Source organism: Dactylosporangium aurantiacum (assembly GCF_000716715.1).
GTDB lineage: Bacteria > Actinomycetota > Actinomycetes > Mycobacteriales > Micromonosporaceae > Dactylosporangium > Dactylosporangium aurantiacum.
The window spans coordinates 1-113046 of sequence record NZ_JNYJ01000022.1 but is presented as its reverse complement, the minus strand read 5'-3'; the positions used below and the strand labels follow the sequence as shown (position 1 = coordinate 113046).

Genomic DNA, 113046 nt, shown 5'->3' with positions numbered 1-113046 from the left:
CCCGGTAGCCGAACCTGGCCACCACCCGCGGCAGTGCCAGCTCCGCGGCGACCGTGGCGGCCATGAGCACGCCGGTGGTGAGCCCGGCGGCGGCCCCACCGGCACCGGAGGCGGCGACGGCCGCGGGCACCGCCGGCAGCAGCGTGTAGAAGGCGGCCAGGCCGAGCAGGTCGGTCGCGGACACCAGCAGCAGCGGCCGGCTGAGCAGCCGCCGCCGGGGCGCGGTCAGGGTCGTCATGCCTTGACCGTACGAACGCAGCGGTCCCTGAAACAGTGCCGTAGTCGCACCCGGAAAGAGGACCAATTCACCCGCGGGAAAGGCGGGTGCGGGTGGGGGACCGCGTCGATATGCTGGCGGCGGCCGGTCGCGGGACTGTCCGTGCGACTTCCGGAACCCGCCTCTGAAGCGATGCTTCGCAGTTCGCGCGTCGAGCTCCCCGACCGGCCCTCAACGTGGAGGGTGATGGCCCGTGGAGTTCGCAGGGCTGGCCGAGCGGGTCGCGTGCGAGGACCTCGTCATGTTCGTCAACGCCGCCGTCACCGCCACCGGCCAGCGGGAGTTCCACACCGGCGCCGAGCGGCAGCGGCTGTCGCTGGCGTTCCTGCACGAGTACGTGCTGGTGAACTACCGCGAGCTCTACGCCGCCACCCTGGCGCTGGCCGTCAACGACCTCAACGCCGGGCTCGTCGTGCTCAACCTGCTGCGCACCGCGCAGGACGTCCCCCTGCCGCGGCGCAAGCTCGAGGGCGCGCTGATCGCGGCCAGGCTCCGGTCGTTGCCCCCGCAGCGTGTGTACCGGCTGCTGCGCGCCCTGCGGGCCGAGGGCGTCAACAACCGGCGCACCCGCGCGATCGTGCGGGACTGGGTCGCGGGCCGGCCCGACCTCGCCTTCGACGCCGTCAAGTACCGCCGCCACCTCGCCGGCGCCGCCCGCCACACGCACCTGCGGCTGCCCGACGAGATAGGCGCCGTGCTGTTCGACTGGCGGCGGCCCAAGCGGTACACCACGCCGATCCTGGAGGCGTGGCGGCGCGCGCACTACGACCAGCGCGCGGTCTACGAGCTGCCGTACACGGTCGCGGAGGGCTTCGCCGCCCGGCACCGCATCGACCGGGCCCGGCTGCTGGCCCGCGCCGGCGGGCAGCTCACCGCCCTCGAGCGGCTGCGGCTGCAGCGCGCCACCGGCGTCGAGGCGGACCTGCACCGCACCCCGCTGACCCGTCTCGCCGTGTACGTGCTGTCCCTGCCCCGGCCGGAGCGGGCCCGCCGCCGTGAGGAGCTGACCGCGGCGCTGCGCGCGGCCGCCCGCCGCGCCGCCGGTCGCCGGGCGGGCACCTGGGGCACCGTCGTCGGCGTGCTCGACGACAGCTACTCCTCCTCCGGCTCCGGCGTGAAGCGGCGCCGGCCCCTCGCCGTCGCGCTCGCCATGCACTACCTGCTGGAGGCCCTCGCCGGCCGGCACCACACGGTGTGGCTCACGCACACCGGCGACCCGCTGCTCGTGCACCCGGTCGGCGCGACCCCGCTCGGGCAGCGGCTCCTCGACGGGCTGCGGCGGCGCCCGGACCGGCTCGTCGTGGTCTCCGACGGCTGGGACAACGCGCCGCCCGGGCAGGCCGCGGAGGTGCTGCGGGTGTGGCGGGAGCGCCTGGATCCCGAAGGTCGGACCTCGGTCGTGCACCTCAACCCGGTGTACGACGCCGACACGTTCGACGTGCGCCGGCTCGCCCCGGCGGTGCCGACGGTCGGGATCCGCGACGCCGAGGACGCCCCCGCTCTGGTCGAGCTGGCCCGGTTCGCCGCCGGCACGGCGACCTTCGCGCAGCTGCGCGCGTACCTCGACGACCTGGTGGAAGGGTTCCTGCGATGATCACCGGCCTGCGGACCGGCCCCGCGCAGACCTGGGGCGCGGTCCGGCTCGTGCCGCTGCTGCGCGACGCGCCGATCACCGGGCTGCGCCTGCACGCCCGCCTGCACGACGAGGACGAGCTGTCCATTGTGGAGCTTTCGGCGCGCGAGTCGTACGTCGCCTACGTGCCGCACGCGTTCGTGGCGACGTGGACCGCGGACGGCTCACCCGCGGCCGCGTACGGCACCCAGCTCGTCGACCCGCGCGAGCCGGGCCTGCCGCGGGCGATCGGGCTGCGGTTCCGCCGCCGCATGGCCCGCCGCGAGGACCGCCGCCGGCTGCGGTTCCTGCCGCTGCACCTGGCCCTGGAAGGCTTCCTGGACCTGCAGTTCGGCGGGCCGCCGATCGCCTGGCAGGAGTGGACCCACCGGGCCGTCACGCAGGGCCTGTCACCGCGGGTCGAGGAGGCGTACGCGGGCGCGGCGATCACCGGCCTCGACGACGCCCTGCGCGTCTTCGAGATCCACCCCACCCAGTGCGGCGTGGTGCTCTACCTCGCCGACGCGCTCACCGCCGCGTTCGTCGTGCCGCACCCCGACGACTACCGCGCCCTGCACCCGACGCTGCTGCGCGACCTCTACGGCGAGCTGCTGTACCAGTACGCGTCGCTGTTCCCCGCCGCGCCGGACCTCCGGCAGCCGCTGGACGCCGCCGTGGTGTCCACTGTGGACGAACTGCAGTCGCAGCTGACCCGGGCCGCGGCCGAGTGGGCGGCGTTCCACGACGGCACCATGCTCACGGTGACGTCCGCGACGAGCCGGCCGGTGTACCGGATGGGCCGCTACACGCTGTCGCGCTTCCTGCCCCCGTTCGACCCGGCGACGGACAACCACATCGGCGAGGTCATCACCGACGAGGACGGCACCGTCGCATACCTCAAGACGTTCCGGCTGTCAGCGGCGCAGACCCGCCGCGGGCACCTGCTGTCCCGGCTCGCCGCGACCGGCTGGGACCTGGACGCGACCGCCGCGGCGCTCGGCACCGACCGGCGCGGCCTGGTGCTGCGGCTGGACCGGGCCGGCTTCGGCCACCTGCTGCGCCCCGACATCCTCGACGCCTGCCGGGCCGCCGCCCGCCGCTAGCTCACGGTGCCCGCCGCGGTGCCCGCGGGCCGGCGCACGGTTCCTGCCGCGGCGACGGCTCTGGTGCAGCGGGCGGCGAGGTGGGCGAAGGCGTCCGTCAGCGCGTCCGGGCCGACCACCTCGATGTCGGCGTCGTACCGGGCGACCGCGGCGGCGAGGCTCGGCCACGACCACGAGCCGAGGGTGAGCCGGCAGCGGTCCGGGCCGAGGTCCTCCACGACACCGTCGCGGGTGTAGCGGGCCACCGTGGCGGCCGGCAGGTCGAGCAGCACGGTGCCCTGGCAGGGCCACGCGCCGTCGGTGGAGCCGCGGAACGTGGCGATGACGTACGTGGCCACGTCGTCCGCGGGCAGCGGGCGGGGCCGGAACCGGGGGCCGTTCGGGGTGCGCGGCGCCATCCGGTCGGCCCGGAACACGCTCCACGCGTCGCGGTCGAGGTCCCAGGCGACCACGTACCAGCGGCCGTCCCAGGTGACGACGTGGTGCGGCTCGGCGCGGCGGGGCGGCCGGTCGCGGTCGCCGTAGTCGAAGCGCAGCACCTCCCGGGCGTGCACGGCGGCGCTGATCGCCAGCAGCGTGCCGCCGTCGACCGGGGCGGCCGGCCGGCTGGTGGGGCGCTGCACGGCGGTGACCCGTAGACCGTCGACGCGGCGCCGCAGCCGGGCCGGCATGACCTGCCGGATCGTGGTCAGCGCCCGGGCCGCCGCCTCGGCCAGGCCGTTGCCGGGGGTGGTGGCGGCCACCTGCAGGGCGACGGTGACGGCGACGGCCTGCTCGTCGTCGAACAGCAGCGGCGGCAGGTCGGCGCCGGCGCCGAGCCGGTACCCGCCGTCCGGGCCCTTGACCGCGGCGATCGGGTAGCCGAGCTCGCGCAGCCGGTCGACGTCGCGGCGGACCGTGCGCAGGCTGACGTCGAGGCGCTCGGCCAGCAGCGTCCCCGGCCAGTCACGGCGGGCCTGCAGCAGCGACAGCAGGGCGAGCAGCCGGGCGGAGGTCTTCGGCATGGCCTACGACGTGCCCGGCGCCCAGTCCTACGACGCCGGCGACAAGCCGGTCTTCGTGTCGGTCCGCGGCACGGACGGCGACGAGATCACCGCGTACTGGAAGGGCCTGTCGCAGGGCGCGACCGTCGTGCAGGACCTGGCCCCGGCCGGCTGGTCGCCGCTGTACGGGATGCTCAAGGACCGCTTCGGCGTCACCTGGGTCCTCGACGTCACCGGCTGAGCCGCCTCACGCCGTCTTGCTGGTCCAGACCGGTTTGTTGGCCGCCGTGTACAGCACGGCCGACGCGTCGTCCTGGACCAGCAGGAAGGTCGCGGCCTTGCCGTACGTCTTCGTGCTCCACAGCGCGGTGCCCTTGGCGTCGTAGATCACCAGGTTGCCGTCGGTCTGCATCCTGGTCGACGCGCCGGGGTGCCCGCTCGTGCCGCTGCTCCACACGACGGTCTTCGCCGAGTTGCGCAGCACCAGGTTGCCGTCGGGCTGCTGCAGCAGCGTGTAGCCGCCCTTCGCCGCCGTGCGGGACTGCCCGCCGAGCATCCGCTGCCCGACGGTCAGCCTGCTCACGCCGTGGGTCGCGGTGCCCCACAGGATCTTCCCGGCGGCGGTGAGCGCGACGTTGCCGTCGGCGTTGACCACGGCCGCCACGCCGGACGTGCCGTACGTGCCCGACGACCACAGCGGCTGCTTGTCCGTGCCGTACACGACGAGGTTGCCGTCGTTCTGCATCTGCGTCGACGCCCCCGCGTGACCACTGGTCTGCGCGCTCCAGATGACCTTCTTGTCGGCGTTGACCACCACGAGGTTGCCGTCGGCGTACTGGGCGAGCGTGAACCGCCCGTCGGCGCTGCGCCGCTGCTGCCCGGCGATCAGCGCCTGCCCCGCGTACAGCCGGCTGCGCTCCGCCTGGCTCGACCACACCTCCTGCCGGCCGGCCTGCACCACCACGGCCGTGCCGTCGTCGTGGACCTCGACCAGCGCCCCCTTCCCCCCGGTGGCGCTGCGCCACAGGACGGCGCCGCTCTTGCCGTACACGACGAAATCACCGTCGCGATTGAAGCTGGCATAGGCACCCGAGTTGCCCGGCGTCTGCGACGACCAGCGCACCTGCTTCGCCTCGTCGGCCAGGACAAGGTTCCCGTCCGGCTGCTGCGTCAGCGTGTACTTGCCGTTCGGCGACCGCAGCGCCTGCCCCGCGTTCAGCCGGAACCCGGGCTTGAGCTGGGCGGGCGGCACCGACGCGCTCGGCAGCGGCGACGCGGCGTCCCGCCCACCGTTCGGCGCCGCCGACCCGCCACCGGCCTCGCTGCCCGCCCCGGACGGATCGGCGTCCTGCACCGCCACCGGCGAGCCGCTCCCACCGGACCGGGAGAGCCTGACGGTGACGACGGTGCCCAGCACGACGAGCAGGGTCAGCCCGGCGGCGGCGAGGATCAGCCCCAACCGCCCCCGCCGGCCGGGCGTTTCCGAGACCGGCGGCCCTGAGACCGGCGGCCCTGAGACCGGCGGCCCTGAGACCGGCGGTCCCGAGACCGGCAGGGCGATGGGCGGCCCCGACACGGGCGGCCCCGACACGGGCAGCCCCGAGATCGGCGGTCCTGAGACCGGCGGCATCGGCACCGGCATGGACACCGACATGGACATCGACGGCGGCCCGGGCGGCGGCAACGACCCCACCGGTGCCACAAACACCGGCGGCGCGGGCACCAGTGGGACAGGCACGGTCGGGGCAGCCAAGGACGCGAGCGGAGCAAGCGCGGCCGGCCCGGACCCAGCGGCCGCGGGCGTGGCGGGCGCGGGCGCGGACGTGACGGGCGCGGACGTGACGGGCGCGGCGGGTGCGGACGTGGCGGGCGCGGACGCGGTCCCGGCGGACGGCATCGTCACCGCCGGCGGGACAACGCTCGCGACGGGACCGTACGAGACCGTCGGCCGTCCACCCGGCACCACCATCGGATGCTCGGCGGTGCGCTCATCGGGATCGGTCTCGCTCCACACCTCGCCCTGCGGGCCGCCCCCGGCCCCGGGCGGAGCCGCCCAGCCGGGCGCCCCCTGGTCGTCGGCCGGCCCGGACCTGGCGGGCGGAGGCCACCCGTCGCCGTTCGCCGCCATGTCACCAGCCTCCCGATCCGCATGGCCGGGGCCGCACCCGGTGAGCTGCCCCCGCAACATGCCACCGATCGAGAACCGTAACCCTTCCCCACCGCCCGCTCCACCCCGCCCCCGCACGACGGGCGCCGTGCGCGGCCGGACCGCGTCGAGCACCGACGTACCCTTGTGCCGCCCGGGCGCGGATCGTCGGCCTGGACGCGGAGGATCCGCCGACGGCAGGATCAGCGGCATGAGACCGTCCATCGCCGCCGCTGCCGTCGTTGTCGCCGCCCTGTCCGGTTGCGGTTCGACGCCGTCGGCGCCCGCCCCGGCCGCACCACCGTCGACGGCCGCCGCCCCGCCGCCGGCCGCGAGTTCGGCGGCGCCGGTGGTCGCGAACCCCTGCTCGCCGGAGAAGGACATGGGTTGCGGCACGCCGGACGCGGGTTGCGCGACGAACCGGCTGGGGAAGCAGTTCGTGCTGGACGGGGTCGTGTACACCTGCAAAGAGCCGAAGCCGTACGCCTGGCGGCGATGACGGCCACGCCGCGCGGCTGTCGTCCGCCCGCGGGTCCCGCTTCCGCGACGGTGGTGACGCGGCGTGGATGTATCGGGGTGTGGCCGGGTGGTGACAGACTGGGGCGGTGAGGGTTCGCCGCGCGCTCATGGTGTTGTGCACGGTGCTGGTCGCCGGTGGGATCTGGTTGATGACGGCGGGCCCGGAGGTCAGTGCCCGGCTGGTCAACAACGCCGCGGTGGTGGGGACCGTGATCGGGATCGCGGCGTTGTTCGCGGGGATCGCCGCGTTGCCGCGGTCGCAGGACCGGGGCGTCGACGTGTTGACGTTGCCGGCGGTGCTGAGCGCCGAGCAGGAGCGGGAGGCCGTCGACCAGATCGCGCGGGAGATGTCGTGGGTGTGGCGGCAGCAGGCGCAGCTGCGCGGCCTGCGGCAGGTCGCGGCGCCGGTGGTGGTGCGGTGGCGGTGGGCGGGCGCCGAGGTCGCCGCGCCGCCGGAGGACTTCCGGCGCGACGCGCCCGGGCTGCGCACCGAAGGGACCGCAGGGGAGCTCGGTGCGGGGCTGTACCGGCCGCTGCCGGCCGACATCCGGATCGTGGTGCTCGGGCAGGCGGGCGCCGGCAAGACCGGGGCGCTGCTCACCCTGCTGCTCGACGTGCTCGCCGCCCGGCAGGCCGACGCGGCGCAGCCGGTGCCGGTGCTGCTGTCGCTGGGCGACTGGGACCCCGACACGCCGCTGCTGCGGTGGGCGGCGACGACGATCGCCCGCGACTACGGCACGGTCGTCGGTGGCACCGGCCCGGTGCGGGTGATGGCGGAGCTGCTGCGCCGCGAGCGGATCGCCCTGTTCCTCGACGGCCTGGACGAGCTGCCGGAGCAGTCGCGCGGTGCGGCGCTGCGGGCGATCGACGACCAGGCCGTCGGGCTGCGGGTCGTGGTGACGAGCCGGCCCGAAGAGTACGCGGCGGCGCTGCGCGACGGGCAGCTCGGCGCGGCCGCGGTCGTCGAGCTGCTCCCCACCGACCCGGCGTCCGTGGAGGGTTTCCTCGTCACCGGCCGGATCGGGCCGGGCCGCGCCGCTTGGCAGGCGGTCGCCACGTACCTGCGCGACCACCCCGCCAGCGTGGCGGCGGCGACGCTGACGACGCCGCTGGCGCTGGCGCTGGCCAGGCAGACGTACGCCGCCGGCGGTGACCCGACGGAGCTGCTCGACGAGGTCCGGTTCCCGAGCGAGCGGGCGTTGCTGCGGCACCTGATCGGCAGGTTCGTCGAGCAGGCGTACCCGGACTGGGACACCCGCGACGACGCGCTGTTCTGGCTGTCGTGGATCGCCCGCCGGGTCGCCCGGCATCCCGACGTGGCGTGGTGGCGGATCCCGCTGTGGCTGCGCGACCGCCAGCACGGGGTGGGCTACGGCCTCGCCGCCGGGCTCGTCACGGCTGTGCTGGTCACGGTGGTCACCGCCGCGCTGGACTGGCCCGGGAGCACGGTCCCGGCGGTCGCGGCGGTCAACACCGGGCTGCTGGTCGGTCTCGTCGTCGGTGTCGCGGTCGGTGTCGCGGTCACCTTCGTGGTGTCCGACCGGCGGCTGCTGCGGCGCCCGCCCGGGACAGCGGCGGGCTCGCGCCGCGGCGCGCCGGACCCGCCGCCCAGCCGGTCGGTGCCGGTGCACGCACCGCGCGTCTTCATGGTGCGGCGGCCCGGCCTGCACACGTTCACGGCGATCGGGGACGCCTTCAGCGACGCGGCCGCGATCGCCTGGACGGTGGCATGGCTGCTGGGGTTGACCGCCTCGATCGGGTTCGCCGTCGCCGGGTTCGGGCAGGGCGGGTGGACGGCGGTCCTGTACGGCGTGGCCGCCGGCGTGATGGCGCTCCCGGCGGCGTTCGTGACGACGCTGGTCGCGGCCACGGCGGTCAACCTGTCCACCCGGTCGCTGACCGACTCGTCGGCCACGACGCCGGACCAGAGCTACACGGGTGACCGGGCGGTCAACGCCGCGTACGCCGCCCTGGTGCTCGCGGCCGGTGCGGCGCTGACCGCGGGGCTGCTGGCCGCCGGCTGGCTCGGCCGCCTCCCGGGGCTGGGCTGGCTGGGGATCGACGGGCGCTTCGTGACCTGGCTGCTGCTCACGGTCGGCGTCGGCGGCGGGGTGGCGGCCGCGCTCGCCATGGGGCTGGCGACCCGGGCCGTGCCGGCGCTGAAGTTCGCCGAGCTGGTGCTGTGGCTGCGGCACGGCCGCCGGCCGCACTTCCGGTCGTTGCTGGACACCGCGCTCGACCGGCAGGTCCTGCGCCAGGCCGGCGCGGTCTACCAGTTCCGCCACGCCACGATCCGCGACCACCTGGCCGCCCTGCGCGTCGAGCCGGTCCGCTGGCTGGAGCTGCGGTGGCTGCGCCCGGTAGTGCTGTGGACGGTCGGGGCGGCGCTCACGGTCGCGCTCGGCGCCTCCGCGTTCGCGGTGATCGGCAAGCCGTTCCTCGCGCTGCCCGGCTTCGTCGACAAGGTCAGCGCGTTCGCACTCGCGCCGGACGGCACCGTCGCCGCCGGCGGTGACGACGGCGCGGTTCGGGTCGTCGACGCCACCGGTGCGACGGTGCGCATCCTGATCGGGCATACCGGCCGGGTGCGCAGCGTCGCCTACGCCCACGACGGTGCCACCCTCGCCAGCCGCGGCGATGACAGCACCGTGCGGATCTGGGACGCCGCGACCGGCAGCGCACGGTGGACCCTGCGGCTGGCCGACCCGGCCGGTGACAGCCGCCTCGCATACTCGCCGGACGACCGGCTGCTGGCTGCCCCGGACGGGCGGTCGGTGCGGCTGTGGAACCCGTCGACGGGTGAGCTGGTGGCGACCCTCGCGCAGCAGAAGGAGACGGTCGAGCAGGCCTGGTTCGTCGACGGGGGCCGGACACTCGTAACCGTCGACTGGAATGGTGTGGGCAAAATGTGGCAGGTCAGCGACGGCCGGCCCGCCGGTCGGCCGGCGATGGCGGGCATGATCGCCGTGGACGGCGCCGGGGCCACGATGGTCCTGTCCGCCAGCGGCAGGCCCGGCGTTCTGGAGACCGCCACCGGCCGGACCCATCCCTTGGAGTACGACTTCGGCGCCCTCGATCCCGTGGGCTCGGACCTGGTCCTGTCGGCCGACGGCGCGCTGGTCGCCGGCCTGCAGGGCCGCGCCGGGTATCTGTGGGACGGCGCCACCGGCCGGCGGCTGCGCCGGCTCGCCGATCCGGGCCCCGGCGGGCTGACCGGCCTGACGTTCGCCCCGGACGGCCGGACGGTGCTCGCCGCGCTCGATCAGCGGGTGGTGCAGTGGCGCACCGACACCGGCGAGCTGGTGCGCACCGTGTGCCTGGCCCACACGTACCGGAGCGACTCCCGCTACACCGGTTGTCGCCGATGAGCGGGAGTCGCCCGGTGGTGATCGCCGGTGGCTACTTCAGGGACAGCATCCAGTCCCGCAGGTCGCGGGCCTGCCGGTCGAGCTCGCCGCGGGCGGCGTCGGTGCCGGTGGTGGAGGAGCCGGACAGCGCGATGATCCTGTTGAGGGACGTGGTCGCCGCGGTGTAGTCCTGCCGCAGGTACGCCGCCTGGGCCTCGTCGAGCAGCGTGGCGGCCTCCGGGTCCAGACCGGCGGTGGTGATCAGGGTGCGGGTCTGCCGGAAGGTGGAGCAGTTCGCCTCGGTCTGGCCGGCGGTCCAGTTGATGCCGGCGAGCAGGATCTTGGTGAACGACTCGCGGTAGTACTGGGCGCGGTCGTGGCCGAGGATGAGGGAGAACTGGCGGCCGCCGTCGTAGCGCTGGCACCAGGCGATCGGGTGGTCACCACCCATCAGCGGCATCGGGTTGTTGGCGGCGTTGCCGCTGTTGAGGCTGCGGCGGTACGACGACTCGTCGAGGCTCAGCAGCGTGTGCACCTCGGCCCGCGGGTTGTGGTCGAAGTTGTACAGCTCGTCGATGGTGAGCCAGGTCTTCGGCAGGTGCGCGGTGGCCGGGTTCGTGGAGTCCTCGGTGGTGACCCGCACGTTGATGCAGCTGCCGCAGGTGCCCTCGCCGTTCTGGCCGCCGGGGTGGTTGGTGAACCACGCGCCGACCAGGTCGCGGTACCAGGACACGTTGTGGATCGCGTCGGACGCGCCGTGCAGGCCGACGAACCCGCCGCCGGCCCGGACGTAGTCCTGGAACGCGGCGAGCTCGGTGGCGTTGAGGGCGTCCGCGGCCGGTGCGCTGTTGGGGTTGGTGCCGTCGACCGGGGAGCCGAAGATGATCGTCTTGTACTTCGCCAGGTCGGCGGCCGAGGTGAACGGGGTGCTGGACAGTGACGCGGGGGCCAGGCGCGGGTCCCAGATGTCGACGTCGAAGCCGTACTGCCGGCCCCACTGCTGCACGAGCAGGGCGGTGTCGGCGATGTGGTCGTGCCGGAAGCCCTTGGTGACCGAGAAGTACAGCACCCGGAAGGTGGCGCCGGGGAAGTTCGTGGAGGCCGCGATCGGGACCGCCGGCGCGATCGGGTCGGGCCCGACGGCGGGCGTGACGGTCATGCCGGTCGGCGGGTCGGCCGGTAGCTTCCCGGCGAGCTGGTCCTGCAGGTAGTGGGCGTCGCCGACGAGGGTGTCGCGGACCTCGTCGGTGTGCGACCCGCCCTGCACGGCGGCGACGAACTGGTTGAGGGTCTGCCTGGCCTGGTTGGTCCTGCCCTGCTCGGCGAGGCCGGCCGCCTCGGCGAGGGTGGCGCGCAGGCCGGTGCCGAGGTCGGCGCTGATCGCGCCGCTGGTGACGTAGCCGCCGATGAGGGTGTCGAGGTCGGTGTACGACGTGGTCACCACGAAGGTCTGGTCGAACAGCGCGGCGTTGCCGGCGGCGTCGCTGGCCATGACGCTGATCGTGTGCGGGCCGGTGGCGAGGGTGGCGGTGGCGACGGGCTGCGGGGTCGTCTCGGTCTGGTCGATCCACATGCGGTGGATGAAGACGCCGCCGGAGCCGGGTGCCGGGTCGGTCCGGGTCGGGATCAGGGTGGCGGTGTGGCCGACGTGCCCGTCGACGATGCCGGGCCAGCTGACGACGGGGGCGACGGTGTCGATCCGGACGGTGATGGTGCGGACGGACTCGGCCGCACCGTCACCGCCGACGGCGCGGTAGCCGACGGTGGTGCTGCCCTGCTGGGTGAGCTGCACCGAGCCGGTGAGCGTCGGGGGGTACGGGGCGGTCGCGGACACCGCGGTCTGGAACGGTGCCGCGTTGCCGAGCCGGTACTCCAGGCGCTGCACGCCGCTGGTCGCGTCGGTCGCGGACAGGTTGAGGGTGACCGGGCCGCGGTACCAGTTGTTGGTGCCGGTTGCCGGGGACGGGGTGAGGGTGGCCGGCACGCTGGTCGGCGCGGCCCAGGCAGGGGCGGCGAGGATGAGCGAAGCGACGGACGTGGACGCCACCGGAAGGGCGACGACCAGGCCGAGTAAGAGGCGTCGGCTGGGCATGGTGACTCCTTCTGTGCAAAGAGACACTGCGAAAACGGTGCAGCGAGGGCGCTGTGGAGGAGCACGGCAGGGGAAAGGGACGGCTGCCGGTGCGACCGGAAGGGTCCCGTCCCCCCGGCCGCACCGGCGAGCCACTCCTGCTCCGCCGCCTCCGCCCGTGGAGCGCACCACGGCCGGTTCCTCTGGACAGCGTCGCCGGAGAGTCGTCTGGCCGCGTCGGACCGGGCTGCGGTGTGCGCAGCGGATGTGTGAGCCGGAGCGCGACGGGTGCCACCTCCCGCTCGTTCACATCGTCGAAACGGCGCTGCCCCGTGGCCGACACAGTAAGAGCCTTCTGCTGGCGATGTCCAGAGCTTCAACGCAATAGGGTTCAACTTTTGCTGCACTCAGCAAAAGTGCGACCTGGCGCATTGGCAGCTGGCGCGAGGTGCCGGTGTCGCCGGGTGCCGCAGTGCGGCGTCAGAAAGGCATTGGCCTGCGAAATCGCGCAAGGTGTCGCGGCGGGGGCGACCCGATGTAACGGTCGCCGCGCGGTATTCGCTTCTTACGAATAGGGGTACCGCATCCCTGTGCAGAACGCTCAAGGCGTTCTGCTGATCGATGCTGAACTTTTGTAAGATGTCTTAAAAGTTTCGTCTAGTGCAACCAAACTTCCGCTTGGTTGGCTCTTTCCTTTTGGCGCCGGCGAGCTATACGGTGTCGGCAGCAGCTTTACCGAGCCAGTTGCTCGCCCCGCTGAGCGGGATCCCGGCGAGTGCTGAAGCGCAGCTCGGCAAGTGGCTGCGGAGTTTCGACACCCCCGTGCGCCTTCCTCTGGGCGTGCCGCACCACCACACCCGTCACCCGACCGGACGTCGTCCGGCTGCGGCTACCCCGCCGTGGCCGCGTGACGGTCCGTTCGTCCTGCACCCCGGAGGAGGTTCCATGACCAGAGGCCCAGGCCGTCGCGTCACCGCGTTCGCCGGCCTGCTCGCGGTCATTGCAAGTGTGTTGGTCGGGACGGCATCGGCGTCCGCCCCGGCGATCGCCGCGCCCGAACCCACCAGCAACGGCATCCAGTACAAGGTGCTCGTCTTCACCAAGTCGGTCGGCACGAAGCACGCGTCGACCGCGGCCGGTGTCAACGCGCTCAAGCAGCTGGGCAAGCAGCTGCGGTTCACCGTCGAGGAGACCGACGACGCCGGGAAGTTCGACGCGCCGCACCTCAAGCAGTTCCGCGTGGTCGTCTTCCTCAACACGTTCGGCGACGTGCTCGACCCGGCGCAGCAGGCCGCGTTCGAGTCGTACTACCGCGACGGCGGCGGCTTCGTCGGCGTCCACTCGGCGATCGAGACCGAGACGGACTGGTCGTTCCTCACCGATGTGCTCGGTACCAGGGCGGCAGGCGCGTCGAGCGTCACGAAGGCCACGATCAAGGTGGCGGACCGGGTCCACCCCGCGTCGGGGAACCTGCCGGAGTACTGGGACCGCACGGACCAGTGGTACAACTTCACGTCCAACGTGCGCGGCGTCTCGCACGTGCTGGCCACGGTGGACGAGAGCACGTACACCGGCGGCACGATGGGCTTCGACCACCCGATCACCTGGTGCAAGGACTACCAGGGTGGCCGCTCCTTCTACACCGGGCTCGGTGACACGCCGGCGAGCTTCGCCACGGCCGACCTGCAGGCCCACCTCGGCGGGGCGATCCAGTGGGCGGCCGGCGTGACCGACGGCGACTGCGGCGCGACCGTGCTGGCGAACTACCAGATGGACTACATCGCCGCGCCGCCGAACGTCAACGAGCCGATCGGCTTCGACGTCCTGCCCGACCGCCGCGTGATCCAGACCGACCGCCGCGGCGGCGTCCGGCTGCACGACCCGGCGACCAACACCACCCACCTGCTGGCCCAGATCCCGGTGTACATGGCGAGCGAGGACGGCATGTACGGCCCGGCCGTCGACAACGACTTCGCCACCAACCACTGGGTCTACCTGTACTACTCGCCGCTGACCATGGAGGCGCCGTACCCGCAGACGACACCGACCGCGAACTCCCCGACCACGGGCACCGACCCCAGCGTCTGGGACCCCTGGAAGGGCTACTTCCAGCTGTCGCGGTTCAAGTTCGTCGACGGCCCCACCCCGACCCTCGACGTCGCGTCCGAGCAGAAGATCATGAAGGTGCCGGTCGACCGTGGCGCGTGCTGCCACGTGGCGGGCGACATCGACTTCGACTCGAAGAACAACCTGTGGCTGGTCACCGGCGACGACACCCCGGCCGGCGGCGGCAACTCCGGCGGCTTCTCCCCGCACAACGACATGCTGACCACGACCGGGCTCTACAACGCGCCCTACGTCGACGCCCGGCGCTCCGCGATGAACACCAACGACCTGCGCGGCAAGATCCTGCGGATCACCGTGCAGGCCGACGGCTCGTACACCGTCCCGGCCGGCAACCTGTTCACCGGCACCGAGGAGGGCGGCGGCAAGACCCGGCCCGAGATCTACGCGATGGGCTTCCGCAACCCGTTCCGCATCACCATCGACGACGACGACGTCGCCTACGTCACCGACTACTCGCCGGACTCGTCGACCCCGCAGGTGTTCCGCGGGCCCGCCGGCACCGGCCGGGTGGAGATCGTGCGGCGTGCGTCCAACTACGGCTGGCCGCTGTGCTACTCGCCGGACCTGCCGTACTACCGGTGGAACTTCAACACCTCCACGCCGCTGGACAGCCCGGCGCAGGCGTACGAGTGCAACAACCCCGACCGCGGCCCGGCCAACACCTCACGGTGGAACACCGGCCTGACCTACGCACCGCCGATCGCCAAGCCGGACATCTGGTACTCGTTCCAGGACAACAACGCGGCCAACCCGCTCGGCACGCCGTGCGCGGCGTACTACACCAAGAGCCCGCCCGGCACGTGCCCGCAGCTCTTCCCGGAGCTCGGCACCGGTGGCGTCGGCCCGCACGGCGCGGCCAAGTACGACTACGACCCGGCCAACCCCAACCCGACGAAGTTCCCGGCGTACTACGACGGGTCGATCTTCTTCGGCGAGTTCACCCGCGACTACCTGCGGGAGGTCCGGCTCGACTCGAACGGGCAGGTGTTCAAGATCAATAACCTGCTCAACTGCGGCCAGGCGCCCACCACCCCGACCCGCCCGTTCATCTGCGACAACCCGATGGACATGATGTGGGGCGACGACGGCAACTTCTACCTGCTGACCTACGGTGACGGCTTCTTCGCCGCCAACCCTGACGCCGGGCTCGTCAAGTTCAGCTACGTGAAGGGCACCCGGGCGCCATCCGCGGTGCTCGGTGCCACGCCGACCGACGGCGTCGCGCCGCTGACCGTCGCCTTCTCCAGCGAAGGCTCGAAGGACCCGGACCCGGCGGACTCCATCAGGTTCGCCTGGGACTTCGACGGCAACGGCACGACCGACTCGATCGACCCCAACCCGACGTACACCTACACCAGCAACGGCGTGTACACGGCGCGGCTGACGGTCACCGACTCCAGCGGCAAGACGGCGTCGGCCAACACGACCATCACCGTCGGCAACACCTCACCGAAGGTCGACGTGACCGTACCGGTGGAAGGCGGCATGTTCGCGTTCGGCGACACGATCCCGTTCACCGTCACGGTCACCGACCCGCAGGACGGCCCGATCGACTGCTCCCGCGTCCAGGTGACCTTCGTGCTCGGCCACGACAGCCACGGCCACGCCGAGTCCACCGCGACCGGCTGCACCGGGACCCTGGCGACCTCCGAGGAGGACGTCTCGCACGGCGGCAACGTGTTCGGCGTCATCAGCGCCTCGTACACCGACCTCGGTGGCCCCGGCGGTATACCGGCGCTGACGACGGTCGACCAGGCGACCATCCGGCAGAAGAAGCAGGAGCTGGAGTTCGCGATCGACCAGTCCGGCACGAACACCGCCGCGACCGCCGACACCGGCGGCGGCCTGCAACGCGGCAGCCTCGGCAACGGTGACTGGATCGCCCTCAACGGGACCGTCAACCTCGCCAACATCAACGCGGTGACGTTCCGTACGTCCGGCGGCACGGGCCAGGTCGAGATGCGCCTGGACGCGGTCGACGGGCCGCTGCTCACCACGGTGACGGTCGCGGCCACGGCGGGCCCGACCACCTATCAGAGCCAGACGTTCCCGGTCACCGATCCGGGCGGCGCCCACCGGCTCTACCTCGTGTTCCGACCCGCTCCCGGCGGGCCGACGAACAACTTCTTCAACCTCAACTGGGTCGAATTCGGCGGGCAGGGCGTGAGCGCGCCCTGACCCGGCACCGCCTGGCGGGGTGCCCTGCCGAGCACCCCGCCAGGCACTTCACCACCGACCGACCCGCACCGCCCGGCGGGGGTGCCCCTGCCGGCACCCCGCACCGATAACGCAGAAAGGAACCACAATGGCCCTCAACAGCAGGATCAGCCGGCGCCGCCTCATGGCCGGCGCAGGTCTGGCGGCGGCCGCGGCGTTCAGCCCGCTCGGCCCGGCGTCGGTGTTCACCCCGTCGCGGGCGGATGCGGCCAGCGGCAAGCTCATCCCGACCGGCAAGCTCGGCACGATCACCTACTCCCAGCGCGACGTGCCCACCCGCGTCGGCATCGCGGGCAGCGCCGCGCTCGGCGTGGCCCCGACGATGGGCTACCTGGGCGGCCCCAACTTCCCCGCCGACCCCAACGACCTCGGCCCGCTGGTGCCGCTGCCCGGTGGCTGGCTGGAGCTGTTCGAGTTCCTCGCCGCGTCCGGCTTCAAGCAGATCGAGTTCGCCGGGTACGGCCAGCACGCCGCCAACCCGGGCGGTGCCGCCCCCAACCCGGCGCCGGGCGGCGTCACGACCGCCGAGTCGCGGGCGGCCTACCTGGCGTACGCGCGGACCCTGCGCGGGTTCCTGGACGCCAACGGCCTGCAGGCGATCGGCAACCACGGGTTCGTCCCGAACACCTGGAACGGCCCGAACAGCCCCGGCGGCGCGATGACCACCGCCGACTACGACCGGCTGCAGCTCGAGCTGGAGTTCGCCGCGGTGCTCGGCATGTCGTACATGGGCACGGGCAGCGACCCGACCAGTGCCAACAACCGCAACATCGAGCCGTGGACCGTCGCGGGCGAGAAGTGGGAGGCGCTGAACACCATCAGTGTCCGCTCCGGGATCCAGATGTACACGCACAACCACGCACCGGCGTACAACTTCCTGCAGGACGGCCCGATGGTCACCGTCACCCAGGACCGGATCACCGGCGCACCCATCGCGCCGACCCAGGTGCGCGGCGAGTCCGGCAAGCGGCTCATGCAGCACTACCTCGACATCACCAACCCCGACCTGGTCGTCGTCGAGATGGACATCTACTGGGCGCACGTCGCGCAGCACCAGCACCGCTGGCGCTACGACTGGGAGGGCAACCGCGTCGAGGACATCTTCGACCCGCTCGCCCAGGTCGCCAAGCAGACCAAGCGGTACGCCCTGTTCCACGCCAAGGACGGCGACGCCACCGCCCAGCCCGACGGCGTCGGCGACGGCTACACGATGATCCCGTTCGGCGACCCCCGCAGCGACATCGACTACCAGAACTTCTTCAAGAACGTGGGCGCCAGGGGCTTCCACAACCCCAACTACGAGCAGGACAACGCCCCGGGCGGCACCGCGGACCCGGGCCGCTCCCTGCGGTTCTCGAAGATCAGCGCCAGCGGGATGGCGTCCCTGCGCGGCTGATCCACCGTTCGGGCTGTCCGCGGCCGGCCCGCGTTTGTGGCCGGCCGCGGCTGACCCGCTCTGGAGGCCGCTCGCGGCTGACCCGCTCTGGAGGCCGCTCGCGGCTGACCCACCCTTGAGGTCGCCCGCGACGGCCTCATCCGGCACCCGAAGGCCACCGCCGGCGGACGGTGGCCTTCGGGCCGGTCACCAGGGTGGCCGCCGGCACGTCGTCGGCCACCACGGCGCCGGCGGCGATCACCGCGTCCCGGCCGATCGTGACGCCCGGCAGGATCGTCGCGCCGGCGCCGATCCACACGTTCTCGGCCACGTCGATGGGCGCGCCGGTGAGCCACTCCCGCCGCGGGGCGGGGTCGACCGGGTGGCCGACGGTGATGAACGTGGCCTTCGGGCCGACCATCACCCGCTCGCCGAGCCGGATCCCCGCGTAGTCCAGGAACGTGCAGTTCTGGTTGATGAACACCCGCTCGGCGAGCTCCAGGCGCAGCCCGTGGTCGGTGTAGAACGGCGGGTAGATGGTGACCTTCGCCGGCAGCGGCCGGCCGAGGATCAGCTCGAACAGCGCCGCCCTGCCCTGCTCGTCGTCGAACGGCAGCACGTTCAGGCGGGACGTCAGCTCGGTGGCCCGCAGCACCCGTTCGGACATCGCCCGGAACTGCGGGCTGTGGATGCGGATGAGGTGGTCACCGGTCACGTCAGGTTCCTCCTGGTGATTTTTGTGTCGGCCAGTACGGGTGCCACACCGGCTCGCGCGGTGCCGGCAGGCGCTCGAGGTACGCGATGAGCCCCCGCAGGCCGGGGTGCGGGTTGGTGCTCGGCAGGATGAGCGACAGCGGGTACACGATCGCCGGGTCCACGATCGGGATGCGGCGCAAATCGTGGCCCGCCGGCCACAGGTACCGGTCGCGCGACCCGACGAGCGTGGCGACGTCGTCGGACCCGGCCAGGACGTCGAGCAGGACCTCGTCGCCGAAGTGCGGCCCGGCCGCGTCGAGCCGCAGGTCGAAGTGGGTGGTGAGCTGGTCGTAGAAGTCGGCCCACTCGCTGCGCGGCGCGATGCCCGGCACCCAGATCCGGTGCCGGCGCAGCTGGTCCGGCGTCAGCCGCCGCGCGGCGGCGAGCGGGTGCCGCGGCCCGACGAGCAGCTCCAGCGGCGAGTCGAACGCGTGGACCATCCGCAGCTCGCCCGGCAGCGTTCCCGGCAGCGCTCCCGGCTGCGTTCCCGGCTGCGTTCCCGGCCGCGTTCCCGGCAGTGCTCCCGGCTGCGTGACTGTGCGGAACGAGGCGTCGACCTCACCGGCGGCGACGGCGGCGGCCGCGACACCCGGGTCGTCGACCCTGAGCGTCACCACGTCGAGGCCGGTGCCGGGATGCGCGCGCCAGTAGTCGTGCAGCACCACGGCCTGGGCGCTGCGCAGCCCCAGCACGTCGATCCGCAGCGCCCGCGAGCCGGGCCTGACCGCGGCGACGGCCCGCTGCACGCCCGCCACGACGCTCCTCGCGTGCGGCAGGAACGCCTGCCCGTCGGGCGTCAGCTCCACGCCGCGGGCGGTCCGGGCGAACAGGCGCACCCCCAGCTCCCGCTCCAGCCCGGCGATCCGCTTCGAGACCGCCTGCTGCGTCACGCCCAGCTCGGCGGCAGCGTGCTGGAACTGCCCGAGCTCCGCCGCCCGTACGAACGACCGCAGCGCCTCCGTGTCCACCGGTCCACCGTAAATCCGCACAACCGACGGTTGTGACCGACGGACACATTGTGGAGCGCCCCGAGACCATCGATGATGGCTTACGACATAGACCGATGTCGAAGGGATGGACATGATCCGTCGTACGCTGCTCGCCCTGCTGACCACCGGCGCCGTCCTCGCCGGCACCGCCGCCCCCGCCGCCGCGATCCCGCCACCCCCACCCGGCGGCGACCTGCTCATCGTGGTCGCCTACTACGCCGACACCGCGAAGACCCAACTGATCGGCCAGTCCTGGACCGGCTGCGGCCAGCCCGCCGGCAGCTGGGGCGTGACCTCAGGCGTCCGGCAGGTGTTCTTCACCCCCTGCTGACCTGCGCCGACGCCCGTACCGCCGCGTCCGGATCCGTCCGGATTCCAGCCCGGGCACTGCCTAACCGCCCCGACGTCATCGACGGTGTTCGCAAGGCACCGGCAGCAGGGTCCCGGTGCATGTCGAATGGAGTTCGGACATGGGCAGACCGAGCAACGTGCTCCGCAGGACAGCCGTCACGGCGACGCTGGCGGCAGTCCTCGCCGGCGCCGGCGTCGTCGCGTTGGCCGAACCCGCCGCGGCCGCGGTGACCGTCTCTGGTGACGTGGTCTGCAACCAGGGCACCGGCCCGGTGGTAGGCGTCTGGATCCAGGCGGCCGGGGGATCGGGTTGGGCGTCGGGTACGAGCGTCTTCAGCAAGTCAGGCGTGACACCGCCGTGGACGGTCCACGTCGGCTGCGGCGGCTCACCGTCGAACTGGCAGTACGCCGTCTACGGCGTGAAGAGCATCTCCGCGACGTTCGCGAACTGGGGCTGCTACCCCTTCGGGCCGCCGTTCCAGGCACCGGGTTGCTACACGCCCGCCAGCTAGTTCGTCCACCGACGTCACGCGCCTGACGTCACGCGCCCGCCGCCGACCGGCACCGGCCCGGCGGCGGGCCTACCACGCTCAGCGCACCGGTTCCGCGAGCCGCGAGCCACATACCGCGCGCTCCCCGAGCGGTACACCGCGGGCCGTTCCTCCGCGGCCGCAGGTGGTGCACCGCGGGCCGTTCCTCAGCCCGACGCACGCTCCGCAGGTGGTGCACCGCGGGCCGTTCCTCAGCCCGACGCACGCTCCGCGGGTCGCGCACCGCGGGCCGTTCCTCCGCAAGACTCGCACTCTGCGGGCCGCGCTCTGCACGGTGTGCGGCGCGGGCCGTGCTGCTCCCGGTGCGCGGTGCTCTGGCCTCGTATGAGCGCCGCGTCCTCGGTCAGCAGCCGGTCAGCAGCCGGTCAGCAGCCGGTGGGCGGTGGGGCGGCCGGTAGGCGCACGGCGACGTGCAGGCCTCCGTCGTCCCGCGGGGTCAGCGTGAGGATCCCTTCGTGTGCCTCGGTGATGCTTTTGACGATCGCCAGGCCGAGACCGACGCCGCCGTGGTCGGTGCGGGTGCGGCCGGTGCCGCGCTGGAACGGCTCGACCAGCGTGGTCACCGACGGCAGCGGCTCGCCGGTGTTCTCGACGGTGAGCTCCACCGCGTCGGGCGCGACGCTGGTGGTGACCCGCACCGTGCCGTCCCGCGGCAGGTTGTACAGGATCGCGTTGTGCACCAGGTTGGTCGTCAGTTGCAGCAGCAGCGCGGGCGAGCCGACGGCGGTCGCCTGGTCGCCCGCGGTCTCAATGGTGACGCCGTGCTGCTCGGCGAGGGGCAGCAGTGTCTCGGTGGCCTCCTCCGCAACGAGGGACAGGTCGACGGGCTCGCGGCGGAACGAGCGCCGGCCGGCGCGGCTGAGCAGCAGCAGCGCCTCGGTGAGATCGATCGCGCGGGTGTTGACGGCGCGGAGGCGCTCGACGAGCTCGCCGGGGTCGTGGGTCGGGTCGTTGCGGGCCACGTCGAGCAGCGCCTGCGAGATCGCCAGTGGGGTGCGAAGCTCGTGGGACGCGTTGGCGGCGAACCGCTGCTGCTCGGCGACGTGCGCCTCCAGCCGGGCGAGCATGTTGTCGAAGGCGTCGGCGAGCTCGCGGAACTCGTCCCTGCGGCCCGGCAGCCGGATGCGGTGTGCGAGGGACCCGATCGCGGCCAGGCGCACGGCCAGGGTGATGCGGTCGAGCGGAGTGAGCATGCGCCCGGCGAGCAGCCAGCCTCCCGCGAGCCCGAACAGCAGCAGGAACGCCAGCACCTGGCCCGCCCGAGGGGCGAAGGCTTGCAGCAGCTCGTCGCGGGTGGGGGTGTGCATGGCCGGCACCCCGGATTCGAGCTGGTCCCGGCCGGGCTCCCCGCGTGGGGCGTCGGGCACGTACCGCAGCAGGAACACCCACACGGTGGCGAGCAGCACCACCCCGGCGAGGATGAGGAACCCGGCGTAGCTGAGCGTGAGCTTGAGCCGGACGCTCATCCCCGGCGCCCTGTGCGCGCTCGTCATGGACACTTTAGGCATGGCCGCCGCCCGGGGTGTCGATGCGGTAGCCGACCCCGGCGACCGTGGCGATGACCCAGGGCTCGCCGAGCCGTTTGCGCAGTGCCGACACGGTGATGCGCACCGCGTTGGTGAACGGGTCCGCGTTTTCGTCCCAGGCTCTGGCGAGGAGGTCCTCGGCGCTGACGACACCTCCCTCGGCGGCGACGAGCACTTCGAGGACGGCGAACTGCTTGCGGGTGAGTGCGACATACCGGCCGTCGCGATACACCTCACGGCGGAAAGGGTCCAGTCGTAGCCCGGCGATCTCCCGCACGGGCGGCCGGTTGTGCGCGCGCCGGCGGTCCAGGGCCCGGATCCGCAGCACGAGCTCCTGGAACTCGAACGGCTTCGTGAGATAGTCGTCGGCGCCGAGCCCGAACCCCGACACCTTGTCGTCGAGCCGGTCGGCGGCGGTGAGCATGAGGATCGGCATGCCGCTGCCGGAGGCGACGATGTGCCTGGCGACGTCGTCACCGGACGGGCCCGGGATGTCCCGGTCGAGGACCGCGAGGTCGTAGGCGTTGATGCTGAGCAGCTCCAGGGCTGCGTCGCCGTCGCCGGCGATGTCGGCGGCGATCGCCTCCAGCCGCAGACCGTCACGGACCGCCTCGGCCAGGAACGGCTCGTCTTCTACGATCAGTACGCGCATGTCGGCAGCCTATGACCTGTCACGGTGCTCGCCGTGCACACTGAAATTCCGTGCTTCCTCTGGAGCCGTGGTGCGCCACCAGGGACGGGACACCAGCCCGGCCAGCACCGCACCGGCGGCGTTGACGAGGACGTCGTCCACGGACGACACCCGGTCCAGCCGCAGCACGTACTGCGCGGTCTCCACCAGGATCGAGCACCCCGCTCCGAGCGCCAGGATCCGCGGCACCGATGCCAGCGCCGTGAACCGGACCGGGGCGAAGCATCCCAGCGCGGCGAAGACGAGCAGGTTGCCGCCGATGCCGAGCGGCCCCATCGTGACCAGATCCCGCAGCGGGACCAGGCTCACCCGTCCCGGGACGATGCCCGCCCCGATCCCCGGCATCATGGTCATCCATACGAACGGCACCGTCCCATACGTCATGCCGACCTCCGCCAAGGACAACCGCCACGCCGAGGCCTCGCCGTCGGCGGCCCGCCGCAGGCGCGTCAGTGCCCACACAGCCAATTCGGCAAGCGGCAGCCCGGCAAGCGTCGTGAGCACCACGCCGTTCTCGGTGTCGAGGCAGCCGTGCCACCGCCCGGCCAGGCACTGCGGAGCGGCCATCAGCAACGGCCCCCGCACCAGGTACGCGGCGGTCGTCACGCCCAGGATCGCGAGGCCGAGCAGCGCGATCCTGGGCATGCGGCGGGTCGGTGCGGTCAGGGGTTCGCTGTGGTTCATGGTCCCATCGAAGCTGGAGGGCCGTTGCGGGGGCGTATGCGGTTTCGCATATGTCGGCGATACGCCGGTGGGCCCGCTCAGCCACCGCCGCCGTCGTCCTGCGGCGCGTCACCGGTGATGGCCTGCGTCTCACGGCCGATCATCTCCACCAGCGGCACGTCGTCACGGTTGGCGAGGATGACGCCGACCCAGCCGGTGTCCGGGTAGATGCTCCAGTTGGCGCAGACACCGGCGTCGCCGCCGGCGCGCTGCAGCACCCACTGCCCGCCGGCGATGGAGGCGGACGGCCCGTAGGTGCCGAACCCCGCCGGACCGAGCGGGACCTTCGCCGCGGTGAGCACATCTGCCCAGGGCCGCTCCAGCAGCGTCCCGTCACTCAGCGCCGTGGCGAACCGAACCAGGTCCGGTGCCGTGGCGAAGCCGCCGTCGCCGATGGCGTCGATGAAGGCTCGGCCCGGATTCCTACCCACCAGGTTCGGCTGTGTGCTGCCCTGCTCGAGGTGGCGCACGGCGTCGACCTGACCGCCGCCCGCCACGGTCATGTACGGATGCGCGACGCGCGGGTCGGTGAGCCACTGAGGCCTGGTGCAGAACGCCGAGCCGGTCATGCCGCACCGCCGGAAGACGTGCTCCTCGACGTAGTCCCAGTAGGTCCGGCCGCTGACGGCCTCCACGATCAGCGCGGGGATGACGGTCTCGGCGCCGGCGTGGGCGGTGTTGGGCGTGCCCGGCACACCCACCAGACGCGCCTGTCTGGCCCACCGCTCCTGATGCTCGTGGACCTCCGCCCGGCTGTTGAAGATCCGTTGGCTGTCCTCGTCGGGGGTGTTCAATCCGGACGTGCCGGAGAGCATGTGGTGGATGGTCACCGTCTCGGCGACGTCCTTGGCGAAGCCCTTCAGATGCTTGCCGACCGGGTCCGTCAGCCGCAGCCTGCCCCGCTGCGCCAGTTGGAGGATGGCGACCGCGTTGAACGGCTTGCCGGCTGAGCTGAGCGTGAACGCGGTGCCCTCGTGGATGCGGACGCCCCGCTCCCGGTCGGCCAGGCCGTAACTGCGGGACAGCACCGTCCGGCCGCGGTGGGACAGCAGCACCACGCCGGAGAATCTGCCGTCGGCGGCGAGCCGTGCCACGTAGCGGTCGTAGGCGCCACCGGGCAGGGCGTCGGAGGGGATGCGGCCGGGCGGTGCCGCACGGCCCGTCCCGGCGACTACCCCGGCGGCCAGGACGCCGGCGGTCGCAGCGCCGCCCCAGCCGATCAGCCGCCGCCGGTCGACCCGGCGCGTCGAGTTGAAGTTCATGCGCCCATCACAGTGTGGCGAGCGTTGCGACGGCGTATGGGATTTTCGATACGCCGGCGAAACGCCCCGCCCGACAAACTGGAATGCGACAGGTCGCTTGCGATGTTGAAGCAGGCATAGGCTGGCCTGGTCGAGCCGCATCGGACTGCTGGCACCCCGCGCCGCGGTGCCCGTCGGTCGCGGTTCGCCGGCTGTACGCGAGGTGGGTCCAGTGATTGCATCCCGATGGTTCCTGGCATTGCCGCGCTCATGGAAGCCGCCGATGTACGGCGGACTGACCCGCCAGGTGACCCTGCGCTGCCTGGCATGTGTGCTGCTACTGAGCGCGGTGCTGGTCACGACGCTGACCGCGGTGCAGTACCTGGATCGCGACGCGCACGCGGCCAGGGCCTCACAGGCGGCACTGATCGCCGCCGGGCAACTGCACGAGTCTGTGCTCGCCATGGAAAGCAGCGACCGGGACTACATCGTCACCCGCGACCCGCGCTTCCTGCAGTCCTGGCAGCAGGCCCGCAACAACGTTCCGGTGTACGCGGCCGAGCTCACCCGCCTCGTCACCGGCGACGCGCGGCAGCACGCGCGCGTCCAGCAGCTCAGCCGCGACATCAGCACGTACATCAGCGACGACTCGGCTCCGTCCGTCCCGCCGCAGCAGGGCACCGGTGTCACCACGGACCCGGCCCGGTTGCTCGACGCGAAGCAGCGCCTGGACACCATCCAGGCGGAGTTCGCGCAGTTCGCCAGTAGCGAGCTGGCCGCCGCGACGACGCAGGCGGCCCGCGCGGACACCGCGACCGTCTGGGCGCGGACCTTGGCCGGGGCCGGGTTCGCCGGTGCCGCGCTCTACACCATCCTGTTCGCGATGTTCGTACAGCGGCGGATCGTGCGGCCTGTGCGGACGACGGCGGCCATGGCGGACCAGCTGGCCGGTGGCGCGCTGCCCACCCAGATGTCGCCGGTCGGCCCGCATGAGATCGGCCTGCTGCAACGGTCGTTCAACCGGATGGCCACCGCACTGGACGTGCAGCACAGCGCCGTCAACCGGTTGGTAGCGCAGCAGAGCGCGCTGCGGCGGGTCGCCACCCTCGTCGCCCGTGCCGCGGCGCCCGGCACGGTGTTCACCGCGATCACGCGCGAGGTCGGCCAGCTCATGCACGCCGAGAGATCCACGATCGTCCGCCACGAACCGGACGGCAGTGCCACGGTCGTCGCCAGCTGGGACAACGAGCACGCCGACATCCGGCCCGTGCCGGCACCTCGGCCACGGCGGCGCGGACCCGGCGAACCCGGCGGGCCGAAGGGAGCCGGCGGGCCGAACGGAGCCGGCGGGCCGAACGGAGCCGGCGGGCCGAAGGGAGCCGGCGGGCCGAGCGCGGCCGGGGGACCGAGAGGTGCCGGCGGAGCCGGCAGCGCTGGCGGTCCGGCGCGTACGACTCCGATTCAGGTCCACGCGACCGTGTGGGGAGAGCTGCGCACCGTCGCGGCGCCCGACGATGCGGACGTGGTCGCTCCGACCGTGCACACCGGCGACTTCGCCGATCTTGCCGCGCTGGCCGTCACCAACCAGCAGGCCCGCGCCGACCTGACCGCCGCCAGTGCCCGCATCGTCGAGGCCGGTGACCAGACCCGGCGACGGCTCGAGCGCGACCTGCACGACGGCACCCAGCAACGGCTGCTGGCGCTGCTGCTCAACCTGCGGGAGCTGCAGGCCCGCATGCCGGCCGAACCGCCGGACCTCGCCGCCGACCTGGCTGCCATCAACAACGACCTGACCGCGGTCTGCGACGGGCTGCGGGAGCTGTCCCGCGGCATCTACCCGACGATCCTCACCGAACGCGGGCTCGAACCCGCGCTCAAGGCGCTGGCCCGCCGCGCGCCGCTGCCGGTCGAGCTGCAGCTGCGCATACCGGCGCGGCTGCCGCCGCAGATCGAGACCAGCGCCTACTACCTCGCCGCGGAGACGCTCACCAACACCATCAAGCACGCGGCGGCCAGCCACCTCACCATCCGGGCGACCGCCGACGCGCGGACGCTGCGGCTGCGGATGACCGATGACGGGCGGGGCGGCGCCGACCCGGCCAAGGGGACCGGCATCCGCGGGCTCACCGACCGGGTCAACGCGCTCGGCGGTGCCATGACCCTGACCAGCCGGCCGGGTCACGGCACCACCTTGCAGTTCACGATTCCTGTCGGTACCGGAGCCGGCTCAGACACACCGGGAGCCACGGCGCCCCGACAGGCACCCAGTCACTCCCAGCCGGCGGTCGACCAGTCGTTGCTGGACCAGTAGTGGCCGGTCCAGGTGCCGTTGGACCAGTAGTGGCCGGACCAGTAGTGCCCCGTCCAGCCCGGATCCGTCCAGCTGGCGGCGCCGTTCCAGGGCTGGCCCGTCCAGGTGGCCGTGGCCCACGTCTTCGAGGCCCACGAGGTGCCGGTCCAGCCGTTGCCGGTGAGCTGGTGGCCCATCCACTGGCCGCCGGACCACGAGCTCTGGCCCGCGCTGCGCGAGGCCCACGCGGCGGTGCTCAGCGAGCCCCAGATGGACGCCTCGCCGGTGAGGGCGACGTTGTCGCGGACCACGTGGCTGCCGCCGCGGGCGTCCTCGAGCGAGCCCGACCCGTTGGACCACGTGAAGTTCTGCTTCACGGTCGGGGTGGGGGCGGCCAGGGCGTTGGCGAGGTTGAGCTCGCGGTAGCCGAGGCCGGCGGCGTTGCCGGCGGTCAGGACGTTGCCGTTGTTCATGAGCAGGTACTTGACCTGGTCCGGAGTCAGCGACGGCCGGGCCTGCAGCAGCAGGGCGACGGCGGCGCTGGTGACCGCGGTGGCCTGGGAGGTGCCGCTGCCGCGGAACAGGGTCGAGCCGACCCGGGCCGAGGTGTACGTCGCGTCGATGTTGGAGCCGGGGTCGGCGAGCGACAGGATCGACTGGCCCGGGGCGAGCAGGTCCGTGCGCCGGTTCGACGGGCCGTTGTAGGTGAGGCTGGTGAACGTCGAGATGGTGTCGTCCGATGTGGACAGTGTGCCGCGGGTGTCCGCCGAGCCGACGTTGAGGATGAACTGGTCCGTGGCCGGGTCGCTCATCTGCTTGCCGTCGTTGCCGACCGCGGCGACGACGACGATGCCGGCCTTCCAGGCCTGCTCCGCGGCGAACGCGACCGGGTCCGTCCAGTAGTTGGGGGTACCGCCGGTGCCGTAGGACACGTTGATGACCCGGATCGGGTTGGCCGGGTCGTCGTTGCGGTGCGCCACGACCCAGTCGATCGCCGCGATCATCTGCGAGGCGTCGACCGCGCCGTTGGACGTGCCGACCTTGATCGAGGTGAGCTTCACCTTGGGGGCCAGCCCGACCGTGCCGGTCGCGGTGTCGTTGGCGATGATGATGCCGGCCATGTGGGTGCCGTGCCCGTACGTGTCGAGGTAGCGCAGGCTCGAGGACTGCGACTCGAACGACAGGTCCGGCCCGTTGATCACCTGCGCCGCGGGCATCCCCGGCACCGGCGCGATGCCCGTGTCGATGAGCGCCACACCCACGCCGGCGCCGGTGAGGTTCGCGGCGGTGCCGGTGCTCGCGCCGATGGTCTTGCGCACGTCGGCAAGGCTGAGGCCGGTGCTCGAGGACGCCGCACCCATCCAAAGGGTCGACGCCCAGGGGCTCGACGGGGTCGTGACCGCATGCACCCCGCCGGATGCGCCGGCCAGCGCGACGGGCAGCAGCGCGGCGGCCGCCACGACGGCCCGCAACGGTTTACGTATGCCAGCTCTGCGTGGATTGCGCACAGTGAAACTCCTCCCAGGCGCGCACCGCAACTCGCGGGCGCCACCCAACAGTGCCCGCGCGGACGCGCAGCGTCAGCACCGCGCACCGTGGTCTCACCGAACTGCACCCCGGTCCTGTCAACCGTCCGGCGGCGGTGTCCTCCGTCCCGCCCGCACCGGCACCGACGGCCCGACACCGGCACCGACGGCCCGACACCGGCACCGACGGCCCGGCACACCGGTGCTGACAGCCCGGCACACCGGCGTCGGCGGCCCGTTGAAACCGGGCGGCGCGGGGCCGGTTCTCGCGCGTACGATCCGTCGCGTGCGAGGCCTGCCTCCCCAGTACCGGCCGACCGGGCCCGACCTCAAGGAGATGTTCGCCAACTGGGGCAACCTGTGCTGTGCCTGGCTGATGACCGCCGCGGCGGCCTTCGTGGTCGTCATCGAGCCGGGCCTGCGGTCGGTCCTGGCGTTCCTGTTCTTCGGCTCCGGTCTGGTGCTGGCCGAGGGGACGCGGCGGGCGCGGTTGGACGACAGGACCCGTGCGCGCGTCGAGCCGTTCCGGCGCCGGCTCCGGCGCGGCGACGTCGACGGCTACGGCTGGCTGCTGCGTGTGCTGGCCGACCTGGACGGCCGCACGCCCAGGGCCCGCCGCCGCAGCCGGGTCGCCCTGGACGCCATCGCCGCGGAGCAGCGGCTCATGGACGGTCTCATCGTGCACTGCCGGCGGCGCCAGGTCAGTGTCGCGGTGTTCGCCGGGCGGCTCGGGCGGTGGGGCGCCGGAGCGCTCACGCCGGCGCTGGCGAGCCTGCACCCGGACGGCCGCGTCCGCGAGGCCGCCGTCACCGCGATGGGCCGCCGGACCCGGGCCGGTCACCTTCCCTTCCTGGTCGAGCGGGCGGTCGACTGGGTGCCGCAGGTGCGGGCCGCCGCGCACGGCGTGCTGCGGACCCTGCTCGAGCGGCGTCCGCAGCTGCTGGCACCGGCCGGACCGGCCGCCGCGCGGGTGGCCCGGCGCAGGCACGCTCCCGCGCTCCAGCGGCTGCTCGACGTCACCCCGGGGGAATCGGCCGCCCCAGACTGACCGGCGCCAGGACCGCGCCAGGACCGCGCCAGGACCGGCGCCAGGACCGCGCCAGGACCGGCGCCAGGACCGCGCCAGAACCGGCGCCAGGACCGGCGTCAGGACCGGGCGTCAGGACCGGCGTCAGGGCCGGGCGTCGAGAAACGGCCCCAGGACCCGGCGTCGGGAAGTGGCGTCAGGAAACGGCGTCAGGACGGTGGGCGCGGCTCGGCCACGTCCGCGGCTCGCGCTCCTCCCCGCACACCAGGGCGCGTGGCACCGCGAGCCCGGGAAAGCGCTTCAGCCAGACGTCGAGGCCCGGACCTTCAGCTCGCACGGCACGCGGATCAGCTCGTGGCGCTGCGGCGCGCCGTTGATGGCCGCCAGCAGCAGGCTGCCCGCGGTGCGGCCCATCTCGTGCAGCGGCAGCGCCACCGTGGTGAGGGGTGGGCGCTGGTGCACGGCCAGGGACCGGTCGTCGAAGCCGACGACCGCGACGTCGCCCGGGATCCGCAGGCCCCGCTCGTGGATGGCGGCGAGCGCGCCGGTGGCCAGGTCGTCGCTGGCGCAGAAGATCGCGTCCGGTGGCCGGTGGGTGGCGAGCATCGACTCGGCGAGGGCGTACCCGTCCTCCGGCGACCATGACGGCGCGTGGCGCACCAGCGCCGGGTCGAGGGTCAGGCCGGCCTCGTGGACGGTGACGGTGAGGCCCTCGAGCCGGTCGCGGGTGGCGTCCCACGACGCCGGTCCGTTGATGAACCCGATCCGTCGCCGGCCCAGGCCGGTCAGGTGCCGGGCGGCGAGGACCGCCCCGCCGCGGTCGTCGGGCAGCACGCTCGGCACCGGCTCGGACGTGCCGTACTCGTACAGGAACACGTACGGGGTGCCGGGCAGCGGCAGCGCCGGGCCGGGCCGCGGGCGGACCCGGTTGCCGGACATGATGATCAGGCCGTCCACCTGGCGGTCGATGAGCCGGCGCAGGTGCTTGCGCTCCTTCTCCGGGTCGCCGTAGCTGTTGGCGAGCAGCACCGACACGTCGTACTCGGAGGCGGCGTCCTCGACCCCGCGCATCAGCGCGTTGGTGAAGATGCCCTCGAGGTCGTCGGTGAGGATCGCGATGGTGTCGGTGTGGCGGGAGCGCAGGCCGCGGGCGACGGCGTTGGGTCGGTAGCCGAGCCGGGTGATCGTCTCCAGGACCCGCTGCCGGACCTCGGCGCCGACGTCGGGGCGGTCGTTGAGCACCTTCGACACCGTCGCCGTCGACACCCCGGCGACGGTCGCGACGTCCCGCATGGTCACGCGATCGGCGGTGCTGCGCTGTGCGGTCACCCGGTCCCCTAATCGGTTACGTAATTCTCGGCGTACCGGACCCTAGCAGAAATTGCAGCTGACACTCTTGACATGAAGTGGAAGCCCGGCTGTAACGTTCGCTCCACGAAATCGATTACGTAACTGGAGGAGGTCGACCGGATGAGCCGCAGGAGGCTCGGCCCACGGGCCCGCCGGCAGCGCCTCGGCCTGCTGCTCGTGGCCCCGGCCGTGGTGCTGGTGCTGGGCATGTTCGTGCTGCCGGTCGTGGTGACCGCCGTGATGTCGCTCTACGACTGGTCACTGCTCGGGCAGCGGCGGTTCGTCGGCCTGGCCAACTACCGCCGGCTCGCCGGTGACGGGGCGTTCCTGGACAGCCTCGGCTTCACCACCGTCTACACCGTGATCGTCACGGCCGCGCTGTTCGTCGTCGGCGTCGCGCTCGCCTCCGCCGTGCGGCACCGGCGGCCGGGCGTGGGGCTGCTGCGCACCGCGTACGTGATGCCGGTCGTCATCGGCTTCGCCACCGCGAGCTACCTGACGCTGTGGCTGCTCGACGACCGCATCGGCATCGTGCCCGACCTGCTGCGCCGCCTCGGCGTCGTCGACGGACCGGTCTCGGTGTTCAGTCACTACGGCACGGCGCTGACGGTGGTCGTCGTGCTGGTCGTGTGGAAGACCGTCGGGCTCACCATGCTGCTGCTCATGACCGGCATGCAGGCGATCTCGAAGGACTACTACGAGGCCGCCCAGGTCGACGGCGCCACCCGCGCCAGGGTGCTCCGCTCGGTCACGCTGCCGCTGCTGCGCCCGACCATCGCGCTGGTGCTGATCCTGACCGTGATCGGCAGCTACCTCGCCTTCGACCAGTTCTTCATCCTGACCCAGGGCGGCCCCGACAACAGCACGATCCCGGTCGTCTACCTCATCTACCGGGCCGGCTTCATCGACTTCAACCTCGGCTACTCCGCGGCGATGTCGATCGCGCTCATGGGCATCCTGCTCGTCCTCACCAGCATCCAGCTGCTGGTCCTGCGTGCCGGGGAGGACCGGTGAGCGCCCTGCCCAGGCTGGCCTTCTACACCGTGTGCGGGCTGGTCGCGCTGCTGTTCGTCGCGCCGCTCGGCTGGCTGGTGCTCGCGTCGTTCAAGAGCAGTGGCGAGTTCGCCCAGTCGCCGCCGACGCTGCTGCCGTCGCACTTCAGCCTGGAGAACTACCGGCGGCTCGTCGAGGCGGGCCTGTGGACCAACGTCGGCAACAGCATGCTCGTCACCGCCGGGACGGTCGTCGCGGCGACCACCCTCGCGGTGCTCGCCGGCTACGGCTTCGCCAGGTTCCGGTTCCCCGGCCAGGGCGTGCTGTTCCTGACCGTGCTGTCCACGATGATGATCCCCTTCCAGTCGATCGTGCCGTCGCTGTACGTCATCCTCGACGACCTCCGGCTCACCAACTCCCTCGCGGGGCTGGTGCTGGTCTACACCGTGTTCGCCCTGCCGTTCGGCATCTTCACGATGCGGGCCGCCTTCGCCGCCGTGCCCGCGGCGATGGAGGAGGCCGCCGTCGTCGACGGTGCCGGCCCGATCACCGCGCTGCGCCGGATCCTGCTGCCGATCGTGGCGCCGGGCGTGGCGACCGTCGCCATGTACGCGTTCTTCACCGCGTGGAACGAGTTCCTGGCCGCGCTCATCTTCACCACCCGTCAGGACCGCTACACCCTGCCCGTGGTCCTGGCCAACCTGCAGACCGGCGCCGGCGGCACCCTCAACTGGGGCGTGCTGGAGACCGGCGCGGTCTTCGCCGCGGTGCCGTGCATCGCGATCTTCCTGATCCTGCAGCGCTACTACGTCGCCGGTCTCACCGGCGGCGCCGTCAAGGGATAGTCCCGAGGAGCCCCGTGTACCCATTGCGCCGGCCGGCGGCGATCGCCGCTGCCCTGCTGACCCTCGCCCTCGCCGCCTGCGGCAACACCGACGCCCCCACCTCGTCCGCCCCCGCCGCGCTGACCGGCGACGGCCCCGCCACCCTGTGGGTCCGCGCCGCCGACGAGCCGCTCGACAAGGCGCTCGTCGCCGCCTGGAACGAGCAGAACCCCAACCGCAAGATCACGATGCTGACCGTGCCGGACGCGCAGTACGTGCAGAAGTACGTCCAGGCCGTCCGCGGCGGCGACGCCCCCGACCTCGCCGCCGTCGACATCGCCAACGTCAAGTCGCTCACCGGGCAGGGGCTGCTCACCGACATCACGGCCCAGGTGGACGCGCTGCCGTACAAGAGCGCCCTCGCCCCGGCCGGGGTGCAGATCAGCACGGTGGACGGCAAGGTGTACGCGCTGCCGCACCAGCTCGACGTGTCGATGCTGTACTACAACAAGGCCCTGTTCACGAAGGCCGGGCTCGACCCGGCGAAGCCGCCGGCGAGCCTCGACGAGGTCGTCGCCGCCGCCCGGAAGATCACCGCGCTCGGCGACGGCACCTACGGCTTCGCCTTCGCCGGCAACTGCGCCGGCTGCAACGCCTACACCCTGCTGCCCTACATCTGGGCCAGCGGCGGCGACATCATGAACGCCGACGGCACCCAGGCCACGCTGGACGACCCGGCCGTGGCCGCCGCCCTCAACGCCCACAAGACCATGTGGGACGAGAAGCTCATGCCGGCGGCCGTCAAGGACGACAACGGCGCCACCTGGCTGTCGGGATTCCAGTCCGGCAAGATCGGCATGCTCGCCCTGGGCAGCTTCGGCATCAGCGTGTACAAGGCGGAGCAGAACCTCGACTTCGGGGTGACCGCGATCCCCGGCACGAAGGGCACGTCCGCGTTCCTCGGCGGCGACGTCATCGGCATCTCCAAGGGCGCCAAGAACGCGAAGACCGCCTGGGACTTCATCGCCTGGAGCATGAGCGAGGACGTGCAGAAGAACGTCGTGGCGAAGACCGGGCAGCTCACCGTGCGCTCGGACACCGCCGACAACCCGTCCACGCGGGCCGAGCCGCGGCTGCTCGCCGCGAACCAGCTGATCGCCGCCGCCAAGGTCCCGGTCACCGCCAAGTACAACTCGCTGTTCATCGACCCGACCGGCCCGTACCTGCAGTTCATCCGCGACTGGGTGTTCACCGGCGACCCGGCGAAGGCGATCGACAAGGGCAAGAGCGGCTTCAGCAGCCGCCTCGCGTCCTGAAACCCCCGAGGAGAGCAGAACCATGCACGACCTGAGCTTCCGGTGGCCGCACCCGCGGTTCGCCACCCCGCTCGGCCCGGTCAGCATCCGTGTCCACACCGGCGAGAACGTGTACGGGCTCGACCCCGACCGGGTCTCAACCGAGCGGGACGGGACCACCACGACGATCGTCGCCGACGGCCTCACCTGGGCCGGCGGCCAGCAGACCGCGCCCGGCCGGGCCGTGGTCCGCATCGTGGAGACCGGCGACGGCGTCCGGGTGGAGGTGCGCGCCGAGCACCTCGACGGGGTGCGCTGCGTCGCCGTGGTCCTGCACGACCAGCCGACCGGCGACGTGACCGCGCTGCGCGAGGGCGACCTGCCGGTGCCGGTCACCGGGCGGGTCGTCACCTACCCCAACGGCTGGTTCGACCTGGCCACGCCGCTGCTCGGGCTGTGCCGCCCGGACGGCACGGTCACCGTCGCGCGCAGCCTCGACCGGCAGGTGCGCGGCAAGCGCTTCGCGGTCGTGCCGCACTTCGCCGATCCGTCGACGTGCGACTTCGAGCTCATCGCCGACGCCGACGCGACCCAGCCGGCGGCCGAGCTCGACGTCGCGCCGTGGCACCTGACGCGCACCGGTGACCTCGGGCCGGTGCTCGCCGAGCACACCGCGCACGTGCGGGAGGCGTACGCGCTGCCGTCCTGGGAGACGCGCACCGACGTGCCGGCGTGGCTGCGGCGCACCGCGCTGGTCGTGTCGCTCAACGGCATGCACTTCACCGGCCGCGTCTTCCTCGACTACGGCGGCATGCTCGACACGCTGCGCCGGCTGTCGGAACAGATCGAGCCGGAGCGGATCCTCGCGTACCTGCCGGGCTGGGAGGGCCGCTACTACCGCTGGTACGGCCGGTTCGACGTCGACGAGCGGCTCGGCGGCGAGGCCGGCTTCCGGCGGCTCGTCGACGGCGCGCACGAGCTGGGCGCCCGGGTCATGCCCATGTTCGGGGCCAACGTCGCCGCCCGGGACCTGCCCGGCTTCGAGACGTGGGCGGCGCCCGGGCAGCTGCTCAACCCGAGCGGGCACATGCCGATCGGGTCGGTGGACTGGGACGCGTCCCGGCACTTCGACCACAGCTGGGGCGCGCTGATCAACCCGTCGTACGAGCCGTGGCGGCGGCACCTGGCGCAGCAGATCGTCCGGCTGTACCGGCGGTACGGCTTCGACGGGGCGTTCCTGGACATCTCCGCCATGTACAACAACGACCCGCGCGGCAGCACCACCGATGGCCTGCGGGCGCTGGTCGAGCTGATCCGGGCCGACTGCCCGGACCTGCTGATCGCCGGTGAGGCCTGGTTCGACGCGCTCGGCGGCATCATCCCGCTGGTGCAGGCCGGGCACCGCGACACCGTGCCGACACTGCACGACCAGCCGGACCCGGCGCTGTTCACCGGCACCAACCGGTCCTTCGGGCACGTCTGCCTCGGCGACCCGGCGCACGGCTCGACCGGCGTGCACGAGGCCGGCTACAACCCGCACTGGCGGCTGCCGGTCCGCGAGGGGGTCCTGCCGACGCTGACCGTCGTCGACGGCACCCTCGACGCGGCCGCCGAGCGGGTGGCCCTGGTCGTCCAGGATGCCCGGGAGTACGCGGCGAAGTACCTGACCTGACCGTCCAGCTCCCCGGTGGCGGCCGGGATCCCGGGGCGGCGGCGCGGCCTGAGCACCCGCGCCGCCGCCCCGTCACGCCAGCCGCCCCAACGGCTCACGCCCGGCGCCCGCGGGGACCTCGCCGGGACCACAGCCACCAGGCGAGGCCCGCGCCGGCGAGGACGGCGGCGGCGCCCGCGAGCCGTAGCCAGGCCGGCCACGGGCCGCGGTCGGGGTCGCCGGCCGGGGCGACCCGCGCCGCCGGCAGCAGGGCGGTGGCCGCCTGCAGGTCGTAGGTGGTGGTGTCGCCGGTGGTGGTCAGCGGGCGCAGGTCCGGGCCGCTGACGGTGCGGTGGCCGGTGGCGCTGCCCTGGGTGACCAGCGGCCGGTCCGGCGCCGCCCAGCCGACCAGTGCGATCTGGTCCTGGGTGACGATCGGGGCGGGCGGCGGCGTGCGGTCGGCGGGGTCGGCCGGCAGGAAGCTGATCGAGCAGTCGAGCTTGCCGGCGCCGGCGTTGTCGGCGACGGCGAGCCACCGGCCGTCCGGCGACCACGCCGCCTGCCCGGCGATGAGCACCCCGAACCCGGCGGCGGCCAGCTCGGTGGCGCCGGTGCCGCCGGCGGCGTCGAGGATCCGGATCGCCCGCCGCGGCTCGACCTCGGTGTCGGGGGCGCCCTGCACGGCGAGCCGCCGGCCGTCGGGGGAGAACGCGGCGGCGGTGGCGGGCGCCGGCAGGGGGATCGACGCCCCGGTCGTGAGGTCCAGGACCGCCGAGCCGGTGTCGCCCACGGTGTACGCGAGGCGGGTCCCGTCGGGCGACCAGGCAAGGGGGCGGATCACCCCGGCGCCCCGGCCGCGGTGCGTGGTGGTCCGGCCGGTGCGCAGGTCGACGACGGCGACGTCGGTGGCCGGCCCGACGCTGCCGACCGCGACCCGCGCGCCGTCCGGGGCGAGCAGCACCGGGGCGTCCTGCCACGTGCCGAGTTCGGCGGGGCCGCCACGGCGCTCGGCCTCGTCGAGGCGGCGGTACGTGTGCCCGTCGACGCTCAGCACCACCGTCTGCAGGGTGTGCAGCCACCGCGGGCCGTTGCTGCCCTGCACGTACGCGAGGAGGGCGGGACCGGCCGGGGCCTCGGACACCGGGGCGGTCAGCAGCGACAGCCCCGCGAGGCGGGCCGGCAGGACCGTGCCGCCGGTGGGTGCGGCCGGCTGCGCCAGCAGTCCCGGACCGAGCGCGGCGGCGGCCAGGACGCCCAGCACCCCGGCGGCGCTGAGCAGCGGGCGCCACCGGCCGGCCCGGGTCGACGCCCGCGCCATGAGCACCGCGGGGTCCGGCGGGTCGACGTGGACGGCGTCGGCGATGGACCGGACGGCGGCGCCGATACGGGCCTGCGGGTCAGTCGACATCCAGGTCCTCCTTGATCGCGGTCAGCGCCCGGTGCAGCAGCGACTTGACCGTGCCGGGGCGGCAGCCGAGCGCGGCGGCGATCTGCGCCTCCGGCAGGTCCAGGTAGAACCGCATGAAGACGGCCGCCCGCTGCCGCGGCTTCAGCTTCTGCAGCGCGGCCCGCACGACCTCGGTGTCGCCGTCCGGGTGCCGCTGCACCGGCTCGGGCAGCGCGGTCGCGTGCCGGCGCTCCAGCCGCCGGCGACGCACCCACGACGTGCACCGCGACACCACCGCCCGGCGCAGGAACGGCAGCGGCTCGCGGACCTGGTCGCCGCGGCGGAACCATTCGATGAACGCCTCCTGCGCGACGTCCTCGGCGGCGGCGAGGCTGCCCGTCGTCAGGTACGCCAGCCGGACGAGCGCGGGGTAGTGCGCGGCGTACACCTCCCGGAAGGCCTCCCGGTCGAGGCCCTCCGGGGCGGGGTCGTCAGTCACCACGGTCACGTCGTGCAGGCGCACGAGCTACCGGCCCGGTTCCACCCGATGTGCTCCGTCAGAGCGTGAAGCGCAGCCGGGACGGCTCGCCGCGGGTCAGCCGGTCCGCGTGCTCCGCGGTGTCGAGCACGTCGGCGAGGGTGGCGCCGGCGGCGAGCCGCTCCGCGACGGCCGCCTCGGTCGCCATGACCTGCGCGGCGGCGGTGAGGCGGGCGACGGCGACGGCCGGGTCGAGCACCACGAGGCCGTCGTGGTCGGCGATGACGATGTCACCCTCGGTGACCGGCACGCCGCCGCAGCTGACCGTGCCGCCCAGGACGCCGAGTTTGACGGTGGTGCCGGCCCTCGGCGTGACGTGCCGGCTGTACACCGGCAGTGGGCAGCCGGCCACGAACCGCAGGTCCCGGTAGCCGCCGTCGACGACGATCCCGGCCAGGCCCTTGCCCAGCGCGACCCGGGCGAACAGCTCACCCGCGAGGGCCGTCTCCCGCCCGCCGCCGTCGACCACCAGCACGTCACCGGCCTGCGCGACCTCGATCGCCCGGATCACGCCGAAGAAGTCGTCGCGGCACCGGACCGTGACGGCCGGGCCGCACAGCACCGGGTTCGCCGAGCGGCACCGCAGCGCCGGCGACATGACCCGGACGTCCTCGGCGACGTCGCACAGCGCGGTGGTGTCGACCCCGGCGGCGAGCCGGCGGATCTCATCGATCATGCGGCGACGGTACCGCGCTCAGAAGGTGTACGGGGTGTCGTACGCCGGCACCAGCACCCGGGACCGGGGCGACGCCTCGCGGATCGCGGCGACGAACGCGTCGAGCTTCGCCGCGTCACCGGCGGCGACCGGCGGCGGGTTGCGCAGCGGCGTCTCGAAGTTGTCCCAGTGCACCGGGACGACGACCCGGGGGTGGTCCAGCGCGGTCAGCAGCCGGCGGGTGTAGTCGTGCACGACACCCGCCGACGGCAGCGCGACCATCGCCACGTCGGGCGCCAGGCCGGTGAGGTTGCGCTCGACGAAGTCGCTGCCGCCCATGAAGAACAGCTTCGGCCCGCCGGCGACGGCCACCTGGTAGGCGAGGGTGTCGCCCTCCGGCAGGTCGCCGATGGTCTGCGGTGGCGGCGGCGGGGTGAGCCGCACGCCGGGGAACGCGAGGGAGTAGGCGGCGTTGCGGCTGTGCAGCGACGCGACCACCTCGACGGTGTAGTCGCCGAAGTCGAGGTTTTCGCCGCCCTTCACCGGGACGGCCTGGCCGCCCGGCACGCCCGACGCGAGCGCCAGGTGGTAGGCGGTGAGGGTGCCGAGGACCCGGACCCCCGGCACGGTCTTCGCGATGTGCGGCACGTCGTTGAAGTGGTCCCAGTGCGTGTGGGTGACGAGCACCGTCTCGGCCCCGCCGACCCGCGCGCCGATCGCGTCGGCGTCGACCCGCAGCGGCGTCGCCGGGTCGAACGCGCCGGTGAACAGGCCGGTGGGGAAGCGGGTGAGGTACGGGTCGACGAGGACCGTGCGGCCGTTGACGTCGATGCGCCAGCCGGACGTGCCGAACCACCGCAGCGTCGCGGTGCGGGACCGGGCCGCCGCCGGCGCGGCCGTGGCGGGACCCCCGGTGGCGGCGAGACCGGCGGCGGTCAGGCCGGTGACGGCGGCGGTGCCGGCGACGGCGGAGCGGATGAGGACACGTCGGTTCAGGTCACGAGGTTCGGACATGGCGACCACCCAAACACCGCCGCGGCCGGGCTGTCCAAGACCGCGGCCCCGCACCACTCATATCGCTTCGGATATCAGCGCTGGTCACGCAGCATGCCGACGGCCGCCGCCGCGGCCCGGCCGAGGGCCGTGTCGACCTCGATGCGGGGGGTGCGGCCGCCGTCGACGAAGACGGCCACCGCGTAGCGGCCGCCGTCCGGGTACTCCACGACGCCGATCTCCATCGCGAGCCCCGGCAGGGTGCCGGTCTTGCCGGCCACCCGCACCTCGGCCGGGAACCCCGACCGGAGCCTGGTCCAGAACAGCTGGCGGGCCATCAGCCCGCGGACCGCCGCGCACGCCGCGGGGGGACCGGCCTCGTCCCGCCACAGCATGCCGAGCAGCCGGGTCAGCTCCTCCGGCGTGCTCGACGTCGTGCGCCGCGGGTCGAACACGCGCAGCGCCGCGACCCGCTGCGGCGGCAGCGTCGGGAACAGCCGCGCGAACTCCGCGTCGTCGCGGGCGCCGATGTCGGCGAACATCGACTCCAGCATCTGCCGTGGACCGCCGACCACCCGGGTGCGGGTCAGGCCGAGCTCCGCGGCGAGCAGCGCCAGCAGGTCGGGGCCGCCGATGCGGTGCAGCAGCACGTCGGCGGCGGTGTTGTCGCTGATGGACATGGCGAAGTACGCGAGGTCCCGCAGCGACAGCTCGACGTCGTCGGCGCAGCCGGCGGTGCCCCAGCCGCCGAACCGGTCACCGGCGCCGACGACGACGCGTTCGGCCGGGTCGAGCGCGCCCACCGCGACCTGCCGGGCGAACTCGAGCACCAGCAGCACCTTGACGATCGACGACAGCACGACCTGCTCATCGGCGCCGACCCCGATCGAGCGCCCCGAATCGATGTCGCGGGCGTGCAGCCGCCCGCGGACCCCGGCGGCGGCGAACGTCTCCTCGATCAACATATGGTCACTGTATGGTCGACCTGTCCAGGCATCTGCGGTACTTCCTCGTCGTCGCCGAGGAGCTGCACTTCAGCCGGGCCGCGGAGGTGCTCGGCATCGCCCAGCCGCCGCTGAGCCAGGCGATGCGCCGGCTGGAGCGCGAGCTGGGGGTCACGCTCTTCGACCGGCTGCCGCGCGGGACCGAGCTGACCGCGGCCGGCCGGGCACTGCGCGACGAGGCGGCCCAGTTCCTGGCGGCCGAGCGGCGGCTGCGGGCGCTCATGCACAGCATCCGCGACGGCGACCTCGGCACGCTGCGGGCCGGTGTGCCCCCGGAGACGCCGCCGGCCGCGCTCGGCGAGCTGCTGCGCCGCCTCGGCGAGCAGGCGCCCGGCGTCGACGTCGACCTGCAGGAGCTGACCACCGCGGAGCAGCTCGACCTGCTGGCCGCGGCCCGGCTCGACGTCGGTCTCGTCCACCACCCGGTCGACGCCGCCGACCTGCGCCGCGGCCCGGTCACCCGGGTCCGGCTCGGCGTCGTGCTGCCGCGCGTGTCGCCGCTGGCGCGGCTCGCCGAGCTCACCGCCGACCAGCTGGCCGGCCAGGGGCTCGTCGTGTTTCCCCGGGTGACGGCGCCCGGCTGGTACGACACCCTCCTCGGCGGCTGCCGGGACCTCGGTTTCGTGCCGGCGCGGGTGCGGCACGCCCGCAACCCGCGGTTCCTGTGCGGGCTCGTCCTCGCCGGCCTCGGGGTGGGCCTGGACCGCGAGGACGCCGTGCGCGGCGAGCCCCGCGTCACCTGGCGCCCTCTCGCCGGCGACCCGCTGTGGCAGGAGACGTCGGCGGTGTGGCCGCGGCGCGCCCCGCACCCGGCGGCCGCCCGCTTCGGCGCCCTGGCCGGCGCGGTGCTTCAGCCGCGCACGGACGGCCCGGGTCGCATCCTCGGCTCGCCGGGACCGTGGTCGGTGGTGTTCGACCGGGCGAACACCACCGACCCGTGCGCTACATGAAGACGGTGTACGGGCAGGCGTACATGATGGTCTTCTGGTCCTGGAAGATCTCGGGCAGCTCGACGTTGCGGTCGAACTCCCACATCAGGCTGTTCAGCCAGGGCTGGTACGAGGGGCCGCCGCACACGGGGTGCGTGAGCCCGAGGACGTGGCCGATCTCGTGGGCCATCGTCCACTTCCCGGACCGGTACTTTATGACCAGGCCGGGCCGGCCGGCGGGGTGGTTGGCGGTGCCGCGCGCGACGATGCCGACCGCTCCGGGCAGGGCGGCTCCCGGGCCGGCCAACGCCGGGCCGCCCCAGCCGACGAGCCGCTCGTCGAACGAGCGTTGCCGGACGTGCCGTCGGGGGCGATCGCGTGTCCCGCCGGGGCGATCGAGCGTGACGGCCAGTTGGCGGCCGGGTTCCACCAGGTCGTCGAGACGCCGCCGTCCGGGCGCACCCAGAACAGGTGCCGATCGCCGAGCCCGGCGGGGCCACCTGCCACCACTCCCACACCGGGCGGGCGTCGCTCCACGTCGCGGTCATGACCGCACCGTCGAGGCGGATCCAGAAGACGTCCAGGGTGTCCGGACGGCGCGCGACGGACACGATCGTGGCGGCCACCGCGTTCGCGGCGGCGGCCGGCTGCGACGAGCCGCTCGGCACCGCGAAGTCGGTCGCCCACGCGTGCGCGGGTGCCGGCGGGACGGCCACCGCCGACGTCAGCGCCACCGCCGTCACCACCGCCGCCGCCAGGGTCCTGCCGGCGGGCGCGCCGCCGCCGGTCGCGGCCGGTCGCCGCCGCGGCGGGCACCACCAGCTCCAGTCGAACATGATCGGCTCCCTTCGGAGCATGCCGATGGTCGCCGGGATGGCGACCGTGCTCGTGGATGTCGTGCCGGCCGCCGGGACGATCTCTCACCGACCCGTCAAGATTTTCTGGGAGGTCGCGGCGTCGGGACACCGGGTCGCCGGCCGCACCGGGCCGGGCGCGGCCCGTCGTGGGCGGGGGTCGCGCCTGGAGCACGATGTGGCCGGTCGCTACCCGGCGGAGCGTCGCGCGAAGCGCCGGGGCGGGCACGGCCGAGCGGGGGCCGACCGGCCGGGCGGGTGATCGCCGCGTACGTGCCGTCGGCGCGGGTGCGGTCCGCTACGCCGCTTCGTCGATGGGGATCTTGACCAGGAGCGCGGTGCCCTGGCGGGGTGGGCTCACGACCTCCATGTGGCCGCCGAGGGCCTCGACGCGGTCCTGCAGGCCGATCAGTCCGGTGCCCTCGCCGAGGTCGGCGCCGCCGACGCCGTCGTCCTGGATCGACAGGCGGAACACCTGGTCCTCCGTCTCGGCGCGGATGTGCACGATGGTGGCGCGGGCGTGCTTGGCGGCGTTGGCGAGCGCCTCGGACACGATGTAGTACACGGCCACCTCGGTGGGGTCGGGCAGCCGCCGGCCGATGTGCAGGTCCAGGTCCACCGGGGTCTCGCTGCGGCGGGCGAGGGTCCTGATCGAGGCGCCGAGACCGCCCATGGACATGATCGCCGGATGGATGCCTCGGGAGACCTCCTGCAGGGTCTCGAACACGCCGTTGAGGCCCTGCGCGGTGCGGGACAGCTGGGTCTTGTACGTGGTCAGCTCCGGCGGCATCGACGCCTCGGTCATGCTCAGCTGGAGGCCGAGCGAGACGACGCGTTGCAGCACGCCGTCGTGCAGGTCGCGTTCGAACTGCCGGCGGGCGTTGTCGGTGGCGGTGACGATGCGGGCGCGGGAGGCGGCGAGCTGCGCCCGGTGCTCGGCGTTGGCGACCGCGGTGGCGATGAGGTCACTGAAGTCGCTCAGGCGCCGCTCGGCCGCGGGCGGCATGGTGTCGGCGGTGAAGGACACCGCGGCGAGCACGCCCCACAGACGCCCCTGGACCATGACGGGCACCCCCGCCGCCGAGCGGATGCCCAGGCCGCGTACGGTCTCCGCGGCAGGGCCGGGGATGCCGTCGTAGCCGTCGATGCGGGCCGGGCGCCTGGTGCGCAGCACCGCGCCGGCGACGCTGTGCCCGTCGAGCGGGACCGACGTCGGGCCGTGCGGGTCGTTGAGACCCGCCAGGCAGGTGGCGGTGTGGTCCGGCTCGTAGCGCATCAGCGTCGTGCGGACCTCGCCGAGGGACCGGCAGAGCTCCTCGGTCATCGCTTCGAACACCTCGTTGAGCGAGGCGCCGCGGGCCACCAGCGTGGCCACCCGCCGCCACGCGGCCTGCTCCGCCACCAGCATGGTGACCTTGCGGCTCGCGTTGAGCGAGGTGACGACAGCCTCGTGGTCGCGCGCCGCGTACAGCAACGACTCCAGCGTCGGCACGACCCGCTGCCGGAGGCGCTCCAGCGTCCGCTTGGGGACGTCGGCGGGGATCAGCAGGGTGCCCAGCCGGGTCGCGCCGTCACACAGCGGGAACGCGACCCGCTGCGCGTCGCCGGGGACGGCGTCGAGCTCGATAACGGCGGAGCGCAGCTCGAGCGCCTCCGCGAGCCGCCGCGCCGCCGGGACGAGCGCCGAGCGCAGGTCGTCGGCGCACAGGATGTGCTTGGCCAGCTCGGTGGCGAGGGCGGCTTCCTGGCGGCGTTCGGCCGCCTCGGCGGCGCGGGAGCGGGCGAGGCCCGCCAGGTGGCTGGTCGCCAGCCCGGCTCCGGTGAACATGAGCAGGATCAGCAGGTCCCGGCTCGCGGAGAAGCTGAACGACAGCGCCGGCGGCACCTGGAAGAAGCTGAAGGCGAGGACGCTGATGACGGCGGTCAGGACGCTGAGCCAGGGTTTCCAGACCATCGAGACGATCAGGACGCCGCAGAAGTACAGGGCGCCCGCGACGGCCAGCGGCGAGCCGTCCCTGAGGGCGAACATCACGAGGGTCTCCACCGCGACGCACGCCGTGGCGACGACCAGCCCGACCCAGGACGGTGGCGGGTGCGGCCTCAGCAGCAACGGAACCAGGTTTGCGGACACCGGCGACCGTCTTTCACCTCGCCGTCAACATGAAGCCTGCTCCTGCGGCCGGCGCGGGATGCACCGGGGATCGCTGGCCGTGCTGACGCAGCTTCCTGCACCGGCATTCTATCGCAAAAAGTACATTCCGCTGGAGACGGCCTGGTTCACCCGCCGGCCCTCCGGATCGCATGATGACGTGTCGCGCTAGACGAGGATGCCGATCGCCCCGGAGCCCACCATGTCGGGCGCCGGCGACGCCATGAGCCGGGTCAGCGCCGCGCCGGCCGCGCCGGCCAGCGCCTGCAGCCGCGCCAGCTCCTCGTCGGTGACCCGGTGCGGCTGGATCCAGTAGGCGCCGATCGCGCCGAGCGGATCTCCGACGCGCATCGGCACGATGACGAGGCTCTTCACGAACGTCGGCCGGTACGCCTCCTGCGGCACCCGCTCGTCGAACTGGATGTCCGGCACGATGGCGGGCTGCCGGTTGAGCATCGACCAGCCGCTGATGCACTGCTGCACCGGGAACCGCTGCCCCTTCCACAGCGGGCTCACCGCGTCCTCGTCGGCGTAGAAGCAATGCCCCTCTTCCAGCAGCACCACGGTCGATCCGTGGGCGTTCGCCAGGCGCCTCGCGGCGCTCCGGATGATGTGCTGGGCCTGCTCGAGGTCCTGTACCAGGGCCAGATCGGCCACCGCCATGTCCAGCAGCTCGGACGCATCCATGATCGACGGCCTTCCCGGGTACGGTGTCGCACGCGCGGCACGACGCGGTTGACGGCATTACTTCCAGTGTTCGACGCTCCACCGTCGCCGACAACGGTCTGCGATCATCCGGCCCGGGCCGTCACCCGTTCCGGATGATCGCCGCCGGCTCGTCCGTCACGGGTGAGCCGGCGCGGCCGCGGCCGGGATGCCGGTGTCCGCGCGGCACGGCTCACGCGGCACCGCCGAACTCGGCCACCTCGGGCCAGCGGGGCCAGCCGGGGTCGCCCGTCGCGGCGAACCGCACCCAGGCCGCGTGCATCCGGCCCGCCAGGTCGCGGGGCGCCGGACCCTCGCCGAGCAGCGCCCGTGGCCCGTGCAGGGCCGGCAGGTCCAGCCGGTCGAAGACGAACGGCAGCTCCATCACGTGGCTGGCGCCGAGCCGCCCGCCGAGCGCGCCGGACCGCCACGCGAACCGGTACGCCCACGTGGATCCGTGTGCCGCGTGCGCCTCGGTCAGCGCCCGGGTACCGGCGCCGAACAACCCGTCGCCGAGCACGGCCGTGTGCAGCTCGGCCACGGACGCGTCCGGCCACCGCGCCCGGTGCGCGCGGACCGCCTCGACGGGATCCGGGTGGAACCGGGCCGCGGTGGCGAGCAGCGCCGCCTCGGTGCCGGCCTCCTGCCCGCCGAACGGTGCCAGGTACAGCGCACCCTCGTCGAGGTTCGCGCCGATCAGCAGGTCGACGCCGGCGCCCGCGCCGGCCGCGACGGCCACGGCCGGCTGCCGGTCCAGCACGAGGCCGCACGCGGTGATGCCGCCGAGCGGGGTCCGCAGCCGCCGGGCGGACAGCCGCGGGGTCAGCTCGACGAGCCGGTCGTCGCCGATGCCGGCGAACGTGGCGACCGCCGGCTCGATGCCGAGCTCGCGTCCCGCGCCGGCGGTGACGACGGCCGCCTGCTCGCGGGTGAACGCGGCGAGGCCGCTGCCGCTCTGGCTGATCACCCGGCGCAGCAGGCCCGCCGAGGCGGGGTCGGCCAGCACCGCGCCGGCGATGACCGCGCCGGCCGACTGCCCGAACAGGGTGACGTTGCCCGGGTCGCCGCCGAACCGGGCGATGTTGTCGCGGACCCAGCGCAGGGCGGCCAGCACGTCGAGCAGGCCGCGGTTGTCCGGGGCGCCGGGCAGGTGCAGGAAGCCGGCGACGCCGAGGCGGTAGTTGACGGTGACGAGGACGACGCCGTCGCGGGCGAACGCGGCGCCGTCGTACAGCGGGGCGTCGGCCGAACCGGCGACGAAGCCGCCACCGTGCACGAACACCATGACGGGCGCGGGTACGGCGCGCACCGGCGGCGCCCAGACGTTGACGCTGAGGTAGTCGGTGCCGCGCCGCCAGCCGGGGCCGAAGTACGGCGACATGTCCAGCGCGCCGAAGGCGTCCCGCCGCGGCTGCGGGGCGGTCGGACCCCGCCGGGTCGCGTCCCGGACCCGGGTCCACGGCTCGTGCGGCTCGGGCGCGGCGAACCGGGCCGCGCCGACCGGACCGGCCGCGTAGGGCACCCCGAAGAACGCGGTGCCGTACGCGGTGTCCAGCCCTCGGACCGGGCCCGAGGTGGTGTCACAGACGGTCAAAGGGACCCCACTGCTTGATGGCGAACGCGTCGCCGCGGCGCTCGACCTCCAGCGCGCCGTGCCCGCTCAGGTGCGCCGGTAGGACCAGGGCGTTGCGGTCGGCGGCCCAGCCGAGCAGCTCGCGGCGGGTGGCCACGGCGGCCGCCGGGTCCTCGCAGAAGCAGCTGTTGTGGCCCGCCTCCATCACCTGCAACGGGGTGTGGATGAGGTCGCCGGCGAACAGCGCCCGGTCACCGCCGGAGTCCAGGATCAGCACGCTGGATCCGGGGGTGTGCCCGGGCGCGGCTCGCAGGCGCAGGTGCGCGTCGACGGTGTGGCTGTCCTGCCACAGCTGGACCTGGCCGGCGGCGAGCACCGGCGCGACGCTGTCCTCGAAGACGTGTTCGTTGACGCCGCCCGCGACGCCCGGGTTGTTCGCCGGGTCCCAGAACACGAAGTCGGGGCGGGGGATCAGGTACGTGGCGTTGGGGAACGTGGGCACCCACTCGCCGTCCACGAGCCGGGTGTTCCAGCCGACGTGGTCGACGTGCAGGTGCGTGTTGACGACCAGGTCGACGTCCTCGGGCCGCACGCCGGCGCGGGCGAGGTTGCCGAGGAAGTCCAGCCGCAGGTGGTCCCACGCCTCGACGGCCGGCCGGGTCTTGTCGTTGCCGACGCCGGTGTCGACCAGGACGGTGCGGCCCTCGCTGCGCAGCACCCAGGTCTGCATGGCCACGTGCACCATGCCGCCGCCGAGGTGGTCCGGCACCAGCTGCGCCTCGTGGCGCCGCCAGGCCTCGTCCGGCACCGACGGGAAGAACGCGCCGGTCGGCATGATCGGGCCGTGCATCTCCTCGACGCGGGTCACGGTGACGTCACCAAGTTTGATGTCGTGCATTGCGGTGCTCCTCGATTCGTGGCCGGCGCAGGGCGCGCGGCATCGCCGTACACATGCGGAAAAGTTGCGGTGAAAGGAGACGGCTATTCGGCGCGCGCGGGGGAGTGGCGCGCCGCCGCCGGGAACGCGGTGCTGTGCGCGAGCAGCGCCATCGCCGCCCGCGACGGCGAGCCGGGCTCCGTGGTGGCGACCACGACCGTGTGGCCGTGCTCGGTGCGCAGCGCCTGCTGGGTGACGGTCATCGCGCCGACCAGCGGGTGCCGCAGCTCGTACGTGGCGCCGGCGCCCGACTTGACCCGGTGCGCCGCCCACAGCTCGGCGAACTCGCCGCTGCGGACCGTCAGCTCACCGACCAGCGCCGACAGGGCCGCGTCGGCGGGGAACTGCCCGGCCGCCAGCCGCAGCGTGCCGATGACGGCGCGCGCCTTGGCCGGCCAGTCCGCGTACAGCTCGCGGGTGTGCTGGTCCAGGAACACCAGCCGGGCCATGTTCGGCCGGTGGCGCGGCAGCCGCGGCCCGGCCGGGTCGAGGTGCCCCGCGAAGAGCGCGTGGCCGGTCCGGTTCCAGGCCAGCACGTCGCTGCGCCGTCCGAGCACCACCACCGGCGTCTCGCCCATCGCCTCGACCAGCTGCTCCAGCTCGGCGGTCAGCCGCTCCGGCGCGGTGCGCCGCGGCGCCGGCCGGGCCCGGCTGCCGGCCGCCAGGACGTGCAGGTGGCGGCGCTCGGCCTCGTCCAGCCGCAGCGCCCGGGCGAGCGCGTCGAGCACCTCTGGCGAGGCGTTCAGCGACGACCCCTGCTCCAACCGGGCGTAGTAGGACGCGCTCACCCCGGCCAGCATGGCGAGCTCCTCGCGGCGCAGGCCCGGCACCCGCCTGCGGTCGCCGTAGCCGGCCAGCCCCACGTCCTGCGGCCGCAGCTGCGACCGCCGGGTCGCGAGAAACTCGCCGAGCTGCCGCCTGCTGTCCATGTACCGAGTATCAGGACCGGCGCGCGGGCCAGCCACACCCTGCCAGTGACAGGCTCCGCCAGGATCGGTCAGGGCCGCAGCGTCAGGCGGAACACGGCGCCGTCGCCGTCCGGGCCCGGCGACGTGACGGTGACGCCGCCGCCGTGGGCCTGCGCGATCTGGCCGGCGATCGGCAGGCCGAGACCGCTGCCCGGCCCGCTGCCGGTGCCGCCGCGCCAGAACCGTTCGAAGATCCGGTCCTGCTGGTCGGGTGGGATGCCCGGTCCGTGATCGGTGACCGTGACGGCGACCGTCGACGGTGACTGATCGAGCCGTACGCCGACCGCGGTGCCGTCCGGTGCGTGCCGGACCGCGTTGTCCAGCAGGTTGGACACGGCCCGCCGGACGGTGGGCTCGTCGACCCGGCACACGACGGCCGGCGGCCCGCTCACGGTGACGGTGACCCGGCGCGGCGCGGCCAGCACGCCGGCGTCCGCGACGAGCTCACGCACGACGGCCATGAGATCGGTCGGCCGGCGGTCGATCGTCCGGGCCCGGCCGCGGGCGTCCACGAGCAGCTCCTCGATGGTGCGCTGGAGGCGCCCGGCGGCCGCACGGGAGCGCTCCAGGCCCTGCCGGTAGGTCTCCAGCGTCGGCGCCGGATGCGCGAGCAGCACCTCCGCGTTGGTCATGAGCACCGCCAGGGGCAGCCGCAGCTCGTGGCTCGTCTCCTCGATGAGGCGCCGCTGGGTGGCCGCGGCGGCCTCCAGCCGGTCGAGCATGCCGTCGAAGCCGGCCGCCAGCGCGGTCACCTCGGTCGGCCCCTTGTCGAGGGCGATCCGGCGGCTGAGGTCCGTGGCCTCGATCTCCTCGGCGACCGCGCGCACCCGGTGCAGCGGGCGCACCGCGCGCCCCGCCCACCACCAGGCGAGCGCCGCGGCAACCGGGGCGAGCGCGAGCAGCGTGCCGAGCGGCCAGCCCGCCAGGTCCACCGTCGACCCGGTCACCACGGGCCGGCCGTCCTGCGCCGTCGACGTGACCTCCGTGTCGGTCGCCGAGATCACCCCGAACAGCAGCAGCGCCGGCAGGTAGCTGGCGAGGAAGCCGAGCGTCGCCAGCCGCACCCGCAGCGATCGCCATGGTCGTGTCACGGTTCGCTCCGCAGCTGGTAGCCGACGTTGGGGATGGTAACGATGGGCGACGGCTCACCGAGCTTGCGCCGTAGCCGGCTGAGGATCACCCGCACCGACGCGGTGAACGGGTTCGCGTTGACGTCCCAGACGTGCTCCAGCAGCTCCTCCGCGGACAGCACCGTGCCCGGGTGGTGCATGAAGTACCGCAGCAGCGAGAACTCGCGCGGGGTCAGCGCCAGCGGCACGCCGGCCCGCCAGGCGCGGTGGGTGGCGAGGTCCAGCGCCAGGTCACCGGCCCGCACGGTCGACCCCAGCTCCTCGCCCCGGCGCCCCAGCGCGCGGAGCCGGGCGGCGAGCTCCCCGAAGTGGAACGGCTTGACCAGGTAGTCGTCGGCGCCGGCGTCGAGCCCCGCGACCCGGTCCTCGACCGCGTCGCGGGCGGTGAGCACCAGCAGCCGCCTGGGCCGGTGCAGGTCCCGGTCGCCGCCGAGCCGGCGCAGCAGGTCCAGCCCGTCGCCGTCGGGCAGGCCGAGGTCGAGGCAGACCACGTCGTACGCGGTCGCGCGGAGCAGCTCCTCTGCGGCGCCGCCGGTGCCGGCGACGTCGACCGCGTACGACTCGTTGCGCAGCCCCATGGCGACGACGTCGGCAAGGTCCGGATCGTCCTCGACCAGCAGGATGCGCATGCGTGGCCTCAGCTCACCCGGCGCGCGGCCGTCGACCCGGCCGGGCCGGTCAGGGTCATCCGCGCCTCCGCGAACGCCAGGATCACATCCGGGCCGCCCGCGGTGGGGTCGTCGGGGTGGTACCGGTCGTCGCCGGACGGCAGGAACACCAGCGCCGGTTTCGCGGTCGGCACCTCGGCGGCCTCCACGCCGCCGGCCTCGTTCAGCGCGAAGTAGCCCAGCACCTGCCTGCCCCGGGCCACGACGGTGACGTACGTGCGCAGCTCGCCGCCCTGCGCGACGGTGCCGGCGAGCCGCACGTCGTCGATCGGCCCGTACTGCGCCTCGAACGCGGCCCGCTCCTTGCGCCCCTCCAGGGTCCTGCCGGCCAGCAGCTCCCGCACCAGCTCCTCGTGCCGGCGCAGGTCGCCGGCGGTGACACCGGCCGGTGGGGGGAACAGCGCGGCGACCGCGTCGGCCCCGGCCGCGCTCACCGCCAGCCGGCCGTCGCGGACGGACACCTCGAAGGAGCCGCCCCCGTCCAGCTGGTACGTGCCGGTCGCCGCGGCCAGCGCGCCGCCGCCGGCCGGCGACGGCGGGGCCGGCAACGGCTTCGCCGCGGCGATCGCGGGCCCGATCCGCTCCAGCAGCTGCTCCGCCGAGATCCTCGGCTTGTTCGACGCCATCGCGATCACCCGCTGCTGCTGGGGAAGCCACACAACGACCGCATTATGCCCGACGTCGCCGCCACCCCCGGCGGTCGTCAGGAACGGGACGCCGAACCGCGAGGCGTCGAACGCCACCCAGCCCGGCACCTCGGTGCGCCCGTCGCCGATCTCCCGACCGGCGCCCGCGCCCGCGATCGCCTTCACCGAGTCCGCGGCGACGATCCCGCCGGTGAACAGTGCGTGCGTCCACGCCGCCAGGTCCTTCATGGTCATGGCGAGCCCGCCGTTGCCCTCGACCGCCCAGTACGGCCCGGCGAAGTCACCGGCCTCGCCGGCCGTGCCGTCCTCGCGGTAGCCGACCGCCCGCGGCTGCGGCGCGGCCGGCTGACCGCTCCAGAAGCCACCGGCGGTGCGGCCGTCGGGCAGCCGCAGGATCCGCGAGGTCAGGTAGTCGCGGTAGCCCGAGCCCGACACCTGGTCCACGATCAGCGCGAGCAGCGTGTACCCCGCGTTGGAGTACAGGTAGTGCTCGCCGGGCTTCCCGGTCACCTCCAGCGCGTCGATCGCCTGCAGCGCCTGCTCCCGGCTCATCGGCTGGCTGTCGTTAGCGTGGGTGCCCTTCAGGCCGCTGGTGTGCAGCAGCAGCTGCCGGACGGTGGCGTCGCCGACCGGCCCCTTCAGCTGCGGCAGCAGCGTCCGCGCCCGGTCGTCCAGGGTGAGCTTCCGTTCGTCGGCGAGCCGGAACACCGCCGCCGCGGTGAAGGCCTTCGTGATCGACCCGATGCTGAACACCGTGCCGGCCGTGTTCGGGCGGGCCGCGCGGTCGTCCGCCGACCCGTACGCCACCAGGCAGTCGAACCGGCCCGCGGTCGCGACCGCGATCGAGCCGCTGAACCCGGCGACCGCCCACGCGCTGAGCGCCGCGTCCGTCTCGCGGGCGCACGGTCCGGACGTACCGGCGGACGGTCGCGGCGCGGGCCCAGGGGTGTCCTCGGTGCAGGCCGCCAGCAGCAGCAACGCCGCCACGAGCAGGGCCAGATGCTTTCTCATGGCGGCGACGCTAGGCACGGCCCCGTGAACGAGCTGTAAACGAGACCGGCGCGCGCGGCACCGGTACAACCGCTGGGCGCCGGGTAGGGCTCCGCCGTGGACGAACGTACCGGCGAACCGCACGTCGGGGTCACCCCGAACCTGTTCGGCATCGCGTACGGCCTGGCGGGGCTCGCGGGCTGCTGGGGTTACGCCGCGATGCTGCGGCTGGCCCCCGAGCTCGTCTCCGACCTGCTGTGCCTGGTGGCGGCCGCGGTCTGGCTGACGCTGCTGATCAGTTACGCCGTGCAGGTGCCGCGGCGACCCGGCGGCTGGACCGCCGAGCTGACGCACCCGGTGCTGGGACCGTTCGTGGCGCTGATCCCGATCGTCGGCATGCTGCTGGCGATCGGCCTGATGCGGCACGAGCAGTCCGCCGGCCGGTGGCTGTTCGGGGTGTTCGCCGCCGCCACCGTCGTGCTGGCCGGGTGGATGACCGGCCAGTGGATCGCCGGCGGCCTCGACCTGGAGCGGCTGCACCCCGGGTACGTGCTGCCCGCCGTCGCCGGAGGGCTCGTCGCCACCATCGGCGCGGCGCTCGCCGGCTGGCAGGGCCTCGCCCGGGTGTGCTTCGGCCTCGGTCTCGTGTCGTGGCTCGTCATCGAGTCGGCGATCCAGGCCCGGCTGTACTTCCGCCCGCCGCTGCCGCCGCAGCTGCGACCCACTCTCGCGATCGGGGTGGCCCCGCCCGCCCTCGCCGGCCTGGCCTACCTGGCGATGACCCGCGGCAAGGTCGACGCCGTCAGCCTCGGACTCGCCGGCTACACACTCCTGGCGGCCGTCGTCCAGGTCCGCCTCGTCGGCGTGTACCGCCACCTGCGCTTCAACTCGGGCTTCTGGGCGTACGCCTTCCCTTACGCGGCGGTCGCCACGTTCGCGCTGCACTGGATCGCCTACGCCCACCCGCCGGGCCACCGGATCTGGGCCTGGGTCGTGATCCTGGCGATCACGCTGTTCGTCGGCGCCCTCGCGGCCAAGACGACGACGGCCCTCGCCCGGCACCGCTTCCTGCCGCAGCTCAACTGAGCCCGGCGGGCGTCAGGTGAGGAACGTGGCGGTGCCGACCGCGGCGGTCACCGGGCCCGCCGGACCCCACCGGATCCGCAGCGGGCCGGTGGGCGGGTCCGGCACCGTGCAGCGCCCCAGGTCGTCGGTGACGCCGGCTTCGTCTGCTACGGCGCCGGCTGACGCCGCGGCGGGCGCTCTTCGGCCTGCTCCCAGGCGGCGCGGGCGGTGTCCGGCAGGTCCGGCCAGCGCAGCACCACCTGGCGCGCCGGCGGGATCGGAGCGGGTGCGGTCATGGGGGTCGCTCCCTTCGTGGGGCTCATGCTGAACCAGACGGGCCTGGGCACCGCCTGATACCCACGCCGCGCGTCGCCTACCCGACACCGCGGCCGCGGGTATGGACCGGCCTGCGGCACACCGTCGCCGCGCTCGCCCCGGGCGGGGTGCTGCTCGTCGACGACATGGAGCTCAGCCGGTACACCCGACCGGACCACGTCGCGAGCGTCACGGCCGTGCGCGACACGTTGCTCGGCGACCCGGGGCTCGTCTGTGTCGAGCTGCCCGCCGGCAGCGGGCTGATCCTCGCCACCCGCCGCCGGGAAGGCTGACGGCAGCCGCCGGTCAGGCTGACGGCAGCCTGGTGTTCTGGTCGGCGACCACCAGCCAGCGGCCGTCGACGAGCGCGTAGGTCAGCGTGAAGTACGCCCGGTTGTCCGACACGACCGCGCCCTCGGCGTCCACGACGACGAAGCGGTACTCGATGAGCACCCAGCCGGTGCTGCCCGCCAACAAAACCCGCCGGACGGTGCGCTCCTGCGTCCAGCTGTCGTCGGCGAACATCTCCCGGTGCAGCTCGACCACCGCCGCCTTGCCGTCCAGCAGCGTGCCGTCCGGCAGGATCAGCACCACCTCGTCGGCGAGCGTCGCCGCGTACGCGTCGAGGTCCTTGCGCTCCAGCGCCGACAGGTGCTCCTCGAGTGCCTCGTCCAGTCCGGTCCGCGCCACCGGGCGACTCCCTTCGATACTCATCGACGTCGAAGGGATCGTAGCCGAGCGCTACGGCCGGAGACCGGCGAACACCTCGGGCCAGTTGCCCGGCAGATGGTCGAGCTTCTCGGCCACGTACCGCCGCAGGATCAGCTCCGCGGCCGCCCGGTGCTCGCCGCTCAGCGCCGCCACCACCTGGTCCAGGCCGTCAACGTCGTGCCGGCTGCGGGCCACGCCGATCGTGGCGAACGCCGCGACGACGTCGGGCTCCTCGTACACGGCGTCGTCCTGCCAGCCCGTCGCCGCGTCGAGCACGTACCGCAGGTGGTAGGACAGGGCCGGCTCCCGGGCCAGCGCCGCGGTGTCCACGACCCGGTCCTCGTCGTTGCCGGTCAGCCCCGAGTCGGCCACCGAGTCCTCGACCAGCTCCAGCCAGTACGCCGGGTCATGCGTGCCGTCGGCCTGCCGCATGAACTCGCTGGCGAACCGGGCCATCGCGCCGGGGTCCGCGATCAGCGGCGTGAGCACCAGATCGGAGGTGTAGGAGAACCCGAAGAACCAGCGCCGCCCGTCGACCACCATCGACTCGATGCCGCCGACCTCACCGACCAGCTCGGGCAACGGTGCTGCCAAGGGTTCCGTCACGCCGACGATCATAGGCCACGGCACCGGAGGATGTTTCGGCGTCGATCGGGTGGGCAGCGCCGGGTGGCATGGGTGACGGCGCGGACCTGGGGGTCCGGTGGCACGAGGTGGGCGGGCGGCCGGTCCGGGTGCTGGTCCGCGGCGGGGCGCGGGCCGGCCTGCTGCCGGCGGTGCTCGTGCCGGGGCTGGGCTCGGTCGGGTCGATGGCGCACGCGGCGGAGCTGGTCGGCCGGCAGACCGCGGTGTCGCTGCTGGACCTGCCGGGCTTCGGGCACCGGCGCGGCCGCGCGTGCGCCGCGACGGTGCCGGCGGTGGCGGCGGCGACGGCCGGGTGGCTGCGGGCGCACGCCCGCGGGCCGGTGGTGCTCGCCGGGCACTCCACCGGCGCGCAGGCCGTGCTGCACGCCGCCCTCGCCGTGCCGGAGGCGGTCGCCGCGGTGGTCCTGGCCGGGCCGACGTTCGCGCCGGCGGTACGCCGGATCCGGCCGCTCGTGCGGGCGTGGGCGGGCAGCACGGGGCGGGAGCCGCCGTCGGGGCTGGTCGCCGCCGGGCCCGACTACTGGCGGGCGGGGCCGGTGACACTGGCCCGGTTCGTGCGCAGCGGCCTGCGGGACCGGCCGGAGGACGTGATCGGCGCGCTGCGCTGCCCGGTGCTGCTGGCGACCGGGGCGCAGGACCGGTTCGCGCCGCCGGACTGGATCGGGCGGCTGGCCGCCGCCGCACCCGCCGCGCGCACCACGACGGTGGCGGCGTCGCACGCGGTTCCCTACTCGCGGCCCGGGCAGTTCGCCGAGCTGGTGCTCACCATGGCGACGGTGGGCGGCTGAGGCGGCGCCGCGCGGCATTATCCTGCCGGACGATCGCCGGTTCGAAATCCCGGATCCGGTACGACATCCCGGAAGGACCTTCCATATGCCCCGCGTGGTGCCAGCGGTCATCCGCACGCTCGACATCCTCGAACTGTTCCTGGACCACCCCCGGCTCTCCGCGGGCGACATCACCGAGCGGCTCGGCCTGCCCCGGACCACGGTGCACGAGCTGCTCGTGACCCTGGTCGCCCGCTCGTACCTGATCTCGGAGCCCGGGAAGCCGGTCATGTTCCGGCTCGGCATGCCGCTGTTCCAGCTCGGCGCCGCGTTCGCCGGGCAGCTGGACCTGGTGCGGGAGGCGCAGGACGTGGCCCGGGCCGTCGCCGCCGCCTGCGACGAGGCCGTGCACGCCGCCGTGCTCGACGGCGCCGACGTGATCTACCTGGTGAAGGCCGACAGCACGCACCCCGTCCGGATGGTGTCCGCGGTCGGCCGGCGGCTGCCGGCGCACTGCACGGCGGTCGGCAAGGTGCTGCTGGCGAGCCTTTCCCCCGCCGACCTCGACGCCCGGGTGGGTGGCGGCGACCTGCTCGGCATGACACCGGACAGCATCACCGACCCGGACCGGCTGCGCGCCGAGCTCGACCGCGTCCGGGCCGAGGGCGTGGCGGTGGACGACGGCGAGTCCGACAGCGCGGTGCGCTGCGTCGGCGCGCCGGTGCGCGACCACACCGGCACCACCGTCGCGGCGATGAGCGTCTCCGCGCCGATCATCCGCTGGACCCCGGCGACGCACGCGGCGTGGACCCGGCTGGTCCGCGACGGTGCGGCCGAGCTGTCGGCGCGGCTGGGCTACCGGGTGCCGAATCGCCCGCGGTGACGCCCGCGGGTCAGACCGTGCGTGGCGCCTTCGCGAGGTTCGCTTCCAGCTCGGCCTTGTCCTGCTTGACGACATAGGCGGGCCGGTCGCGCTCGACCCGCCAGGACTCGCTGAGCGGGCTGACGTCGACCGTGTCGAACCCGATCCGGTCGTAGAGATCCGCGGCGAACGCGACCGCGTCCGGATGGTCCGAGGACACCGCCAGCGCGCGCCGCCCCGGCGTACCGGACGGGGAGCCGTCAGTGGTGATGTCGGCGGCGGCGATGTGGTTGAACGCCTTGACCACCTTCGAGTCGGGCAGGTGCGCCTGCAGCAGCCCCGAGGTGGTCGCCTCGCCGCGGTCGAGCTCCTCGAACCGGCCGTCGCGCTCCCAGTAGTAGTTGTTGGTGTCGAGCACGATCTTGCCGGCGAGGGGCTCGACCGGAACCTCACGGAACCTGCCGAACGGCACCGTGACCACCACGACGTCGCCCGCGGCCGCCGCCTCCCGCGCGGTCGCCGCCCGTGCGGACGGGCCGAGCTCCGCGACGAGGGCGGACAACGTCTCGGGCCCCCGCGAGTTCGCGATCACGACGTCGTGCCCCAGCGCGATCACCGCCCGGGCGACCTGGCTTCCGATGTTGCCTGCCCCGATGATGCCAAAAGTTGTCACGGTCAGCCCAACCCGGGCGGACCTGCCCATATTCCCGGAAATTCCGACCGGATTCATGGTCGTTCAAGGCCCGGGACCGGTCCAGTCGCAGGGGCCGCCCGCGTGGACGCGATGCCACGCGGACGGCCCCGGTCGGTCCTGCCGTTCAGTTGTGCCGGTCAGTCCTGCGCGTCGGGTCCCTGCTCGGGGCCGTCGGCGACGAACGTCGGCAGCTCGCGCCGGCGGCGCACCATGAGCAGCGCCACGCCGGCGGCGATGAGACCGGCCGCGGTCAACGTCATGCTGGTCAGCGCGACACCGGTGACCGGCAGGCTGCCGCCACCGCCGCCGCCACCGCCGCCGGGTCCGGGCGTGACGGTGCCGGAAGGGACCGCGGAGCTGCCCTCGACCGAGCCGGAGTCGCTCGGCGACGGGCTGGTCGACTGGCTGGTCGACGGCGACGGCGACGCCGACTTCGTCGGCGAGGGCGACGGCGACGGCGAGGTGGTGGTGGCGGGGCAGGTGTGCGTCAGGTTGAAGTCGTCGGCCTTCGTCGCGTCGTTGTCGACGACCGCCGAGCCGTCCAGCAGCTTCCAGCCGGCCGGCACGACGACCCATGCCTTGCTGGTGCCCTTGTCGTTGAGGATGCCGTCCGGGTACGGGTCCGACGCGTCGGCGATGTGGACGGTGACCTCACCGCCGGCGACCGGCTGGAACTTCAGCGTCAGCGACACGAAGCTCGCGTCGTTGCCGGGCAGGACGAACACGAACCCGTCGGCGCCGGCGCCCTGGTACTGGCCGGGGATCTGGTCGCAGCTGTGCGTGCCGAACCCGGCGGCGGTGGCGCCGCGGTGCGCGCTGTGCAGCGGCAGCGTGACCGACGCGGCGGCGGGTGCGGCGGCCAGCACGGCGGCCAGGGCGGCGCCGGCAGGCACCAGGATGCGGGGCAGCTTGCGCAGCGGCAGCCGCCCAGTGGGCATGGACAACGGGGCCTCCGGGTCGTGACGCGAGTTCAGCTTGCGGCTGAAGAGGCGGCAGAGGCCCGCGTGGCGTTACGTTGTACGGTCGGTCATGCCCCACCTACCGGGCGTGTCCTACCTGGAGGGGTCGGTGCTCTCGCGGACCTCCAGGCGGTGCGCGACCGTGATCCGCCGCGGCGGGAGCCCCGCCCCGGCCGGGGTGAGCCGCTCGGCGATGCACCGCAGCGCCTGCTCGGCGATCGCCGCCTTGTCCGGCGCGATCGTGGTGAGCGACGGCGTGGCGTACCGGCCGTCCTCGATGTCGTCGAACCCCGTCACCGCGAGGTCCCGCGGGATGCGCAGGCCGGCCCGCAGCGCCGCGCGCTGGGCGCCGAGGGCGAGCTGGTCGGTGAAGCAGAACACCGCGTCGAACGCGACCCCGGCGGCGCGCAGGCCCTCGAGGGCGGCGGCGCCGTCGGCGCGGTGCAGGGCCCGCACCGGCACCTCCAGGGCCGGGTCGTGCGGCAGGCCCGCCTCGGCGAGCGCGGCCCGGTACCCGGTGAGCCGGTGCGCGGCGGTGCCGTTGGCCAGGTGCGGCTGCGGGCCGATCGCGGCGATGCGGGTGCGGCCGAGCCCGATCAGGTGCCGGGTCGCGTCGGCGGCCGCGGCCACGTTGTCGATCGCCACGTGGTCGAACTGGCCGTCCTGCTCGCCGATCAGCACCAGCGGCGGGCGGCCCGGGCGGGGGAGCAGGTCGTCGGGGCTGACCGCCCACGGGCTGATGATGAGGCCGTCCACGACCTGGCCGCGGACCCCGTCGAACAGGCGCCGCTCCCGGTCGGCGTCGCCGTCGGTCTGGTCCACCAGCAGCGTCCACGACCGGGCCTGCGCGCCGCGGGTCAGCAGCGCCGCGAGCTCGCCGAAGTACGGTGACGCGATCTCCGGGATGACCAGCGCGACCAGCCCCGACCGCCCGCCGCGCAGGCTGCGCGCCGCGGCGTTGGGCCGGTACTGCAGCTCGTCGATGGCCCGCTGGACCCGGGCCCTGGTGTCCGCGGCGACCATCGGGAAGTCGTTGACGACGTTGGAGACGGTGCGCACCGACACGCCGGCCCGCTCGGCGACGTCCTTGAGGCTGGCTCCCACGAAGGTCATCGTAGGCCACCACTTGCAACGTTGCATGCAACGTTGCAACATCGGGGGATGACGCTCTCCGCCGACCGTGCCCGCGACGACATCTACCGCGACGGCATCACCGCCTGCCCCGGTGCCTTCACCCCCGAATGGGCCGACCGGATGCGCGAGGACATCGAGCTCGCGTTCACCGACGCCCTCGACCGCCCCGGCGGCGCGGTCGGCCGCGGCCCCAACCGCTATTACGTCGAGATCCACCCCGAGCAGCTGCGCGGCTTCGTCGACCTGGTCACGCACCCGTGGGTCACCGCCGTGTGCGCCGCCGTGCTCGGCCCGCGGTACGAGATCGTTGAGCTGGGCTTCGACGTCCCGCTGCCCGGCGCCGTCGACCAGCCGTGGCACCGCGACTTCCCGATGCCCGACGCCACCCGGCGCGAGCGCCGCCTCAACTCCCTCGCCTTCAACCTCACCGGCGTCGACACCGTCGAGGCCATGGGCCCCTTCGAGATCGCGCCCGGCACCCAGTTCGACGACGAGCCCGACTTCGCCCACGGCATGTTCCCGCCGAAGGAGCGTTGGCAGCGGTACCGCGAGCTGGCGGTCCGCAAGTACCCCCGCCGCGGCGACATCTCCGCCCGCTCCGCGCTCACCATCCACCGCGGCACCGCCAACATCTCCGACACCCCGCGCCCGGTCCTGGTCCTCGGCGTCGACGCCCCCGACGCCGGCAACGCCGACCGCCACGACATGGCCGTCACCGGGGACTACTGGGCGGCGCTGCCGCAGGCGGTCCGCGACCACCTGCACTGCCCGGTCGTGGACGCGCTGACCCCGATCAACCAGAAGCACACCATCGAGGGCCTCGTCATGGGCGCCGCCGAGTAGCGGCCGCCTATCCTCGGCGGATGATCGGGAACCTGGTCGCGGTCGTCCTCGACGCCGCTGAGCACCGGGCGCTGGCCGCGTTCTACCGCGACCTGACCGGCTGGCCCTTGTCGCCCGCCGCCCCGCCCTCGCGGCCGGACGCCGGTGGCCGGGCGGCGCTGGACGCCGGCGACGGCTGGACGGTCGGCTTCCAGCACGCCCCGGACCACCGCCCGCCGCGGTGGCCCGGCCAGGAGCGCCCGCAGCAGGCGCACCTGGACCTGCGTGTCCCCGACCTGGAGCCGGCCCTGCGCCGCGCGGAGTCCCTCGGTGGCACCCTGCTGCGCCGCAACGACCGCTGGCTCACCGTCGCCGACCCGGCCGGGCACCCGTTCGACCTCTGCTGGCAGCCCGGCGCCCCCGGCGTCCAGCTGCTCGGCCCGGTCCTGGACTGCCCCGACCCGCTGCTGCTGAGCTTCTTCTACACCGCCCTGCTCGGCAAACCTCTGACCTACAGCGACGACGACAACGCGATGATCGGCGAACCCGGCACCCGGCCGGTGCTGTTCCAGCGGGTCGCCGGCTACGCCCCACCCCGCTGGCCGGACCCGGCCCACCCGCGGCAGCTCCACCTGGACGTCACGGCCGACGACCTCGACGAGGCCGAACGGGCGGCCCTGAGCCTGGGCGCCACCACGGCCGCCGCCGGCCCGAGCTGCCGAGTCCTGCTCGACCCCGCCGGCAAGCCCTTCTACCTGCACAAAGCGAGGTGACCAGGACAGCGATCCAGGTGGGGACCTGCCACATCCGCCGGTAGGACCGCGGCGGCCTACGCGGAGCCGCCGGCTCGGTCGGGCCCGGCCTGCCAGGCCCGGGACAACAGGACCGCCAGGGCGACCGCCTCGCTCACGTCAGTGGTCAGGAGCTGCACCACCGGGCGGTGACAGGGCTCGGGGTAGAACGGGTGGTCCCACCAGACGACGTACCGGCACCGACCCGACGTCGTCCCGCCGGACGCGGGCCAGCAGGTTGCCCCACTCCTGCTCCACGGCGCCGCGCTGCCCGACCATCACTGCATCAGGGCGGCCGAAGGCGAGGTACCGCGAGGGCGGGGCGCTCGCGTTCAGTGTCCCGGGGAGCCCGGAGCCGGGCTGCTGACCGGGGTCAGCGCCTTCTCGAACCAGTGGTGGGCGTACGCCTCGTCGTTGTAGCGGGGCACCTCCACATAGCCGCTGGAACGGTACAGGCGGATCGCCTCGACGAGGTTGCGGTTGGTGTCCAGGCGGACCGAGCGGTGGCCGGCCTCGGCGGCGCGGTGCTCCAGGTCGGTGAGGATGCGGCGGCCGACGCCGAGGCCGCGCACGGTGCCCGACACCCACAGGCGTTTGATCTCGGCGGGGGCGTCGCGGTGCAGTTTCAGCGCGCCGCAGCCGACCGGCTCGCCGGACAGCGTGGCGAGCAGGAACACGCCGCGCGGGGGGACCAGGTCGTCGTCGTCGACCGGGGCGCTGACCGTCGTGTCGAAGCCGTCGTCGAAGCGGTGCGCCAGCTCGCGGGCGTACGCGCGCAGGCAGGCACGGGCGCGCGGGTCGCCGGGCGGGCACGGGGCGAGCTCGACCATCGAGGCCATGAGCAGCCGCTCGACCTCGGCCATGGCGGTCGCCAGGCGGGTGCGCTGGCCGGTGCTGAGCGGGCCGAGGATCGACTGGGCCAGGTCGTCGGAGCCGCGGTCGAGCAGCGTCCACTCGGCCCGGCCGGCGGCGGTCAGGGTCACCTCGCGCACGCGGGCGTCGCCACCCGTGCCGGCGGCGACGACCACCAGACCGTCGGACTCCAGCGCGCGCAGCAGGCGGCTCAGGTAGCCGGCGTCCAAGCCGAGCCGGGCCCGCAGGGCGGCGACCTCGGCGCCGGCCGGACCGATCTCCCACAGCAGACGGGCCTGGCCGAGCGGGCGTCCCCGGGACAGGTACTCGTCGTCGAGCGCGCCGACGCGCTGCGTCACGGTGCGGTTGAAGCGGCGGACGGTCGCCACCAGATCTTCGGTCACATGTCTGACTATAGTCAGGTAATCCCGCGTGGTGGCGTGGGGTGGGCATACTCGGCGCGGTGAGACGATCAACGGCATGGCCCCTGGCCGCGGCGGCGGTGATGCTGCTCGGCTGCATCGGCCCGTTCGCGGACACGTTCGACGAGGCGGTCCAGGACACCCCGGCCAACTACGACGAGTGCTGCGTCGACGCCGACCGGGCGCTGCTGGAGCGGCTCGCCGGCGGGCCGGTGACCGTGGCGACCGGCGGCGACCTCGACACCGTCCGGATCGACGCCGTCGTCACCACGAGACAGCTCGACGCCGCCACGGAACGCGACGTGTCCTGGGGCAAGGACGGCGACGGGCTCATCGCCAACGACGACGCCACCGAGTACGTCCTCGCCCTCGTGCGGCGACCGGCGGGTGGTGACCAGAAGGCGCGGATCCTGACCACGGTGACCGTCTTCGCCCGACCCGCCGACGCGTGGCGCACCAGCTGCCCGTCGGCGACCGCTTGTACGCTCCCGGCGGTGTACGAGTCCGCCCCCCTGGTCGACCCCTCCGACGGCAGCCCCGTCGCCTCGATGATCATTGCCGTGCGGGTCCCCGTCGGCCATACCGCGCTGCTCACCACGGATCCGCCGAAGTCCGCCGGCCCCGCCGTCGACCTGCGCACCGGCCGCGCCGCGAAGTTCCCCGGCCGTGCGTAACCGCCTGCTGGGCCTGCTCGGGGCCGCGCTCGCGCTCGCCGTCGCGTTCGCCATCCGGGCCGTCGACGACGGTGCGCTGCGCCAGTACTCCGGCACCGCCCTGTACGCGTCGATGATCTACGCCGGCGTGTACGTCCTGCGCCCCCGCACCACCCCGCTCGTGGCCGGCGCGGCCGCGATCGCCTGGTGCTGGGCGATGGAGCTCGCGCAGCTCACCGGCGTCCCGGCCGAGCTGTCGTCGCGCAGCCTGCTCGCCAGATATGCGCTGGGCGTGAAGTTCGACCCCGTCGACCTCGCCTGGTACCCGGCCGGTGTCGTGCCCCTGGTCCTGGTCCACCTGTTGCTCGCGAGAAAGTTTCACGGCGCGACCTGGGCGGACGGCCGCGCGCAACGGTGAAACACCCGCTCCGGGGCGGTGACGCGGTTCAATCCGCGCACCGCCACCAGGAGAGGAGCACCACCATGCGCAGGAGGATTCTCGGCGCAGTCGCGGCGCTCGGGGTCGCCGCCGCCACGACCGTCATGGCCGTGGCCGCTTCGACCCCAGCCCGGGCCGCCCCCGCGTTCAACTACGCGGAGGCACTGCAGAAGTCGATCTGGTTCTACGAGGCCCAGCAGGCGGGCACCAAGCCCGCGTGGAGCCGCGTCGGCTGGCGCGGCAACGCCGCCACCACCGACGGCGCCGACGTCGGCCTCGACCTCACCGGCGGCTGGTTCGACGCCGGCGACCACGTGAAGTTCGGCTTCCCGATGGCCTTCTCCACCACGATGCTCGCCTGGGGCGCCGTGGAGTACCGCGACGCGTACGCGCAGTCCGGCCAGCTCACGCACCTGGTCAACAACCTGCGCTTCGTCAACGACTACTTCATCAAGGCCCACCCGTCGGCGAACGTGCTCTACGGGCAGATCGGCTCCGGCAACCCCGACCACGCCTGGTGGGGCCCGGCCGAGGTGATGCCGATGGCGCGGCCCTCGTACAAGATCGACGCCACCTGCGGCGGGTCCGACCTCGCCGGCGAGACCGCCGCCGCCATGGCCGCCTCCTCGATCGTGATCCGCCCGACCGACGCGACCTACGCCGACAAGCTCGTCACGCACGCCAAGCAGCTGTACGCGTTCGCCGACTCGGTGCGCCGCAAGTACAGCGACTGCATCACCGACGCGGCCAGCTACTACAACTCGTGGAGCGGCTTCAACGACGAGCTCGTCTGGGGCGCCATCTGGCTCTACCGCGCCACCAACGACGCCTCCTACCTCGCCAAGGCCGAGGCCGGTTACGACAACCTCAGCAACGAGAACCAGACCACGACGAAGTCCTACAAGTGGACGATCGCCTGGGACGACAAGTCGTACGGCGCGTACGTGCTGCTGGCCAAGCTCACCGGCAAGCAGCGGTACATCGACGACGCCAACCGCTGGCTCGACTACTGGACCGTCGGGGTCAACGGCCAGAAGGTGCCCACCTCCCCGGGCGGCCAGGCCGTCCTGGACAGCTGGGGCTCGCTGCGCTACGCCGCCAACACCTCGTTCGTCGCGCTGCTCTACAGCGACTGGCTCACCGACGCCACCCGCAAGGCCCGCTACCACGACTTCGGCGTGCGGCAGATCAACTACATCCTCGGCGACAACCCCCGCAACTCCAGCTACATGATCGGCTTCGGGGCCAACCCGCCGAAGAACCCGCACCACCGCACCGCGCACGGGTCCTGGACCGACCAGATCACCAACCCGACGGTCTCCCGGCACACCCTGTACGGCGCGCTCGTCGGCGGGCCCTCCTCGCCCAACGACGCGTACACCGACAGCCGGTCCGACTACGTGATGAACGAGGTCGCCACCGACTACAACTCCGGGCTCACCTCCGCCCTGGCCCGCATGTACGGCGAGTACGGCGGCACCGCGCTGAGCGGCTTCCCGGCCGCGGAGACCCCCGACGGGCCCGAGATGTACGTCGAGTCGTCGCTCAACACCACCGGCACCGGCTTCACCGAGGTCAAGGCGATGGTCTACAACAAGTCGGCGTGGCCGGCCCGGACCCTCGACCAGGGCTCGTTCCGCTACTACTTCACCCTCGACGGCGCCACCACCCCGTCGCAGATCTCCCTGACCAGCGCGTACAACCAGTGCTCCGCGCCGACCGGGCCGACCCTGCTCAGCGGCAGCACGTACTACGTCACGATCAGCTGCGCCGGGCAGAAGATCGCCCCGGCGGGGCAGTCCGCGTGGCGGCGCGAGGTCCAGTTCCGCATCTCGTCCGCGGGCACCTGGGACACCAGCAACGACTGGTCGTTCCCGACCGGCGGCGCCACGCCCGGACCGAACTCGCACATCACCCTGTACGACGGCGCCACCAAGGTCTGGGGCGACGCCCCCGGCACCGGCCCGGCCGACACCACGCCGCCGTCCACCCCGGGCGCGCCGACGTTCACCAACGTCACCTCGACGTCGGTCACCGCGAACTGGACCGCGTCCACCGACAACGTGGGCGTCGCGTCCTACCGGGTGCAGTCGGCGGCCGGGGTCGTCGGCACCAGCACCGGCACGTCCGTCGCGATCACCGGTCTCTCGCCGGCGACCGCGTACAGCTTCACGGTCGTCGCGGTCGACACCTCCGGCAACACGTCGGCGGCCTCGCCCGTCGGCACCGTCACCACCGCGCCGGCGACCGGTGACGTCACCCCGCCGTCGAAGCCCGGCACGCCCGTCGCGTCGGCGGTCACCAGCAGCGGCGCGACCCTCACCTGGGCCGCGTCCACCGACGCCGTCGGCGTCACCGGCTACGACGTGCTGCGCCTCGGCGGGACCGCCGGACCGGTCGTCGTGGCCACCGCCACCGGCACCACCGCCAGCGTCACCGGGCTCACCGCGTCCACCGCGTACCAGTTCGCGGTCCGCGCCCGCGACGCCGCCGGCAACCTGTCCACGCTGTCCGACCCCGTCACCGTCACCACCACCGGCACCTCGACGGGCAAGAGCTGCGAGGCGACGTACCGCGTCACCGACCAGTGGGGCGACGGCTTCAACGGCGCCGTGACCGTGCGCAACTCCGGCGGCCAGGCCATCACCGGCTGGACCGTCACGTTCACGTTCCCGGGCAACCAGCGCGTCACCAACGGCTGGGCCGGCGTCTGGTCCCAGACCGGCGCCGCCGTCACCGTCCGCAACGCCGACTGGAACGGCGCCCTCGCGCCCGCCGCGTCGACCGCGGCCGGCTTCAACGGCGCGTACTCCGGCACCAACACCGCCCCGGCCACGCTCACCTGCACCGCGAGCTGACCTGTTCGACGGCCCCGGCGCGTCCGCGCGCCGGGGCCTACCATTGGTGGCGATGAGCGACGTCGTCATCGACCTCGACACCCCGGCGCCCGCGGCCACGCCGCCGCCGGCGGGCCGTCGCGGCTGGTCCAGGGCCGCGACGGTGGCGGTCTTCGCGCTCCTCGCCGCCGCGCCGGCCACCGCGCCCACGCCGATGTCGGTCGCGCACCGGCTGCCGGTCCCCAGCTACTGCACCGGCGCCCCGATGCCCGGCGGCCGGCTCAACATCGTCGAAGGCGACATCTACGTCATCCTCGACGGCCCGACGCGGACCGTCATCAGCACCGGCAGCTGCCCGCACCGGTGAGCGACCACAGCGAGGCGCCGCCGGTGAGCGGTCACAGCGAGGCGCCGCCGGTGAGCGGTCACAGCGAGGCGCCGCCGGCCGGCGGCCACAGCGAGGCGCCGCCGGTCGGCGGCCACAGCGAGGGGGCGTTGGCCGATGGGCCTCGCGCGGGGGCTTCGGGTGGTGGCCGGAGCGAGGTGCTGTTCCTCGGCGGCCGGTCCGGGGTCGGCAAGAGCAGCGTCGCCGTCGAGCTGCACACCCAGCTCGCCGCCGCCGGCGTGCGGCACTGTGTCATCGAGGGCGACAACCTCGACCTCGCCCACCCGCCGCCGTGGGAGCATCACCTCGCCGAGCGCAACCTCGCCGCCATGTGGGCCAACTACCGCGCCCTCGGCTACCGCCGGCTGATCTACACCAACACCGTCAGCGTCCGGCAGGTCGACGCGCTCACCGCCGCGATGGGCGACGCCCCGCACGTCACCGCCGTGCTGCTCACCTCCACCGACGCGACCGCCCGCGAACGCCTCGCCCGGCGCGAGATCGGCACCGCGCTGCGGCAGCACGTCGAGCGCAGCGACGCCGCCGCCAGATCCCTCGAGGCGTTGGCGCCGGCGTCGGTACACCGGATCCCGACCGACGGCAGAAGCGTCGCCGACATCGCGACGGAAATCCTGGCATTGACGGGCTGGCATGGCTAACATCAAGCACATGCCGCACTTCTAGGTTCGCACCCCGCGTCTGTATCTGGTCACCCGCGCCGACCTGCCGCCCGGGATCCAGGCCACGCAAGCGACCCATGCCGCACTCGACTTCGCCGTCGCCCACCCTGACACGTTCCGCGACTGGCACGCCGGCTCCAACACGCTCGTCCTGGTCGCCGCGCGCGACGAGGACGCCCTCGACCGCCTGCGCGTCGCGGCGTCCGCCGCCGGGCACCGGCACGTCGGCTTCCGCGAGCCGGACCTCGGCGGCGCCCTGACCGCGCTCGCGGTCGAGCCCGCCGCGTACCGGCTGCTCTCCCACCTCCCGCTCGCGCTGCGCCCCGCCTCCGGCGGTGCCCGAAGCCCCGCCTCCGGCGGTGCCCACGAGGCCGCCTCCGGCGGTGCGCGCAGGGCGGTCTCCGTCGACGGCGGAGGGAGGTGAAATCCATGACCACCGACCTCATCGCGGACCTCTCGGACCTGCCCAAGGCGATCCGCTGGCTGCAGGCGAAGGTGCTGCGGCAGGCCGCGGCGCTCGACGCCCTCAACCGGCGGGTCGTCTCCCAGCGGCTCGTGCTGCGCACGCTGGACGAGCTCGGCCGGTCGCTGACCGCGGACGAGTTCCGCGCCGCCCGCGACCGCGTCGCCGACGACCAGCTGCGTGACCGCATCGACCAGACCCAGTTGCGCTGACCGTCCACAATGGGGTGGCCCCGGCACGGGGCAGGGCCACCCCTTCTTGCCTCAGGGGCCCGACGGTCGGGCAGCTGTCTCTAAAACAGCGTGCAGCGGGTTCGATTCCCGTCTGAGGCGCCACTTCGGGCTCAGTGCCCGGGCGGCGGGCCGAGCAGCTCGATCGCGTGCAGGTTCGCGGCGTGTCCGAGGGCGACCGGGTCGACCGGCCCCGGCTCAGGCAGCCGCCGCTCCCGTGCCGGCTCGCCGACCGCCGCCGCGAACCGCTCGAAGCCCGACGGCGTGGTGATCTGCAGGGTCCGCAAAGGTTCACCGTCGCCGACGACGAACGTGTGCGGCAGCGTCGCCGGCAGCGCGACGAAGTCACCGGGCCCGGCCTCCAGCACCTGCCCGTCGCAGTGGAACCGCGCCGTGCCGGACAGCACGTAGAACAGCTCGTCCTCTTCCAGGTGCCGGTGCAGCGGCGGGGCGAACCCGGGCGGGTTGACGAACTCGACGACCGTGAGCCGTCCACGCGTCTGCGCACCCGCCGCCTTGACCGTCACCAGACTGCCGAGGAACCACAGCGCCTCGCCTTCACCGTCGCGTCGCACGTAGGGCCGTACGGCTGCCATGATCCCTCTCATTCGTCATACCGCCGTCTAATGAATACATTGGTAGTATGGCGGAACCATGAGCGATGTCAACGGCAAGCCGCGGCGGCGCTACCAGTCGCCCGTGCGCGAGGAGAGCGCCCGCCGCACCCGTCAGGCGATCGTCGACGCGGCCGCCGAGCTGTTCGTCGAGCGCGGCTATGTCGTCACCTCACTGGCCGAGATCGCGGTCGCCGCCGGCGTCGCCCGGCCCACCGTCTTCACCGCCTTCGGCTCGAAGCCGGCGCTGCTGCGGCAGGTGCTCGACCAGGCGCTCGCCGGCGACGACGAGCCCGTCGCCGTCGCCGACCGGCCGTGGTTCCGCCCCGTGTGGGACGCGACGACGCCCGGCGCCGCCCTCGACGCCTACGCCGACGCGTGCGTCGTGATCGCCCGCCGCGCCGCCCTGCTGTTCGAGACCGTCCGCCGGGCGGCCGACGACGCCCCGGAGGTCGCCGAGCTGTGGGACACCCTGCAACGCAACCGCCGCGCCGGCGCCGCCATGGTCGTCAGGCACGTCCAGACCCTCGGCGCCCTCGCCCCCGACCTCGACCCGGAAACCGCCGCGGACACCCTCTGGATCTTCAACGACCCCGCCCACTACGCGGCGTTGACGCTGCAGCGCGGCTGGCCCGAGGAAACGTTCCGCCGCTGGCTGGCGACCACCATGCGCCACGCCCTCCTGCCCGTCTGACCCCTCTGCCGGGGTGATCCGGCAGGGAGGACTGGGGTATTTCCACGGTCCGAAGGGTGCGGCCGGCGTGGTGCCATTGGGGTGCGGCCGGCGGCGCGACCGGCGCCCGGCCCGACCAGGAGGCGACCATGACCACGCACCTGCCCGTCATCTTCATCCACGGCCTGTGGCTGCACGCCACGTCGTGGGACCCGTGGATCGAGGCGTTCGAGCAGGCCGGCTACGCGGCCTCGGCGCCCGGCTGGCCGGGCGACCCGGACACCGTGGCGGAGGCACGGGCCAACCCGGAGAGCATCGCCGACCACGGCATCGACGACGTCGTCGCGCACTACGCGAAGATCATCCACGGGCTGGCCGTCAAACCGATCCTGGTCGGTCACTCGTTCGGCGGCATGATCGCCCAGAAGCTGCTCGGGCAGGACCTCGCCGCCGCGGCGGTCGCGATCGACGCCGCACAGATCAAGGGCGTGCTGCCGCTGCCGCTGTCGGCGCTGCGGGCCACGCTGCCGGTGTTCAGGAACCCGGCCAACCGGCACCGGTCGGTGTCGCTGACGGCCGAGCAGTTCCGGTACGCGTTCGGCAACGCGATCCCGCCGGAGGAGTCCGACGAGCTGTTCGAGCGGTGGACGATCCCGGCGCCGGGCAAGCCACTGTTCGAGGCGGCCGCGGCCAACTTCGACCCGCACTCGCCGGCCAAGGTGGACACCGCCAACGAGCTGCGCGGGCCGCTGCTGCTGATGATGGGCGGCCGCGACCACACCGTGCCCGAGGCGGTCACCCGGGCCACGCTGAAGCAGTACCGGCACTCCAGCGCGGTCACCGAGATCCTCGACTTCCCGGACCGGGCGCACTCCCTGACGATCGATCACGGCTGGCGCGACGTCGCCGACGCCGCCCTGTCCTGGCTGCGCGGTCACGCCGACGAGATCGCGCGGCACGCGTCGTGAGCGGCGCCGCCATCGCGCTGCCGGGCCCCCCGGCGGGTGCTGGCCAGGAGGGAGCGCCGTGGACCTGCATCTGAGTGGCAAGGTCGCGGTCGTGACCGGCGCCGGGCGGGGCATCGGCCTGGCCGTCGTGCGGGCCCTCGCGGCCGAGGGCGTGCGCGTCGTGGCCGGCGCCCGGACGGTCACCGGCGAGCTGGAGCGCCTCGCCGGCGACGGTGCCGTGCGGCCCGTCGCGGTGGATCTGTCCACCGTGGACGGACCGGGCCGGCTCGTGGACGCCGCCGTCGCCGAGTTCGGCCGCATCGACGTGCTCGTCAACAACGTCGGCGCGGTCAGCCCGCGCCCCGGCGGCTTCCTGTCCGTGACCGACGAGGACTGGATCGCCACGTTCACCATGAACCTGCTGGCGCACGTGCGCACCGTACGGGCGGCGCTGCCCCACCTGTACGCCGCCGGTACCGCGGCCGTCGTGACGATCGCGTCGGTCAACGCGACGCTGCCGGACCCGCTCGTCATCGACTACGGCGCGGCGAAGGCGGCGCTGGTGAACTTCTCCAAGGCGCTGTCGAAGGAGGCCGGGCCCCGGGGCGTGCGGGTCAACACGATCAGCCCCGGCCCGGTCGGCACCGACCTGTGGCTCGGCGCCGGCGGGGTCGCCGAGACCATCGCCCGGGAGCGCGGCGGTGACCCCGCGCAGATCGCCGAGCGCGCCGCCCAGGACGCGGTCACCGGGCGGTTCACCGAGCCGGAGGAGGTCGCCGGTCTCGTGGTCTACCTCGCCGGTGACCTCGCCGCCAACGTGACCGGCGCCAACCTCGTCATCGACGGCGGCCTCGTCACCACCCTTTGAGGTCCCCGACGATCGCGTGCAGCTGCGCCCGCGCCGTGATCCCGAGCTTGGGGAAGATGTTGTGCAGGTGGGTGCTGACGGTGCGGTGCGACAGGTACAGGGCCTGGCCGATCTCCCGGTTGGTCAGGCCCCCGGCCGCCAGCCGGGCGATCTGCAGCTCCTGCGGGGTGAGCTCGTCGTGACCGGTGGCGGGCCGGATCCGGCTGGTCTCGCCGGCGGCGCGCAGCTCCTGCCGCGCCCGCTCCGCCCACGGTGCGGTGCCCAACGCGTCGAAGGTGGTGCAGGCCGCCCGCAGCGGCGCCCGTGACTCCACGGGCCGGCGCTGCCGGCGCAGCCACTGCCCGTACGCGAGCTGGGTCCGGGCCCGCGAGAACGGCCACCGGCTCGTCCCGGCGTTCAGGGCCTCGCGGAACAGCGCCTCGGCCCGGGCGTCGTCGGCCAGCACGGCGCGCGCGTACCGAAGCCCGGCGTGCAGCGCCGGCGACGAGGTCACCCGGCCCGCCACCTCCAGCTCGGCCACGACCTGCGCGGCGGCGTCCCGGTGCCCGCTGTGCGCGGCCGCCTCCACCAGGTCGGTCAGGGCGAAGCAGCGCAGTCCGGCATGGAACGACGGGTCACCCGGGTCGTGCATCCGGCACAGCTCGCCGTAGGCGTCGGCGTGCCGGCCCTCGGCGAGCGCGTTCAGCCCACGGGCGAGCTGCACGGTGGCCAGCACCGGGCGGACCGCGGCGGCGACGCCCCGCTGCTCGGCCTCGGCGGCCAGCGCCGCCGCCCGGTCCGGGTGACCCCCGAGCGCGGCCAGCACCGCGGCGGACGCCCGGGCGATGCCGAAGAACAGCGGCTGGGACGTCTCCAGCGCCAGCCGGGCGGCCTCCTCGGCCGCCGGCACACCCGCACCCAGGCCGGCCTGATGGGCCGCGCACCAGGCCAGCGCGGCGAGCGCCCGGGTCAGCGAGCCGAGCCGGCCCTGCGCCCGCAGCTCCGGGATCGACGCCGCGCAGCACGCCTCGGCCTGGTCGAAGTCGCCGATGATGACCGCCGCGCTGCCCAGCAGGCGCAACGTCTGTGCGTCCGCGCCGGCCCGGGCGGCAACGCCGCGCAGCCCATCGATCACGGCCGAGCCCCGCTCGACCGGCGCCGCGAAGGCGAGGATGGCCAGCCGGTCCGGGTCGTCCGCGGCGACGGGCAAGGCCTCGGTGACCGCCACGACGCGGCGCCCGGCGCCGGGGTCCGCCTCGGACCAGAAGCTGCGCAGGGCCCCGCTGTTGAGCAGCCGCATGGCCAGCCGGTCGGCGCCGGGCCCGCCGGCGGCGGCGACCCGGGCGGCGACCTCGGCGAGCACCACCGGCCCGGTCTTCTGGTCGCGCAGGCCGTCGCCGAAGCTCGCCACGATCCACAGCCGCTGCGCCTGCTGCGCGAACGACAGCCCCCGCGCCTCCGCCTCCTGCAGCAGCCCGCCGACGACGTCGTGCCGGCCGAGCTCGACGGCGAGCTCCGCGGCCCGCAGCAACCGGGCGGCCGACCGCGCCGGGTCGACCGTCAGCTGCCCGGACCGGTGCAGGGCGGCGACCGCGATCACCATGGCCCCGCGGTCCTGCGCGTGCCGGGCCGCGGCCTCCAACTCGGCCGCGACATCGTCGTCGGGCCCGGGGCAGGCGCCGGCCCGGTGCCACACCCGCCGGTCGGCGTGCCCGCCCACCACCGCCGCCAGCGCGGCGTGCACGGCCATGCGGCGGGCGAGCGGCGCCCGCTGCCGGATCGCCGACCGCATCAGCGGGTGCAGGAACCGGATGCTCGTGCCGTCCAGGTCGACGAGGTGGGCGGCGACGGCCGGGGTCACGTCGTCGACCGTCACCGCGGTGCCGGCGACGGCCGCGGCGGCGGCGACGGCCTCGGCGAGCGCGTCACCGTCGTTGACCGCCGCGACCAGCAGCAACGCCTGCGTGGCGGCCGGCAGCCCCGGCACCCGCGCCGCGAACGCCTCCTCGAGTCGGGCGGTCAACGGCCGCCGGGCCGGCTCCAGCGGCTCGTGCTCGAACCGCCGGGCCGCGACCGGCAGCTCGACCAGCGCCAGGGGGTTGCCGGCCGACTCGTCCAGCAGCCGCCGGCGCATCCCGGCCGGCAGCCCGGGAGCGCGGGCGTCGAGCAGCGCGGCCGCCGCCGCGTCGTCGAGGCGCTCCACCCGCAGCTGGTCAAGGGCCCCGAACCCGTCGGCGTAACCGTCCCGCGCCGCCGCCAGCAGCACGATCGGGTCGGCGTCCAGGCGGCGCGCCACGAACGCCAGCGCGTCGGCGCTGGGTGGGTCCAGCCAGTGCGCATCCTCCACCAGGAGCAGCGCACCGGTCTCGGCGGCCGCCTCTCCCAGCAGGTTCAGCACCGCCAGCGCGACGAGGAACACGTCCGGTGCGGCGCCCCGGGCCATACCGAACGCGGTCAGGACGGCGTCGCGCTGCGGGTCGGGCAGCTCGTCGGCCCGGCCGAGCACGGGCCGCAGGAGCTGGTGCAGGCCGGCGAACGGCAGCCGCGCCTCCGCCTCGGTCCCGGTGGCCGACAGCACCAGCAGGCCGTGCCCGGCCGCCGCCAGGCGGGCCTGGCGCAGCAGCGCCGACTTGCCGATGCCGGCCTCGCCGCGCACCACGAGCGCGCCACCGCCGCTGCGGGCCGACGCGACGAGCCCGGCCAGGTGCTGTGACTCCCGCTCGCGCCCGTACAGCCGCGCATCCGGACCATCGACCGCCATGGGCCCACCCGTCTCCCGCCGGCAACAGGCACTCATCCTTCCGGCCGGGACCGGCGGACGCCAGAGCGCGTACCGTCACGTGACGTATGGAGCTCGTCCACCGGGCGGGCCTACGCTCCGGGTCGTGATCGTGCAGTCACTGACCCGCTCGGTGCCGCTGCGGGGACGGCAGGACGAATGCCAGGCGATCGACGAGTTCGCGGCGACCGTACGGTCGGGCCTGAGCGCCACCCTCGTGCTCGTCGGCGAGGCCGGCATCGGCAAGACCCGGCTGCTGCAGCACGCGGCCGGCGCCGCCGCGGACCTGCACGTCGCCTGCGTCGTCGGGGTGGAGCCGGAGAGCCGGCTGGCCTACGCGGCCCTGCACCGGCTGCTCCGGCCGTACCTCGACCGCATCGACACACTGCCCGAACCGCAGCGGGCCGCCCTGGCCGGAGCGTTCGGCCTGGCCGCCGGCGAGACGGCGGACCGCTTCCTGGTCGGCCTGGCGACCCTCACCGTGCTCGCCGGCATCGCCGAGTGCCTGCCGCTCGTCTGCCTCGTCGACGACGCCCACTGGCTGGACCGGGAGACCGCCGCCGTGCTGGCGTTCGTGGCCCGCCGGCTGCATGCCGACAGCATCGGCCTGCTGATCGCCGTGCGGGACGACCCGGCCCTCACCCGCACCCTGGACGGGCTGCCCACCATCGCCCTCGGCGGCCTGCCCGACCGGGCCGCCCGCGACGTGCTGACCCTCGCCGCCCCCGGGCAGGTCGCCCCGCAGGTCGCCACCCGCCTCGTCGCCGAGACCCGGGGCAACCCGCTCGCGCTGATCGAGCTGACCACCGAGCTGACCGAGGACCAGCTGGCCGGCGGCGCGTCGCTGCCCGCCCGGCTGCCGCTGAGCGAGCGCATGGAGGCGCACTTCCTGCGCCGGGTACGCCTGCTGCCGCCCGCGACCCTGTCGCTGCTGCTCATCGCCTCGGTCGCGCCCCCGGACGACGCCGCCGTCACCTGGCGGGCGGCGGCGCTGCTCGGCCTGCCCGCCGACGCGCCAGATCCGGCGCTCACCGAGGGCATCCTCACGGCCGCAACCACCCTGGCGTTCCGCCACCCGCTGATCCGCTCCGCCGTCTACTCGGGCGCCCAGCCGGCCGAACGGCGCCGGGTGCACGCCGCGCTGGCCGAGGCCATCGACCGCGACGCCGACCCGGACCGCCGCGCGTGGCACCTCGCCGAGGCGACCGCCGGACTGGACGAGCAGGTGGCCGCCGAGCTGGAGCGCGCCTCCCAGCGGGCACGCGCCCGCGGCGGCTACGCGATGCTGGCGGCGTTCCTGTCCCGCGCCGCGGAGCTGACCCCGGACCCCGAGCAGCGGACCAGGCGCCTCTTCGGCGCCACCCAGGCGCACCTCGTCGCCGGCGACCCGGTGGCGGCGGAGCTGCGCCTCGGCCAGGTCAGGTCCGGACTGCGCACACCGGAGCTCCGCGCGACCGCGCACCGGCTGCGGGCCGCCATCGCCTGGTTCGGCGGCAATGTGACGACGGTGAACTCCGCGACGATGCTGGAGGTCGCCACCGACCCCGACGTGCCCGGCGACCTGCGCCGGGGGATGCTGTTCGAAGCGGTCACGGTGGCGATGCTCGCCCAGCGGCACACCATCGGCACGACCCTCGCCGACGTCGCCCGCGCCGCGCTGCGCGCCCCCGGCGACCGCCGCGACCCGGCCCCCACGGTGCAGCTGCTGCTGGACGCCTTCGCCACCCGGGTCGCCGTCGGGTACACCGAGGCGGTGCCGCACCTGCGCGCCGCCGTCGCGGCGTTGTGCGTCGAACCGGAGCTGTCCCACGGCTCCGTGCCCTTCACCATGATCGGCCAGTTCGCCGCGGAGGATCTCTGGGACGACGAGGGCCACCTGCGCCACCTCCGCCACGCCGAGACGCTCGCCCGCCAGCGCGGCGCGCTGCACGCCCTCTACTCCGTGCTGTACGGCCTGGGCGCCGCCGCCACCTGGGCCGGCGACTTCGCCCGGGCCGAGGCCCACTACGCCGAGGCCGCCGACGTCGGCACCATGATCGGGGTGCCCCCCGACGACCTGGCCCGCCAGGTCGAGCTGCTCGCCTGGCGCGGCCACGAAGCCCAGACCCGGGCCGCGGCCGACGTCGCGCTCACCGTCTGGGACGCCCAGCGCGGCTATGCGGTGCTGGGCAGCCACGCCCGCAACGCCCTCACCGTCCTCGAGCTCGGCCTCGGCCGCTACCAGGAGGCGCTGTCCTTCGCCCTGCCCGGCCTCGCCGACAGCACGGTCGCCCACGGCAACCGCATGCTGCCCAACCTCGTCGAGGCCGCCGTCCGCGCCGGCGACCACCCGACCGCGCGGACCGCGCTCGCCCGGCTGACCGACCGCGCGACCGCCAGCGGCACCCCCTGGGCTCTGGGGGTCCTGGCCCGCTCCCGGGCCCTGCTGGCGGCCGACACCGACGCCGACGCGCTCTACCGCGAGGCGGCCGGGCACCTCGCCGCCACCAGGATGGCCACTGAGCTCGCCCGCACCCGCCTGCTGCACGGCGAGTGGCTGCGCCGCCGGCGGCGCCGCACGGAGGCACGCGTCCACCTGCAGGCCGCCCACGACGCCTTCACCGGCATGGGCGCGGCCACGTTCGCCGAACGGGCCCGCGTCGAGCTGCTGGCCACCGGCCGGCGGGCCCGCTCCCGCGCCGGCGCGCCCGATCTGGACCTCACGCCGCAGGAGGCCCGGGTCGCCGCGCTCGCCGCAGAGGGCGCGACCAACGCCGAGATCGCCACCCGGCTGTTCATCACCGCGTCCACGGTCGAGTACCACCTGAACAAGATCTTCCGGAAGCTCGACATCACCTCCCGGCGGCAGCTCGCCCGGACCCTGCGCCCGGCGCCGGACTGACCGCCGCGCGGCGCTACACCCAGATCTGCCGCCAGTCGCGGTCGCCCCAGCCGTCCTGGTTGACGAGGTACCCGCGGAAGATCTCGGCGACCTCGTCGAGCGTGTCCACCTCGCACCGGAAGTGCAGGTCCGCGCCGCCCTCGCGCCGTTCGACCTGGAACCCGGTGGCCGCTTGCAGGTAGTTGTCGCCGCCCAGGTCGAGGATCAGGTGATCGAGGCCGTCGCCGAGCCGGCGGACCTGCGACTCGACCTCCAGGGCGGACGGCTGCACGATCGGGCGGCCATGCGACCGTTGCAGCGTCAGCCTCGGCACGCCCAACCGGAACCCGGCGAGGGGCACCCGCTCCGGCTCGGGCATCCCCTCCACCGGCAGGCCCTCGATGACGAACCCGCACAACGCCGCGAGGGCGTCCTCGCCGAGTTGATGTGCCGATCCAGGTTGCCGTCCTCGACCGCGGTCAGGTCGAGCCCGGGCAGCAGCCGGGCGACCAGTTCGCTGGTCGCCGCGCGGTCCAGCTCGACCGCCTCGCGCAGCGCCTGCGCGACGTCACCGTCGGCGTACACCAGCAGCGCTGTCTTGGCCCCCATGCCCGGACACCCTACGCGCGCCCGGGCAGCGCCTCAGCAGGCCGGCTTGGCCTTCGTGGCGCCGCCCCAGAGGGAGCCAGGGTTCGCCCGGCGCGGGTGCCGGTCGAGCGTCGCGCGGTACAGCTCCTGCGCGGTGCCGGTGCGGGCGGCCAGCAGGACCGAGGACCACGTCGTGTCGGTGAAGCCCGTGTCGATGGCCGTCGACGGCCCGGTCGAGGAGACGTACGTGGTGGGACCCCGGGACACCGCTTCGCCGGCCGAGTGGCGCACCGAGGTCGCCTGGCCGGCGTTCCACCTCACCCCGTCGGGCGATCCGTCACGGTGAGCCCACGCTCGGCGTAGAAGCGCCGCCTCGGGCCGCCTGCCGGGATCGGATGCTCCAGCTTGGGACGCGTCGCATCCCATTTCCTGCCCACCTCGTCCGGGCGCTGATGGCCGCACTCGAGCGGGGTGCCGGCGCTGTCGGTGACCTCGACGGCTCCCTCGTTCACGTAGACGGCGATGTTCTCGATGCCGGCGGCCCGGTCGTCGTCGTTGTCGAAGCGCTCGACCTCGAACGCCTCCGCGGGACCGTCGTAGTCGGAGCGGACGTGGAACGTCTCGCCCGGCCGCAGCCAGCGATCCTCGCCCCACGGCTCCAACCAGAGCACCAGCCACCCGCCGGAGTCGTTGCGCACGTCCAAGGTCGCCACAGGTGCACGGTAGTACAGCATGCACAAACCCCGTCGCGGCCGCCATGATGGGATGACGGCCGGGCAGCGTGGCGTCGTGGGGCAGGAGTGAGACGCGAGGTGCGATCGGTCCCGGCGCGCCCGCGGTCGGCGTAGAGGTCCGGCTCAGACCTCCCTCCAGATCGGTGCTGCTATGGCTGCTGCCGGGATCCGGGTGGGCGGGTCGCGCGGCTGGCGCTGCGGCCGGTGACGAAGATTCCGGCGGTCGCCACCGCAGGAGGCAAGGACTGTCGCACCCTGCGTGGGAAAGCCTTGAGCGACGAAGTGGACGGCCACGCCGGCGAAGACGGGGGCACCCCGGCCTCCTGCGGCCAGGAGACGACATTGTCGGCGGTGGACCAGGTTTCGGTCGGCGCCGGGGTGTTCAGCCGCTCCGCGAGTGCGTGTATTGCCGAAGTTGTCCGGGACGCCGGGATCCACCAGATCACGCCGTATGCGTCGCCGAACCGCTCGATGTACTCGCGGGCGAGCTGCGTTTTTCCGGCACCGCGCCGGCGTCATTGTGAAGCGAGTGAATGGCGACGACGAGATCGCGATGGGGTCCAGGTGGCAGCTGCATCGGATCCGGAAGTCGAATGGCCACGCGATACACTCCGAAACCCCGGTCGACCGGTGAGATTTCGTCGAGCGTCAAGGTTCGCACGGACCATTCACTGCGACAAGGGTGACATCGCACGGCGCGCATGGGGCGTGGGTGCGCAAAAGCCTTTGCCTGCCGCCTCCCGGCTGAGGAAGATGCGTCCCCATGGACCGTTCGTACACCGGACGCGTGGCCGCGGCCACGCTGCGGCGCGCCGTGATCGAGGACGCCGCCGCGGTGGCCGACGTGCTCATCGGCTCGCGCCGGGCCGCGGGCGACGCCATCCCGCCCGCCGTGCACTCCGACGACGAGGTCCGGGAGTGGGTCCGCACCGTGGTCGTTGCCGACCGTGAGGTGTGGCTGGCGGAGGACGCCGACCAGCGCCCGCTGGGCGTCCTGGTGCTGCACGAGGATTGGGTGGACCAGCTGTACGTCGCACCGGACTCCACCGGCACGGGGCTCGGGTCACGCCTCATCCAGCTCGCGAAGGCCCGCCGGCCCGACGGGCTGCAGCTGTGGACGTTCGCGAGCAACACCGGGGCGCAGCGCTTCTACCTGCGGCACGGGTTCGTCGTGGCCGAGACCACCGACGGGGCCGGCAACGAGGAGCGGGCGCCCGACATCCGGTTCGTCTGGCCGGGTCCGTAGCGTCCGCGCTACCGGCCGAGGGTGCCGGACATGTTGCTGACCCGGCCCAAGGCGTCGAAGTCCACGCGCAGGGTCGAGCCCTCCGGGTGCCGGGCGACCACCGCGGCCGGTGACGCCTCCACCCGCCACGACTGCTGGCGCAGGAACGACTCGACCGCGACGCGGTGGTCCACCGGGAAGCTCTGGATCACCTGCCCGAGCACGGTCAGCGCCCGTTCCGGCCGGACCGGCGCGGTGAGCTGCGGCGGGGCGTCGTCGAGGTGGAAGAAGAGCGCGCCGCCCGGGTACGGGCCGCGGTAGTAGCACCGGCCGGTCAGGCCCGACGCGAGGAGGGCGAGGCGGTGGCCGTCGGCGCGGTCGAGCGGGAACGAGGGGTCGGTCAGCTCGGCGATGCCCTCGCGGTGGCCGTGGTCGCGGAGCCAGCCGCACAGCCGCAGCAGCGCCGGCGGGAGGTTGCTCGCCTCGTTGGCCCACGCCCACAGCCACGTGCCGTCACCATGGCTCTCGGTGCCCAGGAGCTGGATGTTGTACCGCAGGTCGTCGCCGAACGTGACGGTGCCGGTGCCCAGGTCGAGCTGCCAGCCGCGTTCGCCGATCAGGTCGCCCAGGGCGAGCTGGCGGGCCAGTCCGGTCGCGACGTGCTCGGCGAAGAGTTGATCAAAATTCGGCACCGCCGCAGTCTGCCACGGGATGTCAAAATGCGCGGTGTGGAGCAGGACTTCTGGCGGGTCGAGCCGGGCTGGGTGCTGCACGACTTCGGTGACGGGGGCTACCTACCGTTCAATGACCTCACGTCCATGGCCCACGTCGTCTGCGACGACGAGGCTGACCGGGTCGTGGCCGGCATGCTCGGGGCCGGGTGCCCGGTCCGGCTGATGCCCCGCGACGACGGGCCGCCTACCCACGTCATCGTCTTCGTCGACCGGGTCCCGCCGGACGGGCTGAAGACCCTGGTCGAGCTGCGGCGCCTGCTGCACAGAAGTTGGCCGTTCGCCGGGCTCCGTGACCTGCTGACGCGGCAGCCGATCCTGGCCGGCGGCGCCGAGCTGGCCGCGCTGCGCGACGCCTTGGACGCGACGCCGCGGCTGCGGCCGTTCCTGTTCTACGAGACCCGCCGCGGCGGCCTGGTCCCGGTCTGGACCGGCTGACGGGCTGTCAGTCGAGACAGAACTCGTTGCCTTCGACGTCCTGCATGAGCTGGCAGGATTCGTTCTCCCCGTCGGCGAGCCAGAGCTTGCCGCGGGTCGCGCCGAGCGCCTCCAGCCGCGTGCACTCGGCCTCCAGGGCGGCCAGCCGCTCCTCGCCGACGAGGCCGGTGCCGACCCGCACGTCCAGGTGCACCCGGTTCTTGACGACCTTGCCTTCGGGGACCCGCTGGAAGTACAGGCGCGGACCCACCTTGGCGGGGTCGGCGCACGCGGCCCACGGGGAGTCCGCCGGCAGCTCCGGCATCTCGTAGCCCAGCACCTCGCTCCAGAAGCGGGCGACGCGCACCGGCTCCGCGCAGTCGAACGTGACCTGGACCTGCCTGACCGAGCTCATCGGCCCACCTTAGCCCGGGGCGTGCGTGGGTCCACTCCGGGCGGCCGGTGTCGGCCGTGGTCGACGGACCGGCCGGTGTCGGCCGTGGTCGACGGACCGGCCGGTGTCGGCCGTGGTCGACGGACCGGCCGCGGGAGGACGGCCGGTCCGCCGACCGCGCGGTCAGGCGGCCGAGGACGACCGGTCCAGAGGGTCGCCGGAGACCGGCGCCGGGTCGGTGGCCGGCGGCCGGAGGAAGCCGGTCGCCCAGGACGCCGGGACGGCGATCACCGAGACCACGATGCCCACGATCACCGGCGCGGAGGCCCCGTGCGTGGCCAGCGCCCAGCCGCCCATGAGGGAGCCGATGGCGATGCCGGCGTTGATGGCCGAGGCGGGCAGCGTGGCCGCCAGGTCGGCCCCGGGACCGGACAACGACACGATGCGGTACTGCAGCGACGGCACCATGCCGAACCCGGCGATGCCCCAGACGACCAGCGCCAGGGCGACGAGCAGCGGCACCCTGGCCGCGAAGTACAGCAACACCAGGGCCGCGGCGAGGACGACGTTGGTCACCAGGATCGCCCGCGACGCGTCGCGGCCGGCGAACCGGCCGCCGGCAAAGGCGCCGGCCGCGGTGGCCGCGCCGTAGGCCAGCAGAAATGCGCTGATGCGGGCGCCCGAGATGCTGGTGACCTGGTCGAGGAGCGGTGTGATGTACGTCAGCGTCGCGTACGGTCCGGCGAACAGCAGCACGCACAGGCCGAGGACGGCGAGCACCCGCGGCGCGAACGCGTGCCGGGCCTGGGTCCAGACGTTGCCCGCGCCGCCGCTGGGCACCGGCGGGATGACCAGGACCAGGGCGGCCAGGACCAGCACGCCGAGGCCGACGATCGCCAGGAACGCACCTTCCCAACTGCTGGCCTCACCGATCAGCGTGCCGATCGGCACGCCGAGCGCGGTGGAGACCGCGAACCCGCCGATGACGGCGGAGAGCGCCCGGCCGATCCGCTCCGTCGGCACCATGCTGATACCGGCGGTGAAGGCGAGGCCGACGAAGAGGCCCTGCAGCGCGCCGGTCACCGCCCGCACGACGACGAACGTGGCGAAGTCGGCGGTGAGCACCGCGACCAGGTTGAGCACCAGCCACGCGGCCAGCGTCGACCAGAGCAGCGGCCGGCGACCGAGCCTGACGGTGAGCGCGGTCAGGATCGGGCCACCGATGGACAGGCCGAGCGCATAGGCGGTGACCAGGAATCCGGCGGTGCTCACCGGCACGCCGAGGTCCGCGGCGACGGGTTGGAGCACGCCGACGACAACCAGCTCGGCGCTGCCCATCGTGAACGTCCCCAAAAACAGCAGGAGCAGTGCCAGGTTGGTGCGTCTCCGGCTCTCCGGCGCGGGCTGCGTGTGCATGACGTCCTTCCCTCAGCTCGCCGGGCGGGCCGCCCGGGCGTCCAGGCGCTCGGCGCGGGTCCGGGCCGTGTCCCGCCCGGGTGTCCGACCGCGTCTGCGTCGAAGCACACCGTACCGTAGATAGGGAGGGATCCCTAACATTTGCGCTTACTATAGTGCGAAGGGATCCCGCTGGTTCGTCGGGTGACGGCAAGGGGGACACGATGCGGCGGTCAGGCGCCGACACTCGCGAGCACCTGCTGCAGGTGGCGCACGATCTGTTCTACTGGCGGGGCATCAGGGCGACCGGTGTCGACACGGTGGCCGCCGAGGCCGGGGTCGCGCCCACCACGCTGTATCGGCTGTTCGGATCCAAGGACGGCCTAGTGGATGCCTACGTCGACCACGTCGACCAGGGCTACCGCAAGTGGTTCACCGCCGCCACCGAGCCGGGCGCGCAGCCGCCGCGGCAGCAGATCCTCGACCTGTTCGACAAGATCTTCGAATCCCTGCAGCCCGACACATGCCGCGGGTGCGCGTTCCTGATGACCATCGGCGAGTTCCCCGACAAGGAGCTGCCGGCGCACCGCCGGGCGGTGGCCATGAAGGCCTGGATCCGTGAGCGGCTGCACGCGCTGGTCCGGCACCTGGCCGAGGTCGAGCCCGTTGACGACCCAGACGCGCTCGCCGACCGGCTGGCCCTCCTCATCGAGGGGATGAACGCGTCGGTGCAGGCGCTCGGCGTCGACGGCCCGGTCCGACAGGCCCGGGCGACGGCGGAGCTGCTGCTCGACGCGGCCACGGCCCGGGGCGCCGCGCACCGTCCGGCCGGGGACTCCCGTCCCGGCACTTGACGCCAGCGGTAATCCGTGTGCGCCGTGCTGCGCGGGCGTGATGCGATCGGGCATGACCATCGACCGGGACGGTCTGGGTGACCGGATGAAAGCGCACGAGCGGGTGACGCAGGCGGTGCTGCCGCGGCGCACCCACACGCTGCTGCGGGTGGACGGCCGGGCGTTCCACGCGTACCTGCGCGGGGCGGCGAAGCCGTACGACGAGCCGTTCATGGCCGACATGGACGCCGTCGCGGTGGCGTTGTGCGCGGAGATCGCCGGCAGCGTGTTCGCCTACGTGCAGTCCGACGAGGTGTCGGTCCTCGCCGTCGACTTCGGTGGTGCCGGCACGCAGCCGTGGTTCGGCGGCGAGGTGCAGAAGTGGTGCTCCGTCGCGGCGTCCGTGGCGACGGCGACCCTGAACGCGCGGCGGCCCGGGAAGCTCGCGCTCTTCGACGCCCGGGTGTTCACCGTCGCCGACCCGGTGGAGGTGGCCCGGTACTTCATCTGGCGCCAGCGCGACGCGGTCCGCAACAGCGTCGCGATGGCGGCGCGTGCGGTGTTCCCGCAGTCGCGGCTGCACGGGGTGTCGTCCGGCCAGGCGCAGGAGATGCTGTTCGCCGAGCACGGCATCAACTGGAACGACTACCCGGCCGGCTGCCGGCGCGGGCGGGTCGTGGTCAAGGAGTCGGGGGAGCGGGACGTGACGTTCGTGCACAAGCGCACTGGCGTCGAGCAGACGGTGACGACGCTGCGCTCGTGGTGGGAGGTGCGGCCGGCACCCCGCTTCACCGCCGAGCCGGGCCACTTCCTCGCCGGCACCATCCCGGCGGTGCCACTACTCGCCGCCACCTGAGCTGCCTGCCTCCGCTCGTATGACGCCTGATTCGCTGGGAGTGCCGATGGAACTCGACGACCTGTTGGCGCAGCTGCCCGGTGCGCTGCGCATGGACGAGTTGCCGGGTGCGTGGTGGTGGTTCCCTGCGCCGGGGATCTCGTTCGCTGTGCTGCCGACGCTGGACGGGCGTTGGGGTATGCAGGTCGCCGGCCGGGACAACGCCGACCGGAGCCTGTATGTCGCGGTGCTGGAGTTCGCGCGCCGGCACGAAGCGGCCGTGTCGGAGCTGACCCGGGCGTTGCGGCCGGTTCCGGGGCGGGAGTTCGTCAGCGTGGGCGCGCTGCGCAACCAGATCTCGATGCTGGAAGGATCGGTCGGGAGCTTCGTCCTGGACAACGCGGAGCCGCCCACGGTCGAGACGGCGGTGCTGTCGGACCCGGGGTTCCCGTTGTGCTTCAGCCAGCGGTCCGTGCTTCCGCTGCCACGGATCCGGGCGGCGGTCGAGGAGTACTGCCTGGCTGGCACCGGGGACCGTCCCGAGTGCGTGGCGTGGACCAAGGGCGATCTCAACGGCCGGCGGCTCGGCGAGGACGCGGGGTGGGCTGCCGGCTTCCGCGAAGACACGGAGGTCTCGCGGAAGCCGGCACACAGCTCAGAAGCGCTTCGCGGCCTCGACGGCGTCGGCCGTGGCGAGGGCGCGGCCCGCGTCGGCGTCGGCGGTGGCGAGGTTGGGGCGGAACTCGACCGCGGTGAGGTCGGTGATGCCCGCCCAGCGCAGCCAGTCGTCGAAGTACGGGCGCTGGAAGTCGGCGCCGAAGGCGGGGCCGCGGCCCTCGCCGTACACGGCGCTGGTGTAGATGACCGCGGCCTTGCGGCCGGTGAGCAGGCCGGTGTAGCCGGCGGCGGGATCGAAGCCGAAGACCAGGCCCGGCTGGCTGACCACGTCGATGAACTGCTTGAGGATGTACGGCACGCCGGCGTTCCACATGGGCACCGAGAAGAGCAGCTTGTCGGCCGCGGCGAAGCGGTCGAACGCGGCGCGGGCCGCGGTCCAGGCGGCGGCGCCCGCGCCGGTCGGCTCGACGCCGGCGAACACGTCCATCTTGGCGCCGGCGGCCGCCGGGCCGAAGGCCGGCAGCGTGCCGTCCCACAGGTCCCACTCCTCGACGGTGTGGGTCGGGTGCTGCTCCCGGTACACCTGCAGGAAACGCGACGCGAGCGCGAGTGACTCCGAGCGGGCGCCGCGCGGGGACGCCGAGATGTGCAGCAGCTTGGTCATGACGGAACCTCCGACTGGAACGAACGCAGGAAAGTGTGTGCGCACGCACTAAGTTAGCCACGTGTGTGCGCACGCACAAGAGTTGGTACGGTGTGACGATGGACAACACGGCCGCCTGGGCGGGCCTGCTGCGGGTGCACGCCGCGCTGGTCCCGGTGCTGGACCAGGAGCTGCAGCAGGCCCACGGGCTGCCGCTGACCTGGTACGACGTGCTGCTGGAGCTCAACTCCGCCAAGGACCGGCAGCTCACGATGGGGGAGCTGGGCGCGAAGGCGGTGGTCAGCCGCAGCCGCACCAGCCGGGTCGTCGACGAGCTGACCAAGGCCGGCCTGGTCGAGCGGGTCGCCAACCCGGCCGACGGGCGGTCCGCGTTCGCCCGGATCACCGCCCCCGGCCGGGCCAGGCTGCGCGCCGCCGCGCCCACCTACCTCGCCGGCATCGAGGCGCACTTCACCAGCAGGATGACCCCGGCCGAGGCGCGCACGGTGGCCACGGCATTGGAAAAAGTGCTCAAGAGGTAGATACTCCCGGGGCATGGACAAGGGGCTGGGCCGCGACCTTGCGCACGCGCTGCGTACCGGCCCGTTCTCCGCCGCGCTCCACCTCGCCATCGAGGACCGCGGCATCGGCCTCGACGAGCTGCGGCAGCGCCTCGCCAGCAAGGGCGTCACCGTCAGCATCACCACGCTGAGCTACTGGCGGCGCGGGCGCAGCCGGCCCGAGCGGCCCGATTCGCTCAAGGCCGTCCGGCTGCTCGAGCAGATCCTGGCGCTGCCCGAGGAGTCGCTGATGGTGCAGCTCGGGCCGCGCCGGCCCCGCGGGCGGTGGCTCAGCCAGCCGCCCGGCACCATCGACGTGGACCGGCTGTTCAGCGACGGCACCAGCGTCGCGAAGATGGTCGGCGAGCTCGACCGGTGGATGTACCACGAGCTGACCAGGCTGAGCCTGCACGACCTGTACCTCGTCGGCCCCCGCCGCCAGGAGCTCAGCCTCACCTGCCGGCAGGTCCTGCGGGCCAACATCGACCGGGTCTCGCGCACCGTGGCGGTGTTCCTCACCGACGACCCGGCCGCCAAGGTCACCATGAACGCGGTGCGCAACTGCCGCATCGGCCGGGTCCGCAGCGACACCGGCGGCCTCGTCGCCGCCGAGATCATCTTCGACCGGATGCTGGCCCAGGGCGAGACGGTGGTGCTGGAGTACGAGTACCGCAGCGACTCGCTGTCGCCGACCGACAACTACTACCGCGGCTTCTCGACCCCGGTGACCGAGTACGTGCTGCAGGTCCAGTTCGACCACGACGCGGTGCCGGCCCGCTGCCGGCGCTTCGAACGGCGCGGCCTCAACGCCCCCGACCAGGGCGTCTGGGAGACCTGGATCGGCTCGACGCACGGCGCGCACCTCGTCGCCGCCGACGTGCCGCCCGGCATCGTCGGCATGCGCTGGGAGTGGGAGTGAGCATCGTCGCTCACCCCCACCCCGCGCGCGCCGCTACGCCCCGGTGATCGAGACGTCGTCGAGGACGAAGCTGGTCTGCAGCGACCAGTCCTCCACGCCGTTGAACTTCAGCGTGACCGTCTGCCCGGCGAACGCGCCGGCGTCGATGACCTTCTCCACGTACCCGTTGGTCTTGTTCAGGTTCGTGTACGTGGCCACGGTGGTGCCGCCGAGGGTGACGGTCAGCTTGTCGTAGGCCACGTTCTCGGTCTCCGCGGTGGTGATGCGGATCCAGAAGCGCAGCTGCACGCTCGAGCAACCGGACGGGATCGCCACCGGCTGCGAGACCGTGTCGGTCTGCACCTGCCCACCACCGTTGAGCCAGGCGTTGCGGGTACCGCTGCGTGCCGGGTACTGCGACCACGTGCCGATCACGTTCGCGGTCGCGGTCCACGGCGACGTGCCGCTCTCGAACCCACCGTTGCCGACGGGCTGCGCGGGTGTGCAGCCGCCGCCGGCGGTGACCGTCCAGGTGAACTGGGCCGACGCGGTCCTGTTCGCCGCGTCCTTGAGTGTCACCGTGACGTTCGACGTGCCCGCGGTCGTCGCGCTGCCGGTGATCCGACCGGTCGACGCGCCGATGGACAGCCCGGCCGGCAGGCCGGACGCGCTCCAGGTGTACGGCGTGGTGCCGCCGCTGCCCTGGACCTGCACGTCGACCTGTTGGCCGACGGCAGAGCCGCGGTTGCCCGGGTTCGTGACGACCGGGTCGCCGCTCGTGGTCGCCCCGACGTACAGCAGCACGTTGGGCGACCCGCTCCCGGCACCGGTGATCTTGCCGGTGGTGCCGTTGCCGACCAGCGCGTCGCGCACCTGGGCCGGGGTCGCGCCGGGGTTCGCGCCCAGGTACAGCGCGGCGGCGCCGGCCACGTGCGGCGAGGCCATCGAGGTGCCCGTCATCGTCGCGCTGCCGGTGTTGCTGGAGTACGACGCCGACACGATGCTCGTCCCCGGCGCGAACAGGTCCAGGCACGAGCCGTAGTTGCTGGTGCTGTTGCGGGCGTCGGCGCTGGTGCTGTTGCCGACGGTGATGGCCGCGGCCACCCCCTGCGGGCTGTAGTAGCAGGCGTCGTCGCCGTTGTTGCCGGCCGCCTGCACGAACTGCACGCCCGAGCTGATCAGGCTCGAGACCGCGCTGTCCATCGCCTGGCTGCTGCACCGGCCGCCGCAGCCGATCGAGTAGTTCGCCACCGCCGGCTTCTGGGCGTTCGTGCGTACCCAGTTGATGCCGGCGATCAGGTCGTCGTTCGTGCCCGTGCCCTGGCAGTCCAGGACCCGGACCGAGACGAGGCTCGCCTTCTTCGCGATGCCGTACGTGGTGCCGACCGCCGTGCCCGCGACGTGGGTGCCGTGGCCGTGACAGTCGGCCGGGTCGCTGTCGCCGTCGACGATGTCCGTGCCCTGCCTGACCCGGCCGCTGAAATCGGTGTGGCTCGCGTTCAGGCCGGTGTCCAGCACGTACACGGTGACGCCCTGCCCCGGGTCCGCCGGGTACGTGAACGCCTGGTTCAACGGCAGGCCGCGCTGGTCGATGCGGTCGTCGCCCCAGTTCGGCGGGTTGTTCTGGGTGTCGGCGACCGTGATGCGCTGGACCGCCTCCACCGCCGCGACCGCCGGGTCCGCGGCCAGCCGCCGCGCCTGCTGCTGCGACATGCTTGCCGAGAAGCCCCGCTGCACGGGGTCGTACACGTGCCGCGTCCGCCCGCCGAAGCGCCCCGTCAGCCGCTGCGCCTGCGCGGCGATCGAGGTGGATCCGTCTTTCAGCGTCACGATGTACCGCCCCGGCACGGCGTCGGGACTGTCGGCGTACAGGATCGCGCCGGCCGCGGGCACGGCCTGCGCCGCTCCGGCGGCCGCGAAGGCGCCGGCCAGCCCCGCCACGAGCGCGGTGCCGGCCACCGTAATTCGGTGCAACACGGGTGAACCTCCTCCGAGGGGATGCCAGCTCCGTGGCCGGGTCCCGTTGACACCGACCCCGGAGGGCTGCAGCAGAAGGTAGGAGCGCCCGACCTCCGATGGTCACCCCGTTGAACAGCAGCCACCGATTCAGCCGTTCAAAACTGTTTATGAGCTGTGTTTGCTCCGCGCCTGCCGGCGCGGGGCGGGGGTGCCCACCCGCACCCCCATGCTCGCTGCGCTCGCACCGCCGTGCGCTTCGCGCGGCGGCCTCACGCGCGTGCGCACGGCGTCCCGGTGGTTGCGGTGGTCGGCCAGTCAGCATGCGCCGGACCGGGGGAGGAGGGTCTGCGGCGACCGGGGCGGGCGGGTCGGGGCGACTGCCGACGCGGTGGTGCGGTGGTGCGGTGGTGCGGTGGTGCGGTGGTGCGGTGGTGCGCGGCACGGTGACCGCCGCCGGCGTGGCTGGCGTCGGGGTGACCAGCGTCCGATCGGCGAGCGTCGAAGCGTCGGCTGTCGAGGCGTCGACCGTCGAAACAGCGACCGTCGGAGCGCTGACCGGTCGAAGCGCCGGCCACTCAAGATAATGACCGTCGAAGCAGCGACCGTCGGAGCAGCGACCGTCGAAGCAGCGACCGTCGAAGCAGCGACCGGCGCGGTGCCGGCCAGTCGCAGTGTCGACCGTTCGAAGCGGCGGGCGTCGAAGCGGCGCGTGCCGGTCAGGCGGACAGCAGCGAGGACACCTGCGGGGAGTACGTGGCGTGCAGGACGAGCGCGGCCCCGCCGATGACGGCGGAGTCGACGCCGAGCGGGGACACGGCGACGTCGACGACGCGGATCTTCCTGGCCAGGGGGCGGGTCGCGAGGGCACGGACCACGGCCTGGCGGAAGCGGCCCTCGACGTGGCTGATGCCGTGGCCGCCGAGGATGACGAGGTCGACGTCGACGATGTTGACCACGTTGACCACGACGGTGGCGAGGTGCTCGGCGGCGGCGTCGATGACGGCGGTGGCGAGGGGGTCGCCGGCCGCGGCGGCGAGGCAGACCGCCTGGTGGTCCACGGCGGCCGGGTCGATGCGGTGCAGCGCGGCGAGCGAGGACGCGGCGGGATCGACGCCGGTCTGTGCGGCCATCGCTGACGCGCTGCGGGCCAGTGCCGGCACGGCGGAGGCCGGGGTGGTCGGGGCGTCGGCGAGCAGGTGGTGAGCGGCGGCGACGATGGCGGGCGGGTTGACCAGGCTCTCCAGGCAGCCGCGGTTGCCGCAGTAGCAGTCGGGGCCGTCCGCGGCAACGGAGGTGTGGCCGAACTCGGCGGCGTTCATCGAGCCGCCGCGGTGCACCTGGTGGCCGAGCACGAGGCCGCCGCCGACGCCGGTGCCGAGGTGGAAGTAGGCGAAGTTGGCGACGCCGCGGCCGGCGCCGGCCCACCGTTCGCCGACGGCGGCGGCGGTGGCGTCGTTGTCGAGCGTGACCTCGAGGCCGGTGGCGGTGGCGAGCATCTCCTTGATCGGCACGCGGCTCCAGTCCGCCAGCTGGGGCGGGGAGATGACCATGCCGACGTGCTGGTCGATGGGGCCGGGGGCGGCCAGGCCCAGGCCGAGGACCCGGTCGCGCTGGACGCCGGCCTCGCGCAGGACCTCGTCGACGAGCTCGGCCATGGCGGCGGTGACGATCGCCGGGTCGACCGGGCGCGGGGTGGGGCGGCGGACGGTGACGAGCGGCCGGCCGAGCAGGTCCACGACGACCGCGGCCAGCTCGACCGGGTCGAAGTGCAGGCCGACGGCGCGGCCGGCGTCGGCGTTGATGCGCAGCACGGTGCGGGGCTTGCCGCCGTTGGACGTGCGGGCGCCGTCCTCGTGGACGATGCCCTCGTCGATCAGCCGCCGGACGATGCCGGACACCGTCTGGGGTGTCAGCCCGGTGTGCTCCGCGATCTCCACGCGGCTGACACCGTCGGCGAGCTGAATCTGATCCAGCACCACAGCGCGGTTGTATTGCCCTACTTTAGGGAGGTTGGTCCCTACCTGTCGCACGTGTTCCCGCCTTCTCGCCGTCCTCATCACATCCTCTCGCAGGACGTTGACTTTGTAAAACAATTTGATTTACGCTCGGACACACGCAGCTAACCGCCCGGACACGAGGCAGTGGCTCTCGGCCCGCCCGCGACGCCGCGTCATTACCGGATTGTTACCAACCAGTCCAGCTGGCGGCTTTGCAAAGTCTGCGATCTGAAATAAGTTGGTCGCCACAACAAATGTGCCAACTGGCGTTCCCCCGGAGGCAACATGACGAGCAGCGCTCCGGTCTTGCTGGAGATGCGGTCGATCACCAAGGAGTTCCCCGGCGTCAAGGCGCTCGAGGACGTCAACCTGGTGGTCCGTTCCGGCGAGATCCACGCCATCTGCGGTGAGAACGGCGCCGGCAAGTCCACGCTGATGAAGGTCCTGAGCGGGGTGTACCCGTACGGCTCCTACACCGGCGACATCATCTACCAGGGCAGCGAGTCACGCTTCTCGGACATCCGCGCCAGCGAGCACGCCGGCATCGTGATCATCCACCAGGAGCTCGCGCTCGTGCCGGGCATGTCCATCACCGAGAACCTGTTCCTGGGCAACGAGCCCCGCCGGTTCGGCGCGATCGACTGGCAGGCCGCCAACAAGAAGGCCTACGAGCTGATGGCGCTGGTGGGCCTCAAGGAAGACCCCGACACGCTCATCAAGGACATCGGCGTCGGCAAGCAGCAGCTCGTGGAGATCGCCAAGGCGTTCGCCAAGGACGTGCGGCTGCTGATCCTCGACGAGCCGACCGCCGCGCTCAACGAGAACGACTCCCAGCACCTGCTCGACCTGCTGCTCGGCTTCAAGGAGCGGGGCATCACGTCGATCATGATCTCGCACAAGCTCAACGAGATCGAGCGGATCGCCGACACCATCACGATCCTGCGCGACGGGCGGACCATCGAGAGCCTCGACGTCAAGGGCGACGGGGTCAACGAGGACCGCATCGTGCGGGGCATGGTGGGCCGCGACCTCAGCAGCCGCTTCCCGGACCACACGCCCAACATCGGCGAGGTGTTCTTCGAGGTCCGCGACTGGACGGTCCGGCACCCGATCTCCGCCGACCGCCTGGTGTGCAAGGGCTCCAGCTTCAACGTGCGCCGCGGCGAGATCGTCGGCTTCGCCGGCCTGATGGGCGCCGGGCGCACCGAGCTGGCGATGAGCCTCTTCGGCCGGTCCTACGGGCACTGGATCTCCGGGCACGTCTACAAGGACGGCCAGGAGATCGTGCTCAAGACGGTCGCCGACGCGATCAGGCACGGCCTGGCGTACGTGAGCGAGGACCGCAAGGCGATCGGCCTCAACCTCCTCGACGACATCAAGACGTCGATGGTGGCGGCCAAGCTGTCGAAGATCTCCCGGCACGGCGTGCTCGACCAGGTCAAGGAGCACACCTACGCCGAGGAGTACCGCAAGAGCCTGCGGGTCAAGACGCCCACGGTCGACGAGGGCGTCACCAAGCTCTCCGGCGGCAACCAGCAGAAGGTCGTGCTGGCGAAGTGGATGTTCACCGACCCGGACCTGCTGATCCTCGACGAGCCGACCCGCGGCATCGACGTGGGTGCCAAGTACGAGATCTACGGCATCATCCAGAAGCTCGCCGACCAGGGCAAGGGCGTCATCGTCATCTCGTCCGAGCTGCCCGAGCTGATCGGGTTGTGCGACCGCATCTACACGGTGTTCGAAGGCACCATCACCGGCGACATCGCCCGTCGCGATGCCAACCCGGAAGTCCTCATGAAGCAGATGACCTCCACGAAGACCCAGCCGTCTCAGCAGCCGACTATGAAGAAGATGCCGACGTCATGAGCCGATTCAAAGACCTGCAGAAGAACCTCTTCGGGGGCACCACCTCCAACGCCCGCCAGTTCGGGATGATCTTCGCGCTCCTGGCGACCATCCTGTTCTTCCAGATCAAGACCGACGGGCTGACCCTCCAGCCCAACAACCTCATCAACGTCGTCAGCCAGTACTCGTACATCCTGATCCTGGCGATCGGCATGTTGATGGTCATCGTGGCGGGGCACATCGACCTGTCCGTCGGATCGGTCGCCGCCTTCGTCGGCATCGTGGTCGCCAAGGCCATGCAGGAGTGGGACCTGCCCTGGTGGGCGGCGATCCTCTTCGGCCTCGGCGTCGGCGCGGTCGTCGGCGCGTGGCAGGGCTTCTGGGTCGCCTACATCGGCGTGCCGGCCTTCATCGTGACCCTCGCCGGCATGCTGCTCTTCCGCGGCGCGAACCAGTACATCGGCAACGCCGACTCGGTGCCGGTGCCGGAGGCCTTCAAGCGCATCGGCGCGGGCTACATGCACGAGATCGGCCCGAACACCGGGTACAACAACCCGACGCTGCTGCTCGGACTGCTGGCCTGCCTCGCCGTGCTCTGGCGGGAGTACCGGGCCCGCAAGGTCCGCCTTGCGATGGGCGCCGAGCCGACCCCGGTGTGGGTGTCGCTGATCCGCCTGGCCGTCATGCTCGGCGTGATCATCTACGCCACGCTGCTGTTCGCCAGCGGCCGCCGCGACACCAGCTTCCCGATCTCCGGCATCATCCTGGCCGTCCTGGTGCTCGCGTACGGCTTCTACACCCGCAACACGGCCGGCGGCCGCTACATCTACGCGGTCGGCGGCAACGCCCGCGCCGCCGAGCTGTCCGGTGTGAAGCTCAAGCGGGTCAACTTCTTCGTCATGATGAACATGTCGGTGCTCGCCGCCCTGGCCGGCATGATCTTTGTGGCCCGTTCCGGGGCCTCCGGCCCGCAGGACGGTCTCAGCTGGGAGCTGGACGCCATCGCGGCCGTCTTCATCGGCGGCGCGGCGGTCTCCGGCGGCCTCGGCACCATCAGCGGCTCGATCGTCGGCGGTCTGGTCATGGCCCTGCTCACCAACGGCCTGCAGCTGCTCGGCACCGGCACCGACAAGACCCAGATCATCAAGGGTCTGTTCCTGCTCGCCGCCGTCGCGTTCGACGTCTACAACAAGAGCCAGGGCCGCTTCTCGATCATCGGGTCGATAAGCAAACCCTTCCGCCGGGAGTCAACCGGAGATCCGTCCGCACCATCCGGAACCGGACAACAGGCCGCCAAGACCCCGGTGGCCGGCTGACGCCCTTGTCCCGCCCCAACACCCGCACCACCATCCGAAGAAAGGCACTGCCCAACATGCGCAAGTTCCTCACCAGGAGCCTCGCCGTCAGCGCGGTCGCGCTGCTCGCACTCAGCTCCGCCGCCTGTGGCGACTCGGAGCGCGACGGCGACTCCGGCACCGGCGCGCCCGCCAAGGGCTTCGCCGCCGACTCCCTGATCGGTGTCGCGCTGCCGTCGAAGACGTCGGAGAACTGGGTGCTCGCCGGTGACCTGTTCACCAACGGGCTCAAGGACGCCGGCTTCAAGTCCGACGTGCAGTACGCCGGTGCCTCGACCACGGTCGCGGACCAGCAGGCGCAGATCTCCGCCATGGTCACCAAGGGCGCGAAGGTCATCGTCATCGGCGCCACCGACGCCGCGCAGCTGTCGACCCAGGTCAAGGCCGCGCACGACGCCGGCATCAAGGTCGTCGCCTACGACCGCCTCATCACCAACACGCCGGACGTCGACTACTACATCGCGTTCGACAACTTCAAGGTCGGCCAGCTGCAGGGCCAGGCCCTGCTGGACGGCATGAAGGCCAAGAAGGCGACCGGCCCGTGGACCGTCGAGCTGTTCTCCGGCTCGCCGGACGACAACAACGCCGGTGTGTTCTTCAACGGTGCGATGGACGTGCTCAAGCCGCTCATCGACAAGGGTGACGTCATCGTCGGCTCCGGCCAGAAGGACGTCAAGCAGACCGCGATCCAGGGCTGGAAGGCCGAGGGCGCGCAGCAGCGCATGGACTCGCTGCTGACCTCGACCTACACCGCGGGCAAGACCCTCGACGGCGTGCTGTCCCCGAACGACACCCTGGCCCGCGCGATCATCACCTCGGTGAAGGCCGCCGGCAAGCCGATCCCGGTCGTCACCGGCCAGGACTCCGAGGTCGAGTCGGTCAAGTCGATCATGGCTGGCGAGCAGTACTCCACGATCAACAAGGACACCCGCAAGCTGGTCGCCGAGACCATCACCATGGTGAAGGCGCTGCAGGCCGGCAACGAGCCGACCATCAACGACACCAAGTCGTACAACAACGGCGTCAAGGTCGTCCCGTCGTACCTGCTTCCGCCGGTCATCGTGACGAAGGCCAACGCCGCCGAGGCGTACGCCAACGACCCGAAGCTGTCCCCGCTCACCAAGTAGCACCAGGCACCTGACGTCGTGGGTCCCCGGAACACGGTTCCGGGGACCCACGGCTGCTTCACCCGGGTTTCCGCCGAAGGGACCTGCCCGTGTCCACGAGCCATCAGCGAAGCACCCCGACCCAGGACTCGGTCCGCCGCCAGAACCTGGGCGCGCTCCTGCGGTACGTCCACGTCGCCGGCGACACGTCCCGCGCCGAGCTGACCAACCAGCTCGGCCTCAACCGCAGCACCATCGGCGCGCTCACCGCCGACCTCGCCGGCGCCGGACTGATCGACGAGGGCACCCCGCAGGAGACCGGCCGCGCCGGCCGCCCGTCCCTCGTCGTGCGCCCCAGGTCGTCGCGCGTCTACGGGTACGCCCTGAGCATCGAGGTCGATCGGCTGCGCGCCGCGCGGGTCGGGCTCGGCGGCAAGGTGCTGGACAGCCGCGAGCTGCCCCGCCCGCACGGCACCGCGGTCCGCGACACGGTCGCCACCCTGGCCGGGTTCGTCCACGACATGCAGCGCGCCACGCCGCCGGACGGCGTCTTCGTCGGCAGCGGCATCGCGGTGTCCCGCATGATGCGCCACGCCGACGGTGTCGTGCGGGTGCTCCCCGCCGCCGTGAGCGCCGCCGATGGGGTGGCCGTCGCCGCCGGTACGTCTGCGGCCGCGGCGGCCGGTGCCGCCGGCATCGTCGCTGACCTCGGGGTGGCGCTCGGCGCCGAGCTGGGACTCGACCGGCCGCCTGTGGTGGGCGCCGTCGCGGACCTCGCCGCCCTCGCCGAGCACACGCGGGGCGCCGCCGCCGGCCTTGACAACGTTGTCCATCTGCACGGCGACGCCGGCATCAGCGCCGGCATCATCGCCGACGGCCGCCGCGTCACGGGGCACGGCGGGCACGGCGGCGAGGTCGGGCACATGGTCGTCAACCCGCAGGGCCGCGAGTGCGGCTGCGGCTCCCGCGGCTGCTGGGAGATGGAGATCGCCCGGCACGTGCCGCTGGAGCGCGACGCCGTCCGGGCGTGCGTCGACGCGGCCCGGCGCGGTGACCCGGCGGCCCGCGCGACGCTCCGGCAGGCCGCCGACTGGCTCGGGTTCGGCGTCGCCAACCTCGTCAACGTCTTCAACCCGACGGCCGTCGTGTTCGGCGGCGCGCTGCGCGAGCTGTACCTCGCCGGCGCCGCCCAGGTCCGCGGCCGCCTGGCGACGATGGCGCTGCCCGCCTGCCGGGAGCACCTGCGGCTGCGGACCCCGCTGCTCGGCGACGACGCGCCGCTGGTCGGCGCGGCCGAGCTCGCGTTCGAACGCCTCCTTGCCGACCCGCTGGAGACCGCCGATTCGTGAGCGCCGCCCGGCCCCCGAGCGCCCGCGGCCGTCAGGCGAGCAGGGTCGTCAGGCGAGCAGGGTCGCCAGGTGCTGGCAGGTGGGGCGGGCCTCCAGGTGCAGCCGGGCCACGTTGAGCCCGTCGCTGCCGAGCACGGCCAGCAGCGAGCTGCCGTCGACGGCGTACACGGTGAAGTACCCGCCCTCGTTGCGCATCGTGGCGTCCCGGAACGGCGACTGGCCCAGCACCAGGCTCACCTGCCGGCCCAGCCCGAACGTCGTCGCGGCCAGCGCCGCCAGGTCGTGCGGCTCGGTCTGCGGCCCCAGGTCGTACGTGACGAGCATGCCGTCGACGCCGGCCAGCACGCTGCCGCGCACGCCCGGCACCCGCAGCCGCAGGTCGGCCATGGCGGTGCGCACGGGGGAGAGGACCGCGTCGTGCGGCTCGGTGCGGGCGCCGGGCGCGTCCGGTGGGAGCTGCCCCACCGCGCCGCCGGGTTCGGTGCGCTCACGGCGCGGCAGGTCGTCGGGCTGGCCGAAGAAGCCGGACGTCACAGTTCGAGGCTCTCTTCGATCTGGCGCAGCTGGTGGCGGGCCAGCGCGAGGTTGGCGCGTGCCTTGGACAGCGCCAGGTACAGGAACAGGCCGTGCCCGTTGCGTGAGTGCAGGGGGCGGATCAGGTGGTACTGGCTCTCCAGCGTGATGAGGATGTCCTCGATCGGCTCGTTCAGGCCGAGCATCTCGATGGTGCGCAGCTTCGCGCGTACGACGTCGGTGTTGCCGGCCGCGGCCACCGTGATGTCGAACTCGGGGCTGCCGCCGAGGGTGCCCAGCGTCATGCCGCTGGTGTAGTCCACCAGCGCGACCGCGAACGCCCCTTCGATGTTCATCGTGCTCTTCAGCGCGACGTCCAGATTGTTGCTCAAGCGTGCCTCCAGCAGGTGCGGTATCCCTGGCCACCCTCGCACACGTCGATCTTCACCCGCATCTTCAGGCGCGGCATTCTGGCCGGTCGGCTCATGGCCTGGTGGCTTCCCGACCGATGGCGACCCCACCGGTCGCGAAGACCAGGTCACCGAGCGTCCAGTCGGCGGCGGCATCGGCCGGTGGAGCAACCGGCCGTCGATTAGCGGACCGGGCCGGCGGCGGGCAAGATCGGGTCCGTGACGCATTCCTGACTCGGCCGCGGCGAACACACCCTGCGAAGGGGGCGCATCGAACCCTGTGACACCAGCGTCATCGCCGGGTCCCGCCTGGACATCCCGCTCGGCACCCTGAAGTCCCGCATCCACGACGCCCGCCGACACGTCCGGGCCTCACCGGACCCGGCCTGACACCGCTCCGGCGGGCGTCGCGCACCCACGGTTGCGCCGTCCGCGCCGCGCCCGGGTGGGCGCGCCCCGCGTCAGGCGGGCACGGCCGTGGCGCGGAAGGTGTTGCGGTACGCGATCGGCGGCACGCCGATGGCGCCGGCGAGGTGCTGGCGCATGGAGGCGGCGGTGCCGAACCCGGCCTCGGCGGCGACCCGGTCGACGGGCAGGTCGGTGGTCTCCAGCAGCCGGCGGGCGTGCTCGACGCGCTGCCGGATGAGCCACTGCCCGGAGGTCATGCCGACCTCCTCGCGGAAGCGGCGGGAGAACGTGCGCACGCTCATCTGCGCGTGCGCCGCCATCTCGGCCAGGGAGATCGGCCGGTCGAGGCGGCTGAGGGCCCACTGCCGGGTCGCGGCGGTCGTGGCCGTCGACGGGGCCGGGATGGGGCGGTCGATGAACTGGGCCTGGCCGCCCTCCCGCCACGGCGGCACGACGCACAGGCGGGCGACGCGGTTGGCGACGGCGCTGCCGTGGTCGCGGCGGATCAGGTGCAGGCACACGTCGATGCCGGAGGCGGCGCCGGCCGCGGTGAGCACGTCACCGTCGTCGATGAACAGCACGGACGCGTCGACGTCGACGTCGGGGAACGTGCGCTGGAAGTGCTCGGCGTCGTTCCAGTGCGTGGTGGCGCGGCGGCCGTCGAGCAGCCCGGCGGCGGCCAGCACGTAGGAGGCCGTGCAGATCGACACGATCCGCGCGCCGGGCCGCAGCCGGCCCAGCGCGGCGGCCAGCGGGCCGGGCAGCCAGTCGCGCGGCGCGTCGGGCGCGCACACGAACGGCGGCACCACCAGCGTGTCGGCGGTGTCGATGACGGTCGCATCGTGCTGGACGGTGACGCTGAAGTCGTAGCCGGTACGGACCGGGGCGCCGTCGAGGCTGCAGGTCACGACCTCGTACAGCGGGGCGGCGGTGCCGAAGATGCGGCTGGGGATGCTCAGCTCGAACGGGTAGACCCCGTCGAGGGCGAGCACGACGACACGGTGGGCCACGGTGCGAGTCATGGCCAGATCTTTGCACATAGTGGCAACGTGGCCACTCGAACGCGGCGGTCATCCCGGCGACGCTGGTACGCGCAACGGCAGTCACACACAGATGGGAAACGACACGATGCGCGCGATCGGTCAGGATGAGTTCGGCGGGCCCGAGGTGCTGCGGGTGATGGAGGTGGACCGCCCCGAGCCCGGGATCTCCGAGGTGCTGGTGCGCGTCCACGCGACCGGCGTGAACCCGACGGACCTGTGGCACCGCGGCTCCGGCGGGCTGCTCGGCACCACGGTCCGGCTCGGCTGGGACCTGTCCGGGGTGGTGCAGGAGGTCGGCCTCGGCGTGACCTGGCTGCGGCCCGGCGACGAGGTGTTCGGCATGCCCCGGCTGCCCGAGGCGGCCGGCACCTACGCCGACTACGTGACGGCGCCGGCCCGGCACCTGGCCCGCAAGCCGGCGGGGCTGTCACACGTGGAGGCCGCCGGGCTCGGCCTGGCCGGGCTGACCGCGTGGCAGGCGCTCGTCGACACCGCCGAGGTGCGGGCCGGGCAGCGGGTGCTGATCCACGCGGCGGCCGGCGGCGTCGGTCACCTCGCGGTGCAGATCGCCAAGGCGAGGGGTGCCTATGTCATCGGTACGGCCAGCGCGGCCAAGCACGAGCTGGTGCGCGGCCTCGGCGCCGACGAGGTGATCGACTACACCGCGGTGCGGTTCGAGGACGTCGCCACCGACCTCGACGTGGTGGTCGACCCGATCGGCGGTGAGTACGGCCCCCGCTCGCTGGGCGCGCTGCGGCCCGGCGGCGTGCTGGTGTCGCTCGCCTCGCCGGCCGAGGCGTACCTGGCGGATGAGGCCCGGGAGCGCGGCCGGCGGGCCGGGTTCCTGCTGGTGCAGCCGGACCACGCCGGGCTGCGCTCCCTCGCCGAGCTGGTCGAGCGGGGGCAGCTGCGGGTCGTGGTCGACACCGTGCTGCCGCTGGAGGACGTCGCGAAGGCGCACGACCTCGTCGCCACCGGCCGCTCGGCCGGCAAGGTGGTCCTGACCGTCAGCGACCACTGACGCGCCCGTCCGGGCCGCGTGCGGCCCGGACGGCAACAGCGGTCAGCAGCCCTTGGCCCGCTGCGCGCACCGGTCGGCGGCGGTCCGGGCGAGGGTCCCCACCAGGCCGGCGCCGGTGGTGCCGACGGCCATGTCGTTGAGCCACAGCACGTACTCGCCGCGGCGGACCGCGACGATGTCGGCGGTGACCGCGACGCCGAAGTCGGTGTCGCCGGTCATCCGCACCCCGACCACGCGCTCGCCGAGCGTCGCCGGCACCTGCGCCGGGGTCAGCGTGAAGCGCACCGTGATGCCGGCCAGGTCCTGGCTGAAGGACTTGCAGGTGGTGACGGCCGCGGCGAGGCGGTCCATCGCGGGCGCGGCGCCGCCGGCCGGGAAGTGCACGAGCGCGTGGGTCAGGTACGGCCCGACGGCGCCCTTGCTGTAGGTGACGGCGGCGGCCGTGGTGCCGTCGCCGGTCACCGGGGCCAGGGACGGGCAGCCGGGGAAGTTGCCGCCGAGCGTGACCGCGCCGTCGTCGTTGGTGGCCGCCGCGACCGGCACGAACCCGCCGGGCAGGTCGGCCGCGGTCAGCAGCGCGGGCCGAAGGTCCTCGGAAGCCTGGGCGTGGGCGGCGGTGGCCGGGGAACCGGTCACCGCGACGGCGGCCGCGACGGCCGCCAGCCTGTGAACCATCCTCATCAGCCCAACGCTACGGACGCCCCGCGGCCTTCATGGGTTTTTGCCCGATATTTCCGTCCGGCGGCGGACGGCCTCCGCCGCGCCCGGCCGTCACGCGCCGAGCTGGCCGAACGTCGTGTCCGCCTCGTCGTCGATCTGGAAGCCCGGCCCGAGCCGCCGCGCCACGGTGCGCGCGTCCAGCGACATCCATCGCTGCACGGACGCGTACGCCGGGTCGGCGATGTGGTACCGGCAGCTGCCGCCCCACCAGCCGGGCTCGTAGGACACCACGTCGACGAGCCGCCCCGAGAACGGGAACCGGGCCCGGACCTGCTGCGGGATCGTACACCCGTAGTCCTCGAAGTACGGCTGGACGGTCAGCATGGCCAGTAATCGGCCGCCGTCCTCGCGCCAGGCCCGTAACCGGCCGGTGCGCTGCAGCGTCCCGGACGTCCGGGTCTGCTCGCGATAGTTCCAATAGTGTTCGTCATGTACGAGTTGAGCCGCGGCCATGCGGGCCATTCTGTCGATATGACGCGCGTCGATCGCCCGTCGTTGGACACCGTTGGACAACCCCCGTGGGTGCGCCGAGTCAGGTACCTGATTGAGGCTTGTGCCACCGCCGGTCAGCACGGTCGGATGAACCAGGCATGTCATGTCGATCTGTGGACGGTGTTGCGGTGGACCGCTCGCAGCTGGTCGAGGTGGTCGTCCAGCTACCCGACGGCACCCATCACCGGGCGTCCGGTCTGCTGGTGTCCGCGGCCGCGGTCCTGACCGCCTGGCATGCCGTGGCGGCCGGCGACGGGGTCCGGGACGTCGGCGGGCACCAGGACCTCGGGGCCGCCGAAGCGGTCGCAGCGACCGGCGCGCATGATCCGACCTTACGAGGTGACCAGCTCCAGGATCCGCCGCCAGGCGTCGGTGGCGGGTCCGGGGCGGTACGTGGGACCGCCGGGCAGCAGGAACGCGTGCGGGGTGTCCGGGTAGACGACGATCTCGTGCCGGACGCCGGCGTCGCGCAGCGCCGCGCCGACGGTGGCGACGTCGGCGGGCGGCACGACGTGGTCGTCGGCGCCGACGAGGAACAGCAGGCGGCCGGTGATCGCCGGGGTCAGGGTGACGGTCGGCTCGGGGCGGCTCAGGGCGATGTCGCCGCCGGTGAGCCAGCCCGGGTACAGCACCGCGGTGGCGGCCAGGCCGAGGCGGGCGGCGGCGAGGTACGCCACGTGCCCGCCCATGCTCAGCCCAACCATGCCGACGCGGGCCGGGTCGCCGCCGAGGGCGTCGACCGCCGCGGCCACGTCGGCGACGACCTCGTCGCGGTCCAGGCCGTGCAGCAGCTCGAAGCCGCGCGCCCGGCCGGCGTCGTCCTGGGCGAGCTCGATGCCGGGCGCGGTGCGGTGGTACAGGTCGGGCACCGCGACGAGGCAGCCGGCGGCGGCGAGCCGGTCGGCGAACGCACGGACCGGCGCGTCGACGCCGAAGAGCTGGTGGCCGACGACGACCCGGTGCCGGCTGCCGCCGGACGGCGGCCTGGCGATGTACATGGCCGCCACGCTAGGACGGCCCGGGAGGCCGCGACCAATAGCCGTATCGATGGCCGCGATCGGTCCGCGGATGGCACCCGGCAGGGCCCGCCGTCGGTACCATCCCCGAACGTGACGGTGCAGGGAGTACTGCTCGACCTCGACGGCACGCTGCTGGACCACGAGGGCGCGGTGACCGCGGCGCTGCTGCGGTGGCTGCCCACCATCGGGGTCACGCCGGACGCGCCGGTGCTGGCCCTGTGGCGCACCGTGCAGGAGCGGCACCTGGCCGACTGGCGGGCCGGGCGGCTCACGTTCCAGCAGCAGCGCCGCCGCCGCGTCCGGGACTTCCTGGTCGCGGTCGGCCGGCCCGCCGAGGACGACGAGACGCGCCTGGACACCCTCTTCGGCGGATTTCTGCGCCGGTACGAGCAGGCCTGGGCGCCCTACCCCGACGCCGCGCCGGTGCTGGCGGCGCTGCGCCGGGCCGGGCTGCGCACGGCGGTGCTCACCAACGGCATCGTGGCCCAGCAGACCGACAAGCTGGCCCGCATCGGGCTGCTGGACCGGGTCGGGCCGGTCTACACCGGGGAGGCGCTGGGGCTGTTCAAGCCGGACCCGGCGGTGTTCGCCGAGGCGTGCCGGCGCTGGGGGCTGCCGCCCGGCGCGGTGGTGAGCGTCGGCGACCGGCACGACCTGGACGTGCTGCCGGCCCGCGCGGCCGGGCTGCGCGCGGTGCACCTGGACCGCGACGGGGCCGGGCCGCTCGACGAGCCGGACCGGGTCACGTCACTGCGCGACCTGCCCGCCCTGCTGTGATGCGGCCGGCCCGCCGAGGGTGCGGCCGAGGAAGCCGATCAGGGTGTCGGCGAGCTCGACGCGGTGGTCCGACAGCGCGTGGTCGGTGTCGAACACCAGGTGCTCCAGCCGGATGCGGGGGTGCTGCCCGTACGCCCGGACCAATGGCGCATGGTGCACCTCCTGCGGTGTGACGGGGTCCCGGCCGGTGCCGACGAGCAGCACCGGGCGGTCCTCGAACGCGCGGGCCAGGCCGGCCAGGCGCCAGGCTGGACCGGCCGCGACCATCTCGCTGACGAGCGCCTCGCCGCTGGTGCCGCGCAGCGGGAGCAGGTCGCTGCCGAGCGCCTCGACGCACTCGGCCCGGGTCACCGGATCCGCGCACAGGTCGGCCGCCGTGCCGACGTCGAAGCCGGCGACGGAGACGGTCGCCGCCACGGCCGGGTCGGCGGCGGCCGTCATCAGCGCGGCGAACCCGCCCAGGCTGTGCCCGGCCACCGCCACGCGGGCCGGGTCGAGCCGGTGCGTGGCGGCGAACGGCTCGGCGCGCACGGCGGCGACGACCGCCGCGGCGTCCTGCAGCACGTGCCCGAACGCGTAGTCGCCGCCCATGCCCCACGAGCCGCGGTAGTGGAAGACGAGGGCCGCGTACCCGGCCCGGCGCAGCGCCTGGGCGAGGTCGAAGTTGCGCTCGTTGCCGGGGAAGCCGTGCAGGAGCACGACCGCCGGGTGCGGGCCGGGGCCGGCCGGCAGGTGTAGCACGCCGGCGAGCGTCTCGCCGCCACTGGTGAAGGTGACCGCGGGCGTGCTCGCGGCCGGGACCGTCGTCATGGCCGGCAATCGTAGCGAGGACCGCGCGGACGTCCTCGGCAGCGGACCGGCGAACCCGGCCGGCCGCCCCAGCGCCGGCGTCCGCCGCGGATGTCTGCGTCGGCCCTGCGGCTGGTCCTCGCTGTCGCTAGCGGCTGGAGCTACGGCTGGGCCCCGCGTCGGCGGAGCCGGGGGCATCGGCGGGCCGACGCCCACCTTCACGGGCCTGACCGCCGCCCTGTCGCCCGTCAGCCGAGGTTGGGCACGGGTCCGCTCAGCAGCCGGACCAGGGGCCGCGGCTCCTCTTCTGCCACGAACTCGCCGTCGTGCATGACCAGTGCGTGTACGGTCGTCGCCGCGTCGCGTCCGATGATCCAGTAGCGGGGGACACCGGCGGCCGCATACTCGTCGCGCTTGATGATGCGATCGATGCGCTCGCTGTCGGGTGACACCACCTCGACCGCGAGAAGGAGTCCGTCGAGGCCCGCGTAGCTGGAGCGTGCCGGGCGGGGCGGCTTGCCCTTCGCCCAGACCGTCACGTCCGGCTGCCGCCCGCCGCCCACGTCGATGCCGCAGTCGGTGGTGACCTGCTCAGGCCCGAAACCGTTGGCGTAGAACCAGTGCACCAGCTTGGCGACGGTCAGCGCATGCTCCGGTTGGGCCGGCGGCATGATGGACAGCACCCCTTCTCGACTGAGCTCGTAGCGGTGATGCTCATCCGCATCCGCCATGGCCGCGACGTCGTCGAGGGTGATCGTGGTCGGCATGCGAGCGCCAACAGCCGCTGCGCTCATGTCGCTCCTCCTATCCACGCCCGAAGCATACCGACGGTCCTGCCACGATCTACGCCGCAATGGCGGATATGAGCATAAGCCCATAGCATCGCCGCGGCAAATCGGCTCAGGGGGTGCGGAAGCTGGCCCGGTACGACTGCGGCGGCACGCCGACCAGGCGGCGGAAGTGTGGGCGCAGCGCGACGCCGTCGCTGAAGCCGCACGCGCGGGCCACCGAGTCGACGTCCAGGTCGGTGGTGGACAGCACGTGCTGGGCCCGCAGCACCCGCTGCTGCAGCAGCCACCGTAGCGGCGACACCCCGGTCGTCTCGCGGAACCGCCGGTCGAACGTGCGGCGGCTCAGGTGCACCGCCGCCGCCAGGTGCGGCACGTCCAGGGCGGGATCCTCCAGGTGTTCGAGGGCGTGCCGCATCGCGTCGCCGATCGCGTCGCCGGCGGGCAGTTGCGGCACCGGGTGCTCGATGAACTGGGCCTGCCCGCCGGCCCGTTGCGGCGCGACCACCAGGGCGCGGGCGGCGGTGTTGGCCAGGCGGGGACCGTGCTCGCGGCGCAGCAGGTGCAGGCAGGCGTCCAGGCCCGCGGCGCTGCCCGCGCTGGTCACGACGGTGCCCTCGTCCACGTACAGCACGTCGTCGACGACCGAGACGGCCGGGAACGCGGCGGCGAACGCCGGCAGGTGGTGCCAGTGGGTGGTGGCGCGGCGGCCGTCCAGCAGGCCGGCCTCGGCGAGGACGAACGCGCCGAGGCACAGGCCGACCACGGTGGCGCCCTCGTCGTGGGCGCGGCGCAGCCGGTCGAGGATGGCGGGGGCGACCGGGGCGCCGCCGGGTGGGCGCCAGCCGGGGACGATGACGACGCCCGCGGTGTCCAGGTCGTCGAGGGTGTGCGGGGCGGTGAGCGCGATGCCCGCCGTCGTGGACAGCGGGCCGGGGTGCTCGCCGGCGGTGCGCACCGTGAAGCCGGCGCCGGCGGTGCTGAACACGCGGGGTGCGACCGCCACCTCCAGCATCGGGGCGCCGTCGCCGATCAGCACTCCGATCGTCGTGCGCGAGCGAGCCATGGCTTGATCGTATCGGAGGATGGCGTTCCGGCCACTCACCGGCACGGGTGCCCGCGACGAGACTGGGACGTATGACGCTCCAGTTCCGCCGGTTCGGCGGCCCGACCGTGGTGTTCGGCCTCGGTGGCCGCACGTTCATGACCGACCCCACGTTCGACCCGCCCGGCGACTACCCGCTCGGCTCCAGGACGCTGACCAAGACCGCGGCCGCGGCCGGTGGTCCCGCCGACGCCGGGCCGGTGGACGTGGTGCTGCTGTCCCACGACCAGCACCCCGACAACCTCGACCACGCCGGTCGTGTGTTCGCGGCGTCGGTACCGCTGGTGCTCAGCACCCCGGCCGCGGCCGCCCGGCTGGGCGGCCCCACGCGGGGGCTGGACCCGTGGGCGCACGTCGACCTGCCCCGGCCCGGCACCGGCCACCTGCGGGTCACCGCCGTCCCCGCCCAGCACGGCCCCGACGGCACCGAGCACCTGACCGGCCCCGTGACCGGCTTCGTCCTGCACGGCGACGGCCTGCCGACCGTCTACGTCAGCGGCGACAACGCGTCCCTGGCCGTCGTGGCCGGGATCGCCGCGCGGTTCCCGGTGGTCGACGTGGCGGTCCTCTTCGGCGGCCGGGCCCGCACCCCGCTGCTCGGCGACGCGGACCTGACCCTCAGCGCGGACGGCATGCTCGAGGCGGCCCGGATCCTCGGCGCGAAGCGGGTCGTGCCGGTCCACGTCGACAGCTGGGCGCACTTCACCGAAGGCATCGACGACGTGCGTGCCGCCTTCGCCCGCGCGGATAGCCTGCCGCTGCTGGGGTAAACCGCAAGGGTGCTCATCGCCCACCTCAGTGACCTGCACATCGGCGCCGCGGCCCCGGACCGGCTGGACCGCGTCGTCACGTACCTCGCGACGCTGCGCCGGGCGCCGGACGTGATCCTGGTGACCGGCGACGTCGCCGACCACGGCCGCGCCGAGGAGTACGCGGAGCTCGGCAAGCTGCGCCAGCTCGGCGTGCCCGTGCTGGCGTTGCCGGGCAACCACGACGAACGGGCGGCGTTGCGGGCCGAGCTGCTCGACGAGCGGCCCGCGAGCGAGCCGGTGAACCGGGTCGAGACCGTCGCCGGGGTGGTGTTCGCCCTGTGCGACTCCAGCGTCCCCGGCCACGCCGAGGGCTGGCTCGACGACGGCACCCTCGAGTGGCTCGACACCACCCTCGCCGCGGCGGCCGGCGCACCCGCGTTCGTGTGCTGCCATCATCCGCCGGTACCGGTGGGCAAACCCGCCGCGGACCAGGTGCGCCAGCTCGGGGCCGGCCGGCTCGCCGAGGTGCTGGGCCGGCACCGGGACGTGCTCGCGGTCCTGTGCGGGCACGTCCACAGCGCCGCGGTCAGCGTCTTCGCGGGCGTGCCGGTGCTGGCCGCGCCGGGCGTGGAGTCCACGATGGTGCTGCCGTGGGAGCCCGAGGACCGGCCGGAGCCGCCGCCGGCGCTCGCGTTCCACCTCCTGGAGGAGGGCCGGCTCACCACCCACTACCGGCTGTGCGTCTAGGCTCGACGGCGGCATGAACTGATGCGAGGTGCCCCGGGCGACCGGGGAGAATCGGGAAGCCGGTGTGAATCCGGCACGGGCCCGCCGCGGTGATCGGGGAGCTGCCGTCCATGCGCGCCCGCGCGGCGTGCGGTCACTGGCCTGCGGGCTGGGAAGGCGGGCGGTGCAGGCGTTGATCCGAGAGTCCGAAGACCGGCCTCGCGGTCATCGCCCGCCCCGCGACGGGACGGGCCGAGCAGCGGGAGCCTGCCCTCATGAGCACCGACCTGTACGACGTCGTGCGCCGCCGCCGCGACGTGCGCGGCCAGTTCACCGGCGCGCCGATCCCCGATGAGGTCCTCGACCGCGTGCTGAGCGCCGCGCACGCGGCCCCGAGCGTGGGGCTGACCCAGCCGTGGGACTTCGTCCTCGTGCGCGACGCCGGGCTGCGCCGCGCGTTCCACGAGCACGTCCGGCAGGAGCGGGCGACGTTCGCCGCGACCCTGGACGGCGCGGCGGCCGACACGTTCCGCCGGATCAAGATCGACGGGGTGCTGGAGTCGACGATGTCGGTGGTCGTCACCTACGACGCGGGCCGCGGCGGACCGGCGGTGCTCGGCCGGCACGCGATCGCCGACGCCGGTCTCTACTCGGTGTGCCTCGCCATCCAGAACCTGTGGCTCGCGGCGACCGCCGAGGACCTCGGCGTCGGCTGGGTGTCGTTCTACCGCGAGCCGTTCGTGCGTGAGCTGCTCGGCATCCCCGAGGCGGTCCGCCCGGTCGCGTGGCTGTGCCTCGGGCCGGTGACGCACCTGGAGACGGTGCCGGACCTGGAGCGGCACGGCTGGCGGCACCGCACCCCGCTCGCCGCGGCGCTGCACCACGACCGCTGGTAGCTGTCGGCTAGGCAGCGCGGAACTGTCGCCCGGGTGACTTCGCGTTCGTCACGCTGCGTGTCAGTCTAATTACGCAAAGTAACGCAGCTCGTCTGAGGAGGCGAACCCCATGGCACAGCTCACCACGGCAACCGGCGACACCGCGGGCAACGAGGCCGGCACCGGGCCCGGGATGAAGAAGATCGTCGTGCGCAAGCCCGGCGCCGTCCGGCTCACCCGGCTCTGCAACAACTACTGCTACGGCATGTGCTGCTGCGCCGAGATCCTCGGCTGACGTCCGCACCGGTAACGCCCGGCCGGGGGTGCGCCACCCTCGCCCCCGGCCGGGCCCGCCGCCCGTACAGAGGAGACCTGGCATGCCGACCGGTCCAGTTGCCCTGCACGACCTGCGGTTCCTCGACGAGGGCGACCGGGTCGTCGTCGGCCGCACCGACTGCGACTCCTACGGCGTCTTCCCGCCCGACGGCGCCGCCCTGCTCCGCGAGCTGGCCGGGGGCCGGCCGCCGCAGGACGCCGCCGCCTGGTACACCGACCGCTACGGCGAACCCGTCGACATCGACGAGTTCCTCGACACGCTGCGCGAGCTGTCCTTCGTGAACACCGGGGACGCCGGCACGGCCGCGCCGCCGCGCTGGCAGCGGCTCGGCGCCGCCCTGTTCTCACCGGCCGCCTGGGTCTGCTACGGCGCGCTCGTCGCCGCCGCCGTCGCGGTGTGCGTCGCCGACCCGCGGCTCGTCCCGGCCCGCGGCCACGTGTTCTTCACCGACTACCTGCTGGTCGTCGAGCTGACCCTGCTGTTCGGGCAGCTGCCGTTCGTGGTGCTGCACGAACTGTTCCACCTGCTCGCCGGCCGCCGGCTGGGCCTGCACTCGTCCATGCACCTCGGCCACCGGCTCTACTTCCTGGTCGCCGAGACCAAGCTCGACGGGCTCGTCGTCGTCCCGCGGCGGCAGCGGTACCTGCCGATCCTGGCCGGTGTCGTGGCCGACGTGCTCGCCGCCTGTGCGCTGACCGTCGTGGCGTGGCTGTCCCGCCACCCGGACGGCACCCTGCCCGTCGCCGGGCGGGCCTGCCTCGCCATCGCGTTCATGTGCCTGCTCGGCGTCCTCGCGCAGCTGTACTTCTTCCTGCGCACCGACGTGTACCACCTGGTCACCACGGTCCTGGGCTGCGTCGACCTGCACACCACCGCCCGGCAGCTGCTGCACAACCGGCTGTGGCGGCTGCTCGGCCGCACCGACCGGCTCGCCGACGAGACCCGCTGGGACCCGCGCGACGCGGCCGCCGCCCGCTGGTACGCGCCGCTGTACGCGGCCGGCTACGCCGCGATGCTTGCCGTGCTGGTGTCCGTCGCGCTGCCCCTCGCCTGGCGGTTCCTGGGCACCGCCGTCGCCGCCGTCACCGACCCCGCCGTGCCCGCGGCCCGGTTCTGGGACGCGCTGCTCTTCCTGGCCGCCTCCGCCGGCCAGCTCGTCCTCGCCGCCGCGCTCGCCGTCCGCGACCGCCGCCGCAACCGACAGCACTGAAGGAGTCGTCATGTTCCGTCATCGCTGGGTGTCGGGCGCGCTGCCCGCCGGCCTCCCACCCGTCCTGTCCACAGTGGACGCGCACCGGCGGCTGCGGGGACCGTTCACCGCCGCCGGCACCCTGCTGCGCCGGCTCGTCCCCGACCTGCTGCGCACCCACCCCGACCTGGTGCGGGCGCACGACATCGAGATCCTCACCGCCGCACCCGAGCTGGGCGCGCTGCTCACCTGCGGCCGGGAGACCCTCACCTCGCAGGCGTCACCGCAGTCGCGGACCCGGTACTACCCGTACGCGCGGACCGTGCAGCTCGGGCACGGCCTCGTCGACCTGCTCCGGGCGGCGCTCGCCGGGACCGGACCCCGCACCCTCGTCGTCACCCACGCCGAGCACGCCGACCGCACCGACGCCGAGTGGCTCGCCCTCATGCTCCGCCGCGTCGACCCGGCTCTGCTCACCGTCGTCGTCACCACCGCCACCACCGACGTCGCGGACCCCCTCGCGGCGGCGCTGTCCGCGTACTGCGTGCGCACCGTCGGCGACCCGGTCGAGACACCGGTGACCGCCGACCCGGCCCGGTCCTACGTGGACGGCGACTGCGTCAGCGACGACCCGGCGCTGCTGGCCGCGTACGCCGCGCTCGACCCGGGCGAACGCGCCCGGCTGCACGACCGGCGCGCCGCCGAGCTGCTCGCCCGGGGCGAGCCGTCGCTGCGGGCCGGCGCGATCTGCCACCACCGCGAGCACGGCGGCGACCCCGCCGGTGCCGGCGTCGCCGCCCTCGGTGACGCCCTGCAGGACTGCATCCTCGCCGGGCACTACGACGCCGTGCTCGACCTCGGCCGGCGCTGCCTCGCCCTCGCCGACTGGACCACCCAGCCCGACGAGTGCTGGCTCGCCACGGTCAAGATGACCATCGCCCTGTCCACCATGGGCCGCGCCGACGAGGCCATGGCCCTCTTCGACGACGCCTGCGCCCGCTCCACCGCACCCAGCGTCCACATGCAGGCCGCGTACGGCCGCGCCATGCTCTACACCCGCTACTTCGACGAGGCCCGCCGCGACCTGCGCAAGGCGAGCGCCTGGGTGAACACCGCCGTGTCGCTCGCGTCGCTGCTGCCGCACGACCGGGGCCGCGCGTACAACCTCACCTTCAACGAGAACGGCCGCGCTCTCATCGCCATGCACCTCGGCGACCCGGAGGAGGCGATGCGCCTCGTCGACGCCGGCATCGCCCGCATGGCGGCCACCTTCACCGCCGGCGAACGCGACCTGCACCTGTCGGTGCTGCGCTACAACCGGGCCCAGCTCGTCGCCCGCAGGTCACCCGCCGACGGGGTCGAGGAGTACACCGCCGTCATCGCGCTCGACCCGCACCACCCCGACTACTACGCCGAACGCGCCGCCCTGCTGCGCCGCCTCGGCCGCTCCGCCGAGGCGCTCGCCGACTACGACGCCGCCATCGCCAACGGCCTGCCCGACGTCGAACCGCACTACAACCGCGGCGACCTGTACGCCGAGCTCGGTGACCTCGACGCGGCCGTCGCCGACTTCGACCGGGTGCTCGACCTCGAACCGGACTTCCTCGCCGCGTACGTGAACCGGGCCGCGCTGCGCTACGAGCTCGGCGACGCCGACGGCGCCCGGGCCGACGTCGCCGCCGGCCTCCACCTGGAGCCGGGACAACCGCACCTGCTGTGCACCCGCGGCATGCTCGCCGCCGACACCGGCGACCTGGCCGCGGCCGTCGCCGACTACCGGGCCGCGCTGCGCGCCGAACCGGACCTGGCGGGCGCGTGGACGAACCTCGGCGCCGCCCTGTTCGAGCTCGGCGACCCCGACGGGGCGGTGCGCTGCTTCGACCGGGCACTGCGGATCGAGGACGACCCGGTCGCCCGCGCCAACCGGGCCGCCGCCGCTTCGTCCCTCGCGGCGGTGGCGGGATGATCGCCCTCGACGTCCGCCCGCCCGGCCCGCTGGCCGCCGCGACGGCGCGGTTCCGGGCCGTGGCGGGGCGGCTGCCCACCGGCGTCACGGTGGTCGCGGTCCGTGCCGGCGACACCACGCACGCGATGACGGTCAACAGCTTCACGACGGTGTCCCTGGAGCCGCCGCTCGTCCTGTTCTGCGTGCGGCGCTCCAGCCGGACCGCGGCGCTGCTGCCGGCCGCGGGCGCGTTCGCGGTCACCGTCCTGCCCGCCGGCGCCGGCGCGGTGTCGGCCCGCTTCGCCGACTCGGCCCGGCCGCCGGGTCTCGGCGACGCCGCGTGGACGCCCGGCCCCGGCACCGGCAGCCCCGTGCTCGACTGCGGGCTGGCGTACTTCGACTGCACACTGGAGACCGTGCACGAGGCCGGCGACCACGACGTCTGCGTCGGCCGGGTCGCCGCGTTCGGCGCGATGGGCACCGGCGCGCCGCTGGTCTTCGTCGGCGGCGGCTACCTGTCGATTTCGCCGCCCTGCGGTTCGTCGTACAGGTAGACGGCTCGACCACGGGCCACGGACGAATGGGACGGACGATGGCGAAGTACCTGATCCTCATCTACGGCGACGAGCAGCGCTGGGACGCCGAGACCGAGCAGGAGCGGCTGGCCAAGGAGGAAGGCCACCGGGCGTTCGCCGCCGCGGGCGGCACCGGCGTCCTGCACGGCCAGGAGCTGGAGGGCTCCGCGACGGCGACGACCCTGCGCGGCTCCGGCGGCGGGCGGCTCGTCACGACCGACGGGCCGTTCCTGGAGTCGAAGGAGGCCCTCGGCGGGTTCTACGTGGTCGAGGCCGCCGACCTGGACGCGGCGATCTCCCTCGCCGCGCTGCTGCCGGAGCTGTCCTCCGGGCACGGCGGCGTCGAGATCCGCCCGATCGTGGACCACGGATGAGCGGCCCGCAGCGCAGCGGAGGGCTGCGAATCAGCGGCTCAGGGTGGAGCTCGGGCCGGCGCCGGAGCGTAGCGGAGGCGGCGGCATGAGCGGCCCGCAGCGCAGCGGAGGGCTGCGAATCGGCGGCTCAGGGTGGAGCTCGGGCCGGCGCCGGAGCGTAGCGGAGGCGGCGGCATGAGCGGCCCGCAGCGTAGCGGAGGGCTGCGAATCGGCGGCTCAGGGTGGAGCTCGGGCCGGCGCCGCAGCGCAGCGGAGGCGGCGGCATGAGCGAGGCGGTCGCTGAGGCGCACCGGCGCGACTGGGCCCGGGTGCTCGCCGCGACGGTGCGCCTCACCCGCGACCTCGACCTCGCCGAGGAGTGCGTGCAGGACGCGTACGCGCAGGCGCTGCGGTCCTGGCCCGTCGACGGCGTCCCGGCCCGCCCCGGCGCGTGGCTCACCACCGTCGCCCGCAACCGCGCCCTCGACGTGCTGCGCCGCGAGACCGCGCTGCGGCGGGCGCTGCCGCTGCTGGTGACCGACACGGCGACGCCGGGGCCGGGGGAGGACGACGACCGGCTCCGGCTCGTCTTCACCTGCTGCCACCCGGCGCTGTCCCGGGAGGCGCAGGTGGCGCTGACCCTGCGGCTCGTGTGCGGGCTGTCGACCGCCGAGGTGGCCCGGGCGTTTCTCGTGCCGGAGCCGACGATGGCGGCCCGGGTCACCCGCGCGAAACGCAAGATCAGCGCGGCCCGCATCCCGTACCGGGTGCCGTCGCCGGACGAGCTGCCGGAACGGCTCGGCGCCGTGCTCGACGTCGTGCACCTGGTCTTCACCACCGGCCACGCCGCGCCGGTCGGGGAGCGGCTGGTGCGCCAGGACCTGGTCGACGGCGCCATCGGCCTGGGCCGGATGCTGCGGCTGCTGCTGCCGCACGACGCCGAGGTCGCCGCGCTGCTGGCGCTGATGCTGCTCATCGACGCCCGCCGGGACACCCGCAGCGCCCCCGACGGCCGCCCGCTGCTGCTGTCGGAGCAGGACCGGGCCCGGTGGGACACCCGGCAGATCCGGGAGGGCGCCGACCTGCTCGCGTTCGCGCTGCGCCGGGGCGGGCCGACCCGCTACGCGGTGGAGGCCGCGATCGCCGCCGTGCACGCGGAGTCCCCGTCGTGGGAGGCGACCGACTGGCCGCAGATCGTCGCCCTGTACGACGTGCTGCTCGACCTGTGGCCGTCGCCGGTCGTGGCGTTGAACCGCGCCGTCGCCGTCGGCCTGCGCGACGGCCCGGCCGCCGGGCTGGCCGAGCTGGCCCCGCTGCTGGACGAGCCGGCCCTGGCCGGGTACGCGTACCTCAGCGCGGCCCGCGCCGACTTCCTGCGCCGCCTCGGCCGCCTCCCGGAGGCCGCCGCCGCGTACGAGGAGGCCCTCGCGCTGACCGGCAACGACGCCGAGCGGGCGTTCCTGGCCGGCCGGCTCGCCGAGGTCAGCCGGTGATGAGGTCGTTGGCGGTGCGCAGTGCGGGGGCGGTGCGCCAGGCGGGGTCGTCTGGGGTGGGCAGGTTGGTGCCGGTGACGTGGAGGGTCACTGACTCGCC

At 73.6% G+C, this 113046-nt stretch carries 110 protein-coding genes and 1 riboswitch (1 of these 111 only partly in view); of the genes, 55 read left to right on the top strand and 55 right to left on the bottom strand.

The window, feature by feature from the left end:
- Window positions 1-238, bottom strand: the beginning of a protein-coding gene (locus OP18_RS24755; RefSeq protein WP_033361391.1) for an MFS transporter. It extends 935 nt beyond the left edge of the window; 238 of the gene's 1173 nt are visible here — the first part of the coding sequence; the start codon lies at window positions 236-238; its stop codon lies beyond the left edge, outside the window.
- Between the two features lie 232 nt (window positions 239-470).
- Between OP18_RS24755 and OP18_RS24750 the strand changes: the two genes are divergently transcribed.
- Both OP18_RS24750 and OP18_RS24745 read left to right on the top strand, forming a co-directional pair.
- Entirely contained in the window at window positions 471-1871 is a 1401-nt protein-coding gene (locus OP18_RS24750; RefSeq protein WP_033361390.1) for a hypothetical protein, read from the top strand.
- Window positions 1868-2992 (top strand): ARPP-2 domain-containing protein, encoded by a 1125-nt coding sequence (locus OP18_RS24745; protein ID WP_033361389.1) that lies wholly within the window; start codon window positions 1868-1870, stop codon window positions 2990-2992. The genes OP18_RS24750 and OP18_RS24745 overlap by 4 nt, the downstream gene beginning before the upstream one ends.
- Here the strand turns inward: OP18_RS24745 and OP18_RS24740 are convergent.
- A complete protein-coding gene (locus OP18_RS24740) occupies window positions 2989-3996 on the bottom strand; it encodes a helix-turn-helix transcriptional regulator (RefSeq protein ID WP_033361388.1) in 1008 nt (335 codons plus the stop codon). The two genes, OP18_RS24745 and OP18_RS24740, sit on opposite strands and share 4 nt — an antisense overlap.
- Here OP18_RS24740 and OP18_RS24735 point away from each other — a divergent pair.
- Window positions 3995-4216: a VOC family protein gene (locus OP18_RS24735; protein ID WP_033361387.1), complete on the top strand. Its 222-nt coding sequence runs from the start codon at window positions 3995-3997 to the stop codon at window positions 4214-4216. The two genes, OP18_RS24740 and OP18_RS24735, sit on opposite strands and share 2 nt — an antisense overlap.
- Window positions 4217-4222: 6 nt before the next feature.
- Here the strand turns inward: OP18_RS24735 and OP18_RS57515 are convergent, their stop codons facing one another.
- Entirely contained in the window at window positions 4223-5434 is a 1212-nt protein-coding gene (locus OP18_RS57515; protein WP_156089743.1) for a hypothetical protein, read from the bottom strand.
- A 100-nt stretch (window positions 5435-5534) separates the two neighbouring features.
- Between OP18_RS57515 and OP18_RS57510 the strand changes: the two genes are divergently transcribed.
- Both OP18_RS57510 and OP18_RS24720 read left to right on the top strand, forming a co-directional pair.
- Complete coding sequence (locus OP18_RS57510) at window positions 5535-6620, top strand: hypothetical protein (RefSeq protein WP_156089742.1); 1086 nt, start codon at window positions 5535-5537, stop codon at window positions 6618-6620.
- Between the two features lie 106 nt (window positions 6621-6726).
- Window positions 6727-10008, top strand: coding sequence for an NACHT domain-containing protein (locus tag OP18_RS24720; RefSeq protein ID WP_156089741.1), 3282 nt, complete (start codon window positions 6727-6729; stop codon window positions 10006-10008).
- Between the two features lie 31 nt (window positions 10009-10039).
- Here the strand turns inward: OP18_RS24720 and OP18_RS52955 are convergent, their stop codons facing one another.
- Entirely contained in the window at window positions 10040-12079 is a 2040-nt protein-coding gene (locus OP18_RS52955) for a ThuA domain-containing protein (protein ID WP_156089740.1), read from the bottom strand.
- Between the two features lie 924 nt (window positions 12080-13003).
- On the opposite strand from OP18_RS52955, the gene OP18_RS24710 reads away from it, so the two are divergent.
- Window positions 13004-16363, top strand: a complete 3360-nt coding sequence (locus OP18_RS24710; RefSeq protein WP_081971061.1) for a ThuA domain-containing protein — start codon at window positions 13004-13006, stop codon at window positions 16361-16363.
- A gap of 127 nt (window positions 16364-16490) precedes the next feature.
- Complete coding sequence (locus tag OP18_RS24705) at window positions 16491-17798, top strand: sugar phosphate isomerase/epimerase family protein (RefSeq protein ID WP_052387253.1); 1308 nt, start codon at window positions 16491-16493, stop codon at window positions 17796-17798.
- A gap of 136 nt (window positions 17799-17934) precedes the next feature.
- Here OP18_RS24705 and OP18_RS61925 read toward each other — a convergent pair whose 3' ends face one another.
- Together OP18_RS61925 and OP18_RS24695 are read right to left on the bottom strand one after the other, a co-directional pair.
- Window positions 17935-18492 (bottom strand): DapH/DapD/GlmU-related protein, encoded by a 558-nt coding sequence (locus OP18_RS61925; RefSeq protein WP_033361383.1) that lies wholly within the window; start codon window positions 18490-18492, stop codon window positions 17935-17937.
- A gap of 1 nt (window position 18493) precedes the next feature.
- Window positions 18494-19501 carry a LysR family transcriptional regulator gene (locus OP18_RS24695; RefSeq protein WP_033361382.1) on the bottom strand — a complete coding sequence of 336 codons (1008 nt, stop codon included), beginning with the start codon at window positions 19499-19501 and terminating at the stop codon, window positions 18494-18496.
- Between the two features lie 112 nt (window positions 19502-19613).
- Here OP18_RS24695 and OP18_RS24690 point away from each other — a divergent pair, with 112 nt between their 5' ends.
- Window positions 19614-19853: a DUF6289 family protein gene (locus tag OP18_RS24690; protein WP_156089739.1), complete on the top strand. Its 240-nt coding sequence runs from the start codon at window positions 19614-19616 to the stop codon at window positions 19851-19853.
- A 139-nt stretch (window positions 19854-19992) separates the two neighbouring features.
- Window positions 19993-20385 carry a hypothetical protein gene (locus tag OP18_RS24685; RefSeq protein ID WP_033361380.1) on the top strand — a complete coding sequence of 131 codons (393 nt, stop codon included), beginning with the start codon at window positions 19993-19995 and terminating at the stop codon, window positions 20383-20385.
- 404 nt (window positions 20386-20789) lie between these two features.
- Here OP18_RS24685 and OP18_RS24680 read toward each other — a convergent pair whose 3' ends face one another.
- The 4 genes from OP18_RS24680 to OP18_RS24665 all read right to left on the bottom strand — a co-directional run bounded on the left by OP18_RS24680 (window position 20790) and on the right by OP18_RS24665 (window position 24626).
- Window positions 20790-21917 (bottom strand): sensor histidine kinase, encoded by a 1128-nt coding sequence (locus tag OP18_RS24680; protein WP_081971083.1) that lies wholly within the window; start codon window positions 21915-21917, stop codon window positions 20790-20792.
- Window positions 21918-21924: 7 nt separating this feature from the next.
- The gene (locus OP18_RS24675; protein ID WP_033361378.1) at window positions 21925-22602 is read right to left on the bottom strand and encodes a response regulator transcription factor; all 678 of its coding nucleotides are present in this window, start codon (window positions 22600-22602) and stop codon (window positions 21925-21927) included.
- Window positions 22603-22611: 9 nt separating this feature from the next.
- Window positions 22612-23325: a VanZ family protein gene (locus OP18_RS24670; RefSeq protein WP_052387252.1), complete on the bottom strand. Its 714-nt coding sequence runs from the start codon at window positions 23323-23325 to the stop codon at window positions 22612-22614.
- A gap of 77 nt (window positions 23326-23402) precedes the next feature.
- Complete coding sequence (locus tag OP18_RS24665; RefSeq protein WP_033361377.1) at window positions 23403-24626, bottom strand: serine hydrolase domain-containing protein; 1224 nt, start codon at window positions 24624-24626, stop codon at window positions 23403-23405.
- 262 nt (window positions 24627-24888) lie between these two features.
- On the opposite strand from OP18_RS24665, the gene OP18_RS52950 reads away from it, so the two are divergent.
- On the top strand, window positions 24889-26916 hold the full coding sequence (locus OP18_RS52950) for a sensor histidine kinase (protein WP_052387251.1): 2028 nt from the start codon (window positions 24889-24891) through the stop codon (window positions 26914-26916).
- On the opposite strand, the gene OP18_RS24655 is transcribed toward OP18_RS52950, so the two are convergent.
- Window positions 26874-28367, bottom strand: coding sequence for a S8 family serine peptidase (locus OP18_RS24655; RefSeq protein ID WP_052387250.1), 1494 nt, complete (start codon window positions 28365-28367; stop codon window positions 26874-26876). The two genes, OP18_RS52950 and OP18_RS24655, sit on opposite strands and share 43 nt — an antisense overlap.
- Before the next feature lie 340 nt (window positions 28368-28707).
- Between OP18_RS24655 and OP18_RS24650 the strand changes: the two genes are divergently transcribed.
- The gene (locus OP18_RS24650; RefSeq protein WP_033361376.1) at window positions 28708-29469 is read left to right on the top strand and encodes a HEAT repeat domain-containing protein; all 762 of its coding nucleotides are present in this window, start codon (window positions 28708-28710) and stop codon (window positions 29467-29469) included.
- A gap of 279 nt (window positions 29470-29748) precedes the next feature.
- Here OP18_RS24650 and OP18_RS24645 read toward each other — a convergent pair whose 3' ends face one another.
- A complete protein-coding gene (locus OP18_RS24645) occupies window positions 29749-30741 on the bottom strand; it encodes a LacI family DNA-binding transcriptional regulator (protein WP_063745585.1) in 993 nt (330 codons plus the stop codon).
- A gap of 177 nt (window positions 30742-30918) precedes the next feature.
- Here OP18_RS24645 and OP18_RS24640 point away from each other — a divergent pair, with 177 nt between their 5' ends.
- Genes OP18_RS24640 through OP18_RS24625 form a run of 4 tightly spaced genes read left to right on the top strand, consistent with a single transcriptional unit; the run spans window position 30919 to window position 35582 of the window.
- Window positions 30919-31812, top strand: a complete 894-nt coding sequence (locus OP18_RS24640; RefSeq protein ID WP_033361374.1) for a carbohydrate ABC transporter permease — start codon at window positions 30919-30921, stop codon at window positions 31810-31812.
- Window positions 31809-32636 carry a carbohydrate ABC transporter permease gene (locus OP18_RS24635; protein WP_033361373.1) on the top strand — a complete coding sequence of 276 codons (828 nt, stop codon included), beginning with the start codon at window positions 31809-31811 and terminating at the stop codon, window positions 32634-32636. Before OP18_RS24640 ends, OP18_RS24635 begins: the two co-directional genes overlap by 4 nt.
- Before the next feature lie 14 nt (window positions 32637-32650).
- Window positions 32651-33931, top strand: a complete 1281-nt coding sequence (locus tag OP18_RS24630; protein WP_156089737.1) for an ABC transporter substrate-binding protein — start codon at window positions 32651-32653, stop codon at window positions 33929-33931.
- A 22-nt stretch (window positions 33932-33953) separates the two neighbouring features.
- On the top strand, window positions 33954-35582 hold the full coding sequence (locus tag OP18_RS24625; protein WP_033361372.1) for an alpha-amylase family protein: 1629 nt from the start codon (window positions 33954-33956) through the stop codon (window positions 35580-35582).
- 94 nt (window positions 35583-35676) lie between these two features.
- On the opposite strand, the gene OP18_RS24620 is transcribed toward OP18_RS24625, so the two are convergent.
- The 5 genes from OP18_RS24620 to OP18_RS24600 all read right to left on the bottom strand — a co-directional run bounded on the left by OP18_RS24620 (window position 35677) and on the right by OP18_RS24600 (window position 40099).
- Window positions 35677-36969: a WD40 repeat domain-containing protein gene (locus OP18_RS24620; RefSeq protein ID WP_033361371.1), complete on the bottom strand. Its 1293-nt coding sequence runs from the start codon at window positions 36967-36969 to the stop codon at window positions 35677-35679.
- A complete protein-coding gene (locus tag OP18_RS24615; RefSeq protein WP_081971082.1) occupies window positions 36959-37447 on the bottom strand; it encodes a SigE family RNA polymerase sigma factor in 489 nt (162 codons plus the stop codon). The genes OP18_RS24620 and OP18_RS24615 overlap by 11 nt, the downstream gene beginning before the upstream one ends.
- Window positions 37448-37505: 58 nt before the next feature.
- On the bottom strand, window positions 37506-38162 hold the full coding sequence (locus OP18_RS24610; protein WP_033361370.1) for an RraA family protein: 657 nt from the start codon (window positions 38160-38162) through the stop codon (window positions 37506-37508).
- A gap of 18 nt (window positions 38163-38180) precedes the next feature.
- Window positions 38181-39155 carry an MBL fold metallo-hydrolase gene (locus tag OP18_RS24605; RefSeq protein ID WP_033361499.1) on the bottom strand — a complete coding sequence of 325 codons (975 nt, stop codon included), beginning with the start codon at window positions 39153-39155 and terminating at the stop codon, window positions 38181-38183.
- A 74-nt stretch (window positions 39156-39229) separates the two neighbouring features.
- Window positions 39230-40099 carry a serine hydrolase gene (locus tag OP18_RS24600; protein WP_033361369.1) on the bottom strand — a complete coding sequence of 290 codons (870 nt, stop codon included), beginning with the start codon at window positions 40097-40099 and terminating at the stop codon, window positions 39230-39232.
- Between the two features lie 11 nt (window positions 40100-40110).
- On the opposite strand from OP18_RS24600, the gene OP18_RS24595 reads away from it, so the two are divergent.
- On the top strand, window positions 40111-41088 hold the full coding sequence (locus tag OP18_RS24595; protein ID WP_033361368.1) for a LysR family transcriptional regulator: 978 nt from the start codon (window positions 40111-40113) through the stop codon (window positions 41086-41088).
- Here the strand turns inward: OP18_RS24595 and OP18_RS24590 are convergent.
- Window positions 41081-41497 (bottom strand): zinc metalloprotease, encoded by a 417-nt coding sequence (locus OP18_RS24590; RefSeq protein WP_033361367.1) that lies wholly within the window; start codon window positions 41495-41497, stop codon window positions 41081-41083. The two genes, OP18_RS24595 and OP18_RS24590, sit on opposite strands and share 8 nt — an antisense overlap.
- A 41-nt stretch (window positions 41498-41538) precedes the next feature.
- Between OP18_RS24590 and OP18_RS24585 the strand changes: the two genes are divergently transcribed.
- Complete coding sequence (locus tag OP18_RS24585) at window positions 41539-42183, top strand: hypothetical protein (protein ID WP_033361366.1); 645 nt, start codon at window positions 41539-41541, stop codon at window positions 42181-42183.
- A 36-nt stretch (window positions 42184-42219) separates the two neighbouring features.
- Here the strand turns inward: OP18_RS24585 and OP18_RS24580 are convergent, their stop codons facing one another.
- The 8 genes from OP18_RS24580 to OP18_RS52945 form a co-directional block, all read right to left on the bottom strand.
- On the bottom strand, window positions 42220-44031 hold the full coding sequence (locus OP18_RS24580; protein ID WP_052387247.1) for a sensor histidine kinase: 1812 nt from the start codon (window positions 44029-44031) through the stop codon (window positions 42220-42222).
- Window positions 44032-44238: 207 nt separating this feature from the next.
- The gene (locus OP18_RS24575; RefSeq protein ID WP_052387246.1) at window positions 44239-44757 is read right to left on the bottom strand and encodes a GAF domain-containing protein; all 519 of its coding nucleotides are present in this window, start codon (window positions 44755-44757) and stop codon (window positions 44239-44241) included.
- A gap of 211 nt (window positions 44758-44968) precedes the next feature.
- Window positions 44969-46369, bottom strand: a complete 1401-nt coding sequence (locus OP18_RS24570) for a carboxylesterase/lipase family protein (RefSeq protein ID WP_052387245.1) — start codon at window positions 46367-46369, stop codon at window positions 44969-44971.
- On the bottom strand, window positions 46356-47246 hold the full coding sequence (locus OP18_RS24565; RefSeq protein WP_033361365.1) for an MBL fold metallo-hydrolase: 891 nt from the start codon (window positions 47244-47246) through the stop codon (window positions 46356-46358). Before OP18_RS24565 ends, OP18_RS24570 begins: the two co-directional genes overlap by 14 nt.
- An 83-nt stretch (window positions 47247-47329) precedes the next feature.
- Window positions 47330-48214: a helix-turn-helix domain-containing protein gene (locus OP18_RS24560; protein WP_033361364.1), complete on the bottom strand. Its 885-nt coding sequence runs from the start codon at window positions 48212-48214 to the stop codon at window positions 47330-47332.
- A 68-nt stretch (window positions 48215-48282) separates the two neighbouring features.
- The gene (locus OP18_RS24555; protein WP_081971059.1) at window positions 48283-49344 is read right to left on the bottom strand and encodes a HAMP domain-containing sensor histidine kinase; all 1062 of its coding nucleotides are present in this window, start codon (window positions 49342-49344) and stop codon (window positions 48283-48285) included.
- Window positions 49341-50012 carry a response regulator transcription factor gene (locus tag OP18_RS24550; RefSeq protein WP_033361363.1) on the bottom strand — a complete coding sequence of 224 codons (672 nt, stop codon included), beginning with the start codon at window positions 50010-50012 and terminating at the stop codon, window positions 49341-49343. The genes OP18_RS24555 and OP18_RS24550 overlap by 4 nt, the downstream gene beginning before the upstream one ends.
- A gap of 8 nt (window positions 50013-50020) precedes the next feature.
- Window positions 50021-51709: a serine hydrolase domain-containing protein gene (locus OP18_RS52945; protein WP_081971058.1), complete on the bottom strand. Its 1689-nt coding sequence runs from the start codon at window positions 51707-51709 to the stop codon at window positions 50021-50023.
- A gap of 96 nt (window positions 51710-51805) precedes the next feature.
- Here OP18_RS52945 and OP18_RS24540 point away from each other — a divergent pair, with 96 nt between their 5' ends.
- A complete protein-coding gene (locus tag OP18_RS24540; protein ID WP_052387242.1) occupies window positions 51806-52774 on the top strand; it encodes an SLAC1 family transporter in 969 nt (322 codons plus the stop codon).
- Window positions 52775-52920: 146 nt separating this feature from the next.
- Here OP18_RS24540 and OP18_RS61920 read toward each other — a convergent pair whose 3' ends face one another.
- Window positions 52921-53049, bottom strand: a complete 129-nt coding sequence (locus OP18_RS61920) for a hypothetical protein (RefSeq protein WP_260710351.1) — start codon at window positions 53047-53049, stop codon at window positions 52921-52923.
- A gap of 147 nt (window positions 53050-53196) precedes the next feature.
- Here OP18_RS61920 and OP18_RS57505 point away from each other — a divergent pair, with 147 nt between their 5' ends.
- On the top strand, window positions 53197-53361 hold the full coding sequence (locus OP18_RS57505) for a hypothetical protein (RefSeq protein ID WP_156089736.1): 165 nt from the start codon (window positions 53197-53199) through the stop codon (window positions 53359-53361).
- Window positions 53362-53374: 13 nt separating this feature from the next.
- On the opposite strand, the gene OP18_RS24535 is transcribed toward OP18_RS57505, so the two are convergent.
- Both OP18_RS24535 and OP18_RS24530 read right to left on the bottom strand, forming a co-directional pair.
- Window positions 53375-53758 carry a YybH family protein gene (locus OP18_RS24535; RefSeq protein ID WP_033361362.1) on the bottom strand — a complete coding sequence of 128 codons (384 nt, stop codon included), beginning with the start codon at window positions 53756-53758 and terminating at the stop codon, window positions 53375-53377.
- Window positions 53759-53809: 51 nt separating this feature from the next.
- The gene (locus tag OP18_RS24530) at window positions 53810-54385 is read right to left on the bottom strand and encodes a hypothetical protein (protein ID WP_156089735.1); all 576 of its coding nucleotides are present in this window, start codon (window positions 54383-54385) and stop codon (window positions 53810-53812) included.
- Between the two features lie 68 nt (window positions 54386-54453).
- Between OP18_RS24530 and OP18_RS24525 the strand changes: the two genes are divergently transcribed.
- Complete coding sequence (locus tag OP18_RS24525; protein WP_033361360.1) at window positions 54454-55212, top strand: alpha/beta fold hydrolase; 759 nt, start codon at window positions 54454-54456, stop codon at window positions 55210-55212.
- A 97-nt stretch (window positions 55213-55309) separates the two neighbouring features.
- Window positions 55310-56074: an IclR family transcriptional regulator gene (locus OP18_RS24520; RefSeq protein WP_245635509.1), complete on the top strand. Its 765-nt coding sequence runs from the start codon at window positions 55310-55312 to the stop codon at window positions 56072-56074.
- Between the two features lie 10 nt (window positions 56075-56084).
- Here the strand turns inward: OP18_RS24520 and OP18_RS24515 are convergent, their stop codons facing one another.
- From OP18_RS24515 to OP18_RS24505, 3 genes are all read right to left on the bottom strand, one after another.
- Window positions 56085-56726 carry an NADPH-dependent F420 reductase gene (locus OP18_RS24515; RefSeq protein WP_033361492.1) on the bottom strand — a complete coding sequence of 214 codons (642 nt, stop codon included), beginning with the start codon at window positions 56724-56726 and terminating at the stop codon, window positions 56085-56087.
- Between the two features lie 158 nt (window positions 56727-56884).
- Window positions 56885-57685 (bottom strand): LPXTG cell wall anchor domain-containing protein, encoded by an 801-nt coding sequence (locus OP18_RS24510; RefSeq protein ID WP_052387241.1) that lies wholly within the window; start codon window positions 57683-57685, stop codon window positions 56885-56887.
- A 114-nt stretch (window positions 57686-57799) separates the two neighbouring features.
- On the bottom strand, window positions 57800-58819 hold the full coding sequence (locus OP18_RS24505; protein WP_033361358.1) for a LacI family DNA-binding transcriptional regulator: 1020 nt from the start codon (window positions 58817-58819) through the stop codon (window positions 57800-57802).
- A gap of 48 nt (window positions 58820-58867) precedes the next feature.
- Between OP18_RS24505 and OP18_RS24500 the strand changes: the two genes are divergently transcribed.
- On the top strand, window positions 58868-59683 hold the full coding sequence (locus OP18_RS24500; protein ID WP_033361357.1) for a phytanoyl-CoA dioxygenase family protein: 816 nt from the start codon (window positions 58868-58870) through the stop codon (window positions 59681-59683).
- 20 nt (window positions 59684-59703) lie between these two features.
- Window positions 59704-60435 carry a VOC family protein gene (locus tag OP18_RS24495; protein WP_033361356.1) on the top strand — a complete coding sequence of 244 codons (732 nt, stop codon included), beginning with the start codon at window positions 59704-59706 and terminating at the stop codon, window positions 60433-60435.
- 350 nt (window positions 60436-60785) lie between these two features.
- Here OP18_RS24495 and OP18_RS24490 read toward each other — a convergent pair whose 3' ends face one another.
- Window positions 60786-61709, bottom strand: a complete 924-nt coding sequence (locus OP18_RS24490) for a bifunctional helix-turn-helix transcriptional regulator/GNAT family N-acetyltransferase (protein ID WP_033361355.1) — start codon at window positions 61707-61709, stop codon at window positions 60786-60788.
- Between the two features lie 59 nt (window positions 61710-61768).
- On the opposite strand from OP18_RS24490, the gene OP18_RS57500 reads away from it, so the two are divergent.
- From OP18_RS57500 to OP18_RS24455, 7 genes are all read left to right on the top strand, one after another.
- Window positions 61769-62401 carry a hypothetical protein gene (locus tag OP18_RS57500; protein ID WP_156089733.1) on the top strand — a complete coding sequence of 211 codons (633 nt, stop codon included), beginning with the start codon at window positions 61769-61771 and terminating at the stop codon, window positions 62399-62401.
- Window positions 62394-62798 (top strand): ribosomal maturation YjgA family protein, encoded by a 405-nt coding sequence (locus tag OP18_RS24480; protein ID WP_052387240.1) that lies wholly within the window; start codon window positions 62394-62396, stop codon window positions 62796-62798. Before OP18_RS57500 ends, OP18_RS24480 begins: the two co-directional genes overlap by 8 nt.
- A 65-nt stretch (window positions 62799-62863) precedes the next feature.
- Window positions 62864-65677: a glycoside hydrolase family 9 protein gene (locus tag OP18_RS24475; RefSeq protein WP_033361353.1), complete on the top strand. Its 2814-nt coding sequence runs from the start codon at window positions 62864-62866 to the stop codon at window positions 65675-65677.
- Between the two features lie 52 nt (window positions 65678-65729).
- Window positions 65730-66023, top strand: a complete 294-nt coding sequence (locus OP18_RS24470) for a hypothetical protein (RefSeq protein WP_156089732.1) — start codon at window positions 65730-65732, stop codon at window positions 66021-66023.
- A gap of 176 nt (window positions 66024-66199) precedes the next feature.
- Window positions 66200-66700, top strand: a complete 501-nt coding sequence (locus tag OP18_RS24465; protein ID WP_033361489.1) for an adenylyl-sulfate kinase — start codon at window positions 66200-66202, stop codon at window positions 66698-66700.
- Between the two features lie 40 nt (window positions 66701-66740).
- The gene (locus tag OP18_RS62605) at window positions 66741-67145 is read left to right on the top strand and encodes a peptidyl-tRNA hydrolase (protein ID WP_081971081.1); all 405 of its coding nucleotides are present in this window, start codon (window positions 66741-66743) and stop codon (window positions 67143-67145) included.
- A gap of 5 nt (window positions 67146-67150) precedes the next feature.
- Complete coding sequence (locus tag OP18_RS24455) at window positions 67151-67396, top strand: hypothetical protein (RefSeq protein WP_033361351.1); 246 nt, start codon at window positions 67151-67153, stop codon at window positions 67394-67396.
- Window positions 67397-67527: 131 nt separating this feature from the next.
- Here the strand turns inward: OP18_RS24455 and OP18_RS24445 are convergent, their stop codons facing one another.
- On the bottom strand, window positions 67528-68010 hold the full coding sequence (locus OP18_RS24445; RefSeq protein WP_033361350.1) for a quercetin 2,3-dioxygenase: 483 nt from the start codon (window positions 68008-68010) through the stop codon (window positions 67528-67530).
- 58 nt (window positions 68011-68068) lie between these two features.
- Here OP18_RS24445 and OP18_RS24440 point away from each other — a divergent pair, with 58 nt between their 5' ends.
- From OP18_RS24440 to OP18_RS24430, 3 genes are all read left to right on the top strand, one after another.
- The gene (locus OP18_RS24440) at window positions 68069-68722 is read left to right on the top strand and encodes a TetR/AcrR family transcriptional regulator (RefSeq protein WP_033361349.1); all 654 of its coding nucleotides are present in this window, start codon (window positions 68069-68071) and stop codon (window positions 68720-68722) included.
- 128 nt (window positions 68723-68850) lie between these two features.
- Window positions 68851-69669 carry an alpha/beta hydrolase gene (locus tag OP18_RS24435; protein WP_033361487.1) on the top strand — a complete coding sequence of 273 codons (819 nt, stop codon included), beginning with the start codon at window positions 68851-68853 and terminating at the stop codon, window positions 69667-69669.
- A gap of 58 nt (window positions 69670-69727) precedes the next feature.
- Window positions 69728-70516, top strand: coding sequence for an SDR family oxidoreductase (locus OP18_RS24430; protein ID WP_033361348.1), 789 nt, complete (start codon window positions 69728-69730; stop codon window positions 70514-70516).
- On the opposite strand, the gene OP18_RS24425 is transcribed toward OP18_RS24430, so the two are convergent.
- Complete coding sequence (locus OP18_RS24425; RefSeq protein ID WP_033361347.1) at window positions 70503-73256, bottom strand: ATP-binding protein; 2754 nt, start codon at window positions 73254-73256, stop codon at window positions 70503-70505. The two genes, OP18_RS24430 and OP18_RS24425, sit on opposite strands and share 14 nt — an antisense overlap.
- A 124-nt stretch (window positions 73257-73380) precedes the next feature.
- Between OP18_RS24425 and OP18_RS24420 the strand changes: the two genes are divergently transcribed.
- Entirely contained in the window at window positions 73381-76155 is a 2775-nt protein-coding gene (locus OP18_RS24420; RefSeq protein WP_211273658.1) for a helix-turn-helix transcriptional regulator, read from the top strand.
- Window positions 76156-76168: 13 nt separating this feature from the next.
- Here OP18_RS24420 and OP18_RS24415 read toward each other — a convergent pair whose 3' ends face one another.
- The 4 genes from OP18_RS24415 to OP18_RS24405 are packed head-to-tail and all read right to left on the bottom strand — an operon-like array spanning window position 76169 to window position 77435.
- The gene (locus tag OP18_RS24415) at window positions 76169-76552 is read right to left on the bottom strand and encodes a hypothetical protein (RefSeq protein WP_033361346.1); all 384 of its coding nucleotides are present in this window, start codon (window positions 76550-76552) and stop codon (window positions 76169-76171) included.
- Window positions 76456-76743: a DUF6928 family protein gene (locus OP18_RS62600; RefSeq protein ID WP_389250536.1), complete on the bottom strand. Its 288-nt coding sequence runs from the start codon at window positions 76741-76743 to the stop codon at window positions 76456-76458. The genes OP18_RS24415 and OP18_RS62600 overlap by 97 nt, the downstream gene beginning before the upstream one ends.
- Window positions 76744-76776: 33 nt before the next feature.
- Window positions 76777-77043: a hypothetical protein gene (locus OP18_RS24410; protein ID WP_033361345.1), complete on the bottom strand. Its 267-nt coding sequence runs from the start codon at window positions 77041-77043 to the stop codon at window positions 76777-76779.
- On the bottom strand, window positions 77040-77435 hold the full coding sequence (locus OP18_RS24405) for a hypothetical protein (protein WP_052387239.1): 396 nt from the start codon (window positions 77433-77435) through the stop codon (window positions 77040-77042). The genes OP18_RS24410 and OP18_RS24405 overlap by 4 nt, the downstream gene beginning before the upstream one ends.
- 784 nt (window positions 77436-78219) lie before the next feature.
- On the opposite strand from OP18_RS24405, the gene OP18_RS24400 reads away from it, so the two are divergent.
- Window positions 78220-78702: a GNAT family N-acetyltransferase gene (locus OP18_RS24400; protein ID WP_052387238.1), complete on the top strand. Its 483-nt coding sequence runs from the start codon at window positions 78220-78222 to the stop codon at window positions 78700-78702.
- Between the two features lie 8 nt (window positions 78703-78710).
- Here OP18_RS24400 and OP18_RS24395 read toward each other — a convergent pair whose 3' ends face one another.
- Complete coding sequence (locus OP18_RS24395) at window positions 78711-79373, bottom strand: DUF6882 domain-containing protein (protein ID WP_245635508.1); 663 nt, start codon at window positions 79371-79373, stop codon at window positions 78711-78713.
- A gap of 36 nt (window positions 79374-79409) precedes the next feature.
- On the opposite strand from OP18_RS24395, the gene OP18_RS24390 reads away from it, so the two are divergent.
- A complete protein-coding gene (locus tag OP18_RS24390) occupies window positions 79410-79850 on the top strand; it encodes a hypothetical protein (RefSeq protein WP_156089731.1) in 441 nt (146 codons plus the stop codon).
- A gap of 7 nt (window positions 79851-79857) precedes the next feature.
- Here the strand turns inward: OP18_RS24390 and OP18_RS24385 are convergent, their stop codons facing one another.
- Complete coding sequence (locus OP18_RS24385; protein ID WP_033361343.1) at window positions 79858-80244, bottom strand: VOC family protein; 387 nt, start codon at window positions 80242-80244, stop codon at window positions 79858-79860.
- A 162-nt stretch (window positions 80245-80406) separates the two neighbouring features.
- On the bottom strand, window positions 80407-81639 hold the full coding sequence (locus tag OP18_RS24380) for an MFS transporter (RefSeq protein ID WP_033361342.1): 1233 nt from the start codon (window positions 81637-81639) through the stop codon (window positions 80407-80409).
- A gap of 203 nt (window positions 81640-81842) precedes the next feature.
- Between OP18_RS24380 and OP18_RS24375 the strand changes: the two genes are divergently transcribed.
- Window positions 81843-82472, top strand: a complete 630-nt coding sequence (locus OP18_RS24375; protein WP_052387237.1) for a TetR/AcrR family transcriptional regulator — start codon at window positions 81843-81845, stop codon at window positions 82470-82472.
- A gap of 52 nt (window positions 82473-82524) precedes the next feature.
- Window positions 82525-83307: a tRNA(His) guanylyltransferase Thg1 family protein gene (locus OP18_RS24370; RefSeq protein ID WP_052387236.1), complete on the top strand. Its 783-nt coding sequence runs from the start codon at window positions 82525-82527 to the stop codon at window positions 83305-83307.
- Window positions 83308-83941: 634 nt separating this feature from the next.
- Here OP18_RS24370 and OP18_RS24365 read toward each other — a convergent pair.
- Entirely contained in the window at window positions 83942-84568 is a 627-nt protein-coding gene (locus OP18_RS24365; RefSeq protein WP_033361341.1) for an FMN-dependent NADH-azoreductase, read from the bottom strand.
- A gap of 98 nt (window positions 84569-84666) precedes the next feature.
- Between OP18_RS24365 and OP18_RS24360 the strand changes: the two genes are divergently transcribed.
- Both OP18_RS24360 and OP18_RS24355 read left to right on the top strand, forming a co-directional pair.
- A complete protein-coding gene (locus tag OP18_RS24360; protein ID WP_033361340.1) occupies window positions 84667-85089 on the top strand; it encodes a MarR family winged helix-turn-helix transcriptional regulator in 423 nt (140 codons plus the stop codon).
- Between the two features lie 13 nt (window positions 85090-85102).
- Window positions 85103-86026: a hypothetical protein gene (locus OP18_RS24355; RefSeq protein WP_033361339.1), complete on the top strand. Its 924-nt coding sequence runs from the start codon at window positions 85103-85105 to the stop codon at window positions 86024-86026.
- Between the two features lie 33 nt (window positions 86027-86059).
- On the opposite strand, the gene OP18_RS24350 is transcribed toward OP18_RS24355, so the two are convergent.
- Together OP18_RS24350 and OP18_RS24345 are read right to left on the bottom strand one after the other, a co-directional pair.
- The gene (locus OP18_RS24350) at window positions 86060-87982 is read right to left on the bottom strand and encodes a S8 family serine peptidase (RefSeq protein ID WP_033361338.1); all 1923 of its coding nucleotides are present in this window, start codon (window positions 87980-87982) and stop codon (window positions 86060-86062) included.
- A gap of 698 nt (window positions 87983-88680) precedes the next feature.
- Window positions 88681-89943 (bottom strand): ROK family transcriptional regulator, encoded by a 1263-nt coding sequence (locus OP18_RS24345; RefSeq protein ID WP_211273656.1) that lies wholly within the window; start codon window positions 89941-89943, stop codon window positions 88681-88683.
- A gap of 303 nt (window positions 89944-90246) precedes the next feature.
- Here OP18_RS24345 and mmsA point away from each other — a divergent pair, with 303 nt between their 5' ends.
- The 4 genes from mmsA to OP18_RS24325 all read left to right on the top strand — a co-directional run bounded on the left by mmsA (window position 90247) and on the right by OP18_RS24325 (window position 95616).
- A complete protein-coding gene (gene mmsA, locus OP18_RS24340; protein ID WP_033361337.1) occupies window positions 90247-91827 on the top strand; it encodes a multiple monosaccharide ABC transporter ATP-binding protein in 1581 nt (526 codons plus the stop codon).
- On the top strand, window positions 91824-93122 hold the full coding sequence (gene mmsB, locus OP18_RS24335) for a multiple monosaccharide ABC transporter permease (protein WP_033361336.1): 1299 nt from the start codon (window positions 91824-91826) through the stop codon (window positions 93120-93122). Before mmsA ends, mmsB begins: the two co-directional genes overlap by 4 nt.
- A gap of 56 nt (window positions 93123-93178) precedes the next feature.
- Complete coding sequence (locus OP18_RS24330; protein WP_033361335.1) at window positions 93179-94288, top strand: substrate-binding domain-containing protein; 1110 nt, start codon at window positions 93179-93181, stop codon at window positions 94286-94288.
- Window positions 94289-94377: 89 nt separating this feature from the next.
- Window positions 94378-95616, top strand: a complete 1239-nt coding sequence (locus OP18_RS24325) for an ROK family protein (RefSeq protein ID WP_033361334.1) — start codon at window positions 94378-94380, stop codon at window positions 95614-95616.
- Window positions 95617-95664: 48 nt separating this feature from the next.
- On the opposite strand, the gene OP18_RS24320 is transcribed toward OP18_RS24325, so the two are convergent.
- From OP18_RS24320 to OP18_RS24310, 3 genes are all read right to left on the bottom strand, one after another.
- Entirely contained in the window at window positions 95665-96150 is a 486-nt protein-coding gene (locus OP18_RS24320) for a roadblock/LC7 domain-containing protein (protein ID WP_081971053.1), read from the bottom strand.
- The gene (locus OP18_RS24315; RefSeq protein ID WP_033361478.1) at window positions 96147-96485 is read right to left on the bottom strand and encodes a hypothetical protein; all 339 of its coding nucleotides are present in this window, start codon (window positions 96483-96485) and stop codon (window positions 96147-96149) included. Before OP18_RS24315 ends, OP18_RS24320 begins: the two co-directional genes overlap by 4 nt.
- A 515-nt stretch (window positions 96486-97000) precedes the next feature.
- On the bottom strand, window positions 97001-97969 hold the full coding sequence (locus OP18_RS24310) for a GlxA family transcriptional regulator (protein WP_033361333.1): 969 nt from the start codon (window positions 97967-97969) through the stop codon (window positions 97001-97003).
- A gap of 91 nt (window positions 97970-98060) precedes the next feature.
- On the opposite strand from OP18_RS24310, the gene OP18_RS24305 reads away from it, so the two are divergent.
- Complete coding sequence (locus OP18_RS24305; protein WP_245635507.1) at window positions 98061-99011, top strand: NADP-dependent oxidoreductase; 951 nt, start codon at window positions 98061-98063, stop codon at window positions 99009-99011.
- Window positions 99012-99053: 42 nt separating this feature from the next.
- Here the strand turns inward: OP18_RS24305 and OP18_RS24300 are convergent, their stop codons facing one another.
- The 4 genes from OP18_RS24300 to OP18_RS24290 all read right to left on the bottom strand — a co-directional run bounded on the left by OP18_RS24300 (window position 99054) and on the right by OP18_RS24290 (window position 101221).
- Entirely contained in the window at window positions 99054-99692 is a 639-nt protein-coding gene (locus OP18_RS24300; RefSeq protein ID WP_156089729.1) for a hypothetical protein, read from the bottom strand.
- A 90-nt stretch (window positions 99693-99782) separates the two neighbouring features.
- A complete protein-coding gene (locus tag OP18_RS24295) occupies window positions 99783-100184 on the bottom strand; it encodes a hypothetical protein (protein ID WP_156089728.1) in 402 nt (133 codons plus the stop codon).
- Window positions 100185-100387: 203 nt separating this feature from the next.
- Window positions 100388-100546 carry a hypothetical protein gene (locus OP18_RS57495; RefSeq protein WP_156089727.1) on the bottom strand — a complete coding sequence of 53 codons (159 nt, stop codon included), beginning with the start codon at window positions 100544-100546 and terminating at the stop codon, window positions 100388-100390.
- Between the two features lie 9 nt (window positions 100547-100555).
- Entirely contained in the window at window positions 100556-101221 is a 666-nt protein-coding gene (locus tag OP18_RS24290; protein WP_156089726.1) for a dienelactone hydrolase family protein, read from the bottom strand.
- A 111-nt stretch (window positions 101222-101332) separates the two neighbouring features.
- Between OP18_RS24290 and OP18_RS24285 the strand changes: the two genes are divergently transcribed.
- Window positions 101333-102019, top strand: coding sequence for an HAD family hydrolase (locus tag OP18_RS24285; RefSeq protein ID WP_033361329.1), 687 nt, complete (start codon window positions 101333-101335; stop codon window positions 102017-102019).
- On the opposite strand, the gene OP18_RS24280 is transcribed toward OP18_RS24285, so the two are convergent.
- The 3 genes from OP18_RS24280 to OP18_RS24270 all read right to left on the bottom strand — a co-directional run bounded on the left by OP18_RS24280 (window position 101990) and on the right by OP18_RS24270 (window position 104662).
- Window positions 101990-102829, bottom strand: a complete 840-nt coding sequence (locus tag OP18_RS24280) for an alpha/beta hydrolase (RefSeq protein ID WP_052387232.1) — start codon at window positions 102827-102829, stop codon at window positions 101990-101992. The two genes, OP18_RS24285 and OP18_RS24280, sit on opposite strands and share 30 nt — an antisense overlap.
- 227 nt (window positions 102830-103056) lie before the next feature.
- Window positions 103057-103575 carry a Uma2 family endonuclease gene (locus OP18_RS24275; RefSeq protein ID WP_052387231.1) on the bottom strand — a complete coding sequence of 173 codons (519 nt, stop codon included), beginning with the start codon at window positions 103573-103575 and terminating at the stop codon, window positions 103057-103059.
- A 133-nt stretch (window positions 103576-103708) separates the two neighbouring features.
- Window positions 103709-104662, bottom strand: a complete 954-nt coding sequence (locus OP18_RS24270; protein WP_052387230.1) for a GlxA family transcriptional regulator — start codon at window positions 104660-104662, stop codon at window positions 103709-103711.
- A 71-nt stretch (window positions 104663-104733) separates the two neighbouring features.
- On the opposite strand from OP18_RS24270, the gene OP18_RS24265 reads away from it, so the two are divergent.
- The 9 genes from OP18_RS24265 (at window position 104734) to OP18_RS24230 (ending at window position 112946) form a co-directional block, all read left to right on the top strand.
- The gene (locus OP18_RS24265; RefSeq protein WP_033361327.1) at window positions 104734-105471 is read left to right on the top strand and encodes an MBL fold metallo-hydrolase; all 738 of its coding nucleotides are present in this window, start codon (window positions 104734-104736) and stop codon (window positions 105469-105471) included.
- 9 nt (window positions 105472-105480) lie between these two features.
- Window positions 105481-106200: a metallophosphoesterase gene (locus OP18_RS24260; RefSeq protein ID WP_033361326.1), complete on the top strand. Its 720-nt coding sequence runs from the start codon at window positions 105481-105483 to the stop codon at window positions 106198-106200.
- A 9-nt stretch (window positions 106201-106209) separates the two neighbouring features.
- Window positions 106210-106415: riboswitch (cobalamin riboswitch) on the top strand.
- Window positions 106416-106454: 39 nt separating this feature from the next.
- A complete protein-coding gene (bluB, locus tag OP18_RS24255; protein ID WP_033361325.1) occupies window positions 106455-107075 on the top strand; it encodes a 5,6-dimethylbenzimidazole synthase in 621 nt (206 codons plus the stop codon).
- A gap of 109 nt (window positions 107076-107184) precedes the next feature.
- Complete coding sequence (locus OP18_RS57490) at window positions 107185-107349, top strand: hypothetical protein (protein WP_156089724.1); 165 nt, start codon at window positions 107185-107187, stop codon at window positions 107347-107349.
- 82 nt (window positions 107350-107431) lie between these two features.
- Complete coding sequence (locus OP18_RS24250) at window positions 107432-108601, top strand: hypothetical protein (protein WP_033361324.1); 1170 nt, start codon at window positions 107432-107434, stop codon at window positions 108599-108601.
- 10 nt (window positions 108602-108611) lie between these two features.
- Window positions 108612-110546, top strand: coding sequence for a tetratricopeptide repeat protein (locus OP18_RS24245; protein ID WP_081971051.1), 1935 nt, complete (start codon window positions 108612-108614; stop codon window positions 110544-110546).
- A complete protein-coding gene (locus OP18_RS24240) occupies window positions 110543-111079 on the top strand; it encodes a flavin reductase family protein (RefSeq protein ID WP_052387228.1) in 537 nt (178 codons plus the stop codon). Before OP18_RS24245 ends, OP18_RS24240 begins: the two co-directional genes overlap by 4 nt.
- A 38-nt stretch (window positions 111080-111117) precedes the next feature.
- A complete protein-coding gene (locus tag OP18_RS24235; RefSeq protein ID WP_033361323.1) occupies window positions 111118-111474 on the top strand; it encodes a YciI family protein in 357 nt (118 codons plus the stop codon).
- 263 nt (window positions 111475-111737) lie between these two features.
- Entirely contained in the window at window positions 111738-112946 is a 1209-nt protein-coding gene (locus OP18_RS24230) for an RNA polymerase sigma factor (protein WP_033361472.1), read from the top strand.
- Window positions 112947-113046 lie beyond the last annotated feature (100 nt).

Excerpts from the sequence above, each read along its gene's own strand:
- OP18_RS52950 (WP_052387251.1), top strand. The coding sequence starts at position 24,889 with ATGTACGGCGGACTGACCCGCCAGGTGACCCTGCGCTGCCTGGCATGT.
- OP18_RS57490 (WP_156089724.1), top strand. The coding sequence starts at position 107,185 with ATGGCACAGCTCACCACGGCAACCGGCGACACCGCGGGCAACGAGGCC.
- OP18_RS24560 (WP_033361364.1), bottom strand. The coding sequence starts at position 48,214 with ATGGACAGCAGGCGGCAGCTCGGCGAGTTTCTCGCGACCCGGCGGTCG.
- OP18_RS24565 (WP_033361365.1), bottom strand. The coding sequence starts at position 47,246 with ATGCACGACATCAAACTTGGTGACGTCACCGTGACCCGCGTCGAGGAG.
- OP18_RS24435 (WP_033361487.1), top strand. The coding sequence starts at position 68,851 with ATGACCACGCACCTGCCCGTCATCTTCATCCACGGCCTGTGGCTGCAC.
- OP18_RS24385 (WP_033361343.1), bottom strand. The coding sequence starts at position 80,244 with ATGAGCTCGGTCAGGCAGGTCCAGGTCACGTTCGACTGCGCGGAGCCG.
- OP18_RS24505 (WP_033361358.1), bottom strand. The coding sequence starts at position 58,819 with ATGACCTTCGTGGGAGCCAGCCTCAAGGACGTCGCCGAGCGGGCCGGC.
- OP18_RS57510 (WP_156089742.1), top strand. The coding sequence starts at position 5,535 with ATGGGCGGCCCCGACACGGGCGGCCCCGACACGGGCAGCCCCGAGATC.
- OP18_RS24550 (WP_033361363.1), bottom strand. The coding sequence starts at position 50,012 with ATGCGCATCCTGCTGGTCGAGGACGATCCGGACCTTGCCGACGTCGTC.
- OP18_RS24675 (WP_033361378.1), bottom strand. The coding sequence starts at position 22,602 with ATGCGCGTACTGATCGTAGAAGACGAGCCGTTCCTGGCCGAGGCGGTC.
- OP18_RS24665 (WP_033361377.1), bottom strand. The coding sequence starts at position 24,626 with ATGAACTTCAACTCGACGCGCCGGGTCGACCGGCGGCGGCTGATCGGC.
- OP18_RS24240 (WP_052387228.1), top strand. The coding sequence starts at position 110,543 with ATGATCGCCCTCGACGTCCGCCCGCCCGGCCCGCTGGCCGCCGCGACG.
- OP18_RS24365 (WP_033361341.1), bottom strand. The coding sequence starts at position 84,568 with ATGACCAAGCTGCTGCACATCTCGGCGTCCCCGCGCGGCGCCCGCTCG.
- OP18_RS24275 (WP_052387231.1), bottom strand. The coding sequence starts at position 103,575 with ATGCCGACCACGATCACCCTCGACGACGTCGCGGCCATGGCGGATGCG.
- OP18_RS24330 (WP_033361335.1), top strand. The coding sequence starts at position 93,179 with ATGCGCAAGTTCCTCACCAGGAGCCTCGCCGTCAGCGCGGTCGCGCTG.
- OP18_RS52955 (WP_156089740.1), bottom strand. The coding sequence starts at position 12,079 with ATGCCCAGCCGACGCCTCTTACTCGGCCTGGTCGTCGCCCTTCCGGTG.
- OP18_RS24245 (WP_081971051.1), top strand. The coding sequence starts at position 108,612 with ATGTTCCGTCATCGCTGGGTGTCGGGCGCGCTGCCCGCCGGCCTCCCA.
- bluB (WP_033361325.1), top strand. The coding sequence starts at position 106,455 with ATGAGCACCGACCTGTACGACGTCGTGCGCCGCCGCCGCGACGTGCGC.
- OP18_RS24440 (WP_033361349.1), top strand. The coding sequence starts at position 68,069 with ATGAGCGATGTCAACGGCAAGCCGCGGCGGCGCTACCAGTCGCCCGTG.
- OP18_RS24315 (WP_033361478.1), bottom strand. The coding sequence starts at position 96,485 with ATGAACATCGAAGGGGCGTTCGCGGTCGCGCTGGTGGACTACACCAGC.
- OP18_RS24360 (WP_033361340.1), top strand. The coding sequence starts at position 84,667 with ATGGACAACACGGCCGCCTGGGCGGGCCTGCTGCGGGTGCACGCCGCG.
- OP18_RS24745 (WP_033361389.1), top strand. The coding sequence starts at position 1,868 with ATGATCACCGGCCTGCGGACCGGCCCCGCGCAGACCTGGGGCGCGGTC.
- OP18_RS24735 (WP_033361387.1), top strand. The coding sequence starts at position 3,995 with ATGGCCTACGACGTGCCCGGCGCCCAGTCCTACGACGCCGGCGACAAG.
- OP18_RS24445 (WP_033361350.1), bottom strand. The coding sequence starts at position 68,010 with ATGGCAGCCGTACGGCCCTACGTGCGACGCGACGGTGAAGGCGAGGCG.
- mmsB (WP_033361336.1), top strand. The coding sequence starts at position 91,824 with ATGAGCCGATTCAAAGACCTGCAGAAGAACCTCTTCGGGGGCACCACC.
- mmsA (WP_033361337.1), top strand. The coding sequence starts at position 90,247 with ATGACGAGCAGCGCTCCGGTCTTGCTGGAGATGCGGTCGATCACCAAG.
- OP18_RS24470 (WP_156089732.1), top strand. The coding sequence starts at position 65,730 with ATGAGCGACGTCGTCATCGACCTCGACACCCCGGCGCCCGCGGCCACG.
- OP18_RS24610 (WP_033361370.1), bottom strand. The coding sequence starts at position 38,162 with ATGATCGATGAGATCCGCCGGCTCGCCGCCGGGGTCGACACCACCGCG.
- OP18_RS52945 (WP_081971058.1), bottom strand. The coding sequence starts at position 51,709 with ATGAGAAAGCATCTGGCCCTGCTCGTGGCGGCGTTGCTGCTGCTGGCG.
- OP18_RS24400 (WP_052387238.1), top strand. The coding sequence starts at position 78,220 with ATGGACCGTTCGTACACCGGACGCGTGGCCGCGGCCACGCTGCGGCGC.
- OP18_RS24670 (WP_052387252.1), bottom strand. The coding sequence starts at position 23,325 with ATGAACCACAGCGAACCCCTGACCGCACCGACCCGCCGCATGCCCAGG.
- OP18_RS24370 (WP_052387236.1), top strand. The coding sequence starts at position 82,525 with ATGACCATCGACCGGGACGGTCTGGGTGACCGGATGAAAGCGCACGAG.
- OP18_RS24620 (WP_033361371.1), bottom strand. The coding sequence starts at position 36,969 with ATGTCGACTGACCCGCAGGCCCGTATCGGCGCCGCCGTCCGGTCCATC.
- OP18_RS61920 (WP_260710351.1), bottom strand. The coding sequence starts at position 53,049 with ATGACCGCACCCGCTCCGATCCCGCCGGCGCGCCAGGTGGTGCTGCGC.
- OP18_RS24740 (WP_033361388.1), bottom strand. The coding sequence starts at position 3,996 with ATGCCGAAGACCTCCGCCCGGCTGCTCGCCCTGCTGTCGCTGCTGCAG.
- OP18_RS24280 (WP_052387232.1), bottom strand. The coding sequence starts at position 102,829 with ATGACGACGGTCCCGGCCGCGAGCACGCCCGCGGTCACCTTCACCAGT.
- OP18_RS24575 (WP_052387246.1), bottom strand. The coding sequence starts at position 44,757 with ATGGATGCGTCCGAGCTGCTGGACATGGCGGTGGCCGATCTGGCCCTG.
- OP18_RS24375 (WP_052387237.1), top strand. The coding sequence starts at position 81,843 with ATGCGGCGGTCAGGCGCCGACACTCGCGAGCACCTGCTGCAGGTGGCG.
- OP18_RS24290 (WP_156089726.1), bottom strand. The coding sequence starts at position 101,221 with ATGTACATCGCCAGGCCGCCGTCCGGCGGCAGCCGGCACCGGGTCGTC.
- OP18_RS24680 (WP_081971083.1), bottom strand. The coding sequence starts at position 21,917 with ATGACGAGCGCGCACAGGGCGCCGGGGATGAGCGTCCGGCTCAAGCTC.
- OP18_RS24625 (WP_033361372.1), top strand. The coding sequence starts at position 33,954 with ATGCACGACCTGAGCTTCCGGTGGCCGCACCCGCGGTTCGCCACCCCG.
- OP18_RS24310 (WP_033361333.1), bottom strand. The coding sequence starts at position 97,969 with ATGACTCGCACCGTGGCCCACCGTGTCGTCGTGCTCGCCCTCGACGGG.
- OP18_RS24250 (WP_033361324.1), top strand. The coding sequence starts at position 107,432 with ATGCCGACCGGTCCAGTTGCCCTGCACGACCTGCGGTTCCTCGACGAG.
- OP18_RS24600 (WP_033361369.1), bottom strand. The coding sequence starts at position 40,099 with ATGTTGATCGAGGAGACGTTCGCCGCCGCCGGGGTCCGCGGGCGGCTG.
- OP18_RS24265 (WP_033361327.1), top strand. The coding sequence starts at position 104,734 with ATGACGCTCCAGTTCCGCCGGTTCGGCGGCCCGACCGTGGTGTTCGGC.
- OP18_RS24500 (WP_033361357.1), top strand. The coding sequence starts at position 58,868 with ATGACGCTCTCCGCCGACCGTGCCCGCGACGACATCTACCGCGACGGC.
- OP18_RS24605 (WP_033361499.1), bottom strand. The coding sequence starts at position 39,155 with ATGTCCGAACCTCGTGACCTGAACCGACGTGTCCTCATCCGCTCCGCC.
- OP18_RS24495 (WP_033361356.1), top strand. The coding sequence starts at position 59,704 with ATGATCGGGAACCTGGTCGCGGTCGTCCTCGACGCCGCTGAGCACCGG.
- OP18_RS24690 (WP_156089739.1), top strand. The coding sequence starts at position 19,614 with ATGATCCGTCGTACGCTGCTCGCCCTGCTGACCACCGGCGCCGTCCTC.
- OP18_RS24705 (WP_052387253.1), top strand. The coding sequence starts at position 16,491 with ATGGCCCTCAACAGCAGGATCAGCCGGCGCCGCCTCATGGCCGGCGCA.
- OP18_RS24230 (WP_033361472.1), top strand. The coding sequence starts at position 111,738 with ATGAGCGAGGCGGTCGCTGAGGCGCACCGGCGCGACTGGGCCCGGGTG.
- OP18_RS57495 (WP_156089727.1), bottom strand. The coding sequence starts at position 100,546 with ATGCGCGCCGGTCGCTGCGACCGCTTCGGCGGCCCCGAGGTCCTGGTG.
- OP18_RS24645 (WP_063745585.1), bottom strand. The coding sequence starts at position 30,741 with ATGCGGGACGTCGCGACCGTCGCCGGGGTGTCGACGGCGACGGTGTCG.
- OP18_RS24510 (WP_052387241.1), bottom strand. The coding sequence starts at position 57,685 with ATGCCCACTGGGCGGCTGCCGCTGCGCAAGCTGCCCCGCATCCTGGTG.
- OP18_RS24475 (WP_033361353.1), top strand. The coding sequence starts at position 62,864 with ATGCGCAGGAGGATTCTCGGCGCAGTCGCGGCGCTCGGGGTCGCCGCC.
- OP18_RS24305 (WP_245635507.1), top strand. The coding sequence starts at position 98,061 with ATGGGAAACGACACGATGCGCGCGATCGGTCAGGATGAGTTCGGCGGG.
- OP18_RS24295 (WP_156089728.1), bottom strand. The coding sequence starts at position 100,184 with ATGGCCGCGGCTCAACTCGTACATGACGAACACTATTGGAACTATCGC.
- OP18_RS24380 (WP_033361342.1), bottom strand. The coding sequence starts at position 81,639 with ATGCACACGCAGCCCGCGCCGGAGAGCCGGAGACGCACCAACCTGGCA.
- OP18_RS24640 (WP_033361374.1), top strand. The coding sequence starts at position 30,919 with ATGAGCCGCAGGAGGCTCGGCCCACGGGCCCGCCGGCAGCGCCTCGGC.
- OP18_RS24270 (WP_052387230.1), bottom strand. The coding sequence starts at position 104,662 with ATGGCTCGCTCGCGCACGACGATCGGAGTGCTGATCGGCGACGGCGCC.
- OP18_RS24355 (WP_033361339.1), top strand. The coding sequence starts at position 85,103 with ATGGACAAGGGGCTGGGCCGCGACCTTGCGCACGCGCTGCGTACCGGC.
- OP18_RS24525 (WP_033361360.1), top strand. The coding sequence starts at position 54,454 with ATGGGTGACGGCGCGGACCTGGGGGTCCGGTGGCACGAGGTGGGCGGG.
- OP18_RS24685 (WP_033361380.1), top strand. The coding sequence starts at position 19,993 with ATGGGCAGACCGAGCAACGTGCTCCGCAGGACAGCCGTCACGGCGACG.
- OP18_RS62600 (WP_389250536.1), bottom strand. The coding sequence starts at position 76,743 with ATGGGGGCCAAGACAGCGCTGCTGGTGTACGCCGACGGTGACGTCGCG.
- OP18_RS24425 (WP_033361347.1), bottom strand. The coding sequence starts at position 73,256 with ATGGCGGTCGATGGTCCGGATGCGCGGCTGTACGGGCGCGAGCGGGAG.
- OP18_RS24300 (WP_156089729.1), bottom strand. The coding sequence starts at position 99,692 with ATGAGGATGGTTCACAGGCTGGCGGCCGTCGCGGCCGCCGTCGCGGTG.
- OP18_RS24235 (WP_033361323.1), top strand. The coding sequence starts at position 111,118 with ATGGCGAAGTACCTGATCCTCATCTACGGCGACGAGCAGCGCTGGGAC.
- OP18_RS24455 (WP_033361351.1), top strand. The coding sequence starts at position 67,151 with ATGACCACCGACCTCATCGCGGACCTCTCGGACCTGCCCAAGGCGATC.
- OP18_RS24595 (WP_033361368.1), top strand. The coding sequence starts at position 40,111 with ATGGTCGACCTGTCCAGGCATCTGCGGTACTTCCTCGTCGTCGCCGAG.
- OP18_RS24710 (WP_081971061.1), top strand. The coding sequence starts at position 13,004 with ATGACCAGAGGCCCAGGCCGTCGCGTCACCGCGTTCGCCGGCCTGCTC.